Origin of the sequence: Paenibacillus sp. FSL K6-2524, from assembly GCF_038005525.1 — a bacterium.
In the GTDB taxonomy this organism is placed as follows: domain Bacteria; phylum Bacillota; class Bacilli; order Paenibacillales; family Paenibacillaceae; genus Fontibacillus; species Fontibacillus anaericanus.
The window spans coordinates 2,878,325-2,993,667 of sequence record NZ_JBBOSP010000001.1 but is presented as its reverse complement, the minus strand read 5'-3'; the positions used below and the strand labels follow the sequence as shown (position 1 = coordinate 2,993,667).

The 115,343-nt window shown below is 42.6% G+C and carries 97 protein-coding genes, 3 pseudogenes, 2 riboswitches and 1 other annotated feature (2 of these 103 running past the window's edge); of the genes and pseudogenes, 28 read left to right on the top strand and 72 right to left on the bottom strand.

Annotated features, from left to right (window positions below):
- A protein-coding gene (gene pdxR / locus NST85_RS13485) for a MocR-like pyridoxine biosynthesis transcription factor PdxR (RefSeq protein WP_341189551.1) crosses the window boundary here: on the top strand, positions 1-832 show its 3' portion. It extends 599 nt beyond the left edge of the window; the window shows 832 of its 1,431 coding nt (coding positions 600-1,431); its start codon lies beyond the left edge, outside the window; the stop codon is at positions 830-832.
- A 147-nt stretch (positions 833-979) separates the two neighbouring features.
- On the opposite strand, the gene NST85_RS13480 is transcribed toward pdxR, so the two are convergent.
- The 5 genes from NST85_RS13480 to NST85_RS13460 all read right to left on the bottom strand — a co-directional run bounded on the left by NST85_RS13480 (position 980) and on the right by NST85_RS13460 (position 9,488).
- Positions 980-2,260, bottom strand: coding sequence for a chitinase (locus NST85_RS13480; protein WP_341189550.1), 1,281 nt, complete (start codon positions 2,258-2,260; stop codon positions 980-982).
- Positions 2,261-2,531: 271 nt separating this feature from the next.
- Entirely contained in the window at positions 2,532-6,614 is a 4,083-nt protein-coding gene (locus NST85_RS13475) for an immunoglobulin-like domain-containing protein (RefSeq protein WP_341189549.1), read from the bottom strand.
- Positions 6,615-6,975: 361 nt separating this feature from the next.
- Complete coding sequence (locus tag NST85_RS13470) at positions 6,976-7,848, bottom strand: AraC family transcriptional regulator (RefSeq protein WP_341189548.1); 873 nt, start codon at positions 7,846-7,848, stop codon at positions 6,976-6,978.
- A gap of 206 nt (positions 7,849-8,054) precedes the next feature.
- Positions 8,055-8,570 carry a hypothetical protein gene (locus tag NST85_RS13465; protein WP_341189547.1) on the bottom strand — a complete coding sequence of 172 codons (516 nt, stop codon included), beginning with the start codon at positions 8,568-8,570 and terminating at the stop codon, positions 8,055-8,057.
- 291 nt (positions 8,571-8,861) lie between these two features.
- The gene (locus tag NST85_RS13460; RefSeq protein WP_341189546.1) at positions 8,862-9,488 is read right to left on the bottom strand and encodes a hypothetical protein; all 627 of its coding nucleotides are present in this window, start codon (positions 9,486-9,488) and stop codon (positions 8,862-8,864) included.
- 272 nt (positions 9,489-9,760) lie between these two features.
- Between NST85_RS13460 and NST85_RS13455 the strand changes: the two genes are divergently transcribed.
- Positions 9,761-11,158 (top strand): RNA-guided endonuclease InsQ/TnpB family protein, encoded by a 1,398-nt coding sequence (locus NST85_RS13455; RefSeq protein ID WP_341191109.1) that lies wholly within the window; start codon positions 9,761-9,763, stop codon positions 11,156-11,158.
- Positions 11,159-11,186: 28 nt separating this feature from the next.
- Here NST85_RS13455 and NST85_RS13450 read toward each other — a convergent pair whose 3' ends face one another.
- The 5 genes from NST85_RS13450 to NST85_RS13430 all read right to left on the bottom strand — a co-directional run bounded on the left by NST85_RS13450 (position 11,187) and on the right by NST85_RS13430 (position 16,549).
- Complete coding sequence (locus NST85_RS13450; RefSeq protein ID WP_341189545.1) at positions 11,187-11,732, bottom strand: GNAT family N-acetyltransferase; 546 nt, start codon at positions 11,730-11,732, stop codon at positions 11,187-11,189.
- 64 nt (positions 11,733-11,796) lie between these two features.
- Entirely contained in the window at positions 11,797-12,336 is a 540-nt protein-coding gene (locus NST85_RS13445; RefSeq protein WP_127191433.1) for a hypothetical protein, read from the bottom strand.
- 237 nt (positions 12,337-12,573) lie between these two features.
- Positions 12,574-13,200, bottom strand: coding sequence for an FMN-dependent NADH-azoreductase (locus tag NST85_RS13440; RefSeq protein ID WP_341189544.1), 627 nt, complete (start codon positions 13,198-13,200; stop codon positions 12,574-12,576).
- A gap of 191 nt (positions 13,201-13,391) precedes the next feature.
- Positions 13,392-15,674 (bottom strand): 5-methyltetrahydropteroyltriglutamate--homocysteine S-methyltransferase, encoded by a 2,283-nt coding sequence (gene metE / locus NST85_RS13435; RefSeq protein ID WP_341189543.1) that lies wholly within the window; start codon positions 15,672-15,674, stop codon positions 13,392-13,394.
- Positions 15,675-15,891: 217 nt separating this feature from the next.
- Positions 15,892-16,087, bottom strand: a riboswitch (cobalamin riboswitch).
- 99 nt (positions 16,088-16,186) lie between these two features.
- Positions 16,187-16,549: a helix-turn-helix transcriptional regulator gene (locus tag NST85_RS13430; RefSeq protein ID WP_127191436.1), complete on the bottom strand. Its 363-nt coding sequence runs from the start codon at positions 16,547-16,549 to the stop codon at positions 16,187-16,189.
- 355 nt (positions 16,550-16,904) lie between these two features.
- A riboswitch (guanidine-I (ykkC/yxkD leader) is annotated at positions 16,905-17,001 on the top strand.
- 82 nt (positions 17,002-17,083) lie between these two features.
- Here NST85_RS13430 and NST85_RS13425 point away from each other — a divergent pair.
- Entirely contained in the window at positions 17,084-17,425 is a 342-nt protein-coding gene (locus tag NST85_RS13425) for a DMT family transporter (RefSeq protein WP_127191437.1), read from the top strand.
- Complete coding sequence (locus NST85_RS13420) at positions 17,425-17,739, top strand: DMT family transporter (RefSeq protein ID WP_341189542.1); 315 nt, start codon at positions 17,425-17,427, stop codon at positions 17,737-17,739. Before NST85_RS13425 ends, NST85_RS13420 begins: the two co-directional genes overlap by 1 nt.
- Before the next feature lie 116 nt (positions 17,740-17,855).
- Here NST85_RS13420 and nagE read toward each other — a convergent pair whose 3' ends face one another.
- Positions 17,856-19,307: an N-acetylglucosamine-specific PTS transporter subunit IIBC gene (gene nagE, locus NST85_RS13415; protein WP_341189541.1), complete on the bottom strand. Its 1,452-nt coding sequence runs from the start codon at positions 19,305-19,307 to the stop codon at positions 17,856-17,858.
- A 28-nt stretch (positions 19,308-19,335) separates the two neighbouring features.
- Positions 19,336-19,836 carry a PTS sugar transporter subunit IIA gene (locus tag NST85_RS13410; RefSeq protein WP_127191440.1) on the bottom strand — a complete coding sequence of 167 codons (501 nt, stop codon included), beginning with the start codon at positions 19,834-19,836 and terminating at the stop codon, positions 19,336-19,338.
- Between the two features lie 500 nt (positions 19,837-20,336).
- Between NST85_RS13410 and NST85_RS13405 the strand changes: the two genes are divergently transcribed.
- Complete coding sequence (locus NST85_RS13405) at positions 20,337-22,499, top strand: YhgE/Pip domain-containing protein (RefSeq protein WP_341189540.1); 2,163 nt, start codon at positions 20,337-20,339, stop codon at positions 22,497-22,499.
- Positions 22,500-22,507: 8 nt separating this feature from the next.
- On the opposite strand, the gene hrpB is transcribed toward NST85_RS13405, so the two are convergent.
- From hrpB to NST85_RS13390, 3 genes are read right to left on the bottom strand one after another with little or no spacing between them, the layout of a single operon-like run.
- Positions 22,508-25,036 (bottom strand): ATP-dependent helicase HrpB, encoded by a 2,529-nt coding sequence (gene hrpB / locus NST85_RS13400; RefSeq protein ID WP_341189539.1) that lies wholly within the window; start codon positions 25,034-25,036, stop codon positions 22,508-22,510.
- A gap of 37 nt (positions 25,037-25,073) precedes the next feature.
- Positions 25,074-25,595: a hypothetical protein gene (locus NST85_RS13395; protein ID WP_341189538.1), complete on the bottom strand. Its 522-nt coding sequence runs from the start codon at positions 25,593-25,595 to the stop codon at positions 25,074-25,076.
- A gap of 18 nt (positions 25,596-25,613) precedes the next feature.
- On the bottom strand, positions 25,614-26,087 hold the full coding sequence (locus tag NST85_RS13390; protein WP_307396724.1) for a low molecular weight protein-tyrosine-phosphatase: 474 nt from the start codon (positions 26,085-26,087) through the stop codon (positions 25,614-25,616).
- A 221-nt stretch (positions 26,088-26,308) separates the two neighbouring features.
- Between NST85_RS13390 and NST85_RS13385 the strand changes: the two genes are divergently transcribed.
- The 4 genes from NST85_RS13385 (at position 26,309) to NST85_RS13370 (ending at position 28,564) form a co-directional block, all read left to right on the top strand.
- On the top strand, positions 26,309-26,632 hold the full coding sequence (locus tag NST85_RS13385) for a transposase (protein ID WP_127195314.1): 324 nt from the start codon (positions 26,309-26,311) through the stop codon (positions 26,630-26,632).
- Positions 26,623-27,549, top strand: coding sequence for an IS3 family transposase (locus NST85_RS13380; protein WP_127195315.1), 927 nt, complete (start codon positions 26,623-26,625; stop codon positions 27,547-27,549). The genes NST85_RS13385 and NST85_RS13380 overlap by 10 nt, the downstream gene beginning before the upstream one ends.
- Before the next feature lie 446 nt (positions 27,550-27,995).
- Positions 27,996-28,316, top strand: coding sequence for a heavy metal-binding domain-containing protein (locus tag NST85_RS13375; RefSeq protein ID WP_127191445.1), 321 nt, complete (start codon positions 27,996-27,998; stop codon positions 28,314-28,316).
- 2 nt (positions 28,317-28,318) lie between these two features.
- A complete protein-coding gene (locus NST85_RS13370; protein ID WP_127191446.1) occupies positions 28,319-28,564 on the top strand; it encodes a hypothetical protein in 246 nt (81 codons plus the stop codon).
- Between the two features lie 130 nt (positions 28,565-28,694).
- Here the strand turns inward: NST85_RS13370 and NST85_RS13365 are convergent, their stop codons facing one another.
- From NST85_RS13365 to NST85_RS13330, 8 genes and pseudogenes are all read right to left on the bottom strand, one after another.
- Positions 28,695-29,600 carry an IS3 family transposase gene (locus tag NST85_RS13365; protein WP_246054466.1) on the bottom strand — a complete coding sequence of 302 codons (906 nt, stop codon included), beginning with the start codon at positions 29,598-29,600 and terminating at the stop codon, positions 28,695-28,697.
- Complete coding sequence (locus NST85_RS13360) at positions 29,597-30,013, bottom strand: HTH domain-containing protein (RefSeq protein WP_246054465.1); 417 nt, start codon at positions 30,011-30,013, stop codon at positions 29,597-29,599. The genes NST85_RS13365 and NST85_RS13360 overlap by 4 nt, the downstream gene beginning before the upstream one ends.
- A gap of 156 nt (positions 30,014-30,169) precedes the next feature.
- Entirely contained in the window at positions 30,170-31,429 is a 1,260-nt protein-coding gene (tyrS, locus tag NST85_RS13355; RefSeq protein ID WP_127191447.1) for a tyrosine--tRNA ligase, read from the bottom strand.
- A 92-nt stretch (positions 31,430-31,521) separates the two neighbouring features.
- Positions 31,522-31,752, bottom strand: a binding site (T-box leader).
- Between the two features lie 89 nt (positions 31,753-31,841).
- Positions 31,842-33,584 (bottom strand): glycoside hydrolase family 3 protein, encoded by a 1,743-nt coding sequence (locus NST85_RS13350; protein WP_127191448.1) that lies wholly within the window; start codon positions 33,582-33,584, stop codon positions 31,842-31,844.
- Positions 33,585-33,721: 137 nt separating this feature from the next.
- The gene (locus NST85_RS13345) at positions 33,722-38,242 is read right to left on the bottom strand and encodes a DUF7948 domain-containing protein (protein ID WP_341189537.1); all 4,521 of its coding nucleotides are present in this window, start codon (positions 38,240-38,242) and stop codon (positions 33,722-33,724) included.
- A 228-nt stretch (positions 38,243-38,470) separates the two neighbouring features.
- Positions 38,471-39,661, bottom strand: a pseudogene (locus NST85_RS13340) (alanyl-tRNA editing protein).
- A gap of 141 nt (positions 39,662-39,802) precedes the next feature.
- On the bottom strand, positions 39,803-40,930 hold the full coding sequence (locus tag NST85_RS13335) for an acyltransferase family protein (RefSeq protein WP_127195005.1): 1,128 nt from the start codon (positions 40,928-40,930) through the stop codon (positions 39,803-39,805).
- A gap of 27 nt (positions 40,931-40,957) precedes the next feature.
- Positions 40,958-41,902 (bottom strand): NAD-dependent epimerase/dehydratase family protein, encoded by a 945-nt coding sequence (locus NST85_RS13330; protein ID WP_127195004.1) that lies wholly within the window; start codon positions 41,900-41,902, stop codon positions 40,958-40,960.
- 101 nt (positions 41,903-42,003) lie between these two features.
- On the opposite strand from NST85_RS13330, the gene NST85_RS13325 reads away from it, so the two are divergent.
- On the top strand, positions 42,004-43,650 hold the full coding sequence (locus tag NST85_RS13325; RefSeq protein ID WP_127195003.1) for a glycosyl hydrolase family 28-related protein: 1,647 nt from the start codon (positions 42,004-42,006) through the stop codon (positions 43,648-43,650).
- Between the two features lie 20 nt (positions 43,651-43,670).
- On the opposite strand, the gene NST85_RS13320 is transcribed toward NST85_RS13325, so the two are convergent.
- The 27 genes and pseudogenes from NST85_RS13320 to NST85_RS13190 form a co-directional block, all read right to left on the bottom strand.
- Complete coding sequence (locus tag NST85_RS13320; protein ID WP_281278240.1) at positions 43,671-44,870, bottom strand: DegT/DnrJ/EryC1/StrS family aminotransferase; 1,200 nt, start codon at positions 44,868-44,870, stop codon at positions 43,671-43,673.
- Positions 44,871-44,927: 57 nt separating this feature from the next.
- A complete protein-coding gene (locus NST85_RS13315) occupies positions 44,928-46,037 on the bottom strand; it encodes a GNAT family N-acetyltransferase (RefSeq protein WP_341189536.1) in 1,110 nt (369 codons plus the stop codon).
- Entirely contained in the window at positions 46,030-46,863 is an 834-nt protein-coding gene (locus tag NST85_RS13310) for a GNAT family N-acetyltransferase (RefSeq protein WP_341189535.1), read from the bottom strand. The genes NST85_RS13315 and NST85_RS13310 overlap by 8 nt, the downstream gene beginning before the upstream one ends.
- A complete protein-coding gene (locus NST85_RS13305; RefSeq protein WP_341189534.1) occupies positions 46,860-47,495 on the bottom strand; it encodes a sugar transferase in 636 nt (211 codons plus the stop codon). Before NST85_RS13305 ends, NST85_RS13310 begins: the two co-directional genes overlap by 4 nt.
- Before the next feature lie 15 nt (positions 47,496-47,510).
- Positions 47,511-48,647: an LCP family protein gene (locus tag NST85_RS13300; protein WP_341189533.1), complete on the bottom strand. Its 1,137-nt coding sequence runs from the start codon at positions 48,645-48,647 to the stop codon at positions 47,511-47,513.
- A 3-nt stretch (positions 48,648-48,650) separates the two neighbouring features.
- A complete protein-coding gene (locus NST85_RS13295; protein ID WP_341189532.1) occupies positions 48,651-50,603 on the bottom strand; it encodes a polysaccharide biosynthesis protein in 1,953 nt (650 codons plus the stop codon).
- A 26-nt stretch (positions 50,604-50,629) separates the two neighbouring features.
- Complete coding sequence (locus NST85_RS13290) at positions 50,630-51,958, bottom strand: glycosyltransferase family 4 protein (protein WP_341189531.1); 1,329 nt, start codon at positions 51,956-51,958, stop codon at positions 50,630-50,632.
- Positions 51,852-53,132 (bottom strand): O-antigen ligase family protein, encoded by a 1,281-nt coding sequence (locus NST85_RS13285; protein ID WP_341189530.1) that lies wholly within the window; start codon positions 53,130-53,132, stop codon positions 51,852-51,854. The genes NST85_RS13290 and NST85_RS13285 overlap by 107 nt, the downstream gene beginning before the upstream one ends.
- 102 nt (positions 53,133-53,234) lie before the next feature.
- Entirely contained in the window at positions 53,235-54,470 is a 1,236-nt protein-coding gene (locus NST85_RS13280; RefSeq protein ID WP_341189529.1) for an oligosaccharide flippase family protein, read from the bottom strand.
- A gap of 6 nt (positions 54,471-54,476) precedes the next feature.
- Complete coding sequence (locus tag NST85_RS13275) at positions 54,477-55,184, bottom strand: CpsD/CapB family tyrosine-protein kinase (RefSeq protein ID WP_341189528.1); 708 nt, start codon at positions 55,182-55,184, stop codon at positions 54,477-54,479.
- Positions 55,132-55,890 (bottom strand): YveK family protein, encoded by a 759-nt coding sequence (locus tag NST85_RS13270; RefSeq protein ID WP_307396690.1) that lies wholly within the window; start codon positions 55,888-55,890, stop codon positions 55,132-55,134. The genes NST85_RS13275 and NST85_RS13270 overlap by 53 nt, the downstream gene beginning before the upstream one ends.
- Positions 55,891-56,108: 218 nt before the next feature.
- Positions 56,109-56,966, bottom strand: a complete 858-nt coding sequence (locus NST85_RS13265; protein ID WP_341189527.1) for a DNA alkylation repair protein — start codon at positions 56,964-56,966, stop codon at positions 56,109-56,111.
- 291 nt (positions 56,967-57,257) lie between these two features.
- The gene (locus NST85_RS13260; protein ID WP_341189526.1) at positions 57,258-57,941 is read right to left on the bottom strand and encodes a Crp/Fnr family transcriptional regulator; all 684 of its coding nucleotides are present in this window, start codon (positions 57,939-57,941) and stop codon (positions 57,258-57,260) included.
- A 147-nt stretch (positions 57,942-58,088) separates the two neighbouring features.
- The gene (locus tag NST85_RS13255) at positions 58,089-59,381 is read right to left on the bottom strand and encodes an MFS transporter (protein WP_341191108.1); all 1,293 of its coding nucleotides are present in this window, start codon (positions 59,379-59,381) and stop codon (positions 58,089-58,091) included.
- Between the two features lie 642 nt (positions 59,382-60,023).
- Positions 60,024-60,938: a DUF5692 family protein gene (locus tag NST85_RS13250; protein ID WP_341189525.1), complete on the bottom strand. Its 915-nt coding sequence runs from the start codon at positions 60,936-60,938 to the stop codon at positions 60,024-60,026.
- A 370-nt stretch (positions 60,939-61,308) separates the two neighbouring features.
- Positions 61,309-62,571: an FAD-dependent oxidoreductase gene (locus NST85_RS13245; RefSeq protein WP_341189524.1), complete on the bottom strand. Its 1,263-nt coding sequence runs from the start codon at positions 62,569-62,571 to the stop codon at positions 61,309-61,311.
- On the bottom strand, positions 62,572-63,648 hold the full coding sequence (locus NST85_RS13240) for a helix-turn-helix domain-containing protein (RefSeq protein ID WP_307399414.1): 1,077 nt from the start codon (positions 63,646-63,648) through the stop codon (positions 62,572-62,574).
- Positions 63,649-63,853: 205 nt separating this feature from the next.
- On the bottom strand, positions 63,854-64,687 hold the full coding sequence (locus NST85_RS13235) for a carbohydrate ABC transporter permease (protein ID WP_341189523.1): 834 nt from the start codon (positions 64,685-64,687) through the stop codon (positions 63,854-63,856).
- Positions 64,688-64,700: 13 nt separating this feature from the next.
- Positions 64,701-65,582: a carbohydrate ABC transporter permease gene (locus tag NST85_RS13230; protein WP_341189522.1), complete on the bottom strand. Its 882-nt coding sequence runs from the start codon at positions 65,580-65,582 to the stop codon at positions 64,701-64,703.
- Between the two features lie 59 nt (positions 65,583-65,641).
- On the bottom strand, positions 65,642-66,970 hold the full coding sequence (locus tag NST85_RS13225) for an ABC transporter substrate-binding protein (protein WP_127194573.1): 1,329 nt from the start codon (positions 66,968-66,970) through the stop codon (positions 65,642-65,644).
- A 104-nt stretch (positions 66,971-67,074) separates the two neighbouring features.
- Complete coding sequence (locus NST85_RS13220) at positions 67,075-68,670, bottom strand: response regulator (RefSeq protein ID WP_170220288.1); 1,596 nt, start codon at positions 68,668-68,670, stop codon at positions 67,075-67,077.
- Positions 68,648-70,474: a sensor histidine kinase gene (locus NST85_RS13215; RefSeq protein WP_170220287.1), complete on the bottom strand. Its 1,827-nt coding sequence runs from the start codon at positions 70,472-70,474 to the stop codon at positions 68,648-68,650. The genes NST85_RS13220 and NST85_RS13215 overlap by 23 nt, the downstream gene beginning before the upstream one ends.
- Before the next feature lie 513 nt (positions 70,475-70,987).
- Positions 70,988-73,411: an RNA polymerase recycling motor HelD gene (gene helD, locus NST85_RS13210; protein WP_341191107.1), complete on the bottom strand. Its 2,424-nt coding sequence runs from the start codon at positions 73,409-73,411 to the stop codon at positions 70,988-70,990.
- A 225-nt stretch (positions 73,412-73,636) separates the two neighbouring features.
- A complete protein-coding gene (locus NST85_RS13205; protein WP_127194570.1) occupies positions 73,637-74,395 on the bottom strand; it encodes an ABC transporter ATP-binding protein in 759 nt (252 codons plus the stop codon).
- Positions 74,396-74,399: 4 nt separating this feature from the next.
- Positions 74,400-76,719 (bottom strand): annotated as a pseudogene (locus NST85_RS13200) (ABC transporter permease).
- The gene (locus tag NST85_RS13195) at positions 76,704-78,002 is read right to left on the bottom strand and encodes an MFS transporter (RefSeq protein ID WP_341191106.1); all 1,299 of its coding nucleotides are present in this window, start codon (positions 78,000-78,002) and stop codon (positions 76,704-76,706) included. Before NST85_RS13195 ends, NST85_RS13200 begins: the two are co-directional and overlap by 16 nt.
- Entirely contained in the window at positions 77,995-78,642 is a 648-nt protein-coding gene (locus NST85_RS13190) for a TetR/AcrR family transcriptional regulator (protein ID WP_341189521.1), read from the bottom strand. Before NST85_RS13190 ends, NST85_RS13195 begins: the two co-directional genes overlap by 8 nt.
- A 313-nt stretch (positions 78,643-78,955) precedes the next feature.
- Here NST85_RS13190 and NST85_RS13185 point away from each other — a divergent pair.
- Both NST85_RS13185 and NST85_RS29315 read left to right on the top strand, forming a co-directional pair.
- Positions 78,956-80,380, top strand: a pseudogene (locus NST85_RS13185) (fibronectin type III domain-containing protein); the annotation flags it as partial.
- Between the two features lie 42 nt (positions 80,381-80,422).
- Complete coding sequence (locus NST85_RS29315) at positions 80,423-80,959, top strand: S-layer homology domain-containing protein (RefSeq protein WP_445671182.1); 537 nt, start codon at positions 80,423-80,425, stop codon at positions 80,957-80,959.
- 113 nt (positions 80,960-81,072) lie between these two features.
- On the opposite strand, the gene NST85_RS13180 is transcribed toward NST85_RS29315, so the two are convergent.
- The 9 genes from NST85_RS13180 to NST85_RS13140 form a co-directional block, all read right to left on the bottom strand.
- Entirely contained in the window at positions 81,073-81,612 is a 540-nt protein-coding gene (locus tag NST85_RS13180; protein WP_341189519.1) for a methylated-DNA--[protein]-cysteine S-methyltransferase, read from the bottom strand.
- On the bottom strand, positions 81,602-82,348 hold the full coding sequence (locus NST85_RS13175; protein WP_341189518.1) for a bifunctional transcriptional activator/DNA repair enzyme AdaA: 747 nt from the start codon (positions 82,346-82,348) through the stop codon (positions 81,602-81,604). The genes NST85_RS13180 and NST85_RS13175 overlap by 11 nt, the downstream gene beginning before the upstream one ends.
- Before the next feature lie 105 nt (positions 82,349-82,453).
- Positions 82,454-83,923 (bottom strand): ABC transporter substrate-binding protein, encoded by a 1,470-nt coding sequence (locus NST85_RS13170; protein WP_341189517.1) that lies wholly within the window; start codon positions 83,921-83,923, stop codon positions 82,454-82,456.
- Between the two features lie 63 nt (positions 83,924-83,986).
- Positions 83,987-84,880, bottom strand: a complete 894-nt coding sequence (locus NST85_RS13165) for a carbohydrate ABC transporter permease (protein WP_341189516.1) — start codon at positions 84,878-84,880, stop codon at positions 83,987-83,989.
- A gap of 2 nt (positions 84,881-84,882) precedes the next feature.
- Positions 84,883-85,842: an ABC transporter permease gene (locus NST85_RS13160; RefSeq protein WP_341189515.1), complete on the bottom strand. Its 960-nt coding sequence runs from the start codon at positions 85,840-85,842 to the stop codon at positions 84,883-84,885.
- A 31-nt stretch (positions 85,843-85,873) separates the two neighbouring features.
- On the bottom strand, positions 85,874-87,133 hold the full coding sequence (locus NST85_RS13155) for a Gfo/Idh/MocA family protein (RefSeq protein WP_341189514.1): 1,260 nt from the start codon (positions 87,131-87,133) through the stop codon (positions 85,874-85,876).
- Positions 87,134-87,171: 38 nt separating this feature from the next.
- Positions 87,172-88,266, bottom strand: coding sequence for a DUF4832 domain-containing protein (locus NST85_RS13150; protein ID WP_341189513.1), 1,095 nt, complete (start codon positions 88,264-88,266; stop codon positions 87,172-87,174).
- Positions 88,267-88,280: 14 nt separating this feature from the next.
- A complete protein-coding gene (locus NST85_RS13145) occupies positions 88,281-89,573 on the bottom strand; it encodes an acyltransferase domain-containing protein (protein ID WP_341189512.1) in 1,293 nt (430 codons plus the stop codon).
- Positions 89,574-89,575: 2 nt separating this feature from the next.
- Positions 89,576-90,916 carry a DUF4832 domain-containing protein gene (locus tag NST85_RS13140; protein WP_307399447.1) on the bottom strand — a complete coding sequence of 447 codons (1,341 nt, stop codon included), beginning with the start codon at positions 90,914-90,916 and terminating at the stop codon, positions 89,576-89,578.
- A 339-nt stretch (positions 90,917-91,255) separates the two neighbouring features.
- Between NST85_RS13140 and NST85_RS13135 the strand changes: the two genes are divergently transcribed.
- The gene (locus tag NST85_RS13135) at positions 91,256-92,278 is read left to right on the top strand and encodes a LacI family DNA-binding transcriptional regulator (RefSeq protein WP_127194558.1); all 1,023 of its coding nucleotides are present in this window, start codon (positions 91,256-91,258) and stop codon (positions 92,276-92,278) included.
- A 158-nt stretch (positions 92,279-92,436) separates the two neighbouring features.
- Here the strand turns inward: NST85_RS13135 and NST85_RS13130 are convergent, their stop codons facing one another.
- The 6 genes from NST85_RS13130 to NST85_RS13105 form a co-directional block, all read right to left on the bottom strand.
- The gene (locus NST85_RS13130) at positions 92,437-93,375 is read right to left on the bottom strand and encodes an aldo/keto reductase family protein (protein WP_127194557.1); all 939 of its coding nucleotides are present in this window, start codon (positions 93,373-93,375) and stop codon (positions 92,437-92,439) included.
- A 145-nt stretch (positions 93,376-93,520) separates the two neighbouring features.
- Positions 93,521-94,462 carry an alpha/beta hydrolase gene (locus NST85_RS13125; protein WP_341189511.1) on the bottom strand — a complete coding sequence of 314 codons (942 nt, stop codon included), beginning with the start codon at positions 94,460-94,462 and terminating at the stop codon, positions 93,521-93,523.
- Between the two features lie 159 nt (positions 94,463-94,621).
- A complete protein-coding gene (bshB2, locus tag NST85_RS13120; protein WP_307399456.1) occupies positions 94,622-95,278 on the bottom strand; it encodes a bacillithiol biosynthesis deacetylase BshB2 in 657 nt (218 codons plus the stop codon).
- Positions 95,279-95,302: 24 nt separating this feature from the next.
- Positions 95,303-95,650 (bottom strand): YojF family protein, encoded by a 348-nt coding sequence (locus NST85_RS13115; protein ID WP_127194554.1) that lies wholly within the window; start codon positions 95,648-95,650, stop codon positions 95,303-95,305.
- A gap of 167 nt (positions 95,651-95,817) precedes the next feature.
- Positions 95,818-96,951: a hypothetical protein gene (locus tag NST85_RS13110; RefSeq protein ID WP_341189510.1), complete on the bottom strand. Its 1,134-nt coding sequence runs from the start codon at positions 96,949-96,951 to the stop codon at positions 95,818-95,820.
- A 110-nt stretch (positions 96,952-97,061) separates the two neighbouring features.
- A complete protein-coding gene (locus NST85_RS13105) occupies positions 97,062-97,712 on the bottom strand; it encodes a universal stress protein (protein WP_341189509.1) in 651 nt (216 codons plus the stop codon).
- A gap of 130 nt (positions 97,713-97,842) precedes the next feature.
- On the opposite strand from NST85_RS13105, the gene NST85_RS13100 reads away from it, so the two are divergent.
- The 7 genes from NST85_RS13100 to mnhG are packed head-to-tail and all read left to right on the top strand — an operon-like array spanning position 97,843 to position 103,607.
- Positions 97,843-100,236 carry a Na+/H+ antiporter subunit A gene (locus tag NST85_RS13100; protein WP_341189508.1) on the top strand — a complete coding sequence of 798 codons (2,394 nt, stop codon included), beginning with the start codon at positions 97,843-97,845 and terminating at the stop codon, positions 100,234-100,236.
- Complete coding sequence (locus tag NST85_RS13095) at positions 100,233-100,658, top strand: Na(+)/H(+) antiporter subunit B (protein ID WP_341189507.1); 426 nt, start codon at positions 100,233-100,235, stop codon at positions 100,656-100,658. Before NST85_RS13100 ends, NST85_RS13095 begins: the two co-directional genes overlap by 4 nt.
- The gene (locus NST85_RS13090) at positions 100,658-100,996 is read left to right on the top strand and encodes a Na(+)/H(+) antiporter subunit C (RefSeq protein WP_127194549.1); all 339 of its coding nucleotides are present in this window, start codon (positions 100,658-100,660) and stop codon (positions 100,994-100,996) included. Before NST85_RS13095 ends, NST85_RS13090 begins: the two co-directional genes overlap by 1 nt.
- Entirely contained in the window at positions 100,989-102,473 is a 1,485-nt protein-coding gene (locus NST85_RS13085; protein ID WP_341189506.1) for a Na+/H+ antiporter subunit D, read from the top strand. The genes NST85_RS13090 and NST85_RS13085 overlap by 8 nt, the downstream gene beginning before the upstream one ends.
- A gap of 34 nt (positions 102,474-102,507) precedes the next feature.
- Positions 102,508-102,990, top strand: coding sequence for a Na+/H+ antiporter subunit E (locus tag NST85_RS13080; RefSeq protein ID WP_127194547.1), 483 nt, complete (start codon positions 102,508-102,510; stop codon positions 102,988-102,990).
- Positions 102,983-103,267: a Na(+)/H(+) antiporter subunit F1 gene (locus tag NST85_RS13075; RefSeq protein ID WP_127194546.1), complete on the top strand. Its 285-nt coding sequence runs from the start codon at positions 102,983-102,985 to the stop codon at positions 103,265-103,267. The genes NST85_RS13080 and NST85_RS13075 overlap by 8 nt, the downstream gene beginning before the upstream one ends.
- Positions 103,245-103,607, top strand: coding sequence for a monovalent cation/H(+) antiporter subunit G (gene mnhG, locus NST85_RS13070; RefSeq protein ID WP_341189505.1), 363 nt, complete (start codon positions 103,245-103,247; stop codon positions 103,605-103,607). The genes NST85_RS13075 and mnhG overlap by 23 nt, the downstream gene beginning before the upstream one ends.
- 6 nt (positions 103,608-103,613) lie before the next feature.
- Here the strand turns inward: mnhG and NST85_RS13065 are convergent, their stop codons facing one another.
- Complete coding sequence (locus NST85_RS13065; RefSeq protein ID WP_341189504.1) at positions 103,614-104,096, bottom strand: GNAT family N-acetyltransferase; 483 nt, start codon at positions 104,094-104,096, stop codon at positions 103,614-103,616.
- 380 nt (positions 104,097-104,476) lie between these two features.
- Here NST85_RS13065 and NST85_RS13060 point away from each other — a divergent pair, with 380 nt between their 5' ends.
- On the top strand, positions 104,477-104,617 hold the full coding sequence (locus tag NST85_RS13060) for a hypothetical protein (RefSeq protein WP_341189503.1): 141 nt from the start codon (positions 104,477-104,479) through the stop codon (positions 104,615-104,617).
- Here NST85_RS13060 and NST85_RS13055 read toward each other — a convergent pair.
- Both NST85_RS13055 and NST85_RS13050 read right to left on the bottom strand, forming a co-directional pair.
- The gene (locus NST85_RS13055) at positions 104,607-105,983 is read right to left on the bottom strand and encodes a TraB/GumN family protein (RefSeq protein ID WP_341189502.1); all 1,377 of its coding nucleotides are present in this window, start codon (positions 105,981-105,983) and stop codon (positions 104,607-104,609) included. The genes NST85_RS13060 and NST85_RS13055 overlap by 11 nt on opposite strands.
- Before the next feature lie 102 nt (positions 105,984-106,085).
- Positions 106,086-106,397 carry a putative immunity protein gene (locus NST85_RS13050; protein ID WP_341189501.1) on the bottom strand — a complete coding sequence of 104 codons (312 nt, stop codon included), beginning with the start codon at positions 106,395-106,397 and terminating at the stop codon, positions 106,086-106,088.
- 104 nt (positions 106,398-106,501) lie between these two features.
- Between NST85_RS13050 and NST85_RS13045 the strand changes: the two genes are divergently transcribed.
- The 3 genes from NST85_RS13045 to NST85_RS13035 all read left to right on the top strand — a co-directional run bounded on the left by NST85_RS13045 (position 106,502) and on the right by NST85_RS13035 (position 108,583).
- Positions 106,502-107,098, top strand: coding sequence for a TetR/AcrR family transcriptional regulator (locus NST85_RS13045; protein ID WP_341189500.1), 597 nt, complete (start codon positions 106,502-106,504; stop codon positions 107,096-107,098).
- Between the two features lie 3 nt (positions 107,099-107,101).
- On the top strand, positions 107,102-107,731 hold the full coding sequence (locus tag NST85_RS13040; RefSeq protein ID WP_341189499.1) for a DUF998 domain-containing protein: 630 nt from the start codon (positions 107,102-107,104) through the stop codon (positions 107,729-107,731).
- Positions 107,732-107,794: 63 nt separating this feature from the next.
- Positions 107,795-108,583 (top strand): alpha/beta hydrolase, encoded by a 789-nt coding sequence (locus tag NST85_RS13035; RefSeq protein WP_341189498.1) that lies wholly within the window; start codon positions 107,795-107,797, stop codon positions 108,581-108,583.
- Between the two features lie 105 nt (positions 108,584-108,688).
- Here NST85_RS13035 and NST85_RS13030 read toward each other — a convergent pair whose 3' ends face one another.
- Positions 108,689-109,420: a restriction endonuclease gene (locus NST85_RS13030; protein WP_341189497.1), complete on the bottom strand. Its 732-nt coding sequence runs from the start codon at positions 109,418-109,420 to the stop codon at positions 108,689-108,691.
- Positions 109,421-109,716: 296 nt separating this feature from the next.
- Here NST85_RS13030 and NST85_RS13025 point away from each other — a divergent pair, with 296 nt between their 5' ends.
- Positions 109,717-110,373 (top strand): CatB-related O-acetyltransferase, encoded by a 657-nt coding sequence (locus NST85_RS13025; RefSeq protein ID WP_341189496.1) that lies wholly within the window; start codon positions 109,717-109,719, stop codon positions 110,371-110,373.
- A gap of 65 nt (positions 110,374-110,438) precedes the next feature.
- Here the strand turns inward: NST85_RS13025 and splB are convergent, their stop codons facing one another.
- Positions 110,439-111,464: a spore photoproduct lyase gene (gene splB, locus NST85_RS13020; protein ID WP_341189495.1), complete on the bottom strand. Its 1,026-nt coding sequence runs from the start codon at positions 111,462-111,464 to the stop codon at positions 110,439-110,441.
- Between the two features lie 36 nt (positions 111,465-111,500).
- The gene (locus NST85_RS13015) at positions 111,501-111,929 is read right to left on the bottom strand and encodes a DUF2383 domain-containing protein (RefSeq protein ID WP_341189494.1); all 429 of its coding nucleotides are present in this window, start codon (positions 111,927-111,929) and stop codon (positions 111,501-111,503) included.
- Between the two features lie 173 nt (positions 111,930-112,102).
- Here NST85_RS13015 and NST85_RS13010 point away from each other — a divergent pair, with 173 nt between their 5' ends.
- Together NST85_RS13010 and NST85_RS13005 are read left to right on the top strand one after the other, a co-directional pair.
- On the top strand, positions 112,103-112,309 hold the full coding sequence (locus NST85_RS13010) for a hypothetical protein (protein WP_307399492.1): 207 nt from the start codon (positions 112,103-112,105) through the stop codon (positions 112,307-112,309).
- A 114-nt stretch (positions 112,310-112,423) separates the two neighbouring features.
- Positions 112,424-113,434: a YeiH family protein gene (locus NST85_RS13005; RefSeq protein WP_307399494.1), complete on the top strand. Its 1,011-nt coding sequence runs from the start codon at positions 112,424-112,426 to the stop codon at positions 113,432-113,434.
- An 83-nt stretch (positions 113,435-113,517) separates the two neighbouring features.
- Here NST85_RS13005 and NST85_RS13000 read toward each other — a convergent pair whose 3' ends face one another.
- A complete protein-coding gene (locus NST85_RS13000; protein ID WP_341189493.1) occupies positions 113,518-114,921 on the bottom strand; it encodes an aminotransferase-like domain-containing protein in 1,404 nt (467 codons plus the stop codon).
- A gap of 140 nt (positions 114,922-115,061) precedes the next feature.
- On the opposite strand from NST85_RS13000, the gene NST85_RS12995 reads away from it, so the two are divergent.
- On the top strand, positions 115,062-115,343 hold the 5' portion of the coding sequence (locus NST85_RS12995) for a DMT family transporter (RefSeq protein ID WP_341189492.1). Its footprint extends 672 nt past the window's final position; 282 of the gene's 954 nt are visible here — the first part of the coding sequence; its start codon is at positions 115,062-115,064; its stop codon lies off the right edge, out of view.

Sequence of the window (115,343 nt, the reverse complement as noted above, 5' to 3'; positions counted from 1 at the left end):
CGCACAAGCACTTTTAGCTGATGGGAACACTGTCTCTGTAGAAGATCCCGGTTTTCCATCTGCCTGGATGGCGATGAAATACCGGCGTATGAATGTGGTGCCCGTTCCCGTTGATGAGTATGGTCTAGTGGTTGAGCATATTCACCCACAATCCAAACTGATCTTTGCGACCCCTTCGCACCAGTGCGCGGTCGGAGTCGTTATGTCGGAACCGCGTAGGCAACAATTGCTACATAAGGCCGCTCAAGAGCAATTTTGGATCATTGAGGACGATTATGACAGTGAATTTCGCTATCGTGGGGAGCCGCTTCCAACACTGTTTAGTCAGGCATCTAACAATACTTTGTACCTCATGAGTTTTTCTAAAATGATTGCTCCAGGCATTCGCATTTCGGCTATCGTTGGTTCCGTCGAGTCCATTGCTCAACTAGCGAAGGTACAGGAACTCACTTACCGTCATCTTCCGATTATGGATCAGCTAACACTAACCCACTTCATTAAGAATGGGCATTTTATGCGACATATGAGAAGAGTCAGAAATGTGTACCGACGCAGGCACGAAGCCATGACAAAGGCTATTATGGCTAGCGGTTTAGGGGAACGTTTCACACTAAGTGGAGTAGAAACGGGATTGCATATGTTACTTGAAGCTGAAGAGTCATACGACGAAGAAAATGTGACAAAATTAGCCCTACAACAGGGAATACGTATATACCCTCTTGGACCTTATTGCTTGGAAAGTAAAAGAAAGGGATGGGTGTTGGGGTTTGCAAAAGTAGATGAAACATCGATTGAGCAGGGGATTTATCGTCTTGCGGAGTTGATCTTATAGCTCTGATCATCACAAGCTAATTTTGATACGGCACTACACTCTTTTGTCCAAAAATTCATACATCATTTATGAAAAAAGGCACCTTATTATGAAGTGCCCCGATTCCATTAATAATGGTTAGACAGCGAAGCATAATTTAGTAAATCCTTAATCAATACCGTTTATTTTTCGCGGCGTACAGCTTTTAAATGGACTCATACCTAATGTATTTACTTTCTCTCCATCAATCGAAATCCCCATTTGAGTTGTAATTTTACGATAAAAACCAACGCGGCGACCGATACGACGGTCAGTTTCGTCTAAGTTGCCTTCAAGATTCCCGTTAATGATCATAATGGTAATACCAAAGCCTGGCTGTGTTAATCCTTTAGAAATATCCGATTCTGAAGGTGTCCAGTTGCCAACCATCACATCGTGAGCGGAAGGCTTCGGAGGTTGTGGTGTCATCCAGAACAGGATCGCTGTCATAAAGCCTAACTTGCCGTCATTTACAATATTCTCAGGCTGCTGAAGCAGCTTATCTTTGGTGCCATAAATAATTCCACTAATCAATCCGTAATTGTAGTTCCAACTTAGCTGTATCGGTCCACGTCCATGATAAGATTTGCCCGCAACTGGCGGAAAGTTGTCATTTTCTTCAACGTAATTGACCGTAGTGGTGTTGATATAAGATATTTCCTCATTCCAATACAACCCCCATGCAAACGGACCTCCAGGAGATGTTGGCATACCTCCGCCCGTTTCATGCGAAATATTGGCAAGAAAAGCTGCCAACTCATGCTTTCGTTTCAAATCAGAGCCTTCTTTAATAAAAGAACCAAAATCGACCGTTTTCGATAGAATCGGGCTCTTTACTTTTTTAAAATTAGCATTTTGGTAGATGAGCGTTTCCGTCTTTGTTCCTTTAACTAATCGAAATACGCGACTGTTCTTAGAATCGTCCTGTCTGTACTCCACCTTATATTTGATATTAGCTACATCCTTAACGGCAGCAATCAAGTTATTATAGGAATAATAGTCGGTTTGCTCTGCATTGTAATTTGGTTGATCAGCGGCAAATTTATGCCATTCCGACGTGCCAATGCGGTAAGGGAACAATTGTTCATATTCCTCTTGTGGCAGTGCATATTGTACGGCGGCAACGGCATTATCAGGTGAAAATTGTGGATCTAATGTACCCCATAAGGATGGGACCTGGGAATCGGTAAGAACGCGACTTTGACCAACAATTAATTCATCTAAATCTTCAGATTTCATTTCACTTTTCCCTCCAGTTTTCACTTCAGATAAGGTGGTTAATGGAACTTGCGGCTTCATTTTCACAGAATCAGTCAAAAAATATGAACCTAAATATGTAAACACTAACAAGACAGACAGTGCAATGGCGCTAATTAAAATAAACCTATTGCTTGTCATCTTCGTTTTCATGTTCATCCTCCAATTCTGGAAATGTTACCATAATCCCAATTATAGTCAGCATTAAAATTGTTATATATATGAGTAATCAACTATTATTGATAGAAAAAAACTTATTTTTAGATTACTACTTCATGACCCGCTTATCTGTTCTTATGAAGAAATGACGAGAGCGCTCATTTGTTTTGCCATTAGGGGCGGAATATAACTATATAAGAAAACTGTATGTTATAATCGAATGCAAAAAAACTGGCGACTGTTGAATACAGGCACCAGCAATTTTTCACATATATCCAAGCTTGATGAGCAGACGGCTCAGCATAAGTGCCATTTCAGCACGGGTTGTGGTTTGATGCGGTTTGAAATTTCCGGCATGGTCGCCTTTGATGATGCCGTATGCAAGCATTTGCTGCACTGCCTCAGCAGCCCATTTCGACACTTCACTCGAATCATTCAGCAGCGTCGAACCGTTTTCCAGGGCATTGGAGGCGGAGACGCTATCGTATGCGATCGCTCTCGCAAGGATGACCGCCAGTTCTTCCCTTGTAACAAAATCATTCGGGCGGAAGCTTCCGTTCTTGTACCCGGTCACCAATCCGGCCGCTTCTGCGGAGGAAACCACCTTTTCGTACCATTGCCCGGCAATATCGGATATAGCTGCGGGCTGAGCCGCCTCGGGAATGTCTAGCGCCCTGACCAGCAGCGCTGCTGTCTCCGCTCGCGTTAAGCCGGCATTCGGATCGAAGATGCCCTCCCCTTTTCCTTCAAAGATGAGCAAGGAAGCAAGCTTCTCCGCTTCGTTTCTTGCCCAGTGTCCTTGCATATCGGCAAAAGATTTCCGGTTATCAATATTCACGTACAAGCCGTCGCTGCTGATGGGAAGCAGCGCATAGGCTTTCCCTCCGATATTTTCATATCGGACCGGAACATATTGCAGCTGTCGAACCTGCTCGTTCCATACCGCTACAAATGTATCTTCATCGTTAGTTGGAACTGCTATGCGCCTTTTTACTTTGCTAGCTAATTGGTCAATGGCGATTTCAGCCCCGTCGCTAATGCTCATAACAATCTTAAACTGAACAGGGCCAGACAATAATTCTGCACCCCGGGATTTCAGCTCTGTCAATAAAGGAGCAGCAACCTCAATCTCTCCAGCATATATCGCAAAGTTGAGTTTATCTCCTTCTTTGCCTGCATATTGCTTATCTGCGGCAGCAGCCAGCTCGGAGACAGGCAACTTCATTGTGCCTCCGGCCGTTGACACTTGAATCACAAACGAAGGATTCAACCGGAGCAACTTGTGTGCCGTTTCTCCGCTCAGCTCGAAGTATCCCGTTGCTGCATTCTTAACGACCTCAATCAATCCGGATTTCACTTCAGACTGTTTAAGTTTAATTCGTTCCTTCTTATTATTCTCGCCGATGAAAGAGATATAAAAATCCGATTGCGGCTGCTCAGGCTCTTTAGGATGATCGGGTTCCTTAGGTTGCGCAGGCCCCTCATCAATTCGATTATTCTTTAAAACAATCAATTGAAACTGGCGGCTGTCCGATTCCAACCCTTTCGTTACTGTAGCCGTTAGCGTAACCTTTTGGTCGCCGGCCCCATACGATGGCCGTGATACCGAACCGTTAGTGGGATTAATCAGCTCCGTTCGACTTGAAGCCCATGTAATGGCAGAGCCATTCGTTCCTGCAGCTGGGAGCGTCAGTCCATTGCGCACGTGCGTTTCGTCATCACCGGCTACGTATCCGATCGCAAGCAGCGCTATGTCTCGGTCTACTGCCTCTTCATCCATCATATCGGCAGTGGCGATCGTTAAGTTATATAAGACGTTATATGTTGTCTGATTCGCATCAACCGCTGCTTCAAGCGTTACGGCTGAGTCGCCCGCCGAGTAAGCTGGCCGATGCACGGCTCCTATTGTTGCATCAAGTAAGCTGTTGTCCGAAGACGTCCAGCGGATCGGACGGCCTGCACCATCTACGCTCGGCAGCCCAACATTCGATTTCACCGCATCCGCCGTCTCTCCTGTGACAAACACCGGCTTTGGAGCAGCATAGACGGTTAACTTGCCAGTGTCGGTTATGACCTCATAATTGGACAAACGGTTCAACGGATCGAGAAGCTGTGCAGTAATATCATAAACACCTTCTGGGCTAACTTCTGTCGCCGTCGATTCATACTGTGCGGTAATTGAGTCGCCGGCAACAACACTTGTAAGATTACCGTCTAACTGCGGATTCGTCTTGCCGACCCATCTAGACGCCGAATCCGGTGCAACGCGTAGCTCTGCCTTCGTAACCGTCAGTTCGCCTTCCTTGATGACAACATGATAGTTACTCAGCTTGCCTCCCGGATCAGATAAGACCGGAACGATCGAATACAATCCCACTGGACTTGATACGGCTGCTGCTGTCGAATAGGACACCAGAATAGCATCTCCATTAACAAGACCAGTGATCGAACCAGATAGAGATGGATTGCTTTGTCCATATGCCCGCGCTCGATCCGCAGTAGTGACGGTTAAGGCTCCTGGCGTTACGGTTAAAGTGCCTGGCGAATAAGTGATTGCGTACTTCGTTGATGTCAAACCGCTGGCTGTTAGGTTATAATTTCCAATTGGGCTGGATGCGTCAGCGGGAGTAGAATGCACCGGTTGCCCAAGCGAGGAGGCCGTGTCCCATGCCATCAGTCCCCCATAGCTCATTGTGAAATTGCCATTAGACGTTCCATAGGGTCTAGTTACATTGTTAGGCGTTACAGTGAGCGGGGCTTTGTTGACCGTTAGCGTCGTTGTCTGCTCCGCCGCAGGGTAAGGATATGAAGCTGCTATCGATACTTTAAGTTCATAGCTGCCCGCAGCTTGTCTAAGAGAATAGCTGCCTGAACCATACCCCGCTGAATTCGTCGTCAAGTATCCTATAGCGCTTCCGTCACTGTAGACATTAACTCTCTTTCCTGCAAGCGGCCCTTCCGGAGTTGTCAGCGTCACCGATATATTTACAGATTGGCCATATGTACCGGTTATGGGAGCCACGGTTAGCGTAGTCGTATAATCCCTTGGAGAGTCACCAACATAAGTGGTAAAGCCCATGTCATAATTGGACCAATTGGAAGCAGTATAAGCTCTTCCTCCTGCATATACGTCGGTAGCATAGAGCTTCCATGTCGTTTGTGGCGTTTCCCCGATGGAAGACGTTAAGTGCATCGTATACTGTTGTCCTGCCTGCAACTGTGCCGGCTGATCGAACAAAACAGTCGTCCAGCCTCCTGGATTGGTAGGAATATTGCTGCTGCCAAAAGTCGCAGAAGCAAGCACCGATCCGGCTACGCTTTCTCCTGCATAGATACTGAGCGTAAACACAATTCCCGAGCTCCCGTAATCCGCCATGTACAATTCAATTTGATTCAGATAGCCGGATTTACCCGCCGTAAAGCTTTGTGCAAGTCCGTTCGCCCGATATGAGCTCCCCGGATCCCCTGCTCCTGATGTTTGATCCAGCGTATCGGCAGCCGCTACCGATGTAGCGACATTAGCATATTGCTCACCGTTAAAGTTGTAATCCTTTCTGTGCACATTTATTGTGTAAACAATATTGTTGTCTGCATCACTAGGATCCGCCGTTACAACTTGAATAGGATTTAACCCCACAGTAAGCTCAATCTGCTCTGATTCCTCACCTCTAACTACAGACTCGCCATTTACTAAAGCTACTGCAGAGCTGCCTGCTAGAATAGGAGTGAACGCAATTGATGCTGTCTCTTTACCTACATTGACATCAAATATGGCTTGATCAGCATTAAATCCACCGATAATACTAGAACCACTAGGAATAATATTAGTCATCATTTGATCAGCCGGAAGCACTCTGCGCTTATATACCTCTATCTCGAAAATACTAATTAATGTGGATGATTCAAATTGACTATTCTCTAGCTTAACGTAGCGAGCAGTTGTTGCAGAAAATTTATGTATATTTAACCCGATTGACGCATTGCTTATCGTGGCAACAGTTTCCCAGTCTGTCATATCGGATGAAACTTGCAACGTGTAGTCCTTTCCGTAAGTACCTTCCCAATTAATTGAAATTTCATTAAATTCATATATGTCAGCAAGGTCAATCGTTACAGTTCCCTTATCATCGGCATCCGATTCCCACCGGGTATTGGCAAGGCCATCTGTAATATTACTTGCTACTAGCGACGGTTCACTCCCTGAAATGCTTGAAACTTCAACCGTCTTTCCCAAAGCTAAATTAACATCGTATTCATTCTGTTGTGCAGCAATCATAGAAGTAGGTATCAAACTCAAAATCATAGCAATAATAACTTTCAGTGCTATAATGCGTTTACTTATCTTCAAAACTAGAACCCCCTTTAATAATTTTTACATAACAAATTGAGCACGATAAATTCCTACCCTCTCCTAATCTTTTACTTTATCCACATTAATCGACAAATGTATTAAAAGGAGTTTTCGATAATTCATTGATTTTACAATAATATTCGCCTAATAAATAGTGATCGTTGTCATGAATTCTGTCATATTACAAATTGTATTATAATGGAATTAAATTCCCATTTGTTGCATTCGTGTCGATCCGAACTCTTTTATAATCATTACGGCAATATCGTAGAATACTCCGTCATTCACGATGAACCAAAAGGCCATCCCTTTGTGGGATGGCCTGACAAATCAGAACGACAGTAGTAATCACCGTTTATTATTTTTTCAAAACCGGTATCCAAACCTCACTTCTGAAGGTTGGTGAAGATACATCCTTACTCTCATTCCATAAAATCTCCGGGCCTATTGCTAACTCATAATTAGCGGTAGGGAACCATTCAGAATAGATGCGTCCCCAGACATTTTGCAATGTATCGGGAAATGGTCCAACAGCTTCGAATACAGCCCATGTTGCTGCAGGGACATCTAGTTTTGTTAAATGTTCTGGGCATTCCTTGGTTGTAGCCACACCAACATAATGGTCAAGCTCACCCTCTTCTTCCATTCTCCCCTCAGAAAAATTCAACGATGCTTGAATCAGTCCCTGAGGTTCGACATTCGAGAGCTTTTTGAGCTGGTAGATGTCGTCGCTAGTTAAGCTTTTCCACATAGATACGATTTCCGGATTTACGCCATTAAATTGGATAGGCACCCTTCTCGTGATGCCTACGATATAGAATGGCTCTTTTTCAATGATACGATAATTCATTGCACTTCCCCCTTGAATGGTTAATTGAAAGGTCAAGCGCGGATAGGCTTTTAATGATGAGCCATGCAACTTTACCGAAGAGGGCGGAATACCGTGCAAGCCTTGAAAAGCTCTAGAAAACGCGTCTGCTGAGCTATATCCGTATTTCACCGCCACATCCATAACTCTCAATTCTCCGGTTTGAAGCTCAAATGCCGCAGATGTTAGGCGTCTCCGGCGAATGTATTCCGATAGCGTAATGCCTGCAAGGAATGAGAACATTCTAGAAAAATGATATTCGGAACAACGAGCCAACCTCGCCGCTTCCTTCAGGTCTATATCTTCAGCAAGATTCTCTTCAATGTATTGTAGAGCCCCGTTCAGATTGGCAAGCAAATCCATTCGAATGACCTCCCTTCACTAACAATATAGCAAGTTTCGTCGGTATCCATCCGACATCTCATGCACAGTTTTGCTGGGTTATCTAAGAGAAACATGCCACTACTTATCTAACGTTTCACAGTATCATCTATAGAGCGAAATCAAAGGGTACTCGATCGGGTGCCTTGCTTTTATGTATGCTACGGCTCTGCTCATGAAAATAAATCCTACACCTTTCCGAGATTTTTTATAATTTCACGATAACGCATCGTCGCCAGTGAACTAGGCTGGCCCTTTTTGCAGAAAGAAAGCTTGGCCAGATTGGGAACAACACGTTCAACGACAATCTGTCCATCTACCAGTTTGGATTCCAATGCTTCTAAGGCTTCCAAGAAACGTCTGTCCTTCTTGGCACGGTCATAAAAGGATAACACATAGACATATACAAAAAGATTGTAGCTTCGAAATGGAAATTCCACCTGCATGAACAATGTTCCCATCCCATAGTGACATGGACCAATCGGTTTTCGAATGTTCCAGTGCTCGAGCAAGAAATCTACTGCACTATCAAGGGCAGGTTCATGATTGAAACCATTCCTAAAGCGAAATGCGTTCAAAATAGTGAGAGTTGGGAACGGATTGGAATACTCTGTCTCTGGACCACGACCAAAGCTAAATTTATTACATCGCCAGCCACCATCAGGATATTGGGCAGCCAAAAGGTGTTGGAAGGTTTTTTTCATTCTGGTATCCGATGCATATCCCAAGTGGCAAAGCACCTCAGCCACATGTGCAGTATGCAGGGGTAAATTCCACCTTGCGGATATACCTCGAAACGTCCGTCATCCTGCCAAGTGCTAAAGATCAGCTCTGCCGTTTCCTTTGCATAATGCATCATATATTAAGGATCTTCTTCTACATCTCTCTACTCAAAAGTTCGCCCTACTTATGATACGGTTCTCCCCGTATAATCTTAACCTATCCAGCCTGTTAGCTTAATAAAGGGCTGCCACTCGAGAGCCCTCAAACATAGTTTACTTTTCTGCGACACCTTGGAGAACGATTGTATCTTCAAGGTACTCGACAGGTTGATCTTCATGCATTTGATATTTCATCTCCGCTAATTGGGATTTGATTTCTTCTTCTGTTCTATCGCTACCATAAGTAAAACGATCAAACTCAACGCTCGTTACCAACAATTGACCCTCAATCAGGTTCAGTATGTATTTCTTATTCGTCTTTGTGAACGGCTTATCTTGTACTTCTTTCATATGGCTCGTATAAATGAATACTTCGTTTTCCTGCTCACTATCGTATGGTTTTGAAAATTGTATCGTTTCTTTTTGACCATCTAGCCCTATTTGTTCTATCAACCTAAGCATATACTCCTTATGTTTATTCCATTCATCTTGAGGCATTCCCTTCAATTCTAAACTAGTGTAATTAACTCCGTCATAACCAAATATGACTCGCTTACTCTCAGCATCTAAATATGTATCACTGACAATTTTGTCCACTTGAAGAAAATATGTATCATAGTCTATTTTGAAGTAATAAAGATCGTATTCGCTAGTTTCAAGTTCCTTTATCTTTTCTACAATTTGCAGCTTCACTTTTCCATCTAACGATTGTCCACCACTACAAGCAACTAAAATTGACATAAGCAGTATGGCACCGCCAACTAGACATTTTTAAAACTCATTATGAATGAATCATCCTTTCAACATAAGTTACTACTTCAAAATATATTCGAATCTATCAATTTTCGCCGAGAGTACTTCCACTTCTATTAGTGGTAGGTGAATCGGCGACCTCCTGAATAATTCCACAAGATATTCTTCCCTTCCTAAATCCTAAGAGGTATAATATTAATAGAACATGCGTTCGTGATTGGTTGCTGGAAGGGGGTGAAGTTTTGTCAGTTTCAAAGCTAATGTACAGAACCCATCAAGTATGGATTAAGCCAGGCCATCGCTTGTTTGCGTACCTTGATCAAGCATGTCAAGATGCCAAGAACCTGTATAACACGACCAACTTTTACATAAGGCAGATCGTTACTGCCTTTGGGAAGAATGAGCCACTTCAGCCGTTGCAACAGGAAGTTCTGGAGACGCTGGCGTCACATATTGACCTCATGAACGAACGACGAAGTGAAAAGAACCGCTCCCATCCGTTCAAGCTACCATCGCAAGAGAGTCCCTTTATTCATTACACTTTCTTGGACGCTTTGTTCAAAGTGATGAATCAAATCGATTATCGGGCGCTCCCGACGCAGTGCAGTCAGGGAATCATGAAAGTGGTGTTCCATAACTGGAACGCCTTCTTTGCCAGCATGAAGGACTACCGCCAGCATCCTGAGAAGTACAGCGGCAAGCCCCATATTCCGGGATATGCTCGGAACAGGGTGAAAGAAGTCATATTATCCAATCAAGACTGTGTGATCAAAGAACGGAAATTTCTCAAGTTTCCAAAGACCAAGCTGCAACTGAACATCGGGAAGCTGAGCTGTACCGACGGACAACTGATGCAAGTACGTGTCGTCCCAAGCCATGGACAATATGTGGTCGAATTGATCTTCGCTTGTCCGATCGAACAGAAGGAAGTGCTACAAGAACACGTGCTAGCGATTGATCTTGGCGTCATCAATCTTGCAACCATCGTCACGACCACCGGAGCGAAACCGATCGTTGTGAAGGGCAAGATCGTTAAAGCGATCAATCAGTATTACAACAAGATGAAAGCGTACTATACCGGCATTCTTCGTCAGGGCAAGAAACCGTGCGAAGGAGCGCATACGTCTAGACGATTAGAACGGCTCCATCTGAAGCGCCACCGTAGGATCAAAGACTTGTTCCACAAGGTAAGTCATTATATCGTTACGTTGGCAGTGGAGCACAACATCGGTACGATCGTCATAGGGCATAACGATGGATGGAAACAAGCGCCCGGGATCGGACGGCGAAACAATCAGTCCTTCAGTCATATTCCCCATAAGATGCTCATCCGAATGATCGAGTATAAGGCAACAGAACAGGGAATCGTCGTTATCTTGACCGAAGAGGCGTATACCTCGAAAGCCAGCTTCCTGGATCAAGACCCATTGCCGAGTTATGGTGAAGAGGGGACATGGATCTACTCAGGCAAACGGATGTATCGCGGTCTGTATAAGAGCACGAAGGGATTGATTCATGCCGATGTCAACGGCGCGGCCAATATTATGCGAAAAGTATTCCCAAACGTATCCGCCATAGGAGCGAATGGGATAGAGGGGTTGGATGGTAACCAGACCATCAACGTGTCAACTCCACTGGTGTTAAGCATCCTGAAATAAATGGGATGATACATCAGAAACCCCCACTTCAGCCGAAGCGACAGCATTGGCAAGTGGTGGAGTATTCATTCGTCCACCGATAGTATACAAAACTTACTTTTTGACCGTTCATTTCGAACTGTTTATCACTTCTATCTAACCTTTCAAATCCATTCTTCTCCAATACCTTTTGTGAAGCTACATTATTTGTTGTTGTCTTCGCTTCAATCAGTTTAATTTCTTTATCAGAGATTGATTCTAATAGTAATGTTAATGCTTTGCTAGCTATACCTTTTCCAGTATGTACTTGTCCAATCCTATAACCAAGGTGTCCTACTTTTCGAGATTCATCAATATCGACTAAATTTATTCTTCCTATAATGGAATTATCTCTATCTTTAATTAAAAAGTAATAAGACACTCCTTGAAATTGTTCATCAAGTAAAGCTTCAAGTTTTTTATTAAAAATGTTAGGAGTATAATAGTCAGCTCCTCGAGTAGGTACCATTTCTTCGAAAAATGTTCTGTTTTCGAGTTCGAATTTTAACAAGTCTTCAGCATCTCTAATATGTAATTTTTCAATAAATATATCCATTTGTATTAACCACCATTCTATACTTACTGAATTAAAAGTTACCAAACAACTAGTATTATTAGTTTTATTTCAGTGTTACTCTCCATTCCCCTTCGGCCGTATCAAAAACAGCTTCTTTCTCACTTGCCCACTTCACATCGTTTGTACCAAGTACATCCTCAGGAGATGCATATTGACTCCATTCAAGCATGACATTATAATCTTGTCCCTCTAGTTTTCTCATAAAAAAACCCAAGCTAGACTTTTGATAAAACTCAAAAAAATAATGACTCTCACCTAGAGTCGCTACACGATACTTAACAACAATGGTTTGTTTATGTTGGGGAGACTGAAAATCAACATAGTTATATCCCATGAAAGAAGACCATAAGGAACATGCAACCCAAATCGATATTAAAATTAGAGTTGTAAACGTAGCCACAAAAATTTTCTTCTTAAGTACAAGTATTATTCCAAGTACGATTATGTTACATAAGATAATCATAGCTACTGGAGGTTTAGTAAAAGGAACGATATAGTACTGATTCATTCGTAATAATATAAATACAATATCTAAAAATAGGAGCAAGCCTAGCAATAAAAGTATACCTCTTTTTTTATTCATTCCTTACCCACTTTCCTACTTACATTACTCAAAAATATACTACTCTAATATTAGACGAGATTAAGGCTTGAAGAGTTACGGTCCATTTAAATGTAAGTGCCCCACAGCTATATGTGTTACTCTCGCGTATTCGGCTATATACTTGTTTTGGTCAATAAAAAAAGCTACTCCATAAGGTCCAAAATCGACCTATGGAGTAGCTTCTATAAAAAGATAAGTTCGTTATTGTATTCCTAATTAGAAACGAGCGGCCAATTCTGCTGCTTGTTTCACACCTTCTTGAAGGATGCCTTCAGCGCGGTCAGGGAATTGATTGTGGCCTTCAACTACAACAGTCTCAGGGTTTTGAACACCCCAGAATGCTAGGGTATTCTTCACATAATTCAATGACATTTCAAGTCCAGCCATTGGTCCTTCAGAATAAACACCACCAGCAGCGTGAAGCAATGCAACTTTCTTATCTCCAACCAAACCTACTGGACCTTGTTCTGTGTATTTGAACGTTTTGCCAGCTTGGTTAAGGTAGAACATATAAGTTAGAAGTTGTGCTGGAATTGTAAAATTCCATAGTGGGAATGCAAATACGACTTTATCAGCACCTAAGAATTGATCAAGATAAGTATTTGCTAGATCTGCAGCCTTTTGCTCTTCTGCAGTTAATGGATAACCATTAGCAAGCTTGTACAATCCATTTAACATATCGTTATCGTAATATGGAAGATCAGCTTCGAACAAGTTCAATTCTGTAACGGCATCGTTAGGATGAGTTTCCTTGTAAGTTTTCACGAAGCTTTCATATAACTTAACTGTTGCGGATTGCTCCATTGGACGATTGTTTGCTTTTACAAATAAAACGGTAGACATAATTGGTAGTTCCCTCCTGTTGTGTTTGCACTTACTATTTGTGATGAACGGTATTTATTTCTGCTACTTAACAATGCTTAGTATCTTATGAATCTATAATTTTGTCAAGTACAGTTTGTAACAAAAAAACTACGAGACCTATAAGCTGGTATGGCCCATAAGTTCTCGCAGTATTTAGTTTAACATATTTACTAGTTCGCTACCTTCTCACGGAAGTGATTTGCTACTGATACCATGATTTTCAAAGAGGATACCGTCTCTTCCAACCCACGTGTCTTCAAACCACAGTCTGGATTGATCCAGAACAGCTCGGGGTCAAGAACCTTGAGTGCACGTTCAACCATCGAGATCATCTCTTCTTCAGCCGGGACACGAGGACTGTGGATATCATATACGCCAAGGCCAATACCTAGTGGGTACGTGTGCTCCTCGAAACTATGCACCAACTCCCCATGGCTTCTTGATGTCTCTATAGAAATAACATCTGCATCCAATGCTTGAATCGAATCGATAATATCGTGGAATTCACAGTAGCACATATGTGTATGGATTTGGGTAGTATCCTGTACGGTGGAAGTTGACACGCGGAATGCCTTCACAGCCCACTCCAGATATCCTTCCCAGTCTTCCCGCTTCAACGGAAGTCCTTCACGTAGTGCAGGTTCGTCAACTTGAATCATTTCGATCCCCGCTTGCTCAAGTGCCTCTACTTCCTTACGCAGTGCAAGTGCAATTTGATAGGCAACCTTCTCACGAGGTAGATCACTGCGTACGAACGACCAGTTCAGAATCGTGATCGGTCCAGTCAGCATACCTTTAACTGGTTTGTCGGTGAGAGACTGAGCATACTCTGTTTCCTTCACAGTCATCGGTGCGTCAAAATCAACATCCCCATAAATAACCGGAGGCTTCACGCAGCGTGTTCCATAAGATTGAACCCATCCACCTTTTGTAAAAGCAAAGCCCGGCAATTTCTCACCGAAAAACTCGACCATATCAGTCCGTTCGAATTCACCATGTACGAGCACATCAAGTCCGATCTCCTCTTGAAGTGTGATCCACTGACTGATTTGTTCCGAAATGAACTGATCATATTGTTGCTCGGACCATTCACCTTTACGCCATTTTTGACGAGCTGAACGGATCTCTGAACTTTGAGGGAAACTCCCAATTGTAGTAGTAGGTAGGAATGGAAGGTTCCATTTCTCTTTTTGCAGGGACTTACGTACGGAAAACTCACTTTTTCTTTCCGATGGTTGAAGCAGGATTTGCTCTACCGCTAAAGTAACATTCTCCCGGTTACGTGCAGGGTCAGCACTCAAGCTCTCAAGAGATTTACGGTTCTTCTGAAACAGCTCATCTAGTTTCCCCTCTGATACTGAGCGACTCAACGCAGCAATTTCTTCTAGCTTCTCTTCGGCGAATGCAAGTGCATCCTTCAGTTCAGGTTGTAGAGATATCTCGGCGGCTGCCGACACGGGTACATGCAATAAGCTACAAGATGGTTGAACGATAATATCCGCACCCTGCGTCAATTTCGTCAACTCTTGAAGAAGTTCATACTGGCGATAGAGATCCGCCCTCCAAATGTTACGTCCATCAATGACCCCAGCACCTAACGTCTTACCTGATGGGAATCCATAACGGCGTAATGCCTCTAAATTTTCGTTCAGTCCATGTACCAAATCAAGTCCAATTCCGGCAACCGGTAATGAAACAATCCCTTCATAGCTGCTAAGAGCTTCAAAATAAGTTTGTAATAGAAGAGATAATTCTGGAACTTCACGACTAATCGTGTCATATATCAACGTTAAACGTCCAAGATCTTCAGCTGTAACCGATGTAACCAGAGCAGGTTCATCAATTTGAACCCATTTCACTCCAGCTTCTTGAAGTTCACGCAGTACCTGCACATAGAGGGGTAATAGTTGTTCAATCCAGCCGTCCAATCCAGCATTGTCAAAACCTTTCGAAAGTTTCAGGAAAGTGTATAAGCCAAGCAACACAGGTCTACCCTCGATATTCAACTTTTCTTTGGCTTCACGATAAGCCACAAGCGGCTTATTAACCGTAATTTCAGGTTTTCTTGATCCGAGCTCCGGAACAATATAGTGATAGTTCGTATTGAACCATTTCGTCATTTCACTGGCAGCTGCCCCTTTATTCCCCCGGGCAATATCATAATATGTAGTTAATGGCACTTCACTGCCTGCAAATTCAAAACGAGCAGGAATAAGTCCGAACATAACGGCAGTATCGAGTACATGATCATAGTACGTAAAATCACCCACAGGGATGATATCAATACCTTTGTCCTTCTGCAATTTCAGATTATGAAGTCGGATGTCTGTTAGACGCTCATGAAGTTCGGATTCCTCAATTTTACCGCTCCAGAATGCTTCAATACTCTTCTTCCATTCACGTTGTTGCCCAATTCTTGGATACCCCAAGTTACCACTAATAATTTTACTCAAATCGATAACCTCCTAAAAGTTTTGTGAACTTTACTTCTACAAATTTGCTTCGTACAAAACTACTTCGTAAGCATATGCTTTAAAGTTTTGTGAGCGTTACTTCGTAAGATAAAACGAAATCAAAAAGGGCCCCCTATAGCGAAATAGCTAAAGAGGACCCTTGAAATTAGTATCAATGGCTTGCATCTTTAACACCCCCCTATCTCCCGTAGGTACAACAGTGCTGTCAAAATAGGCAGGTCTCCTGGCTCCAGAATCTTTGCCGAACAACAGCCTTCCCAGTGATGCATCACCAGTGGCATTGTGTTATTCGACTCCTCTGTTACAGTGGCGGGACCGCGCCGGCATTACACCGGTCTTCCCTTTTAAGCTTCAGTCATGATGATTGAAGCACCTATCTCCACATTATTCAGTTTTGGTTACAATTCTATGAATATGTTATTTATGTTACTGCATATCACTTCATAATACAACACCAAACAACTCGGATTAATTAATTTAACGCGGTAACTTCATAAATAGTGATCCGTAACCGCTTTATTCAACATACCAATGCACCGATCCAAATCAGCTTTGACCTGTTTCTTGTACAGTTCCGCCTTCTCGTAACCCTCTTCAGTAAAGTGATATAACACGATTTCCTGAAAATCAACCTTTGGATCGTTCCCCTTCAATTTCTTAGTACGATACAATACACCTTCCTGTACCAATTCATGTAGCGCTCTGTAAATCTCACTTTGTGGAGGAACATAACCAAATGGTTTGAACTGCTCCTTCAGCTCATCCAACATTTCATAACCGTATCCCCGTCTTCTCTCTACCATTCCTATCAGGAATAATTTAAGATATGCTCTTTGTGCTATCATGAACGCCATCCGTTTCACCCCGCCTTTTCTACCTAGTATATATAAGGTATGAATTTTTCACAATAGGATTTTTCGGTCTTCTTTTATAACTTGATCTGTTGTAAGTAAACAGCGTGAACTGATGAAAAAACACGTGTGAAGTAGATACAACTGAAATATCTTTTCTATTGTGAATTTTTCATATGTTGAAATGTTCATCTTGAAGGGTTCTTTTGGGGTCTTCGTAAGTTTTCGTCTATCGTGCCCGCAAAAAATGTTCCCTCTCGAAACAACTTTGCTGCTCATCTCTCCTTCTCTTCGTATCTACCATTATTTGGTTCTTGTTTAAATTTAGAATATAGGTATAATCATACGTAATTGTATATTAAATGTTTTCTAGGGTTCCGCAACACATGTTGGTCTGGTCCGAGAGAAAACTCACAGCTACGGCTGTGTCACGGAGGGATAAAAGCCTGGGAGGAACTGTATAATAACAGTTATCTCCTAGGCTTATTTTGTTTTTTTTTAGGAGATAACGCAAAAAAATTAAGGAGTGAGCACGTTATGAACAAAGAGTGGATAAAGGTTTATATTGCAGCATTTTTTGAAGTGTTCTGGGTGATTGGTTTAAAGCACGCGAATGATATTTGGACTTGGGCAGGAACTGTTGTTGCTGTGATCCTCAGCTTCTATTTAATGGTTATGGCTGGAAGAAAACTTCCTGTTGGGACCGTTTATGCTGTTTTTGTAGGCATGGGTACAGCTGGAACTGTTTTATCTGAAATTATCTTTTTTGGAGAACCGATTAAAGTGGCAAAAATACTATTTATTCTACTTTTATTAGTTGGTGTGATTGGTTTGAAGCTAGTTACGAAAGATAAAGATCAGGAAGGAGCTGCTTCCTAATGGCTTGGATTTCTTTGATTTTTGCAGGAGTATTTGAAATGCTGGGTGTTACTATGATCAACAAGTTGCATAAGGACCGGAACTGGCAATCCTTAGTACTTTTAATTACAGGATTCGGAATTAGTTTTGTACTACTTGCATTTGCGATGAAAACACTACCTATGGGAACTGCTTATGCTATCTGGACAGGAATTGGAACCGCAGGTGGCGCGATATCGGGTATGCTTTTGTACGGGGAATCAAAAGATTGGAGAAGAATCGTTTTTATTTCTATGGTTTTAGGAGCTGCACTTGGATTAAAGCTTGTCTCGTAAAGTTTAAGACGAACTGAGCTGAGATCATTATTAATAGAAAGAAAGCAATAGAATAGCAGGACGGATCAAGTTCCGCCCTGCTTGAAATAAGAAACTCATTATTTTATAATAATAATCTACAACAACTTTTGAATATCATCTTTGATCGCTTCGGATTGTGGTCCGAACACGACTTGTACTGCGCCTTTGCCGAGTCTCATAACACCAGAAGCCCCAAGCTTCTTAAGTCCTGAGTCATTAACGGCCTTCTCATCTTTAACGATGAGTCGAAGGCGTGTGATACAAGCGTCAACAGATGTAATGTTGCTAGGTCCACCTAGTTGAGCCAAAATCAGAGCTGGACGGCTATCCGCAGATACGGGACCAGAAGCTGTATCTTCTTCTTCAGGATCTTCGTCTTCACGGCCCGGAGTTTTCAGGTTCAACTTGACGATGAGGAAGCGGAAGATCACATAGTATAGTACTGCTGTGACCAAACCAACTGGAATCAAGAGCAATGGTTTGCTTGAGAGCCCCCAACCGAGTCCATAGTCAATCAAACCGGCCGAGAATCCAAAACCAAGCTTCATCCCTAGCGCATAAGTGACGAACGCTGAGATACCGGACAAGACGATGTGAACACCGTAAAGTACTGGTGCAACGAACATAAAGGCAAATTCTAATGGTTCAGTAATACCAGTTAAGAACGAAGCAAGAGCAGCACCCATGAAGATAGATCCAACCATTTTGCGTCTTTCAGGTTTTGCTGTGTGGATAATTGCGAAAGCTGCTGCTGGAAGACCAAACATCATAACTGGGAAGAACCCTGTCATAAACATACCAGCCGAACTATCTCCAGCGAAGAAGCGATTCAAGTCACCATGAATTACATCGCCTGCAGCGTTAGTGAAATCACCAATTTGGAACCAAACGATAGAGTTAATGATATGATGTAATCCAAATGGTACGAGGAGACGGTTTGCAATAATGTGAACCGCAGATCCAATACCGCCGAGACTTACAACCCAGTTGCCGAATGTATCGAGAACGTTTTGAACCGGACCCCAGATCAAACCACAAACTAAACCAACAAATACCATTGTGAAGGCTGTAACCATCGGTACGAAACGTTTACCCCCGAAGAATCCAAGCCAATCCGGAAGCTTAATATTGTGATATTTCTTATAGAGTGCTGCTGCAATACAACCTACAAGGATACCCCCGAGAACCCCCATGTTCAATTTAGTATCCGCGGATTGCATTATTCCAGGGAATATTCCTGGTACAATTGCAAGCAATTTAAGTAAGATCATATACCCGATGACTGCTGACAATGCAGCAACCGCATCACCGGCTAATCCGATTGCAACCCCAACCGCAAATATAAGTGGGAGGTTATCAAATATTGTACCCCCGCCCGCATTTAGAAACGGTGCAACATAAGTATTTAAGAAACCCCCTACAGTATCTCCTAGATGAAATTCCGTGATGTAATTGATGTTACCAAACCGAAGTAGAATAGCCGCTGCAGGTAGCGTAGCGACCGGAAGCATGAGCGATTTCCCGATTTTCTGGAGAAAAGCTAACATTCATAAATCATCCTTTCATAGTGTAATATTATGACTTGATAACCGCTTTTAAAATAACATCACTGCCTGCTTTTACAGGTCCGTTGAATAACTCTATGCTGTTGGTTACTTCATCAGCGTTTGTAACAATGATTGGGGTGATAATTGGATAACCTGCACCTTTAATCTTTTCAATATCAAACTCGATTAATACTTGCCCTGCTTTGACTTTGTCCCCTGTAGAAATATGAGATGTGAATCCGTCCCCTTTGAGCGATACCGTATTGATACCTATATGGAACAGAAACTGTAATCCTGAGGCATGTTCCAACATAACTGCATGATTGGATTTGATTACATGAGCAACCGTTCCGTCAAATGGAGCGATCAGTTGACCAACTAAGGGCTCAATTGCTACCCCTTTACCCATATGTCCCCCCGCAAACGCCTCATCCGGCACATTCGCTAAAGGAACCGCATTACCTGTTACAGGTGAATAGATTTCTACAACTTGGCTTTCAGTAGATTTTTTTCTCCATTTTGAAAACATAATTTTTGCCTCCTATCCTGTGATTGAAGTATATAATACCCATCCTTGAGAAATTTCAAGCGATTTCTTCCTTGATTACACATAGGGCAATCGTATAAGAACTCTTTCTTGTAGCTTCCCTTGTCATCACAGTAATGATACCGATTACATTTCCAGCATGTACCTAATTACATTTATTCGGGTAGGGTTCCACCTATTACTAAAAGATTTAAATAAAAAGAGCCAAGAAAAGAAGCCTAATGAATAGGTCAGCTTTTCTTGGCTCATGCCCATAAATGTAATGGTAACACGCCAAATGCAAAGGTTATTTTTGTTATGTGACTATAATAAATCAAGCTTGCTTATCTCGTCAATAGAAAAATTGAAAGCGGTCACTTTTTTTGTCGACAACTGAATCCTAAGAGTCTATAGATCCATAGTCCTATTAATAACAGGCTGATGGATTTTTTTGTAGGACTCGCGGAATACTAACTCAAAAAACGTTAAAGTAGGAGATTTCGATGAACAAGATCTTCTCCATCTATCTTCAGGATCTTCGAGGTATTATCACCAACTGGGTAGCCGCAGTTATGATTATCGGTTTGATCGTTTTGCCCTCTTTATACGCTTGGTTCAATATCAAAGCCTCATGGGATCCTTATGGACAAACCTCCGGCATTTCAATTGCCGTAACCAACCTAGATCAAGGAACTACTTTACGTGGTAAGGATCTCAAAATTGGTGATGAAATAGCGAATTCGTTAAAAGAGAACCACAATATCGGCTGGACTTTTACGGGTAAAGACGAAGCCTTAACTGGACTAAACCATGGCGATTACTATGCAGTCATCATTATCCCGTCCGATTTCTCAGCCCGCATTGCCACAGTACTATCTACGAATCCAGTGAAGGCAGAAATCGAATATTTTGTTAACGAGAAAATCAATGCGATTGCCCCGAAAATCACATCTAAGGGAGCTAATTCGATCATTGAAGAGGTCAACCAAAATTTTATCAAAACGGCGAACGGAACAATTTTTCAAATATTCAATAAAATCGGAGTTGAGTTGGAGCAGGAACTCCCACTTATTCGCAAAACAAAAAGTATCGTTATGCAAATCGAGGCACTCTTTCCCGAGATTAACCGGGCAGCAGACACGGCGATCAAGGATCTACAAACGAGCCGTGAAGTTGTATCTAAAGTACAAAATGAAATCCCGCGTGCCACCGATTTAGCTACTAAAGGACAGGAGTTTGCCGCAAGTACTGCACAATTTCTGGAGCATAGCCAGCAAGTTATTGATTCTTCAGGTCCGGTCGCCAAAGAGATGATTGTGCAGTTACAGCAGACAGCTAAGGCGGTGGTCCAGACGGCAGATTTGATCCAATCAGCGTTAAATCAAGTAAATCAAGAAAATCCCCAAGAGAACATTTTGCCAAAAATGATTACTCAGTTGCTTGCCACAGCTGCCAAAGCAACGGATTCTCTCAGCGAAATGCTTGAACGCCTAGGAGGTCTGAATCCGAGCGGATCCTTGTCCAAGTCTGCATCAGAGTTAGCGCAGGTAAGTTCAGAGTTTAAGCAATTGAATAAGTTCGCAGAAGAAATTAACCTGACGCTGACTGAAGGCAAGCTATCTGCTGGGGAGACGTTGGATAAGTTCGGTACTCTCGCCCATTCTTTAGCCAACCGGCTCGATCAGCTAACAGGAAAGTTAGATGAACAGATTATCCCGCAAATGAAACTGGCTCTTGAGCAGGCAAAGACAGCCGTTGACCATACAAACAGCCTTCTCGGTGAGGCACTCTCAGATTTACCCAAAGTGAGTTCGGTCTTGAATGATGCTAGCCAGGGATTATCCGTAGTCGTCAAAGAAGCTGAAATCGTTCGTAGTGATTTGCCCGAAGCCGAGAAGAAAATCTCAAAGTTGACAGATCAGATCAGTAAGCTTGAGAAAGAAGGTACTCTTGAGGATCTTATCTCACTGCTCAGCCTGAACTATGCCAAAGAAAGCGAGTTCTTCGCCGAACCAGTCACTCTGAAAGAGAACCGATTATTCCCGATTCCGAATTATGGATCAGCCATGTCACCCTTCTTTACCACCTTATCACTTTGGGTAGGAGGACTGCTGCTAGTATCTATGCTTACGGTAGAAGTGCATAACAAAAATGCCGAGTACCGGAGTTACCAAGTATATTTTGGACGTTATCTAACCTTTGCAACACTGGCATTGCTCCAATCCTTGTTCGTGACCATTGGTGATGTATATCTACTTGGTACCTACGCGGTGGAACCCATCAAATTTATTGTATATGGACTATTGATTAGTGCGGTGTTTATGCTCATGATTTATACTTTGGTATCGGTATTTGGGAATGTAGGCAAAGCACTCGCTATCGTACTAATGGTACTGCAATTAGCAGGTTCCGGCGGTACGTTCCCCATCCAAGTGACACCGCCTTTTTTCCAAGCGATTCATCCCTTCCTCCCCTTTACTTATGGGATTAGCCTTTTAAGAGAAGCTGTGGGCGGAAGTGTCGGTGACATTGTAATTCGCGATATCTGTATTATGTTCATTTATGCTGGACTGGCCCTGATTGTAGGTCTCGGCTTAAAACAAATCGTAAACCGGTATTCTGCAAAATGGGTGCGTAAAGCCAAATCAGGCCATCTGATTCATTAACCTAAACCTTATCGTTTTCCTTCAGCCTCCGGTCGGACTTTGCGTGTCGCAGTGGCTTGCAGCGGATCATCCGGCCAGTAATGTTTGGGGTAACGTCCCTTCAAGTCTTTTTTCACGTCAAAATAAGTGTTCTTCCAAAAGCTCTGTAAATCGGAGGTAACTTGAACCGGACGACTAGCAGGAGACAACAAGTGCATAGTGATTTTAACTTGACCATAGCCGATCCGAGGCGTCTCCATCATACCGAACACTTCCTGAAGTCTGACGGCAACATAAGGTGCCTGCGGATCATCATAATGGATCTGTACCTTTGATCCACTGGGTACAATAAGATGTGTAGGTGCCTCTGTATTTAATTGCTGGGTACGATCCCAACCTAGCCAGTTTTCCAGAATGGAATAAAGCGACAAGGATTGCAGATCCGCACGTTTCCGAAAGTTCGAAATATAGGGAGCGAGCCACTGTTCCGAATCCGTAGTCAAAGCTTCATCGGATACATCAGGCCAACGTTCATCAAGCTTATGCATGAATTGCATTCGAGCCTGTAATAGACGGGATTTACTATTCCAGGGCAAAATGGATACCCCCTGCACCCTAACAGCTTGTAGTAGTGCTCGCGTGATATCCTCTTGAGTAAGATTAGGATCGGGAACGTCTTTAAGAACAATCGCACCCAGGGTTAGTCGACGACGAACCTTTACCTTCCCTGCATCTTCATCCCATTGTACGCTCTTCTCATCGCTCATATCTTCACGATAATAAGTATTCAGATCGCTCTCCGTAAGCGAAGCTGCTAGAAGAATAACACTTTCCGTTCCTTGATCATCCACTTCAGCAATCGCGAGAAAATCCTCCATGCCTAGAGGCTGCTGATGAGTAAATACAGCACCACGAGCGCTACGGAGTAAGTATCGCCCATCCGGTCGGCGACGAGCGATGCGATCAGGATAAGCAAAAGAAATCAACAATCCACAGTAACGTTGCCAATCTTGTTCAAATTCTTCGGAGAATTTCCCTAGACCAAGTCCCTTTTCCCACTGTCGACTTACATCTAGAATACGCCGAAGTTCGGCTTGGTCTACGTCATAGTGGGAATTCCCTAGTTGGCTCGGTGAACGATCATACTCCATCAAAAGAGACAGACGACTTACCATATCACAATCACGACCAGCCAATTGTCCTTTAAACAAATCACGCTCCTCAAGAAGCGCGGCTAGCCTACAAGCAACCCGGCCAAGTCCAAGTGCATCGGCCCGGAGTAACATATGTGCCAAACGCGGATGCAAACCCAGTTCGCTCATCTTAATCCCATGATTGGTTATCCGATGCTCGTCATCTATTGCACCGAGCTGCCTGAGCACTTGTACCGCTTGGTTGTAAGGTGCGACTGGTGGTGCATCTAACCAATCCAGCTCATCAGTCGAAGAAGCGCCCCATGCGGCAACTTCCAGTGCAAGCGGAGTCAAATCCGCTTCTAGCATCTCTGGTGGCGTGCGTTCCGCAAGCGCGTGATCATCACTTTCGCTCCATAACCGATAACACACGCCGGGTGCAGTTCTCCCGGCACGTCCACGGCGCTGATCAGCCGAGTCCCGCGCCGCACGGGTCGTCACCAAACGGCTCATCCCGGTGCGTGGAGAGAATAACGCAGTGCGCCGCAAGCCGCTATCGATGACGACGGTCACGCCATCAACCGTGAGGCTTGATTCTGCGATAGAAGTCGCCAGCACGACCTTGCGTGTGCCAGGCGGCGCTGCTTCAATCGCCCGTTGCTGCTCCGCTTGCGATAACGCTCCAAAGAGCGGTGTCACAATGACATCGCTTGGAATAATCCCCGCTAATCTACGCTCTACTCGCCGAATTTCTCGAGCACCTGGAAGGAATACGAGTATACTTCCTTGATGTGCTCGTAGTGCGCTCGTAATCGCACGTTCTACAGTTACTTCCAAGTGTTCTTTTATTGACGTAGTCAAATACCTTGTTTCAACTGGATAATTACGACCTAAACTCTGAATCACCGATGAAGTTCCCAATAGCTGCGCAATCGGCTCCGGATCCAGTGTGGCCGACATGATTAGAATACGTAAATCTTCACGAAGTAGCTGCTGACTTTGTAAGGCTAGCGCTAAACCTAGATCGGCATGAATACTACGTTCATGGAATTCGTCAAAAATAATCAGCCCTGTTCCAATCAAGGCTGGATCGTTCTGTAACATTCGAGTCAGAATGCCTTCTGTTACGACCGTAATCCGAGTGCGACTAGATACCCTACTGTCCGACCGAATCCGGTAACCTATCGTTTCACCAACCGATTCTCCAAGCTGTTTCGCCATATAGGTCGCAGCGGAACGGGCGGCAAGTCGCCGAGGTTCAAGCAGAAGAATACCATGACCATCTAACCACGGTTCATTCAATAATTTCAGCGGAGTCCGCGTCGTCTTACCTGCTCCAGGTTCTGCCAACAATACTGCTGAGCAGCCTTTTCTTAAATGCTCCTGTAACTCTGGAAGCACATTATCTATAGGAAGTAGTGTCATAAGATCTCCTTATTCTAACCAGCTGCAATTATTGCTTTTAGTTTTCAAGTATTACAAACTCCTGCGGATTGGATCGAATATAGGTGCTTATTTGTTTTAGACTAGCTGGGGCAATCTCTTGAAAGGACTCAAACAAACGACTTATAGTGTTTAAAAGTTCATTATCACGGTCTAAGTCTAACAGAGTTGCATCACTCCACTGTCTGCCCAACTTGAGGTTCCTTGTTTCGAGAACCTCTTTCGTCTGATTAAGCAAAGCGATCATAGAAGTATCCCTAAAGAAGTTCAAACCATTCATCACCCCAGACCAAAAATCCGGTATATCCAACAGGTAGCATATCCAAGCATAGTACTCACTTGCAGAGTTCTTGGCATGATCATACATCACTCTGAACATACATAAAGCCCGTTGTCCTTCGGTTAGCTTTGATATGGCTTCTGATTTCACTGAGATATCTTTTCCTCGTATTTGCATAAAGGTCGGCTCCATACAGGCCCACCCCAGTCTTTCATCAGCCAATGAATCAAATACTTCCCGTTTCATAGCAACTAAGGTCATTTTATCGCTCCTTTAGGTTCAACCCAACTCTTGCTCATCCTGAATATAATTAAGTAGATTTTCGCAGCCCTCGTTCACCATCTCATATACCTCTTCAAAATTACCTGTGAAATAAGGGTCAGGAACATTTCCACCGGCATGTTTTGGGACGAATTCAAGCATTTTTTTCACTTCTACCTTACGATCTGCCGGAAAATAAGGTGCTAAATTAGTGACGTTCATATCATCCATAGCAATAATATATTGGAAATCATAGAAATCTTCCTTACTAACCTGTCTAGCAAACATACCCGTGTAATCAATACCATACTGCTCTAGTATTTTACGAGTCCCTTCATGTGGAGGATGTCCGACATGCCAATCCCCCGTACCCGCAGAGTCAACAACAATTCGATCCGATAGACCAGATTTTTCTACATGACTGCGAAATACAGCCTCTGCCATTGGTGACCTACAAATGTTACCCAAACATACAAACAATACTTTAATCATTGTTCCAATAACCTCCTATAATCAAACTTAATATTATGATTAAATCAACTCGTACAGTAACAACTGATTTCTAAATGGAGCCTATTTTTTGTGGATCAACCCCACAATGAGGGTTTGACTAATTTGGACATCAATCTAACGGAACTAGCTATATAGCCCCCTAATCCAATTGGACACTCCAATCCACCTCATATACACTAAAATGAGTAAGGAGTAAATCGATGAAAAGACGATTCAGGTGCCCTGTTGAAACGAAGAAGGAGCTAGTGGTTGAAGTGCTTGCCGGTTACCGAGTAGAGATGGTAGCCCGGAAGCACGGAATGTCTCCTAAAACGTTAAGCAACTGGGTCCGCCAATATCAGGATGAGGTGGACGACCTTATGAAAAAGAAGCAAATCGATGCCGAGAAACTGAAACAGAATGCAGCCAGTTACGAAGATTTGCAGAAGAAATATGACAGTGCCATGAAGCTGTTGGGAGAAAAAGAACTCGAAAACAACATCCTTCGTGACTTGGTAAAAAAAAAGTATCCCGATTGGAAGTAGCAACACACTGGATTGAACAGGGATATCCTATTCAAAGAGTACTACGTCTGTGTGGAATCCCTCGTTCAACCTACTACTATCGTCTGCAACATCCTGAACACCAACAACCTGTCAGTAGCGGCCGGCCTATTCCGGGTTACTCATTTGACAAGGATGGAAAACAGGTGGTAGATGCTCGTATTAGAGGGTACCTCAGACGCCTTATCCAAGGGCCAAATTCAGCGTTCGGCTACCGAAAGCTAACTACGTTGTTGCGGCGAAAATATAAATTAATCATTAACAAAAAGAAAGTATACCGTTTATGCAAAGAAATGGGCATCCTTCATCCGCAGCGTGAACTGACAAATCCTGTACCCAAAAGGCTTGCAAATAACCGAGTTGTGGATGGACCTAACCAGTTATGGCAGATGGACATTAAGTACGGTTACGTAGCCGGTAAACGTCAGCATTTCTACCTGGCAAGCATTATTGACGTGTTTGATCGGAACATTGTCGCCCATCATCGCGGAAAGGTTTGCAGCACGCAGGACATCTTACGTACGGTACAGAAGGCGCTTCTAAAGCGGCGAATACACGAACAAGAACACAAGTTGGTCATACGGACCGATAATGGGCCACAGTTTATTAGTAAAGCTTTCTATACTTTTTGCGAACAAACTGGCATAGAGCACGAACGGATCCCCAACCAAACACCAAACAAAAACGCGTTTATTGAGTCGTATCACAGCATCATAGAGCGAGAATGTTACCAACGCAATTGTTTTGAAAATTACGAAGAAGCCTTTGCAGAAGTAGATCGATTCATTCGGTACTACAATACGGAACGGATCCATGGCAGTCTCAAGGATTGGCCACCCAAGGAATACTTACGTTTGATGACCATGGGGTTGATTCCCCCACAAAAAATTGCGCTATGATGAGATTTCTTAAGAATGATGTGGAAAGTGTCCAAATTTAGGGGGTTGAACCGCTAGTAACCCTTATTTTGAGTTATGAGGGTCACAAAAATTTCTAACGGAACTGAAAGACCTTATCTCCTCCAAATGATGCTCTAGTGCATGAATAAGATGAAATAACGTCTGCTGGTTCCGTTAAAATCCAGCAAAGTTGAGTATACCATGAATAAGGTCTCTGAGTTCCGTTACAGCGGTTCGTTATCATCTTCGGTATCGCTTTAAGGACAAGCGCTGATTTTGGTTATGAACCATCTTAATTTTACACAAATAGCGCTTCAGTCAACTGTACTAATAATCATCTTCTTTTTCAATCTTCTATTATAAATCATCGTAATATTACTGCACTACCTTTTTTCTACTGTGTTATTATTTGAATATAATGGAAAATGCGAGGAGTGAATGTTGTTATGTTAGTCGTTACAACGGAAAATATTTCAGGACATCGTATTGATCGGGTATTAGGTCATGCTTTTGGCGTCGTCGTAAGAAGTCGTGGTCTTGGAGGAAATATTACGGCGTCCATTCGCAGTCTCTTCGGCGGAGAAATCAAAGAATACACGGAGATGATCGAAGACGCGCGTAAAGCCGCTATCGACCGAATGATTCTAAATGCACATAACATGGGTGCAAATGCCATCGTGATGATGCGTTTCGATTCTGGTGAAATCGGACAGACCATGTCTGAAATCGTAGCTTACGGTACAGCGGTTGTTATAGAGAAGGTGTAACCATGTCATATCAAGATAAACTATTCTTAATTATCTCCCTATCGGTTATCATATTATCGATCATTGGAACAGTTATTTATCGTCACAATCGATTAAAACATCAAATTAATGAACCTCCCTCCGGCTTTCAAAAAACGAATGAGATCTTTATTGATCCTACGACCGGTATTAAACAACAAGTTTGGTATAATCCCAAAAGTGGTGAACGATATTACAAGAATATCGATGAGTCTAACAGAAGTAAATGATGAGAAGGTTGCCTGAGCGCTCATAACCCATATAGTATGTTGCTAACTCCACTCCTAATGCAAAGAGAAGCCTCCCATTTGAACTGAACTGTGACCTTATTTGTAGACAGTTCTGAAAAAGAGCCTTTCGTTAGGCAGTCAACAGATGACTTCTGAATTCATCAGGAGTCATCTGTTTTAATGTCCACTGGTAACGCTCCGTATTGTAATATTCCATATAGTCATTTACTCGAACTCGTAATTCCTGAATGGTCGTACACGATTTATACTCTAGCTCATCCTTCATATGACCGAAGAATGTCTCCATCGAGGCATTATCCCAGCAATTCCCTTTGCGGGACATGGACTGCTTAATGCCAGCCTTATTGACGAGAAGATGAAACTTTGGGTGAGTATAATGCATCCCTTGGTCAGAGTGTAAAATGGCCTCAGGATGAATATTGCTATCCAGTCGATCCAGCAACCTTTCCATAGTCCGTTCCACTAGCGATAGGGCCAAAGAGGAGGAGAGATAATGAGCCAAAACTTGTCTCGTCGATCCATCCTTCACCACGGACAGATAGGCACATTGTCCATGCCCATAGTGCATATAGGTTATATCCGTCAGCAGTACCTTCTCAGGCTCTCCTTGGTCAAACTCACGCTTTAGTAGATTTGGACATGTTTGGTGCTCTTTTGTAGCTTTCGCCATCTTACGATAGGGATTGGCTTGCCGAATCGTAGCAATAAGGTTATATTTTCGCATTAATCTTCGAATCTTCTTGTGGTTCATGACAACGCTGCTCTTCCGTTCAAGTCTCATCTTCACTACTAAGGCTCCAGCTTTACCATTCAAATCGTCAAAGTGCTTTTGGATAAGGAAAGCGTCACGCTCATCTGCTTCCTCTCGTAACTGTCTGGATTCCTCAGCCGCAAGCCAGCGGTAATAACCGCTTAAACTCACATGGGCCAACTTGCATAGGTAGCGCGTCATACGCTGTAGGCCGTGCTTGCGGATGGTGTGGTTAATGATCTGGAAGCGCTCGGAGGGTGTCAACGTTTCCTCAGCATTTTCTGCTTTTCGAGCGCCTCGAGCTTTTTTAAAAAGTCATTCTCCATCTCAAGTAGCTTGATTCGTGCTTCCGCACGTTTTAGTTTTTCTTCGGTGGAGAGTTCTCCTGCAGGTCTTCTGCCCGTAGATCCTTTTCCCCGATGATTCTCAAGCAGTCCATCTTCTCCATGAGCCTGGTAAGAATTACGCCAACGGTTTAGGCAATGCTTGGGTTTCTTACGACCGATAATATCCATATTAAATCCGGCTTTGAGGAAAATCTCCATCGGGGTTTGTCCCTCTTTATAGGCCTTAACTGCTGCAAGTTTAAACGTAGGTGAATACGTAATACTCTTCTCCGTCACGTTCTCGACATTTGGATTCCCCTCTAGCTGTTTAATCTCATTTTCGTTGAACATCTTTAAATCACCTCTCGTTTTATTGATGAGTTCTTCCACGGTTTTGTTTCAATAGTTCGATTAAAACACAAATGACCCGTAAGAGGGTCACTTTTTTCAAAGTTTCCATCTTACGGGTCACAGTTCAAACTCTGGGGGCTTCTCTTATTCTTTCTTCTAGGACAATTTCACCAAGCTATAATTTTTCTTACCCTTGCGGATAAGGATGAAACGGCCACCGATCGCTTGATCAGCTGTCACTTCCAACTCTAAATCGGTAATGCGTTCACCATTCATCGAAAGTGCACCTTTTGTAATATCCTCACGTGCCTGCCGCTTAGACGGCTCAATACCAAGATCGACAAGCCAGTCGATGATATTCTTCGATTCCTGCGACGCTTCGAACGTCGGCATCTCTTTGAAGCCTTGCTCGATCTCGTTAGCTGTCAGTGATTTAATATCGCCACTGAACAAAGCGGCAGTTATACGTTTCGCCTGTTCCAACAATTCCTCACCGTGTACGAATTTCGTCATTTCCTCGGCCAGCGTTTTTTGTGCTTCGCGTTTATGTGGTTCAGTCTGTACCTTTTCAGCCAACTCGTCAATTTGCTCTTTAGACAAGAACGTAAAGTACTTCAGGTATTTTACAACATCACGGTCATCGGTGTTCGCCCAGAACTGGTAGAATTCGAATGGCGTTGTCTTAGCAGGATCTAACCAAATCGCGCCTCCCGCTGTTTTACCAAATTTCGTGCCATCGGCTTTCAACATAAGTGGGATCGTAAGTCCGAATGCTACTGCCTCAGACCCTTCTTTTTTACGAATCAAGTCAAGGCCGCTTGTGATATTGCCCCATTGATCAGAGCCACCGATTTGCAACTGCACGTCTTCATTCTGGTACAGATGCAGATAGTCCAACGATTGCAAGATTTGATAGGAGAATTCTGTAAAAGAAATACCGCTATCTAGCCTACTAGACACAACATCCTTTGCAAGCATCGAATTGATGCTGAAGTTTTTACCATAATCACGCAAAAATTCGATAACATTAATTTTGTGGGTCCAGTCATAGTTGTTTACCATCCGAATTTTATTATCTCCATCGGTCACAAACAACTTTTTCATTTGTGCGGTAAGTGCATCAACATTGGCTTGGACTTGTTCCAAGGTTTGCAGCGAGCGTTCTGATTGACGTCCACTTGGATCACCGATCGTACCGGTTGCACCCCCAATTAGAATAACCGGACGATGGCCAGCGAGCTGGAATCGTTTCAGCACCATGAATGGAATCAAGTGACCGATATGCATGCTGTCACCCGTTGGATCCACGCCGCAGTATAACGAGACAGCTTTCTGCTCAGTCAATTTTCTAAGCCCTTCGGCATCTGTTTGTTGATTAATGGCGTCACGCCATTCTAGTTCATCGATAATATTCACAGCTATACCACTCCTTAGATTTAGTAGATATCCTATAACGAAATATCATTCCTTTTTTGAACAACAAAAAATCGCCCCTTGTCTATTGTAGACATAGGGACGATTGAATAACCGTGTTACCACCCAGATTGCACCAATGGATTACACGCGCTTATGCGCACCATTCATGCCACTCTCGGCGAGTTATCGTTCGCCATTCCGCTCAGCATTACCTGAGACACTCCAGAGTGTAATTCGCTAACTTAATGTGTACCGGGTTTCATCAACCCCCGGCTTTCTAGAACAGGGATTAAGCTGCTACTGGGCTCTTTCAACGTATATCTTATATTAGATTAAAAACAGTATAGTGAAATAATATATCAATGTCAATCAATGCTTAATAATGAGTACTCTATTGATAACCCCTGCCAAGTTATGGATAACTCAACCCGAAACCTTGCGGATAATTACCGTCTATGGTTACTGGCAATTTCCCTTTGGGTTCTGAGCCAAATATAACACGAACGGCTGATTCCCAGGATACAGGAACGGGAGTCAGCCAATACCAGGTATCCAAGGCATAGGTTGCCATGTATGCAGCTACATCTGGATATCCTACAATATCATTCGGATTTCCGAGCGAAACAGCAACAACAGGCTTTCCGATATCACTTAATTTGTTAACCAAATCAATTTGTCCTTGCGTGATTTCTCGATCCGAATATGTGAAAATCATAATTCGATCCATACTTTGGGCCAAATTAATCACGGTGTTAATACTATCTTGCGTTACATCCAGCTTTTCTCCTTTCGCTCGGGCTACTTGAAACGAGATTACTTTACCCTTGCTAACTTTTCTTACAGTCTCAGCTATCTGATCTGCATAAGCCATACTCACTACTAGCGTGGATTCTTCGGTTTGAGGATCAAATGGTAAAATGTTATCGTTCTTGACTAGTGTTACAGAATCCATAGCAATACGTTCTGCTAACTCCTTGTGTTCCTTGTTTCCTACCACTTCTGTGGCATTATCGATGTCTACCAATCGATGTTCAAACATGTTCATCTTTAATTTATATGTAATAATCCGTTCCACAGATTCATCTATACGACTTCTCTCCAGCTTGCCTGCTTGTAGTGCTTGGAATAGAGAATTCAAGGTATCTAGTTGATCAGACGCGGATCCGTTAGCCATAACAATATCTGCTCCAGCATTAATAGCCATAACAGCTGCTTCTCCGGCTCCCCAATTTTTCGAAATGGCTTCCATAACCATAGCATCGGTAACAATGATTCCTTGAAAATCGAGATCGTTCCTCAAAAGTCCTGTTAGAACTTTTTTTGACAAAGTTGCAGGTAAATCTGGATCAATAGCTTGAATGATAATATGGGATGTCATAATAGACTCGATTCCTTGGTCGATAGCCGCTTTAAATGGAGGAAGATGTACTTCCCGCAGAACTTCTTCGCTATAAGATATAGTGGACAAAGTAAAATGTGTATCGAACCCCGTATCCCCATGCCCTGGAAAATGCTTAGCACTGGATGCGATCCCTTCACTCTGATAGCCCTTTATCTCTGCAGCCGTCATTTCGCTAACCAAATTCGTATCTTCTCCAAATGAGCGAACGCCAATAACTGCATTTAGAGGATTGGAGTTTACATCTGCTACCGGCGAGAAACTCCAATGGAATCCCATAGCTTTAGCTTCAATCGCCGTTAGTTTCGCAGCTCGTTCAGCGTATTCTACATTTTGTGTTGCCCCAATCGCCATTTGTCTTGGAAGAACCGTAGCTTCACCAGGAACTCTTTGGGCCACTCCATACTCCATGTCACCTGAAATGAAAATGGGTATTCCTAATCTAGATTCGGATGCCCATTGCTGCAATTGGTTAATGAACTTTGCTGTCTCAACTGCTGTTTCATATCGACGATTTAAGAGAGCGCTACCCACAAAGTATTCTTTAATCATACTTTTGGAAAATGGATCTGTTTCGTTTGTAGGTGTATACATAACGAGTTGACCGATCTTTTCTTTGTCAGTCATTTTCGCTACAATTTCCTTGGCGTTATGTTCGATTGATTCCTTGGATGCATTAGAATTTAATGAGTAGACGATAACAACTATTGTGCTTACTGCGACAAAGACTAGTAGGGCGATTTGTCTTCTCTTCATAATTACCTCCTAAATATAGGAACTTAATTCTAAGCTACATTAATCAACTAATTTATGTCAACTTTTGCCATCATTTAAAAGAAACCTCGAACCTTTTAAACGAGGTTCGAGGCTTTGAGTGAATTAGAAATTCATAATCATTTCTTCTTCCCTTTTCTCACTGGTCTTTTGTTCTCAAGTAAATTTTGATGATTTGGTTTTTTTCTTAATCCGCTGCTTGTGCTTTTCTTTATTATTTTACTTTTTTGAGCCCCTCCTCGACTTTCGGCTCCTGGTGCTCCAGGCACACCGGGGATTCCTTGCGGTCCTGGTACTCCTTGCGGTCCTGGTATTCCCGGAATCCCTTGTATTCCCTCCACTCCTGGTACTCCTGGTACTCCTGGAACTCCCGGCACTCCCGGCACTCCTGGTACTCCCGGCACTCCTGGTACTCCTCTCGCTCCTCGCTCTCCTCGCTCTCCTTGCTCTCCTCGTTCTCCTTGCTCTCCTCTTTCTCCTTTCGAACCTCGCTCTCCTTTCGCGCCTTGCTCTCCTCGCTCTCCTTTCGCGCCTTGAGCTCCTTTCGCTCCTGCTGGCCCGGTTGGTCCCATCGGTCCTTCTCCATATTCTCCTGTTGGCCCCGTCGGTCCCATTGGCCCCATTGGTCCCGTCGGTCCTTCTCCATATTCTCCTGTTGCTCCTGTATCTCCAGTTGCTCCAGTTGCTCCAGTTACCCCTGGGTCGCCTGTTGCTCCTCTTGCTCCTATCTCTCCACTTGGCCCGGTTGGTCCCATCGGCCCCATTGGTCCTCCTGAATCTCCGGTAGGTCCTGTTGCCCCTGTATCTCCGATTGCACCGGTTACGCCTGTCGCACCTGTTGCCCCGGTTGCTCCTGTATCTCCACTTGGCCCGGTTGGTCCCATCGGCCCCATTGGTCCTCCTGAATCTCCGGTAGGTCCTGTTGCCCCCGTATCTCCGATTGCACCAGTTCCACCTATCGCTCCTGTTGCTCCAGTATCTCCTGTTGCTCCAGTTCCTCCTGTCGCTCCAGTTTCGCCTGTTGCTCCAGTTCCTCCTGTTGCCCCAGTTTCACCTGTTGCTCCAGTATCTCCTGTTGCTCCAGTATCTCCCGTTGCTCCAGTTTCACCTGTTGCTCCTGTGTCGCCCGTTGCTCCAGTTTCACCTGTTGCTCCTGTGTCACCTGTTGCTCCGGTATCTCCTGTTGCTCCAGTATCTCCCGTTGCTCCAGTATCTCCTGTTGCTCCAGTATCTCCTGTTGCTCCAGTATCTCCTGTTGCTCCAGTATCTCCCGTTGCTCCAGTTTCACCTGTTGCTCCAGTTTCACCTGTTGCTCCAGTATCTCCCGTTGCTCCTGTGTCGCCAGTTACACCAGTTCCTCCTGTTGCTCCAGTGTCACCCGTTGCTCCTGTATCTCCGATTGCACCAGTATCTCCTGTTGCTCCAGTATCTCCTGTTGCTCCAGTATCTCCAGTTGCACCAGTGTCACCTGTTGCTCCAGTTTCACCTGTTGCTCCTATGTCGCCCGTTGCTCCAGTTTCACCTGCTACTCCTGTGTCGCCCGTTGCTCCAGTTTCACCCGTTGCACCAGTTTCACCTGTTGCTCCTGTGTCGCCCGTTGCACCAGTTTCACCTGTTGCTCCAGTATCTCCTGTTGCTCCAGTATCGCCCGTTGCTCCAGTTTCACCTGTCGCTCCAATTTCGCCTGTTGCTCCTGTCTCACCTGTTGCTCCTGTGTCGCCAGTTACACCAGTTCCTCCTGTTGCTCCAGTGTCACCCGTTGCTCCAGTTCCACCTGTCGCACCTGTTGCTCCTGTATCTCCGATTGCACCAGTTTCACCTGTTGCTCCTGTGTCGCCCGTTGCTCCAGTTTCACCTGTTGCTCCTGTCTCACCTGTTGCTCCAGTTTCACCTGTTGCTCCTGTCTCACCTGTTGCTCCAGTTTCACCTGTTGCTCCTGTATCGCCCGTTGCTCCAGTTTCACCTGTCGCTCCAGTTTCACCTGTTGATCCTGTCTCACCTGTTGCTCCAGTTTCACCTGTTGCTCCTGTATCGCCCGTTGCTCCAGTTTCACCTGTTGCTCCAGTTTCACCTGCTGCTCCAGTTCCTCCTGTTGCTCCAGTTTCACCTGTTGCTCCTGTGTCACCTGTTGCTCCTGTGTCGCCCGTTGCTCCAGTTCCACCTATCGCCCCTGTATCACCCGTTGCACCAGTTTCACCTGTTGCTCCTGTGTCGCCCGTTGCACCAGTTTCACCTGTTGCTCCTGTGTCGCCCGTTGCTCCTGTTGCACCTGTATCTCCTGTTGCACCTGTTGCACCTGTATCTCCTGTTGCACCTGTTGCACCTGTTGCTCCAGTTCCACCTGTCGCTCCTGTGTCTCCCGTTGCACCAGTTCCTCCTGTTGCTCCTGTATCCCCTGTTGCTCCTGTTGTACCTGTATCTCCTGTTGCACCAGTTCCTCCCGTTGCTCCTGTGTCTCCCGTTGCACCAATTCCACCTGTTGCTCCAGTATCACCCGTTGCACCTGTTGCTCCAGTATCTCCCGTAGGTCCTGTTGGACCGGTTACCCCTGGATCACCTGTTGCCCCTGTCTCTCCTAGCAATTGAGTCGGTGTCCCAATCTTAGTTATGAAACCACTACTTGTTCCAGGCAATGATGTCTGAAAGGCCCCTGGTGTTATTGGAAAATTGAGTGAAGTGGTAGATCCTGTAACATATAAGTTAAAATTACTATCTACCGCGATACCAAGCCCTTCATCAACAACATCACCACCTAAGTAGGTGGAATAAACAAGAGCATTTCCCGCAGTATTAAATAGTGTAATGAAGGCATCTCTAGACCCCAGACGCACGGTTTGTATTGCGCCACCTGAGAGTGGATAATTTGGCGATTCTGTATAACCAGTTAAATACACATTACCCGCAGGATCAACTACAATAGAGCGAGCCTCACTTAAACCAGAACCGCCCAAATAAGTAGAATAGACACGTGCGGATCCTGTTGTATTTAATTTTGTTACAATAACATTTGTTAACCCCAGATTGGTGGGCTGATACGCCGCTAGAACCGGATAATCGGTCGATGCAGTATATCCCGCCATATAAGCGTTGCCCGCAGCATCAATCCCAATACCATATCCTATATCAAGATCAGTACCACCTAGATATGTCGAGTAAATCAGTGGAGCAGTAGCCGTTGCATTCAATTTCGTTACAAAAGCATCACCATTTGTACCATATGTTGTTTGAGCTGAACCCAATATAGTCGGAAAATCTGCAGAAGTTGTGCTACCTGTTACATAGGCGTTGCCCAAAGCATCAACCGCAATGCCATGCCCCACATCAACAACAGTTCCTCCCAAATAAGTGGAATAGACCAATGGTGCTGTACCCGTTGCATTCAATTTAGTTACAAAAGCATTGGTAGCACCTGGTCCTCCAAGTGTGCCTTGAAATATACCAGCTGTAACCGGGTAATTCCCCGATGTTGTTGATCCCGTTACGTAAGCATTACCCGAAGCGTCAATCGCGATACCATATCCTATATCAACTGTATCTCCGCCCAAGTAAGTAGAATAGAGGGCCAAAGTACCTGTTGCATTCAATTTAGTTACAAAGGCATTAGTCGCGCCTACGCCTCCAAGTGAAATTTGAAATGCTCCTACTGTAGTAGGAAAATCATTCGAGGTGGTATAACCCGTCACGTAAGCATTACCCGAAGTGTCAACCGTGATTTCTTGACCAACATCAGTACCACTACCCCCCAGGTAGGTGGAATAGATGGGTGCTCTACCTGTTGAATTCATTTTAGTTATAAAAACATCGGAATCGCCACCAAAGACCGTCTGATATGCCCCACTAGTGGTTGGGAAACTACCTGCAGTAAAACCCGTCACGTAAGCATTACCCGCCGTATCAACTGCAATCCCTTGACCTGCATCAGGGCCAACACTACCACCTAGGAAAGTGGAATACATCAATATGGGGTCAATGACCAGTACATAATCTGGGTTATAATCCTGCCCTATTTCGAAACCATAAACCTGATCTCCTTGATCGGTTTCCTTCAATACAAAACGGCTTTCAACGAAAATCTTCTTTCCGTTAATCTCCTGATAACTTACGGGTTGCTTCTCGGTCCAGACACCAAGTGAGGTATGAACAAGAAGGTCCCCTTCCTCATTCAAAGATAAGTAATCCGAACCATGATAAGTGAGTTGAACATCATTTACCTTGGCATGAGGTTGAAGTATCACATCATATTTAAGCTTTCCTTCACCCTCGTAGAATACCAAATCAACGCCTGACCATAATTCTCGATATACGACCTCTTGATAAGTAGAAAGACCCGTATGCCATTTTGTCGGATCATTCCCGATTAGGAAGTTAACTTTCTCTGATCCTTTAACACGGCCCTCCAGTTTAACTGCTGGGTTTGCATTTGGAAACTGTAGGAAAAGTGACTGTTCAACATTTTCTTGTCGTGAATTATCGGTAAAGAAAAATGCCGCCTCGTTTGGAGTGAAATAAACTCCATAGCCTAATCTTTTCGTGTAGTATCTAATATTCGCTTGAGTCTGACCGCAATTCTCCACAAAAGTCAAAGGAATCTTCCCGTAACTGTCCATGACTTTGCGCTGCTGAGCATCAATTGCTGACATCGATTTCCTCCCATTTCTTGGATAGTATGGTTATTAGACAGGTATTTGTTGCAATATATGCCTATACCCTAGTCCAAGATTGGACGATTGACATCTAAAAAGCGCCTAAATTTAGACGTATGTCCACTTTTCCAGCTCTTCCCCATAGCAAAAAGCCGCAACACACTAAATTCATGTGATTGCGACTTTTTTAGGGAAAACCTAGTGAAATGAGAATAATCTACCCAATTAAGAGTTTACGATAGATTTGAAGTTCTGTGATTGTCTAGTAAAATCATAAAAAGCAAAAGCATCCTCCCAGGTTGGGAATCCCGCCTGCGCCAACTTATCGCTGCCTCAACCTTTTCCATTATAAGAACCCAGGTTTGCCTTGAAATATGCACCACAGGATGGGTCAAAACTACCGTTATGCGCCAAAACAACCTTGTTCTCCACAGCGGTAGCAAGTAACACTGGAAGATTACTTTCTGTAGTTAGTTTAGTCGCCAGGTTTTGCAAATCTTTTAGTGACTTATCCTCAAAAATATGGGCAAGTAGATGGCCCTCCCGATTGGATAACAACTCTTGTATCACATAACCATCGTACTTCTCCTTAAGCGAATTTAACTCCGCCTGAAGTAACTTCTGCTCATTCTCCCACTTCTCAATCCGGTCGATAATCTCATCTTTACCCGTATTGAATTTGACGGACAATGCCCCCAAAATTCGTTGATTATCATTAAATTCTTCTAAAGCACGGTATCCGCACTTGAAGTAAATCCGCGTGTTCCCCTTTTGCTTGTCTGCTTTCAGTAGCTTGATCATGCCGATTTCACCCGTTGAAGCGACATGCGTCCCTCCACAAGCGTTGTATTCTACATCTTTAATTTCGACAATCCGGATATTTTCCGTCACTTTTGGCTGCTTAACTAGCTGTAATTGTGCCAATTCATCCTCTGCAACAAAATAACTAAGGATGTTGTGGTTCAGATAAATTTGTCGGTTCACTTCATTTTCGATCCGTGACAATTGATCAGCGCCTAGCTCTGGTTGGTTCACATCGATAGTGGCATAATCCGTGCCTAGATGAAAACTTAAGGTCGTGGCCTGATAGAGATCCTCGCACACTGCCGATAGTAGATGCTATCCGCTATGGTGCTGCATATGATCGAACCTTCTAGTCCAATTGATCTCACAGTTCACCTTTGTCTCTTCGGGTAGACGTCCCAGCTTATGTAAAACTTCGTCTCCTTCGCTGATCACATCAAGCACAGAGATTCCATTAATAAATCCTTCATCAGAGGGTTGTCCACCGCCATCAGGATAAAAAGCCGTCTCTTCCAGAATGACATAATACCCGTCTTCTTTTTCTATGGTTTTGCTAATGCTTGTCTGCCATTCGGTCAAATAGGCGGAATCGTAATATAGTTTTTTGGTCATAAGTATCTTCCTTCCCCACAGTTGATCTTAATGCATCGTATCCCATATCGGGGTGCCAATCAATATTTTCAGCAGAAAAAAGCCGTCAAACACTTGATACCTCGTGTTTAACGACTCTTTTAGTTGCGCAGTGTCCCCATACTATATCGTAGGCTGATTCGGTTGCCCGATGCTAGTAGTTGTCGGCGTTTCCGGTGCTTTTGGCTTCTTACGATTCATCCCAATCCCAACACGTCCAACTACAAACGCCCCACCTGGGATACGATTTGCAATGTTCATTAAGATCGCTGAACCTATCACACATAAGATAAATTGCAGCAGCACACTGAACAGCCCTAGGTTTTGCAGCCCAAACGAGGAAGGAAGTTTGACAAACATCGCCAGTAACAATGGATGAAGCAAATAAATACCGAAGGAATACCTACTGCTCCACTCCAACACACGCGGTACTTTCCGCATCGACGAAGCGATACTGAAGAGGAATAAGATCATGCTCAATGTGAATAGAATCATATCTATTCGCTTGGAGGAATGTGCCGTAATCCAGCCTTGCCCGTTCACGAACAACACTAGCGCCCCAGTTAAAATCGGAAGCGTGTATACGGCTAATCGGTACTGTTTCAACTTTTCCCGGAACCAAGTCTCATTGCGACCTAAATAGTAAGCGACCGTAAAGTAGAAAATCCAACCTGGGGAGAATATCCAGTACATTTTATCCCAGATATATTGAGCGGCTACTGAATCTCCTGGTTGAGTAAGATTGAAAAATCCCAAGTACACTACGTTTATAAGGAACGATACAATTAACATAGTGCGTGGTGTAAATCGTTTCGCATACGTTTGAAATAAGGTATACAAAGCATAAAACTGAAAGATAACGAGGATAAAGTACCCGTGAAAATCTCCAAGTAATAGATGACGCCAGAGGTAATACCAACTAGCCTGTAGCAGCGGGATACCTTCGGTACTCGCCATATCCAGTCCTTTTAACACTGCGTATAAAGTACCGAAGAATATATAAGGTAGTAAAATATACTTGATCCGCTTCTTCCAGAATCCCGCTGGAATCCCATTAGGATAAGCAAATGACAATACAAATTGGGATATAAATACGAATACCGGTGTGCCGAATGTGAGTAATAGTCCAATTGACTCCACCCAAGGCGTATTCCCGTCGTCATAGACGCGATACAAGGCATGCAGCAGAGCAATACTTAAGCAGGCTATACTGCGCAGAACGAACATTTCCGTATTCATTTTGCGTTCCATGAAGAATGCTCCTTTCGATTGTTGCGATTAGTTACCCACTGCTTTTTTTACAGTCAATCGGGCCGCTATCGTCTTCTCTAAACCTAGGCTAAGTGCATGAGCAGGAGACCAATTCATCCATTCATGCGCTTTCGTATTGTTCAAATAACTGTGAAGAATATCCCCTGCTCGTGCCTGTTCATAGGTTGTTGGCACTTTCCAATCTGTTATGTCACCGATCATCCCGACTAGAGTATTAATCGATGTAGCTACTCCGCAACTTATGTTCATCGTCTGATTATCCACTCGTTCATCCGCCCTTGCCGCAGCTACAAATGCTTCCGCAACATCTTCAACATAGACGAAATCCCTTGTCTGTTCACCATCTCCATAGATGACAAGACCTTTGCCAATCTTCATTCGGTCTAGAAAAACCGAGACGACACCGGCCTCCCCATGTGAACTTTGCCTAGGTCCATATACGTTAGCTAGCCGAAGAATCGTATATTTAAGCCCATGCATTCTAGCGAACTGCCGAATATAAGACTCAGGTACACTTTTGGAAACACCATAGCAAGATTCAGGTTTCAAGGGATGTATTTCATCAATGCTCAAATATTCTGGGTTACCATATACGGCAGCTGACGAGGCGTATACGATCTTGTGGACGTGATGGGTCACGCACAAACGTAATACATTTAATGTGCCAAAAATATTCACGTTAGCATCGAATAAAGGATTCCTCTGTGATTCACTTACGTCGATCTGCGCAGCTAGATGTATAACCACATCCGGCTTCTCCCTGGCAAAAACAGCGTCAAGCGACTCATCCTGAATATCGTATATATATAGTTTCGCTGATGGATTCGTATAGAACGAGCCGGAGGCACCCGACAAATTATCAACGATTACAGTCTCAATCTCATCCCTTATCAGCCGGTCAACCACATGGGATCCAATAAAACCAGAGCCTCCAGTTACTAATACCTTCAAATTTAAAACTCCTTTCGACCTATTAGAGTGGTGTTTGTACCACACATCTTCTGCTAGATTGACATAAACTACTACATCACAGAATGAAGGAGTGAAAGCATATGGCAACTTCCCCAATCCCAGACGGTTCGGTGACATCGTCAATCATTGCTGACGGCGCAGTCACATCTATTAAATTGGACCCTGAGACAAACGGTTATGTGAATGTCCGATCGTTCGGTGCCAAAGGAAATGGTACCCAAGACGATACAGTAGCGATTCAAAATGCAATCAATGCCGGAAACGCTAGCCGCAAAGTTGTAATCTTCCCACCCGGTGTATACAAAGTCTCTTCCGGGCGCATGCGCAATCCTTCAATCTTAGACTGGTGGTGCCTTCGTATTCCAACCGGAACCAATCTAAGTTTCGAACCAGGATCCAAGTTGGTACTGGCCCCGAACCCACCATCAGACACTCGTGTTCTCGTTATCTTCAACGCTTCCAACATCACGATATCCGGCAGCCTCGAAATAGATGGAAGTGCTTCCACTGTAAAAACGGCAGTCAATGATCAGCTTCATGGCTTGTTCATTTCGTCCGCACAAAATATAAGTATCGAATCGGTGTACGCTCATGATTGCTATGGTGACAATATCTTTGTTGGTGGAACGGAAGACAACCCATCCATCAATGTACAATTCAGCGATGTGCGCTGTGAAACGGCCGGGCGAAAAAACTTCGTCATCCATTTTGTAGACCAGCTTCATGTCAACAGAGCTGTACTAAACAACAGCCGCGGTGGAGCTCCTGGCTTTAATGGAGCCAACTCGCTTGATCTAGAGCCTGACGAGTTCAGAGGAAGCCGTAGTTTTTATCAGCGTTTCGACTCATTAACCACTACTGGTTATGGTAATGATTTATCGGCTGGATTAACCGATGCGATTGCAAGGCTCTGGACACTCGACATCGGTTCACTCGATATGCGTGTAGGTGGTACAGTGAGCCCTGCACTATTGTCTTATGGACTAACACTGAAGATTAGCCACTTGACTATCAGTTCTACAGACCATAAGGCGAATTACGGACTGCAGACGATCTATTCGCAATTTATCGATATTGCAAGTGCAAGGTTCGATGGCATCGGAGGACCTGCGATCCACGCAGCATTCAATGCAGCCGGCGGTAAACCAAGGTTGCGTATCGGCTCACTAGCCATGTACGGATCCGGCTCTACTCTGGCTAGCGGGGCACGGATGGACGGCGGTGATCTTTATGTTGGGACAATCGATGCCCAGGACTTGATGGGTAGTGCCATACACGTTTTCGCTACGCAATCCGATACGATGGTAACCGTCGACAATATGAACATCCGTAACAGTGGAACCAATCAGGTTGTATTAGTCACTTCTTATGGTGCAGCTAAACCCTTTTTGCACCTTAATAATGTGGCCGTGTTCGATACTCGAGCCGTAAAGGTAAAACGCATTCTGGAATTCGAAACGTTATCGGCCATGCAAGGAACATCTCTTGGCACTATTTACAATCCGTATTCGCTAACGGAATGGTTCGCCACTTACGGCAACTTCAAACGGGCTCTTCGTCTTACTGGAGGTACACTACTTCCTGCTCTATTCATGGTAGAAGGTTCTCCTGAAGGAGTCATTACCGCTCCTGTCGGCAGTCTGGCTATGCGAACAGATGGCGCAGCGCAGACCGCCTTGTATGTGAAGGAGAGCGGCACGGGCGCAACCGGATGGAAGGCCAAATAATATACAAGACAAAATCTCTTCTAACTATTCAGAACAGTTCTTCCGTTCTGAATGCATGTCTCTATCGTATCTACTACGCGTCCCAGGTCTTCGTCGGATAAAGAACTCCCAGAAGGAAGGCATATGCCATTTGAGAATAATTGATCGGCCACGCTATATTCCTTCAAGTATGGATAATAGGTAGAGTTCGCAAACAAAGGCTGCCGATGTAGTGGTTTCCATACGGGTCTAGCTTCGATATTGTTATGTTCCAGACTTGCTAAGAGTTGATTGGCATTGACTCCAGCGACCTCTTCATCGATCGTTAACGCACTTAACCAGCGAGTACTACGGCAATTCGGCGCTTCTGGCATGAATTGAAGACCTGGAATAGATGCCAAACGATCCATATACGTCTGACTAATTTGTCTGCGTCTCTCAACTCGCTCTTCTAGTAACTCTAATTGGCCGCGGCCTATAGCGGCCAATAAATTACTGAGTCGATAGTTGTAACCCATTTCGGAGTGTTGGTAGTGTGGTGCTGTGTCTCGGGCTTGTGTAGACCAGAAGCGTGCCTGTTCTAATGCATCTGTATCATCCGATACGAGCATCCCCCCACCTGAGGTCGTAATGATCTTATTACCATTAAACGAATAGATACCAAATTTGCCCCAAGTACCGCTAGCTTTTCCATGGTAGAAAGCACCTAGTGATTCTGCAGCATCTTCGATCAGAGTAATACCATAATGATTGGCAATCTCGACAATGGGCTCCATATCTGCACTCTGCCCATATAAATTGACGACGATAGCTGCTTTAGGTAAACGTCCTTTATAAGCCCACTCTCGGCAAGCCCGCTGGAACGCTCGTGGGCACATGTTCCATGTCTCCGGCTCCGAGTCTATGAATACGGGCGTGGCCCCCAAATATAGAATAGGATTGGCGCTTGCTACAAATGTGAGCGTCGAACAAATCACGTAATCTCCTTGCGAGACGCCAGCCAAACGCAGTGCGAGATGAATCGCGGCAGTTCCAGAGCTTAAAGCAAGTGCACCCTTCGAACCCGTGTAGGCGGCCATCTCCCTTTCGAAAGCGTCGACTTGTGGTCCAATCGGAGCAATCCAACCAGATTGAAATGCTTCTTCAACATAGGTCTGCTCACGTCCGCTAATATGCGGAGGTGATAATAAAATTCGTGGTTGCATGACTGTTGGCTTAATGCTCTGTTGACGAATACTCATGGATAACTCCCCTCTCCATCTGGACATATTGTCCAGATGGATACATATCATTTCTATTTATTTAAGAGCATGATCCATGATGTTGTATTCCAATAAATTCGGGTGTCGATATAACGGGAAGTAATTTCCCTCCTGTCGGTTGTTGTATCGAGATAATATGTCATCATATAGTTCAGGAAAGATTATTCGCTTGCCTAGGTAATAATCAAGTGGTTCGAGCTGAGTTGCGAACCCTTGTTTGAACTGATATAGGTTATCGTTTCCTGTATATCCCCCACCAAGATGGAAACGTTCAAAACTGTTCTCCATCCCCCACATCGCTGCTGCGTGGATAAGCAACTTAGTTGGTGACCACTGCAGATAGGCTCGATCCCAGCCTAACAAATGATAATGCATCCATGGATGCTCATGGATCACAATACAAGCGGCTACCGTTTTCTCCCCGTCCATAGCCTCGAATAGTTCTATGCGACTCTCTAGCAGCCTACTTGTCTCCGAGATAAAGTTCTGGGGGAAATAATAAAAGGAATCTGCTTGTAAATCTTCTAGCGTTCCATAATATAATTCGCTGAACCGCTCGATCCGACTGCTCAGATCCTCCCTTCGAATGGTAAGCGGCGATGACTTCATTTTGCGAATATTTCTCTTATGATTGCTACAATAGTTCTGAATAAGCTCTGACTCCGAACCAACCGTCAAGTCCATATAAACTGTATTCCGAATCAACTCCGTCTTTAACCCGCATTGGTATTCGGAGGCATTTCCTATCATTGGATGGAACCTTACAAACTCAGTCATGATCCGCTTCTCAATGCAGTATTTCTTGAACACTTCGTCAAATTGTCGGTACAACTCCGTCCGTTCAGTTCCCGGAGCCAGATTTGATATCGGTCCTCCATATCCATAAGGAGTGCTTATATCGTACCAGTCACCTTCCAATCCCAGATCGATTACAACTGGAAGATGCCCAATGGATCGAAGTAAGTAAGGATACATAATGAGCTGATCCTCCTGCTTATATACAAATAGCTCTGCACTCTGATTATCCTCGTCCTCAAACAACCGAAAATAAGCAGAAGAAAAATAGATATCCTTTTCGTACATCTGATCATAATAGGTATCCCATTCCTCAGAGCTAGAGCTATCCAGCACGATGAAACTACTCATACATCACCTCTTGATTCTCCAAAATTTTGATCATCCGAATGCTTTCACTGCTTAAAGTGAGTCGCGGATCTTTCTCACGCAAATATACATCCGGTGACAGTAAAAGCATCTTTCTTGTCGGATCAAGGTCGATTAACACATCCGTCAGATGATAACACCCATCCCACTCCCCGCTTGGAACTTGGATGCGAAAATACTGATCGCCAAGACGACCCACTACGGACGTCTTTTGTTTCGTTCTAATCCTAAAAGAAGAAAAACCGTACTTTATATGGTGTGCTTCAGCCATTGGATAATCATCAATGATATAGTCAAGCTCATCATTACTCTCCGGAAGAGTTATGTCATCCTTCACCTCTTCTGTAGCATCTTGTGATTGAACCAAATCCCCCTCGTACCAATATGTACGACCTTCTTCCGCGAAACCAATCCGCAGATACCAAGCATGGGCCTGTTCATTCCATGAGAACACATCCAAAGCCAACATCTTTATGCCTTCCTTCCGAGCTAACTCCTCGCCGTACGCCATGAGTTGCCCTCCGATGCCATCTTTACGATAAGCTGCATCAACGTTCAAGTTATTTAGAACTAACATCTGTTCCATTCTTCGCCATTCAGCGAATCCTATGAGAAGTTCTCCAGAATAGGCACCGATCAGTAATGTCGTTGAATGGCTCCCACATTTACAGGCCGCTTGAAGGTACGCGGCATATCCAGTACAAGCAAATATCGTTTGTTTGTATACTTGCTCCGGCAGGTAACTTCGCAGGAGCCGGCATGCATGGTAAATATCTTCTTCAAGCAGTGGTCTAAACTGCACATTCATGCCGATCCCTCCTTTTTATATTGCCTATACGTATCCAAGGGTTGACTATGCTGACCTGGATTAGCTACAACATCATCTTGGCGAATCACTTTCAGAACTGTCTTAAATAAGATCATCATATCCAGCCGGAAACTTAAATTCTCAACATAGGTAATGTCGTACATCAGCCGCTCTTTCCATGACAAAAGATTGCGCCCAGATACTTGTGCGAGTCCGGTAATACCCGGTCTTACAGTGAATCGTAATCTCTCTTGCTCTGAATAATATGGGCTGTAACGGACAAGCAAGGGCCTTGGGCCAATCAAGCTCATTTCTCCCTTGATTACATTCACCAATTGCGGCAATTCATCTAAACTCAGCTTCCTGATTACCCCACCAAATTTGACATAGCGCCGATCATCCGGTAGCAGTTGCCCCTGCGCATCGTACAGTTCAGCCATGGTTCGGAACTTGTAGATGTAAAAGGGTTTCTCCCCTCGTCCTGGACGCTGCTGTTTGAACAAGATAGGGCTACCCAGCTTCAACCGAATCAAAAGCGCAACTACAGCCATGACTGGACTTAACAGACATAACAGTACGGTCGCTCCCACAATATCGCAGCCTCGTTTCATATAGCGATACATGTTCGTCATCCTCCCGCCCTTCTTTTAATCCGTGAATAGACGTTCCTTAAGAGACTTTACCTCTTCGGGATCAGCGCTCCAGTAATACACCTTACTTCCGACCAACGGGTCTAGACCGAAGCTGTTTTTACCGGGAATTTGTTCGTATGTGAAATCATCGGATCCTATGCCTTTGAACAGCCAAGCGAGGCTGATCAAGTCACTGTCACTGAAACTTGTATCAATAATGTCCTTCTTCTCTTTCAGTAATAAACCAGCCAAGTCAGGAAGGTGCTCAGGCTTTAATAGCTGATCCGCCACGGCTCGAACGATGTTGAATTGCTCTCGCTGACGACTGAAGTCCCCATCTGGAGTTGAATACCTTGCCCTAGCTAGGTAGAGCGCATGCTCACCATCTAGATGCTGTTCACCCTTCTTGATTGTAATCTCCGGGGTAATCACTACATCCTGATCGATTACCATATTAACCCCACCGATCGTATCGATGAAATCACGTACACCGGAGAAGTTTGTCTTGATGTAATGATGTATGGGGATGTTCATAAAGTCACTGACAGCCTGGATAAGTGTAAGCGTCCCTTGCTTGTTACCACCTTTCAACTCACCCACAATATGAGCATGATTGATCTTGGTGTAACCGACCTTTTCTACATAAACCCGTGTATCTCTAGGCACAGAGACGATATTTACCTTCCGCTGATCTGGCATGACATGCGCAACCATAATCGTGTCTGCACGCGAGCTTTCACCACCCCAGGTATCGGTTCCAATCAAGACTATATTAAATGACAAGGTTTCTTTAACCGTAGCGGTTTGTGATGTTTCAGGTGCTGAAGTAGCAGGTAGAAGTGCTTCTCCGTTCGAACTAGAAAGACTATTCGATGCACTCACTGACTGCTGTTCTTCCTCAGGCAACGAAGAAGCTTGTGAACTAGGTATCGTCAGGGGGTTAAGTACGGCCTTCTGGAATCGATGTTCAGGATGTAACACTCCCCAGATCCATATTCCACCAATTAATATTAAAATCAGAGAACCTAGCAGAGTGAATCTTCCGATCCGTCTCATGATTAATCGTTTACCTGTAATCTCCTTGCCCTGCTTACCCCGTAGTCTTTGTATCCATGCTCCACTTATTGACCTTAGTGACCTCATTGACTTCATTGCTCATATCCCCGCGTGAGCTTCGGCTTTGACACGTTCAATCTCATGAGTTACCACCTGTGGTTCTTCCTGAAAGCCTGAATAACTTGGAATAAGCTGTTTTAATAGCTTTTTGATCTGATAACTGTTTGGCACAAAATCAAACCTCTTGCATAAGTTCTCCAGAACACCGAGGACTAAATTCAGTTCGGATCTAGAAACATTCTGAGGGCGGCTGATCATAATACGATAGTTCTTAGTGACGATTAAACCTTCCTCTTCCGTCAAAAGCTCCTCATATAGCTTCTCTCCTGGACGTATTCCAGTGACCACGATAGGAATATCCTTCTCAGGTTCTAAGCCTGATAAGCGGATTAAATCCCTAGCTAGATCATATATACGGACAGGTTTACCCATATCCAGCACGAATACTTCGCCGCCTTGTGCCAGCACGCTCGCCTGAATAACTAGCTGAACCGCTTCGGGGATTGTCATGAAATATCGCACCATGTCCATGTGCGTAACAGTAACTGGTCCGCCATTCTCGATTTGTCTTTTAAATAAAGGGATGACGCTACCTCTGCTACCGAGCACATTACCAAAACGCACGGCTGCGAATGCAGTCTTACTGAAATTATTCTGGTCATTAATGATCATTTCCGCCGCTCGCTTCGTTGCCCCCATAACACTGGTTGGATTAACTGCTTTATCCGAGGAGATGAGGATGAAGCGTTTGACGCCATATTTATCACTCGCTTCAGCTACGTTCCTCGTTCCGATCACATTATTCTTGATCGCTTCCACTGGGTTCATCTCCATGAGGGGAACATGCTTGTGCGCAGCGGCATGATATACAATCGAAGGCCGGAAAGTTTGAAACACACTTTCGATTCGCGACACATCTTGAATATCAGCGATAATTGGATGAATTACCTGATCCGGATATAGCCGGCGCAGTTCTTGTTCAATGAGATAAATACTGTTCTCACCATGTCCTAACAGCAGCATTTCCTTTGGACGATACACGGCCAACTGTCGACACAGCTCCGAACCGATAGAGCCACCTGCACCTGTGATGAGAATGGTCTCACATTCCAAATTCTCGCGAATTTCCTCATTATTAATCTCTACTGGTGCTCTACCAAGCAGATCATTCACAGACACTTCACGGATCATATTGACTGCCAGTTTTCCATCTAAAATATCCGTCATACTAGGCAGTATCTTGATCTGCGCATTGGTAGATTTGCAGATCTCTATAATATCTAGGATGGAACTTTGAGAGGCAGTCGGAAGTGCAATGATAATGAATGCAATGTCTAACTGTTTGACAGCTTCGGGTATAAAGCTGCGGTTACCCACAATCGGCAACCCCATAATTTCAAGCTTTTGTTTGGCCGGATCATCATCAATGAACGCGACCGGGTTCATAAACTTGAACCTAGAAGACTTGATATCTTTGGTGACAAGGATCCCTGCTTTACCCGCCCCTACGATGAGAAGATTGCCTTCGAATGAGTCTTTTGTTCCCGATGACGATGGCACGAGTCCATCATTCAAGAGGCGACTGACTATCCGTATTCCCGTTACCCCCAGAAATACATATCCCGCTGCAGAATAAATAGAAATTGGCAGTCGGTAAGAATGGACGAGTAAATGCGCAGACAAATTGACCACAATAACTCCGACGAAGGTTAGGGCGCTCACTTTTAGAAGCTGCAATATCTCTCCCATACCGGTATACCGCCACATGCTGTTATAAGCTTTGAATCCAAAAGAGCAGGCCGCATGCACCACAATGTGAATTAATATCGCACACGGAAGCATCCGTATGTACAGCTGGGGGATTTGAAAATCAAAACGAAGCAAAAATACAAGCCACACTGAAGCCGCTACAATCCCCGCATCCAACAACACCAACCGTACGAGCCGCATTCTCATCATCACTTCTTTCGCCCTTATTAACTGAATGTTCACACACTCCCTGTACTTTCTTATGTCTATCAACTATCCCCTGAAATGGCAGTGAGCATTTCGGTCGAATCCACCTTATCTCCTTGCTCATTCAGTGCTTCCGTATAAATCAAGTCCATTTCTCGAAGCACCGCCGGTAGACCGTAACGAACGATTCTCACCTTGTTCGCTTCTCCCATGGCGGTGGCCAAAGCTGAATCATCTCGCAATTGAAGTAATGCCTTCGCAGTTGCAGGTACATCGTTAACTGGGACCAAAATTCCTGTCGACTCATGATCAATCAAATCGCGTATCCCGCGAATATGCGTACCGATCACTGGTTTACCTGCTGCCATCGCCTCCATAACTGCTCGAGGTAGTCCCTCACGATATGACACGAGCGCAGCGGCATCACACTCTCTCAGCAGATCTGGAATATCTCGTCGGTACCCAAGTATATGCACCCGGTCCGCAACGCCAAGCCGATTAGCTAGTTCCTCTAATGAAGTCTCAGAAGGACCCACACCAGCTAATACCAGATGAATGTTACTTGCACCTTCGCCCAACTGACCCAGAGCTTCAATTAACTGCTTTTGGTTCTTGTTGGCGTTCAACTCAGCAACACACAGCACGACAAACGCAGATTCTTCTTCATCGCTCTCTGGCAGATCGAATAACTGGCACCGCCGCGCTCTCTTCTCCTCATTGGATACGTGGAATTCCTCATGGTTACCGTATACTTTGAGATCGATCCCAACACCACAAACGTAGGTAGCTTTATTCCGAACTGGGAACTTGAGCGCACGCTCAAAATCTTCATTATTTATTGTGATTAGCACATCCGTGAACCGTGCCATCAAACGTTCAAAAGGATAATAAAGCATCCAGTTCAAGAGGGGTGCTCCTTTGAAAAAATGGAAGCCATGCGCTGTATACAAGGTGTAAGGTACGTGGGCAAGGCGAGCTGCGATTCTGCCAAGAATCGATGCGACAGGCGTATGCACATGAATGAATCTGAAACCTTCTTTACGGAAGCTTTCTGTTAAGATCCCAAGCGCTTTCCAGTTCTGAACCTGCAAAGGGCTACGTTGGATTGGCACGTCATGGCACACGATTCCGCTCTGCTCCAGCCGTTGTCTTGCTTCCCCAGGCTGTGCATATGCATGTACTTCGCAACCCTTTTGCTGCAACAAGTCCATGTAAGGAAGATGGAAGTTAACAAAATGCCCATAAATGGAGGCGACGAATGCTACTTTAACTGGCTCAATGATTTCAGATGGAATACTCACGGGGCTCTGCTTGCTGAGTTTGCTGAGCTTGCTCCGTTTCTCGGTTTTCTTGGGTTTGCTGTCGTTGCCTTCTCCCTGTTGATCGTTCAATTCCTTGGGTTTGATACCTAATCTCTCCTTTCAGTTTAGAATCCGTTAACTTTATACATGCTGCGTTCATAGCCATCATGAACCACCAGTAACGCTGAAATAATGCTTCGATACCCATTGAGAGTCCAATCATTGCTGCATGTGATAGCAGCAATGCCAAAATTACCGGTCGGTGAATAGCATCAGCCGCACGGTATGAGCGGATACCGACAATGAAGAACCAAACCATGAACCCGCCGTAAACTAGTAACCCGACTAAGCCGAATTCTGTCATAAACCAAAGCGGCGTGTTATGAATGATAATGCGCAATTCATAGTTATAAGAGCCGAGTCCAATCCCTAACAAAGGGCTTTGTGCGATCCAATCTAGCGCCTTGCCAATGATGTCGAGACGCGATTGAATCTGTGAAGGTCGGCTGGACATCGAGCCAAGCACATCCAGATAAGCTGTACCTTTGTACAGCAGTAACGCTACAAACGCTGCAATAAACCCCATGCCAATCTTGATTAATCTGGAAGGATTACTCAGCAGTAATGTAAGTAATACAAGGATTAAGCCAATCCATGACGAACGAGAAAAAGTCATCATAATGCCACCTGACAAAGTTATCGTAGCTACTATGCTTACCCATCCTCGAAGAAGCTTCACTCCGCTACCACTTGTCATGATATGAATAGCGAATGCCGTTACGAGTAGTCCTCCGTATGCATTCGGATCAATCAACATGCCAGACAACCGTCCGTCTTGCACCATAAACGGGACCTTCACTCCACTGAAAAAAGCAAACAGAGCCACGGCATTTAGCCATAATACACTCAGTAGAAATACCCGCAGCATCTTATATAACCGATCCCAACTGTCTACTGCCTGAGTGAGCATGATATATGTCAGCAACAGGAGTATAAATCCTATATCCTTTTGTAACAGGGCATATTGTGTAATAAACCCATTGCGCCAGATGGATACGAATGAGGCAAGGACAAAGATAAACAGCATCCCCCAATGCCATGAGCTGAATTGCCTCCGGTCCAATTTGAGGTGAAAACCTGCAGCGAACAAACCTAACATTAAAAAGAGGTCCGACGGTGCGAGTCGGAATGCTCCTCCGAAATCAAATTGAGTGGGAAGAAATATGATGTAACCCATGACCGCAAACAGAAATAACTTGCTCATGGTGTAGGGGGGTTGCAATGTTTCTTTTTTAATGGAAGTTCTCTTCCCTACAACTGATAAAGACGACATACTAGCCCCTACTTTCCTATGGGGAACCGACCACTATGCGGCCACTTCCCGTTGTACCTGTTTTCTCGCTTGGCCGATCACATGAGATAACACGACCACGCTCCCAATCATCTGTACAAATAATCCCAAGCTGGCCCCCATCGCAGCACCTATTACCCCGTATGCAGGTACGAGTAGAAGACAGGCTATCCCATTCGTCACCGCTGTGCATAGAAACAAAGGAATTTGCGCTTTGTAATTCCCCGTGGCTGTAATGGCGTACCACAAGTAAGAAGAAACAAACACCAACAAAGTCGAGACGAGCAACCACCGAAACAACCCTATTTCTTGCGCAACGTCAGTACTATATAGCAGGGTTAGCAGTTGCTTGCCGAACATCCAACCGATCACACATGCTATCGCACTCATCCCTAAACCCATAACGATCATCCGACTGAGTAAAGAGACAAATTCCTTGTGCCTCCCAGCGGCGTGCCAACGGGCAAGGCGTGGTGTTATGGCTTCCCCTAGTGCGGTTACAACAACATTGCAGGCAACGATCATGTAGGATAATGAAGCGTATACCCCTAGGTCGTATTCCCCTTTAAAATAAGAAATTGCGTACATCGGAATATTCGTATTTAGCGACATCAACGCGAGCACAATACCTAGTGGCGAGCTGACGATCAACAACTGCCGTAGTGTGCTTTTGTTAAAGATTGGTACGAGCGACGTGAACGCTCTCGCTTTGCGGGCATCATAAAAGGTAGTAATACCGAGCCATCCGAGTATCATCACAAATAATGAGAGAATGAGACTCTGCGTAGGGATGAATACCACCGTGAAAATTAGGATGGAGAACAAACCTTTAGCAGCTCTTGAGATCGAGATTTGATCTAGCCGCTCCTGCTTTTGAACAATTCCTAGTAAAATATCGCTGACCGATTCAACGATCCTATACAGGCTGATGAAGAAAATAACCAATGCTGTTTTCCAGTCAAAGCCACTTATTATGCAGAAGCCTGCTGCGACAGTGAAGGCAATTGCCGTCGTCACAAGCCTGAGGCCCAAAAAATCTCCGAAAACGTATTTCCCAGATGTATCAACGATCAATACAGATCGCAAGTGTAGATGAGACAGCATAAAGATGGGCGCAGTCACCGCTAACCCAAGCGAATACTGCCCAACGATTTCCGGTGATCCGAATTTATTGAGCAATATCACAATGACGAACTGTGCGCCTGCGTAAGTGATATTCCCAAACAAGTAACGAAGAGAAGCTAATGACATATCGTGTCAACCTATTCCTGAGGAAGAAGCCCAAACCGCAAAATCTTCGCCGCGGATCTTTTGGCGTTTGTTGTTCTTTCCATGATTCAATACCGCTCCAAGTAAATGCGCTCCTTGTTGCTCAAGTAGTTGTTTCGCAGCAATAGCGTGTTTTTGCAGTACTTTCCCGGATTTCACAACAAGCAACACACCTTCGGCCATTCTAGCCAAAGTCAGTACGTCCGAGAATGGCATTAATACAGACGAGGAATCAATGACGATCGTGTCCCATTGCTCACTCAGATCCGCAAATAATTCCTTCATCCCCTCGGATCCGAGTAATTCTGCCGGATTAGGTGAGACGGGACCTGATGTCAGTACAGAAAGTCCTTGGACATCCTGTATAGAATAAATGCAATCTTCCAACCGGGTTTGATCTACCAAAATACTGCTGAGTCCAACCCAGTTCGTTAGATTGAATGCCTTATGCACGGTTGGCGAGCGTAGATCCCCATCGATCAGCAACACCGTCCTCCCCGTTTCCGCCATCGCAATAGCTAGATTCATGGCGACTGTTGACTTCCCTTCCTCTGGGAGTGAGCTTGTTACCAATATCGAACGGATTTCTCCACCAACACGGGTATAGCGGATATTTGACCTTATAGACCGGAACAGGTCTGCATTAGCTGATTTCGGTTGTTCCAGGCAATACAATCTTGGCGCTTTCTTCTTCATATCTGCTGACTCCTTCAACTGATTTGGATTTCGGCTTAGCCCGCCGTTTACGAAGCTTCAATTTACCCACCGTTCCCAGAAGAGGAAGCTGCAAATCAAGCTGAATGTCTTTAGCGCTGTTCACGGTTTTGTCCATCAATTCACGAAGGATGGATATCCCGATTCCGGCAATCAGAGCTAATCCGAACGCCACGACCAAATTGAAGATTGGCTTAGGTGAAATCGCCTCGGTAGGAACTTTAGCTCGGTCAAGAAACACAACATTCTCTACCCCCATAATCGATTGGATATTTTCATTGAAGGCCTCACCAAAGGTATTGGCGATATCGGTTGCCCGCTTCGCGTTTGAATCCGTCACTACTACGGTCGTCAACAGGGACTCGCTATTGGTCCTTGTCTTGACATGTTCGAGCAGTTTTTCCGGTGTCATCTCTAGTTGAAGCCTTCTGACGACCTCTTCCGCAATCCTGCTACTTCGGATGATCTCCCCATAGGTTGTAACCAGCTTTTGTCCCGCCATAATGTCATTGATAGCTTTCTGCTGCCTGTCCCCTTGAATAAGAATTGAAGCTGTCGCCTCATATTTCGGCTTCATAACATAGTAGCTAACCACACTGGCGAGTCCCATTGCAGCAATACATAAAACAATAATGAACAATAACCTACGTTTCACTAGTTTCATAATGCTGCCTAGTTCGAATTCCATCGATTCATTTCTCCTAACTAATTGATGTATTGCTATCCTCTTCAAAAAGATTATTATTGTATATTCATATTCTCTTCTTTCAAAGATATGCCCATTTGCGCTGTGATTTTTAAGAGACCTGACATTTTGATAGGACAACTCTTCTTTCTTTATCAAGGCCCAACACGAATAGGCCACCCTACCAATAAATTGGTAGGGTGGCCTGTACGATCTAGCCTTTAATTCTTTTTTGATATACTTCTCTTCGCCCTGATCACGATTCGCTTCGTTTCTATTGTATCCGAAGTCACCAACCACTCATCACAAATCTGCAGCACCCAATCAGGATTAGTTTTACTTACATCATTTAACCAATTTCCCACAGAGTCCTGAACGTATTTGGCCGGATCGGATTTGACTATTTCTAGAAGTGAGCGTCCCAAATCGGGATTCTCTTTTAACTCCGTAATATGTTTAGCCCAAACGCCTTGTGGGCGTGTTGATTCGATGGCAAATCTCCTGATATTTGCATCCTCATCACTTACCCAAGCGATTAATATCGCTATCGATTTCTTTAAGTCCTTGGAGATCGATTCCCTAAGCGCCATCCAGGCAATCTCCCGCACACCAAAATGCGAATCTGCAGCAAATGGACGAATGCTTATCAATTTCTTTTCTAAACTTACGCCTTGACCTAGTCCGATGATATAAGCAGCCCAACAGCGAACACTGTCTGAAAGATGGGTAGACAGCGTATCGTAGATTCGTGAACTTTCCTCTTCTGATTTAAGAGCCATCAGATTGAGCCATTCTGCTGCTATTGCAGGTATTATTTTCATAGTCTTCTTTTCGTTTGACTCATTCAGCCTTTGTAATATTGGCTCAGACTCTTGCTGTTGCATGCCGAGTTCATTAAGAACGGTTTGTAGCAGGACTATATGATCAACAGCCAACCATTCTGTTAAGTTCACCGTTTGTAGCTGCCCCTTCTGGAGTAAATTGACCACTTCATCCGGAATATCACTTATCTTTCGAGCACCTTTTCTCTGTGACAGTGCGTCGCCATACAGAATACCCTGTTCCTGTTCATACTCCATAGATCTCTTCCTTCGCTTGTATGATAACCTGAATGAACTTACAATTTTCGTAAGTATGTATGAGCCAACCTAGATAGCTGTACTTGATGTGGCATGAAAGTAATACTGTGTGGATAAATTAACAGGAATTTCTCAAGTTAATATGCATGTGAAATCGACAGTCGAACTCAGTTACCATGAATGTTACAAGACGAACTTTCTGTAGTCTGGCACTGATTATGGTTTTGAGCCCTATGTATACGATACTTTTACTTTCATTAGAAAGATGTAATGTGGCTTACAACTAACCAACTAAGTTATATTCCTTTCCAGGAGTTTTTCTCGATGGATGGAGATTGTTTTAAATCCTGTCTTAATGACTCCTTCTTTCACAAGTTCATGTAACGCGACAGTTACGGCTTCTCTAGTTGCTCCAACTAAATTAGCAATCTCTTGATGCGAAAGTGGGAAATCGATTCTGTGATACTCATCATCGCTCTCAAGCCCAAACTGATCATACAGTTGAAAAAGTGCATGTAAAATTTTATCGTGTAGATTTCCTAGAGCAAGATTTTGCGTTAAATGATTCATACTAATAATTCGATCACTCAATACTTTTAATAAAGTCATCATAAATCGAGGTCGTTGAATTAAAAAAAGTTCAAATCTATCTTTATTCATCAGACAAATATCGCTTTCTTCTATCGTTTCAATATAACTATCCCGCGTACCGAATGAAATAATATCCATTTCACCAAACACATTTCCTTCGTTGAGTATATCCGATGTATATTGCTTACCTTCGGCATTTAACTTATACAGGCGTACCTTCCCTTTTTTCACAAAATAAAGCCCCTCAGAAAAAGTTTCAGGTGTTTGTATAATTGTATGTTTCGGAATAGTGGTAATCGAAGTTAGTTGATCCATTTCTATCAAATCTTCCATGGATAGTGAATGAAGAAGATTGAATTGTGACAAGTATTGAATTTTATCCATTTGTCCTCCTTTTTTCTACAAGCCTGATTACTTCATTATACATTGCATAAAAATGAGCCATTAGAATTAGTTCTAAGGCCCATTTCGTATTTAGGGAGACCACTTACTCCCCTTAAGTTATGTTCAATATTTCTTCATAACCGCCACTCACCTTGCCTCTTTGAGTATTCGACGACCAAACGTCAACGCTACAATCAGCATAACGAACCCTACAACCGTCTGGAAACCAAACTGCTGAACCCAGTCCGGGAGGACCTTCATTAATTTAAATAATTGCCCACCAATCATCGGCCCAAAGAAAGTTGCCACACCTGTGATCGCAGCAAACATCGCTATAAACATAGGTCGTTCACTCTTCGGCGTATCCCCGATTGTAAAGTTGAATACTAATTGATTAAAGCCCCCCGCGCCAATTCCAAACAAGATATGTGAAAGGAACAATACAGGAAGTACGGGAATGAACGATAAGAGTCCCCACGCGAGGCAAGAGCCAGCTATGATCGGCAATGTCCAGAAGAGTAATGTTCTATTGCTGTATTTAGCATTCAGGTTCCCCCATACATACAAACTCGACATCATAGAGAATGTCTGAACAACAGTTAATAGTGAGACGGTCTGATAATTAATATGTAATAAATCGAGCATGACATAAGAGAATAACGGTACAACTAACGTCTGCAAAAATAACCATGAGGCAAGAAAAATAGTAGAATTTATAAACGATTTATCCCGAAACGTTTTCTTTATCATCGGCATGATCCGGTTCTCTGTCGATTTCTCGAAAGGGATATCCGGATAGAAGCAGAACGTAACAATATTCATAATCCCAAAAAACCATGCTAGGATATACAGGATTAAGAACCCTTTACTCTCAGGATAACTATCTAATAGTTTACCTCCGGCAAAAATCGCAATGCTTCCCAAAGCGCTCGTAATCGTGTTGCGGATCCCAAAATATTTCCCTCTAACCCCCGCAGGTACTATATCGCCTAATAGTGAAGTCCACAGTACATTGATCACGGTATTCGACAAAAATGCAGAAGCATACAAAACAATAAAAACAGGTACCCACCATTCCTTACTCAATACAAAAGGAATAAGTCCTGTGGCACCCCATAGTGTCCTTTGAAGCGCGATAAATATTACAAGTGTCCATTTACGAGCCTGTAATTTCTGAACCAGAAATGCGATGAAAATTTGCACAATGTTGAACAAGGTTGTAATCGAAAGGACAAAACCTATGACACTTGAGTCTGCACCTAAATACAACAAATACCCAGTGAGAAAGGGGCCTCCAAGTAGCGCCTGAAAAAGAGATGTAGAGATCCCTTCTGTGGTTGCGATGTACAAATTTTTGCGTTGAGACGAAAGTTTTCGTCTACCCTTATGAGCAGTAATAATCTGGATGCACTCCTTTGGAAATCTATCTGTAGTCCCCATTTTACTCATAGGTAGTTATATGTCAATGTTATTTGAAATCCTTTTGAAATCCTTTTGAAATCCTTTTGAAAACACCATCAGAATGAAATGTCTCGGTCACCGTTTTCTTGAATGGGAGAAGTGTGATTTTCACAAAATGTCTCGTTTTATTGCCCTGGGCCATCTGCCTCGAGACAGCGTTTGAACATATTGGGCAGTTATCCCTTCTCACCGAACGCCTCTATCGCTAACGGAACTAGCCGACCTTATTTGCCAAATAATTGTCACTTCTAAAATGTAACGGAACTGAGCGATGCTATTTACCATGTTCAGGCGGATTAAAGCACCCAAGTCCCTCATTAACGTCGTACAGTTCCGTTACAATACTCGCAAGCCTATATTCGGCCTATTAACGTCGCTCAGTTCCGTTAGAAGCAGCAGCAGTAGTTCGTTAGCATAAAGGCATCCTGGGTTAATCCGACATTAAGCCATATAGAACTCCTCTGCGTACCAATCCATGTAAGGGACAACCTTCAACCCTCGTACCCGAGAACCTAAACATGAAAAAACCTCTCATTGGATCATGAGAGGTGGTAATGATAAGTGGTAATTTTAAGTGGTAATAAGAGGTGGTTACAGAGAGAGTTAGTTACCCTGCGACGCTTATTTATTCTCAGCAATTGCCTTGTATGCCGCCAAATCAGTGTATACTTCGACTTTAAGCGGATTGCGTTTGTGTTTGATAATTTTGTAGAAGTGGTATACGAATACAGCTATGTTAGCTGCTAATGACAATGCACTTACAACCCATAAAGCTGTTTCACTGTGTGATGATTGTACAGCGAATTTGGATTCTCCAACAAACATTGGGAAGGACATCGTAAACATCATCCAAATAGCTAAAGTCTGAGCACGGTGTTGCAGCCAAGCGCCTTTCTTGAAGAAGAACGCTGGAATTGTACATGAAATTAACAATGCTGCTCCAGCATAGAAAGCGTGATCTGAAACCGCGTTATATACATAAGCGAAGTTCCAAATATCATATGCGATGATCCAGAACCAAAGTTGGTCAGGCCATAACATATCCTTACTCTTATCCTTACTTATCACAATTCCCATCCAGCCAGAAATCGTAATTATGTTCAGTATGCCGGCAACCCCATTCATAATGTTCCAAGGTCCGCCAACCATCATTACGCCATCGACCATACCATTCAGGCTATACACTTGGAAATCCCGAATAACAGCTTCTAGAATGTTGACTGCCAGAATAATAGCCGGGAACATCAAGATGTACTTATTATTGCTCCAACCTTTGATAAACCGGATAGCTAGGAAGCCTAAACATCCTGCCAGTGCTGAGTAAACTTTCACCCAGTGAAACCAAGTACCTACACTAGAACCTTCTCCTGCTGTGTTTGGCCAAACCGCAACGGTTAGCACAATCGGTAGCGCCAGGAACAAAACGATCGAAACCCATTTGCTCATCCGAGCTATTTCATTGACAAGCATTAAACCAGCTAGTACCGCAAACCACATGAGCGCTGAATACCAGGGTATGGATTCAAATAAAAACATGACTTACCCCTCCTAAAATTTTAGTTAAATATGATGTCTTGAGTTGAATATATCCTAATGTATATTCCCTATCAATTTTCTAGAAACGTTGATTTAACGGGATTTTACAAGTCTTCTTTCGAGTTATGTTTACACTTCTAAATGTAATCAAAACCTCATAATCAAAGTAAATTTATCCCTTCTAGGTAGGTTTGCTTAGGAAAGCTTGATTTTAACGGAATCCCGGGCGCTGTTTACCCAATTTCCTAGGTTTATTGAACTATGCGACTGTAAAGCTAACTTAAAAGTAAAAAAACAGCCTCATCGACAAATTACGCGCTGTCGGTAAGACTGTTACTTGTATATTCGGAATTTTTTGCTAGTTTAGGACTCAGAAAAATCGATTCACCAAATGCTTTGCATACACGATACAGTTCTCAAGTGTAGGAAAGTTCATAATTTCACCAGCGTAATAGATATGTTCTCTTCCCTGCATCTGATCAATCCGTTCATAAAACCCGTCACGTAACGCAATCGAATCTACATGCGGAAACTGCTTCCAAGACTTCATCATGTACAGGCGGATATTCTCCCCACCAAGTTCACGAAGTTTGTTCTCTACCGTCTCCCGCATCTGCACATCTGTCATCTGCTCGTTCTCTGCCACATACACCGTAACCAAATCTGTAGCACCCAAATCAGCCCATCGATAATACCAAGCCATCATATGTCCCTTGCGTTCAGGATACATGTTGTGGGGAATATAGCCGGAATGTGCCGGAATGCCTTCCACTCTGTAGGCGTAGACACGAAAACGCTCATAAATAATACTGTCAAATAGCCCCTTATCAGCAGGAGACAAATCAACGATATGACCCATATGGTGCAAGGAAGCCGTATAAATAACCTTATCAAAATACAAAATATCTTGACCTGTCTCCACCCGGACTCTACCGTCTGCCACCTTCTCCATATGATGCACTTCACAAGTCAATCGTAGATCTTCTACCTGGTCTGCCATGCGTTGGATTAATTGATTAACTCCCTTGGGCCATGTAATCATGTGTGTAATTTCAATAAAAGCCATTAGATTATCATAACTCAGAAATTTCAATACATAGGCTGCAGGCACATCATAAATGCTTCCAAATCCGAAAGTACTAAAGTAATGCATATAGACCTGCATAATGACTGACAAGTCATTCTCTTCACACCATGCAGAAAAAGGCTGGCACAATTCCGGTGGCAAATGGAGAAAACCAGGCTCTTTGAGTGATTCATATCGGCTCAGAACCTCCGGTAACCGTCTGAATTCCTCCATAAACTCCGCCACTTGATCCAATGGAATCTGCGACATCTTCCTCCCTTTGGCATCGAAGAATCCCCGCTCCAATAGCGGGCCTTTATCCATAAGGTCAAACTCGGCCATCAACTCCATTGTATGTTTATAGGAGGGTAAGCCAATGAGAGTCCCCATTTCATACGTCTTTCCCCGGTACTCAATGGAATGACATTTACCACCTACGCGATCATCCTTTTCTAGGATGGTAATATTCGTATATCCCTTCTTCGCTAGCTGATAGGCCGTAGTGACACCCGAAATCCCTGCGCCGATGATCCCTATTTTAGCGTGAAACTTATCTTCTTCCATCATCTATGATCTCCTTGTAAACAACCAGAGCGGCAAAGGCTCTTGCCGGCCTGCATAGTTAAGTGCGATATCTGATGGTATTTTCCCCTGGTTAGGTCCATCAGTAATTGCTCTGTTGAAATTGTAGTGGCGGAGAAATATTTCTAATCGTTTTTCTAGCACCATGAATGAATCGATCGTAGGATCACTCCAAGCCTGCTGATAGAACTCCTTTGTCAATACAGCGACAAATGACTCCAAAGGTTGAAATATCTCCTTATTTTCTGCGGTAAATGCCACTTGATTAATATTATTTTTATGTAAAAAATCCGTATACTTATGATTTCCTCTATCCCAGTTTGTGGTAAACTCCCGACTTTTGTTCGTAACCAAATTTTCAATTTCAAATTGAAGGGTCTTCATCAAGGGTAAAATCTTCAAAGTCATAAAGTCGATAAAATGAATAGTAGCCTTGCGATTATATAGCTTAACTAGTCCTAATCTTGAATGGACATCATAGATCACATATTGATACACCTTTCCGATCTTCGGAAACACACCCATATAATGAATACTCTGTTGAACCATATAGCCAGGGTGAGCATGGCTTGGATCTTTCATTTTATAGTCGATGGGCTGCTGCTTGTGCTTCTGTCTTTCTATAGGGTTTCCCAACTGCTGGCCCTTACCACCGCGCGTATTATATGTATCTCCATCATGGCGTTTCTTAGCTTTGATCTCGGCAGCGTACACTTCACGCTGTTCTCGCTTGCTTAACCCGTTTCTCCTTAATACATTGTAAATACCAGACTCGCCTACCTGCACACCCTCATCCTGAAGTTCATAACAGATTCGCTTTGGCCCATCCTCAGGAAACCTTGCAACATACTTTAAAATCATTTTTTCGACGCGTTTATCTACCTTATTAGGCATGATCGGCTTTCGTTCTTTCTCTGTAAGCCCTTCCATTCCATGCTTTAGGTATGCATTATACCACTGATAATAAATGGTTCTAGAAATACCAAACTCCTTACAGGTTTTGCTCACATTTTTTGTGGTGATCCCCTGCCTAATAATTTGATATTTATCTTTCTCATTCAACCCATTCACCCCCTTATACGAGTGTAATTATGTCTATGTGGGCTAGTCAGTACTTTCTAATTTTAACATAGAACATGACTGAATTACTGCTAGTAATACAAATATCCCCTCCTTGTCCACTCGATCCTCATGATACCATAAGGATTTTTTTGAGTGTCTAATTAGAGGGGATGTCATCCATTCCAAATTCATATTGTCGTAAAAGCTAACCTTTTACAGCCGAACTGACAGTTAATGCTTTTTCAATTTGCTCCGAGAACAATAGGTAGATCAAAATAGTAGGAATCGTCGATATGACCATAACTGCGCCCATTGTGCCCCAATCGGAGCCAAACTGTGTCTGGAAATATAACAATCCGAGCGGCAACGTCTTGAGCATATTGTCGCTGATCATGACGAGAGCAACCAGGAATTCGTTCCACGCGAACAGGAAGACAAAGATGCAAACCGAAGCGATCGCTGGCTTCACAAGTGGAACCATGATTTGGAAGAATGTCTTGTATACACTGGCACCATCAATCGCCGCCGACTCTTCTATTTCGAAAGGAAGTGAGCGAAAGAATGCATAGAAAATAATTGTGGAAAAGGAAAGCTGAAACGCCACATAAGGTACAATCACTGCTAAATAACTATCCTGAAGATGCAAATCCCGAGAAAGGACAAGCAGTGGAATCAATATAATCTGCATCGGTATGAACATTCCTGCAGTCATATAAATACGTGCAGATTCTGCATACCGCCATTTCATCCGTGCAGCTGCATAGGAGAACATAAGCGAGAGTATAATCGTAATGGCAACCGTCCCAATCGAAACGATAAAACTGTTCTTGAAATAAAGCACCAGATCAAAAACATCAAAGGCATTCACATAATTCTCAAACCGCCATACATGAGGAACACCAAACACGTTCGTTGAGAAAATCTCTTCATTATTTTTAAATGAATAAAACAACAACCACACTAATGGATATAAGCTAATTAAGACAAAGAACAGAAGAGAACCATAGGCAGATATTCTGTTCGCTATTCGCTTTAACATAAGATCCCCCCGTCTAATAACTGATTTTCTCCCGGGCTACGAATTTGTTGATAAGAATGGTAAAGAGCAAGCATTCAATAACAAGGAAGGCTGCTGCAGCCGAACCGTATCCGTATTCACCGGAGCGGAAAGCCGCCTTGTACATCATAAAAGTAAAGGTATACGAAATATTACCAGGGCCGCCGTTAGTCATGACGAACATGTTCTGGAAGGCATTCAAACCACCTGTTATAGCCATAATTAAACAGAATTTATAGGTCTCTCCGAGAAGAGGAATCGTAATCTTCCAATGACTTCTCCAGAAGGTAGCACCATCAATTGTTGCTGCTTCATAGAGATGTTCGGGTATAGATTTGATGGCGGCATAGATCAGTACGAGATGGACACCCAAGTTCTGCCATGCATTTGTAAAAGCAATCGCCCATATCGAGCTATGTTCTCCACTCAACCAGGCTTGCTGAAAATTAAAACCAAATAAAGTGAATAGACTATTAACCAAACCACCATCTGTGTTGTATATAGCTATAAACAATTGGGATACGACAACACTCGATAGGACAACCGGAATGAAATATGTTGTTTTAAAAAATTTACGACCAAATATACTTTTATTACTAAGGGCAATAGCCAACACCGTGCCAAGTCCTAGCTGATAAACAACGAGCACAAAAGCAAATATCAAACCGTTTTTGAGCGATACCCAAAAATCGTCATCCTGAAATAATCGTATAAAATTATCAAGTCCATTAAAGGTTGCTGGTGTTAACCCATCCCAATCGAAGAAACTCTTCTGAAATGTCTGAAGTATCGGATAAACAACCATAATGGAGAAAAAAAGCAACGTCGGGACGGTGAAAACAAGTAGTGCTACCCTGTATTTTTGTTTCGAAGTCATATGCTCCTCCTTTAAAAGCAGGTTGCCCTCTTTACAAGGACAACCTGCTTGATGTGCCTTTAATTACGGACTCTCTCTAGTTCTTTATTCATATCTTGAATAAAATCATCCAATTTTTGACCGGCCAGCAGCTTTTGTGAGTTGTCTTCAATAACCGTTTTAAACTTTGCATTCTCAAAGCCCCAAGCGAAGGTTGTCATCGATTTAAAATTGACTGCATCTTTCGCATACTGCTGCTGTATCGGTGTAAAACCAACTGTCGGCTGTACCTCTTCTACCAAAATGGAGTTCGGATCACCGATTTGAATGACACGCTGTTTATTAAATTCTAATGATATCAGTGCTGCATACTTTGCTGCCACTTCTGGATATTTCGAGTTTTTCGAAACGGCAAAACCTTGGTTAAAGCCTCCACCACTAATATTCCACTGAGCACTATCTACCTTGTCGGCATCTGTAAATGGAGTATAGAGCATCCCCATCTTGCCTTCACCGAGCCCTTCCTCCAAAGCACCCATCGACCAGGCACCATTCAATAACATAGCTGCTTTGCCAGATGTAAATTGCGCAACTGCATCATCATACGTCGTATTGAAGGCATTTTTGGACAACAGCCCTGCCTTAACAAGCTCTTCCAGCTTACTAGCACCCTGTATATATGCCTCGTCCGAAAAGGTACCTTCACCATTGTCCAGTTTCTTCAATCCACCTGGATCTGAGCCAACAATGGCCATATCAAGTAGTTGCACACCGGTCCATTTTTCTTTGGCAAACAACGTAAGTGGTGTAATTTCTTTCGCTTTCAGAGCTGTAACCGCTTCTAATAATTCCGTATAGTTAGCAGGAACCTTAATATTGTTATCCTCAAAAATCTCTTTATTGAAGAATATAACTGCAGCCCATTGACCAACGTTAGGAACCGAATAGGAATGGCCATCCTTATTCCATAACATCGCTTTGGAAGTTTCGTTCAGCTTGGACTCGATGTCATTTGCTTTTACCACATCATCCAGCACCAACAAATTGTCTGAATTCTTTAGCGTTTCGATCAGCCCGCTTGAGGCAAAAAAGATGTCTGGCAAGGTTCCCGCCGCTGCGTACGTTTTAATTTTTTGTTCATCATCTTGAGCTGCAACCTCAAATTCCACCTCTACTTCAGGCATTACTTTTTTCATCGCTTCTTTTGCAGCGTCATAAGCGGCTTTCTCTTGGCCACTATATTGCGCATAAAATTTAAGTTTAATGGTTTCCACCGTTTCCGGCTTTTTTTCTACATTATTTCCGCTAACTTCCTTGTCTGCCCCCTTGTTAGATGAGCCGCAACCAGATAGTGCAACCATAACAGACAGCAGAATTAATGCCATTGCATGCGTTTTCATTTTTTTCATTTTTTCTTATCCCCCTTCGTGGATCTGTCTATATTGTAGTTAATATTAGCGCTTTCATTAAGGGATAAATCGGAACACATTTGTATGATTTGACCTCTTTTGTGTTATTTAGAGTGCATGACTTCATATTCGCTTGGGGATAAGCCTGTGTTTCGTTTAAAGCTTTTACTGAAATGTCCTGGGTCACTGTAGCCTACCATTTCTGCAATATCAGTCAAACGCAAATTTTTACCAGATAGTAGTAATTCCTTGGCTGTTTGCATCCGCAGTTCAAAGATATAGTCACTGACACTGATGCCGAGCTCTTGCTTGAAAACTTTGAGCAAATAACGCGATTGAATATAGAGATGCTTAGCAACATCCTCAACCTTTAACTGATTATCACTGTAATGGGTATCGATATATTCCCTTGCAGAGTTCAACAGCTTAACCGCTTTGGAACGCTTCATGCCTTTGGATTGACGAGCAACATTCAAATATAAGTCGGTGATCCAGGTGAAACCCGCTTCGAGAGATGGCTTATTAAAAATTTCCTTAAAAGGCGAGAATCCTTCTGGCAGTAGTTGATCAACCCGCTTGTCCATCTCATAAATATAGGTCAAGCATAAGGAAACAAGCCCCGCCATAATCATATGAATATAATCGCTGGAAAGCTGCTTAGTCTGTATATAGAGGAGGATTTCATCTAAATTGTTCTTGATCTCCTCTTCATCATGTAGCCGCAAATGAATGAGTAGTTTCTCATTCATTTCACTTGGATAGAAACCGACATTGGCTGATCGGGAGGTAATGTCCCGAAAATCAACCACATCTTTGTGGTTCATAGATATTTTATTCCTTAAGGCTATAACCGCATCTATATAAGATTGACGGATCGAAGGGATTCCTTGTCCCGTGCTGCCGATCCCGACGGTGACACTGAAACCAAAATGCTTTTTAATTAATTCGCTGAGTCTCTCGTAGCTGTAGCTAACGAAACTCTCCTTATCTTGTTCACCTGAGAAGTGCAGAAGTGAAATGACGCAGTTTTCTGGCCCATTAAAGATAAAATGCTGACCATCCGGTTGAACTAAATCCTGTAATAAATTACTGATGATATATTTTCGCAATCTTATTTCTTCGGAATCCGGCCACTGCTCATGCAGGCCATTAATTTCAACTGCAACTACCTGGAAGAGCAAACTCCCCTCCTCGAGCTGGTAGTGCTTTAACTGACTTTGTATCGTTTCATTATCCTGCTCGTATGCGTTGCTGATCAGCAGGTTGAGAAATCCTTCTTTCCAGACATGCTGTTCATTTTTTGTCTTATCCTTCTCCACTTGCGTCTTTTCCATGGAGCCTTTCACCTTAGCAAGAGCCATATGCAACTCCTCCTCGTCAAAAGGCTTCAGAATGTAATCATCTACACCGATTTTGACCGCCTGCCGAGCGTATTCAAATTCACTGTGGCCCGTAACCAGCAAAATAAAAGTAGTGGGATACAACAGCTTCACCTTAGCTGCTAGGTCCATTCCGCTCATATAAGGCATGTTGATATCGATAAAAGCAATGTCGGGGCGCACCTGCTCAATAAGTTCCAGCGCCTCCATACCGTTCTTCGCCTCTCCACATATTTGGTACCCGTTCGATTCCCAGTCGATTACATTTCGGAAATAGCGACGAAATACCGCCTCATCGTCAGCAAATATTATCTTGATCATGTTCGGAATCTCCATTCGTTAGTGGAATCTCAACTGTTACTGTAGTGCCTCTTCCTAACTGGCTTTGAATTTGAATTCCGTAACGTTCCCCAAAATACAGCTTGATCCGGTCATTGACATTGCTGAGGCCGAAGAATTGACGTTCTTTACCGTTCGCTTTCCATTGCTCTAGGCATTCCGGTGGAATGCCGACTCCATCATCCTTCACGCGAATGCGCATTGCATCCTTATGACGTTCACCTTCTATGGTTATATGCCCGAAGCTGCCCTTCTCCTTCAATCCGTGATAGATCGCATTTTCTACCAGGGGCTGCAGGGTCAACTTGGGTATGGCGTCGTTTAAAAGCTCACTTGGAATCAGAATTTGGAAATCAAACAAATCTGAATAACGAGCGCTCTGGATGTAGAGGTAACTATGTAGGTTGCGAATCTCCTCGCGAACTGTAATCATCTCTTTGCCATTACTCAGGGCAATTCGATAAAAATCAGCTAGTGCCTTGGTCGCCTTCCCCGCCTGCTCACTTTCTCCCGCAATGCATAGCACATAGATCAAATCTAGTGTATTGTAAAAAAAATGCGGCTTAATTTGATCCTGAACAAGCGCCAGTTCATATTCACGTTTTAATTGTTGCTCCTCCTTCACCTTCACAAGCAAATCATTAATACGCCCCAGCATCATATTCAGTCCGGAACCAAGAATACCAATTTCATCTCCTCTTCTAACTTCAACAGGATTATAGATATCTTCTTCGCGAATCCGCCTCATGTGTTTGGCTAGAGAAACAATGGGTGAAGCAATAGATTGATTCAAAACGACAGCGCCCATCAGAGCGAATAGTAGACTGATTCCGCAAACGATCAAAATTACATTAGTTACCTGTCGAGTTTCCTTAGTGAGATCCTTCAGCCCAATTTCATTCACCAATTTCCAGCCTGACTTGCCGAAGGGCGTCGCCGCCGTAAGTAATACTTTCTTCCCGTTAACCGTCTTCTCTTCCTGAAGAATCGCAGTATTGGTAGGGAAGTTCAATTTTTGATCGGGATTTAGTGGCTGTAAAATCTGCATCTCATCCGTCGATGAAATGACAAGACCCCGATCGTCAACGATATAATAACCGTTAGGTTGTTCAGTTCCAACCGGACGATAGATGGATGATAGCGCTTTCTCATTCACGTTTACAAATAGATAACCGAGGGTTTCCAGCGTTTCAGTATCCAATATTTTCTTTCCAATCGTTAGCACGGCCTGCTCCTTATTAAGCACCCAAAAATCCCGACGCTGCATCGGGAACCAACTATTAATGCCATTTTGTTTCTTCACTTCATCAAGCATGGGGCTTAACAAGCCTTGGGAAGTACCCTGAGCCAACCTGGGGTCCGTCACATAAATATTATCATTTAAATCGATGAACAGTGCGGATTCCACATCTGGAAAGATCATTAGAGCAAAATCAAGCTTGTTTTCAATTTGATTGCGCAAAACGAAATCGTCGTTAACCTGTGAATCAAGTGAAGCTCGTTCCTGTCGTTCTAAAACCATTCGCTCCTTGTCCTTATTTAGATCAAGCATGGCGAGATTAGCAAAACTATCCGCATTGTTCAGAATGGTATCCATTCGCATCATAATGAGGCGAGACTCGTCGAGCATGTTTTTTTTGGTCTTTTTAATAATTGCTTCCGAGTTGATCGTATAAGAAAAAAGTCCCATCAATAAGAGCGGAATGAGAACCAGTGGAAAATAGATGGAAATGATTTTATTCTTAATTCGTTGACTTTTGAACCAGATAAACCGCTCGGTTTTCATCCTAGTCATCCTCTCACCCAACACTTTCAATAATGAGCTTTCTTCTAGAATCTACATATACAAAACATTTACTTACCACTTTATCATAAAACATTACTAAATTACTGCTAGTAGTAGATAAGCTTTTGGCCCAAAATGCGTCTATTAAATAGGAACCAAAGACTACTAACCAAACTTACCTCGTATTTCATATTTACGAGGTTTCTAAATTCTCGAAAAAAAAGTAAATTGCAAAATTGCAAAGTATGCTCTAAGGAAGTCGCTTCTTCTGCTACCAACTGCCCACATTGTGGTGCAAGCCTTCGGTTACATCCTCTCATTAGATTTTTAATTGGTTTAGTGTTATGGATTGTAAAATTATCATTACGATTTTCGGTTTTATTTTTCTGAAAACATTCATATCAGCATTGCCTTACATATTCGGGTAAAAAAAGAGAGAGGCTTAGGCCCCTCTCTTCTATATTATATAGACGTGACGATATTTCTCAAAGGTTACGGATAATTCTATAAGGCTCAGTACTGCTCAACTTCATACAAAGATAGATCCAATCCTTGAATAAAAGGGGTCCATTCCCCTGTTGTGTAAAGGTGAAGGCGATGCATCGCACGTGTACATGCTGTATAGAAGAGTTTGCGCTCACTTTCCCGATGATATGTCTGTGAAGAACCATCGTAAATCAATACGGCATCGAATTCAACACCTTTAGCCAGATAAGCAGGAATAATTAGCGTTCCCTTGTCGAAGGTGAACGTTGCCTTCGTGATGTGCCGCAGTTCTTGGCAACCCAAAGCTGTCAAAGTATTGTAGACCTCGCTGCTTTCGGCCGCTGTCTTCGTAATCACGCCGATCGAGGTGTAGCCTTCAGCTTGAAGTGTCGCAAGATCCGCTGCCATTCGTTCCGCACGCTTCTTACTATTATCTGACATCGATAGTACTGGCTTCCTACCCCTTCTCTCGAAAGGTACGATCATCTGCCCATATGGCAGTAATGATTTTGTAAACTCCACGATCTCGCGAGTTGAACGATAACTTCGGACAAGTAAGAACCGACTTGTCTCTTCCTCACCATAAAGCCTGGTCAATGGAGAGTCATCCTCTTCCAAATTTGTTGCCTGCGTGAAGATTGCTTGACTAAAGTCACCGAGCACTGTCATGCGAGTACGGGGAAACAGCTTTTTGAGAAACTCATATTGGAACATCGAGTAATCCTGGCCTTCGTCAACGAATATGTGCCGAACCTCCGTATTCCTACGAACGCCTTCGATGAGTTCTTTTAAATACAGGTACGGTGTCGCATCCTCATAAAATAGTTCAAGCCTGCTCAACTTTTCCTTTGTTTGCTTACAAATTCCCGACCAATACTCGGGCACTTCGGCCCCATTTGTCATCTCCCGATAAGTAACATCATCGCTAAACAGCTGGTCGTACAGCCCAACCATATCTATGAAAAGTAATCGTTTTACACCCCGTCTTAACGATTTGAAGTGCTCCTTCACGATCATCCGGCGTAGCAGTGCTTCCTCCTGTTGAGCAAAATCAAAAGAGTCATCCTCTTGCAGATGCTTATTGTGTAGCTCGTTATAGGCGTCAACATACTCTTCGGCAAAAGCGAAGACACCGTCTTCTTTACGCAGTGCCTGATAGGCTTCAGCATACTGATCGTTATCGAGGTAATTAAGTTCCTCTTCTACCCAGGATTCCTCCCGCTCTTGGCGCTCTAGTATGGTTAACTCTCGCAGTAACCATTCCTGAAGCAGAACTACACGATTAGCCAAGCGGATGGAAGCATCGTAGCTGTAAAACTGTGACTTCATTTGTTCCGCGGTTATCAAATCACGATCTCTGAACCGAATCGGGTTGAATGACATTCCTTCCTGACTTAACCACTGCGCATAATTTTGCAGCGCTTGAAGGTAAGCCTCCGACGACTTATACCCAATCCCATTCAACCGGGCCTCATACCCTGGCTCTGATCCCTCTCCCTCTGTCAACACATATTCGAGTTGATCGAATGGGTCCTCAAGACGTAGTGTCGAGCCAAGCCAGTATTCAAGATACTCTTGGAAGGTCGTTTGTTGCATATTCTCCTCACCAAGCTCCGGAAGGACTGTGGACACGTAACTACTAAACATCGGATTAGGCGAGAACAGAACGATTTGATCGGCTTTAATCTGCTCACGGTGTTTGTACAGTAAATACGCTACGCGCTGTAGTGCCGCTGAGGTCTTCCCGCTACCGGCCACCCCCTGCACAATAAGCATTCGACTGGTGTCATTGCGTATGATGGCATTCTGCTCTTTTTGAATGGTTGCCACGATACTTTTCATCTGATTGTCCGCGCCCTTACCTAGTACTTGCTGCAGCAATTCGTCGCCAATCGTTATACTCGAGTCGAATAAGTTCTGAATCTGCCCGTCACGAATTTGATACTGCCGCTTCAATTCCATTGTCCCAGCGACGTGTCCTCCTGGTGTTTCAAATGCGACCTCACCTGGGGAGTAGTCGTAATACAAACTTGCAATAGGTGTACGCCAGTCATATACCAGAAAGCTCATACCATCTTCCTCTGCGAAGGATGACACACCGATATAAACTTGTTCACTGAAGTCCAGGCCATCTTCTTGAAAGTCGATTCGCCCGAAATAAGGGGATGGCAGCAGTCGGTTCATACTTTTCCATTGTCGCAGCAACTGTCTGTGCGTGCTTTCTCGTTCTGATAACACAGCAGCCTGCTGCTTGATCGTGAAGAAAGTCTCTTCGAAATCTTCATGAGTACTCGTATTGACCGTAACTTCTTCCCAAAATCGCTTGCGGATGTCTGCTGCCTGATCGCGCAGTTGATCCACCTCGGGTTCCAGCTCGGCAATTCTCGTTCGCAGCTTTAGCGTAATTTGATCCAACCGTTCCTGCTCTTTCTGCCAATCATTTGCGTTCATCATACTCCAGAACACACTCCTTATCATCCTCGTCTGGTTAAAAAAATTACATTTGACAAACCATGAATCCACGTGGTATTATTATATTGTAAGTAAGATGCAATACTTATATCTTAAATTACAAAACAACAATAGTTCTCTTATGATATCATAGTACCTCTTAATGCGCAATTTATTTATATGTAAGAACCCGGCAGATCTGCCGGGTTCTTTTTGTTATTCAGATCATATTCCTATTTCGCGCATTTTCTCCGTTACTTCCTTGACTCTACCATCTATGTTCGTCCCGGCAAACTTCGGAAGCTTCAGTTCGCTCACGATGGTTCCGTCTCGTATAAACATTATACGTTCCGTCCGCGCCGCAACCTTCGCGTCGTGGGTCACAAGCATAATCGCAGTCCCTTCCGCGTTGATTTCGGAAAATATGTCCATAATCTCCTGTGCAGATTTTGAGTTGAGCGCACCCGTCGGCTCGTCACCGAAGATGATTTTGGGACTGTTCATAAGCGCGCGACATATTCCCGCACGTTGAAGCTGACCTCCCGAGACCTGTGTAATGTCACGTTTTTCAAGCTCCGTAATGCCTACTCTTTTCATAAGCACTCTTGCCTTCTCCGTAATTTTTACTACATTTTTTCTGTTATTACGCATCGACGGTAGAATGATGTTGTCGAGGATATTCAGATTTTTCAACATCGTCGGTTGTTGAAACACAAATCCCATTTGTGTTCTACGTATATCTGAAAGTTCATTCTCGGAGGCCGCAGATAAATCCCTATTGTCAAACACAACCTTTCCGTCATTCACGTCATCCGTTCCACTAAGTGCAAACATCAGCGTCGATTTTCCCGAGCCCGAAGGTCCCATAACCGCAACGAACTCGCCCTCGCTTATATAGGCAGATACTCCATCAAGAACATTGCGCTGCTCATCGCCCTCGCCGAAAGATTTTACTATATGATCACCGATAATAATCTTCTTCATATGCCTACTCCTTTATATTCTCGGAAATTTTTATTTGTCCAGCGCCCAATGTACCCATTATTGTTGCGATAAGTGCTGTGCCTATCATCAGCAGCGGACTAAGTAGATATGCCGAAAGCGGATTGACCACAAAATGAAACGTCGATGCTCCAAACGAGGAGATTACCGCACCCGCAAGTAGCTCTCCAGCAGTATTCGCAAGTAGCGTACCTAGAACAATTCCTACAATCAGTACGAAAACCGAACGAGATACATACTGTGCAGTAATATCCGAGTTTGTAAATCCGAACGCTTTCATTACAGCAATGGAATATCTGTCTTTTGCAACAAGCATTTTCATAAACAACAGGGTTACCAGTAACGTAATAATCAGCGCAACAGCAATTGCGGCATTGGAGGCCATTTTGACAGAACTTATTGTCGAACCAAATGTCTGAGCAACAAATTCATCAATGTCCGATACCTTTGCAAAATCAAACCTGTCCGCATACTCCGAAACTTTGCCGTTGACAAGAGATTTCTCCGAAAGTTCCACGCAGACAATGCTCCACATCAATTCCGCCGAATTGTCGGTGAATACAGCCTTTGCAGTTTTGCCGCCGTTGGTAATGTCGGAATAAATGCCGCTTACCGTAAGATCTTTCTCCTTCCCTTGAACCACCAGCGTAATGACATCACCGACCTTTTTGCTCAGCTCATCGGCGTTTATAGCCGAAAGTGCAATTTCATCTTCTGAGGTAGGTGCTCTCCCCACGGAATATTCAATAGGGAATATCGAATGGTCGCCGAGTTCTATTTTAATATTTTCCTCCGAACCATCATCCATTTTTGATTTGAATGTTTTTGTTGTTAAGACGGCAAATTTTGAAATGGTTTTGTCGTTGTTCATCGTCTTTACAATTTCAGCGGTTTTTTCAGAGATATGGTCAGCCTGCTGTATGTCAATGCGCATATCATAGCTTCCTATCCCCATATACTGGATGAAGCTTTTTGAGGAAATCGTGTTGTACAGGTTCTGCGGAACAATAATAATAAATGCCGAAATCACCAGCACCGCAAGCATAGTTATGTAAAGTCTTTTCCTAGCGAGAACATCTTTGATTCCGAGAAAAATATTCGTGCTAAACAACCTATTTCCACTCAGGTTAAAACGCTTTGACCCCGTGTTTTTTTCCTGTGAAGTACCAAAGCGGATTGCTTCTGCAGCGGATATTTTCCGAAAACGTTTCAGCACTCTGTTTACATAGGCAATAATGGCAAGGAATACAAGCAGTATACCAATGAGTCCTAAGACAAAAGCCAAAGAAGAATTATCGCTTTCACCCATATAAAGCCGTATATTTTCAAGAAGCATACCTTTGAACATAATCGAAAGTGCAAAACCGAGAATACTACCTGCCGCCGCAATCGCTGTGTATTTCGCAAGATATATCTTTTTTTATGTCGGAAACACGTAGCCCTATGGCCTTCATAACGCCGATTTCACGGTAGTCGTCTTCGATTTTCGCAAGGAGTGTAAAGCGTATACACATAAATGAGATGACTACGACAAGTGCGCTTACGAGTAGTATAACTGCAATCATCATCCCATCTGAAAGTGCGTTTATCATTTTGAAAAGTGTATAAGTAACCGTTGGCCCATTCGCTTCAAGTCCTGCGGATGCATAAGCAGTTTCAAATGCACCGAGCATAGACAAATCCTTTAATCTGAACTCAATCAGATACTCAATACTTCCAAGACCTCTTATTTCTGCGTAATCATGTTCACTAACAAGAAATCTCTTTGAGGCGGAGAGCGAAGAATTCATCTGCGAATCGCGGAGAAATCCCGCAATGGTAAACTCTTTCCCACTTATTACTGCCTGGTCACCGACCTTAGTGGTATTATCCCTCATATAACTAATTGGAACATATAGCTCGCCGTCGGATACTTTGATGATATTTCCGTCAAGATCAAGAAGATAATCAAATTTGTCGCTCTGCATGCTGAAGCCGTTATCCTGAACGCTACTCGCAAGTGAACTATCGCCTAGGACAATCTGCGCACCGTCCATGTTGAGAAATTCTAGCACCTGAAATTCATCGACATGGTTATTTTTCTCCGCAAAAGATGTAAGCCGTGCAGTATCTATTTCACCCGAATGCATCTGCATAAAATGTGGAGTTTTAGCTTGTGTCATAAGCGTATCTAGTGCGCCAGAAAGATGGATGGCGAGTATCGCTGCGAGCGAAACAAGCATAGCCGCGGCAGCCACAAATATCATGGTTGTCAGTGTGATCAGTTTGCTTTTTGAAATGTCATTGCGAATTATTCTGAAATACATAAGTCACCTCCATTTTCTAGCTTTTTAATCGATTTTAAGTTATACAAAATTACCGAAGTTACACATAATAGCATCCCAGCGATTATGATGAGAAATCCCGTTCCTCTGCCGCTGCCCGTGCCAATGATCTTTCCCACACTGTCAGCAAGCACTCCGCCGTCAACTAATAAAGGGGTGAATACATAATCCGCCAGCACACCCGAAATCGCATAAGCGGCAACAAATCCAAGCTGAGAAATGATTCCGATAAATGCCCACGCTCTGCCTTGAACGGAATTATCAATATTGGTGCGAACAAGAAAATCCAGGCTTACATTGGCAAACGGTAACATGGCGAAGAAGAGAAATCCCGAAATACTGATCAATATAATATTTTCGCGAAGTCCAAACCCTGCCATAAATATTCCTATACAAAACAGCGAAACCGAAAGTATTTTCACATAACCTTTTTTGATCGGAAGTATTCCTATCATCACACTTGATACAAGCATTCCTGAAGCAATAATGGTTTCAAGCGTTCCTACTACAGAACTATTCGAAAATGCAAGTATCATCGGCATGGAGAGTGTTTCTATAACTCCGAGGAAAAATGTTAGAACCGATGTCATGACCACAAGTACAAACACACCCCTGTTTTCATAAACTGCACCCCAACCGTCTTTGAATTCACGGATAAACGATTTTGCCTGTTCATATTTATTTGAAGCAAGACCGCTGCGTACTACAAAAGTTGTAATAACCGTTACAAAAAATGTGCAAATGTCGATTATAAGCAACAGCTTAATATCCGAAACGATGAGTAGAAATCCCGCAATTATAGGTGAAATCAGATATTTTGCCGAGCCTGCCACTTGAACAAGACCACTGGCCTTTGTGTACTGTTCCTCGGTAAGCAGATCCGTTACCGTAGCTTTGTATGCGGGATCAAGAAGCGATGCAAACACCGAACTTATGGTAACTCCAATGCAAATCTGCCATAGCTGCGCTTCCCCTTGCAGCATACATATCAGAATGTAGACAAGTCCTATCGCGGAAAGACTATCCCCTAGCACCATTAGCAGCCTACGATCATAGCGGTCCGCGAGTACGCCCGAAAAGGCACTTAAAAGAAGCGAAGGCATAAATGCAAGCAAGGTTACAAGTGCCATCTCCGATGCCTTTCCCGTCTGCTGGAACACATAAATACCAAGCCCGAATGACGTGAGCCCACTCCCTATCGCTGAAATAAGCTGACCGGACCACAGAACAAGAAATTTTCCGAAGGATTTTCCCGAACTATTCATGGTCGCCTTCATCTCCGCTGCCAAATATCTGCATAGCGTCCATAAGACTTCCACTTTCCGCACCGAGCAGCCTTTCTACGTTGCAAACAAAGGCCAGCATTCGTGTGCCTTTCTCCTCGTTTGTCATAGTGACCATATCATCATCAAAGATGGTATTCGCATATACCACTACCATTTCCATGCATTCATACGGAAAAGGTGTGCTGAACATTCCCTGATCAATACCCTCGCGAATGATTTCAGTCAGTATCGGCGGGACGCCATTGATGATGACCTTTTGAATTTTTTGATGCATCAGCGCGTTCTGCGGCTTGTGAATGTGATCCATTATTACCTCGCTGCTTCCGCCACTTAGGTTCATTGCCATTACGGCACGGATCACGCGCTCGATTACGGGTATGCCTTTATCTACGGCGACTTCCTTCGCCGCACCTAAAATAAGGACGGCATACCGCTCAATCAGCGCATCCATAATATCCTCCTTCGACTTGAAGTGATAATATAGAGTTCCCCGCGCAATCCCTACCTTTTCGAGAATATCGTTAGTACTTGTGCCGTCAAAGCCCTTCTGAGCGAAAAGCTCATCCGCCGCGTCAAGTATTTCGTTCCTGCGTTCTTCCGCTTCTTTTACAACTCTCATTATAATTGCCTCCTCACCTTATACACCGACCGACTGTCTGTCAGTTAAATATTAACATATTATGGTATGGTGTCAAGGGTTTTCTACATTACGTCGAAAAAATGCCACGCAACAATTTGCAGGTATTAGACATCCTTGCCAGGTTAGACTAAGAAATGTTAAATATGTCTATTTCTTAAGACTTAATTGAGTTAATTATCAGCTATACGTTCACTTTACAAAGTACTTCATAACAGAAAACAATCTATTAACAATTCATTGCTATGATGATAATCGTAACTATTACATATTAGCAACTAAGAGGAGTGTTCACGTGTTTACGAAGTTTAAAAAATGGTCATCAACGATTCTATCTGTTACTCTTGTGCTCGGTCTGGTCGCTGTTCCGTCAGCTTTGCCTGCCTATGCTGAATCAACAAGTAACACAGCTAATAGGATTAGCAAAATTACAGCTACATTTTATGGAGATACCAAAAGTTCCAAAGGATTTACCTGGTATACTTCCAAACTTTTTACAAACAGTACGGTTCAATTAACGAAGAAAACCAGTTCTAAAGCTGATTTTACGAACGGTATCGCATTTGAAGGCTCCTCTTCTGCATCGACCAATTCTGGAGAAGAGCTTGTCCATAAAGCAGTTGCTACAGGTCTTGAAGCAGATACAACTTATTATTATCGTGTGGGTGACAAAGAACGTGGGATTTGGAGTGCAACAGGTACGTTCCAAACTGCCCTTAAGAGTGGGGAATTTACCTTTATTGATTTAGCTGATACTCAGGCAAAAAGCGAAGATGAAGCCATTTTGTCTGCACAGACGCTAGAAAAGGCACTTCAAACCGTAGATAATGCTCAGTTTGTAGTCCACAACGGAGATATCGTAGATACGGGTACGAAGGAAGAACAGTGGAACTGGTTGCTGGGTCATTCACAAGAAAGCCTATTGAATACAACCTTTGTTCCTTCTGCAGGTAATCACGAGGAAGAGAACTATGCTTTTTATGAACACTTTAATATTAACACCCCTGCTGGATCTGCTACAGAAACTGGAGCGTACTACTCCTATGATTACAGCAATGCTCATTTTATCGTATTAAATACCAATGAGAATTCAGAGAAATATGCCAATTTTTCCGAAGATCAAGTTGAATGGTTAAAGAAAGATGCTACAACAGCCAAAAAGGCTGGAGCAACGTGGATCATTGTGAACATTCATAAAGGTCCCTACACTACTTCTAATCATGCCACAGATGATGACATCATGGATCCAAACGGGGTTCGTAACCAAATCGCTCCACTGATAGCCGAGCTTGATATCGACTTTGTTATGCAAGGTCACGATCATATTTATGCTCGCACCAAACCAATCGCTCAAGATGGTAAAGCAACAACACCAACGAAAATTAAAGAAACATTAAATGGAGAAACAATTGAATACAGTGTTGATCCTGATGGAAGTATTTATGTGATTCCGGCAACGGCAGGACCAAAAGTTTACTATAAGAACCCAAGTGAAAAACTTGGGGATAGCTACTATAACCTCTTCGAACGAGCTGAAGAGAATCATGCAGCTCCATATGGCCCAGATCCGAAGGATGATCGTAGACCTAAACGCAGTCAAATACAGAACTTTGTTGGTATCACTGTAGATGGCAACAAACTTACAGCCGTTACCTATGAAATTGATCAAGATAAAAATGATACCAAGCCATTTATTGTAGATCAATTCGGGATCATCAAAACAGATGTAGAAACTACTACAAAACCTGAACCTACGGAATCTTTGAAAGACATCTCAGGACACTGGGCAGAGAGTGCTATTAAAGCCGGTATGGCTGCAGGATACGTTACAGGTTACAGTGATCAGTCATTTAAACCTGATGCAAGTATCAACCGCACTGAGTTCATTACCATGCTTGGCCGTGCCCTACCAATGAAAGAAACAACGAATTCACTTACATTTACGGATTCAAAGAACATTCCAGCATGGGCAACCTCTTATATTTCTCAAGCTGTAGAAGCAGGAATTGTAAGTGGCTATACAGATGGCACGTTCAAAGCAGATAAAGTGCTGAATCGTGCAGAGATTACAACTTGGATGGTTCATGCTGCAGAACTTAAGGGCGACTCACAGCAATCACTTTCTTTCTCCGATAAGAACTCCATCCCTGCGTGGGCTATACCTTATGTGGCAACAGCAGTGAAAGAAGGACTTGTGAGTGGTGTTGGTCAGAACCGATTTGCCCCTCAAAAAATTGCAACTCGTGCTGAAGCAGCAGCCTTTATCGCTAAACTGTTAAAAGTAACTACAAATAACTAACTTCATTTTTTAACGATGATTCTATCAAAAAAACCTCGCTCTCACCAGTGTGAACTGTGTATGAGAGCGAGGTTTTACTGTATTGAAACCTATTGTATCGATTTAAGAGCAGATCAGAACTGGAATCGTTCATGTCCAGCAACCTTCAAATTACTTATACCCTCCAAAGCAAGGATGTCTTTCTTCATTTGAAGCCCCCCTCTAAATCCGGTTAACGTTCCGTTAGAACCGACCACCCTGTGACAAGGCAACACGATGGGCAAAGGATTGCGTCCAATCGCAGTACTTACTGCTCTTATTGCTGATGGTTTTCCAATGGTGTTCGCAAACTCCTTGTACGTCCACGTTTCTCCATGAGGGATTTGGCTTAAGCCCCGCCATACGCTCTGTTGAAACGGTGTTCCTCCTACATCCAATGGAACCTTATCGAAACTGACAGGAACTCCAGCGAAATATTGCTCCAACAACTCGATGATGCCAAATTCATCGAAAAGACCGCGATCCTCTATCATCTCAGTGAAATCTTGATTAAGCCCGGCCAATGTTGACACATGGGGAGGATATAACAATTGGCTAATTCCTTGCTCACTCGCAATAAGTGTCCAAGGCTGATTCAAGCCCATTATCGTTTGTCGATACCTTTTACTGGTCATCAGATTCAGCTCCTCCTCCTTGTTCGTTCCGATATACTGTGGGAGATATCCCCGTTCTATTGCAAAACCAAGCAGCGAAATGGGATGGACTACTATAGCCCACAGTAACTCCAATCTCTGCGATGGTAGCATTTGATTCTAATAACAACCGCTGCGCATGTTTTAATCGAACAAGCTCCGTTTTTTCTGCAGGCGAATATCCTCTCACTCGCTTGTATGTTCGTTGCAAATGGTAAGGACTTATAGCAAGCAAAGCAGCCAACTGAGACAAGGTAAGTTTATCTTTGTATTGTGTCTCAATGATCGTATCCACCTGCGCGGCCAAAGCCGCATCCGGTCCAAGCGCCCCGTTAGCTTCAGGCTTACAACGTTTGCAAGGCCGAAAACCCGCCTGAAGTGCATCTTCTAGAGTGCTGTAAAAAGTCACGTTCATTGCTTTAGGTGTTTTGGCCCGACAAGTAGGTCGACACACGATCTTTGTTGTCTTTACTCCCGTATAATATACACCTTCATAGGTTGATTCGCGGTTAACTACTGCCGCATATAGAAGGTCAAATAACTTTTGATCCATATCCTTCACCTCATACCCATAGTATAAGGTAATCTTTATATCAGTAGTAGTCATCCTACATAGGATAGCAAGATCTCGACAGTGGATGGAAATATCGAGTTCTTTAGCGATCTTCTCCAGCTCGTGGACCTTGGCGATAAAATAATTAATTACTATCAAAGCCAAATCAACCTCTTCAATAACGAACCAAAGCCTCAAACCAATTTGGGTTCGAGGCTTTGGTTGCGGTTAGTTGAATTAATCGCGAATACTGCATCTACATAACTTCAATTATTTACTTGCCAAAAATTCATCAAGTTGACGTTGAACTTCTGCAACATACTCATCTATTCCTGCTGCTTTTAGCTTTTCAATCGCCTTTGGATACCCTGTTTCAAAATCAACGAAACCTGAGCGGATCGCCGCTAGTTGTTTACCTGCTACTTCTTTCAAAGCCGTTTCAATATTCTTTACTTTCTCATTATTGAAGCGGAAGCCTAATGCATCAGATAAGATAGCCTTATCATCCCAGATAGCGTAGTTATCGATTGATGCTTGATCAACATCTGGTCCAAATAATTGATAATTTTGATTTCTAAACATCCACTCATAGAAGAATTCACTGGCTGTTATCTTCTTAATTCTACCATCTACTATTTCAAAATCCTTACCTTCTACACCATATAGAGCGAATTGATAGTTTTCCTGTGATGAGTATATCCAATTGATAAATTTCATCGCGCCTTCAGGATTTGGAGCTGTTGCTGGAACTGCTAGAACCTCTCCACCTGTTGCCGTAATATAACGAGGCTTATCATCAGCTAGAAGATAAGTTTTAACTACTGCCTTTGGATCATTAGCTCTAACTGCTTCAATAATTTCCATTTCTTTACCTAAGGAGCCTTCTACCCATAAATATAAGCCCGTTTGCATGCGAGTATCTCTTTCATTGTACTTTATTGTTAGATCCTCAGAGTATAGACCTGCATCATACATTCCATTATTAAATTTCGCTACTTTTTGGAAAGCTTCTGTTTCAAAGTAGCTGTAAGCTTTTTTACTATCTTCACCAAATACAACTAAGTCCTCAGATGCAATCCAGTTATACTGTTCATCTGTAAAGTATCTAGTAAGTGGCTTAAAGATAATATCCGAAGGTCCCTTAAATTCCGGATATTGCTTCGATGCTCTTGTAGCAAATTCTTTCAAATCTTCGGCTGTATTTACTTCTGTCATACCAACCGCTTCTAAAATATCCTGGCGAACGGCAACCAATTGATACATAGCAGAGGATGGAGCATATGCAGAAGGAATACCATATATTTGACCATCAATTACTGCACCTTGAAGATGTTCCATAGGCAATACTTTTAGCATGTCTTGACCATATTTTTCAATTAGGCTATCTAATGGTTGAGCTTGCTTCTTATTTACAATTGTTGATAGGTCAGGAAGACCATCCCAAAAGAGATCGACTGGTTCAGATGCGGCTAGCATAATATCCTTTTGTTCCCAATATTGCGCCCATGGTACAAAAATAACTTTCACCTTTAACCCAAGCTCAGTTTCCATCTTCTCAGCAAATTCATTGTCAAGATATTCAGTCATACGTTCACTTTCATCACCTGGATACAGGATGGTAAGTGGTTCTACTTTAGAGCCAGACGCACTGTTACTGTTGCTGTTGCTACTACAACCTGCAAGAATTGAAACTGACAATAACATTAATACCAATAGGATTTGCAACTTATTCCTTTTCATATAATATCCCCCTTTGAAATGTTCATATATATTAAGCCCTTTAGGACTAATATAATTAGATCTTTACTCTTTTACTGCGCCTGCCATAATGCCTTGCACAAAGTATTTTTGAACAAAAGGATAAAGAAAAATAATAGGTCCTATCGTAATCACTGTAATTGCCATTTTCACAGTTTCTGCTGGTAAAGTGATACTGCCTGAAGCTCCTGATGGAATTCGGCCTGAGCTAATCGCATTTACATTGGATAAAATGTTATAAAGATAATATTGCAATGGGAATAGATCCTTATCATTAATAAAGATCAGCGCATGCCACCAGTCATTCCAATAAGAAAGCGCATACATCAAACCCACTGTTAACAATGCTGTCTTACTCAAGGGTAGAGCTATTTTCAAATAAATCCTGAAATAGTTGGCACCATCAATTTCAGCTGCCTCATATAAGGACGGTGAAATACTTGAGAAATACGTTCTCATCAGGAACATATTCCATACACTAAATACCGCAGGAAGGATTAATGCCCAGATGCTATTTTTTAAGCCATAGTAATTAACAGATACGATATACCAAGGAATTAAGCCCGATGAGAAAATAATCGTAAAATTACTAATAAATGCAATAAAATTGCGATATTTCAGTTTTTTGAGTGACAGCGCAAAAGCCATCATACTTGTAATAAGCAAGGCACTTGTTGTTCCTACTACCGTGACAAAAATCGTTATACCATAAGACTTCAAAATTCTCATTCCGCTATTCACAAAAATATATTTATACGTATCAATGCTAGGACTCTGAGGTAGAAACGAATATCCATTTCTTGCAATTGCCTGTTCAGATGAGAAAGAAACACTAACTGTTAACCAAAGAGGATATAAACAAACGAGAGCAAAACAGCCTATAAAGCAATATGCTATGATCACAACTAATTTATCGCCAAGCGCTCTATTAATTCCCATGTTTAGAATAGACCCTCCCCATCGTTTATTTTCTTAGCTGTTTTATTGGCAAACGTAATTAGGATAAGCCCCATTAAAGATTGAAATAGACCAATGGCCGTTGAATATGAAAACCCAAGTGTACGCATAGATTGATATACGTAGGTATCAATAACAGTAACTTCATCAATCAAAACCGGATTATTACCAACAATACCGTAGATCATCCCAAAATCTCCGTAGAAGATTCTACCTACATTTAGTAACGTTAATACGATAATGGTTGGCTTTAACATTGGGATTGTTAAATAATAAATTTGCTGAAGCTTATTCGCACCGTCCACTTTTGCTGATTCATATAAGCTGTTATCAAAGTTCGACATTGCTGCCATATATAGAATAGAGCTATACCCGCTCCATTTCCAAACACTCGCAAAAATGATAATCGTCTTCCAATACTTTGGTTCTGAGTACCATCGAATAGGCTCCACTCCAAAATATCCTAAAATATTGTTAGCTACGCCCACATCTGTAGAGAAAATACCATAAATGATAGCTCCTACAACAACCCAAGAAATGAAATATGGAAAAAACATCATACTTTGTGATATTTTTTTGTAGGTCTTATTGCGGATCTCATTTATAAAAATTGCAATACTGACAGGAACAATGATGCCAAGAATAATGCTAAAAAAGTTGATAAATAAGGTGTTATATGTGACCTGCCAACCCATACTGTTTTTGGCGAAGAAGTATTTAAAATTATCTAATCCTACGAATTTACTGCCAAATATGCCATCAATGACATTAAAATCTGTAAATGCCATCCATATGCCCGAAAAGGGAATATAGCTGAATAAGATCAGTATTAATAGAGCAGGCACACACATTAAATATAGGATTATATTTTTCTTCATTTCATATAGAAATCCCTTACTGTACTTAGGAGGTAAATCAGATAATTCTTTGGAGACCGAACTCATTAAATCACTCCTCTTCCATTAAAGTAAGCTATTACAAAGCTACGCTTCTCTTTAACTCACTCTTTAATTGATCAATATCAATTACTGTACCTGTTAATCTTGCCTTTTCAGTGGCATAAGCCATAATATGACTTTCTACAGAATCATCGATTGAAGAGCGACTATTGTAATCTGGATTACCTAGGTTTGCTAAGAAATCATTCATTAAGCCAGTATCCCCACCATTATGTCCTCCGATAGTAGATTCGGGATGAATAACTCTTTGTTCATATTTCGCATCAATATTAGAAGCAAATCTCGTAATCTCAATAATATTTGAACTATCGTCCCCTCTAATTTCGCCATGCTCACACATAATTTTTAGGCTGCGATACATTTTGTTTGTAAAGCCACTCAAATTAAAGGTAACGCTTACACCATTTTTAAATTCAATAATTGACACCTGATGATCACACACATCATTATCCGTACGATATACACAACGACCGTATGGGCTTGTTTCCAAATCCTTAAGCAAACCTTCTTCAGATTGATGAGCAGATACAGCTGTAGCCGGCCAATTACCAACAATAGGTAAATACGTCTTTCTAACATCAAAGCGACATTCTGCTGCTACTTGACAATCTAAGCAACGTTCAGCACTGCCCTCTGGTGCATTCGCCTCTTTGAAATAGGTTAGATCCCCATAAGAAGAAATGCGTTTTGCTTCACTGTTTACAAGCCATGCTAAAATATCCATGTCATGACAAGATTTTTGCATAATAATTGGGCTGGAAATATCACTTCTTCTCCAATTTCCTCTGACAAAGGAGTGCGCCATGTGATAATTACCTATATTTTCATTGTGTTGAATCGTAACTACCTTACCTAACTCATTGCTATCAATAATCTTCTTAATTTCTGAAAAGAAGTTTGTATATCGAAGTACATGACATACGATGACCTTACGTCCAAGCATATTTGCTTTCTCCTGAATTTTGATACATTCTTCAGGGCATGGAGAGATCGGCTTTTCTAGTAAAATATCATAGCCCAAGTCAAGTGCTACCATCGTCTGCTCATAGTGATCACGATCCAAGGATGAAATTATGACGGCATCACATATTTTGCCTTGACTAAAGAACTCATCAACACTAGTAAATTGTTTATTCGCAGGAATTTGAAACTTATCTGAGGCCTCTTTTCTTCTACCTTCATGTGGCTCAACGACTGCAGCAATTCCAAAGTCTTGATAAGCTTGTTCTGCGTAAATCATACCTCTTTGTCCTGCACCAATTAATGCTAATTTCAAAGTTATTACCTCCAGCATATGTATTTTGTTTAAGTTTTTTAGGATTCCTGTTCTGGAACTGCAGGATCCTCGAGTGGATAATATCCTTCTGGATAATATCTATCCCATATATTTAAAAGCTGATCCTCATTCATAGGCTCTACCTTAATTAGACCTACTTCATAATAGCCATTAACTTCCTTGCTATCGATATTAAGTTGAATGAAAGATTGGTCTTTATGAAAGAGGCCTACGCTCACTGTATATTGCCCCAGTTTCATATTTGGTAACTGTGTAATTTCGTTATGCACCAAATCCCCCATCAACCATAATTGTGTTGGAGCATTTAGAAGAAGCTCATAGGTCTCATCCTCTAGTTTTAATTGCACCCATAGCTCAAACTCCTCATACACTCTAGCGCTTCCAGTATTCACAAACCAAAAACGAAGTGGTAAGCTACCTTGGCTAGATACACTTTCTGGATAAGTTAGTCTTCGTAGTGTCATATTGTAGCCTAACTCTAAATCTAGATTGGAAAGACTGGCATGCCAGCGATACGCTTCTCGCTTAACATTGGGTCCACAAACCTCATCAGTAATATTAAGAATGACAGGACTTTGTCGCCAAATATTGCTTAGCTTCAACTTAGCAAACGACTCACAGCAATCGATCCAATTGCTTTCTTTACATGTAACCAGTAGGCCAAACAATCGATTATGCTTTCTTAAATGATGAATTAAGCTATGATTCTTTAAATCAGCAAACAAAGTTAGAGTTTCAAATGAATCCATATAGGCATTCCATTCTACCTTGCTCCCTGTTAGGTTAGAGATCACAACACCCTTTAGCCGTCGATCGGAATCGATATAGCTTCCTACTTTTCTGATAAAAGCAGATAAGTAGTCATCCGAATGATTTTTCACCCATACCGGGGGATCTGGAAAGATCATGAGAATCGCATTGCTGATCTTATTTAATGCCTGCTCAAGAATTTCTAGTCTAAAATCTCCTCTAGCTGGCTCAAATTCTTTCCACGATAAGGTGATAAAATTAAACTGACTTTTACTCAAATCTAATTGTTCACCCGATATAGGCTTAGGACGTATTTTAACTGTTGGGTAGTGCTCATAATTTTCAAGAGAATATTTCCCCATCCTATCTTCGCTCCTTATAAATGAGTATCAACTGTAGAATGGAATTTCTGTATATCCTCAGTCGTTATATACGGCATGTGACCCATTTTTACGAGATCTTCCTTCAGTACAATCATGCTTAAAGAATTAAATCTAGCCCCTTTCTTCATATATTCCGCAGCAGCCTTTTGTAATGAGGTTGTTAATTCAAGTTGGTCACGCACAGGATCTGCATCCCCATCACCAAAAATCTCATAACGGATCATCTTGTCGCCTTCATCGGTTGGATAAATGTAAAACTGTCTTTGCACTTTTACGATATTACTTGTCTCATTATCAAGTACAAGCGATAAACGCGAGTCATAAAGCCAGCTTGCACTCCAGAATCCTTGTATAGATAACTCAGGAAAATAATGACGATATAACTCAATCGCCAGCTTCATTGAAGTTTTCAATCGATCCGGTGTGTAGCCAGGACCTGATGGAATATGAAGTGCTAGAAGGATGTCCCCTTTTATAAGGGCAGGCTTCCAATTACTCTTATCGAGTGTAATCGGCTCCTTCTCTACGAAGCCCATAGGGTTAATTCGATTGGCGGTAATCGATTTTTCATTTTCGTTCCAAATAGATGTGAAGGATTGATTCAGATCATAAACACCATTTATGCCTTCCTTTTGACCATCACTCCGAAATTGCTCTCCTGCATGCCGTAATGCAACCACCTCTTGCGTTTGGACATGTCGATACATCGTGAAATGATCATCAAATTGATAGGGGATAAACAGAAATCGATCCAATAGAAATATAGAACAGGTATAAAAATTCATAACCCATGCAAAGTCATGCACGCTAGCATCATTGTGTTGAACTATTTTATCTAACTGAAGCTTTAATGGTTGGTGCGGGATATCCTCATAATATGATTTAGGAATACCTCTCGCTGCTAACATTTCCATCGATGGTGCAACGCAAGCTAGCAGTAACAAGAACGAATATAATTCTCCGTATGATTTCATACACCCTGGTGTCATATTCGTATAAAAATCTATATCGCAACGATTACGTGCAGAACACATATCCTCTACTAAAAATGAAGTGAATGGATATAATATGGAATCTTGCTCTATAGCTTCAATTCCATTTAATAGATATTTCTGAGTAGCCTCGGGGAGTTGATATTTTTCAAAAATCTCATGAAGAAAATGACGAGAAATGAATGCTGATTTGTTTTTTAGTTCAAAATGTTTATATTTTTCTTCTATTCCTTCTGGTAAATAATCAAATTCACAATAGCTAATCGCTTCATTAAAATCCGATAGAGTACTCATGCTTATTCGGTTCCCCTTTCAATCGATATGGATCCTAGAGGATAATAACCATCAACATTCTCTTCAATAGCAAGCTTAATATTACCTATTTCTTCCACTCCCGTTTCGATGCCGAGCTGCAATATGTATTCACCTTCAAGTACATCACTCTGAATTAAGAAGCTTTCTTCCCATAGAATGTCTTCCTCGGGTAACCACAACCGAATATCCTCATTACTCTGCAAGATATACGTTTGATCTTTACCTACTAGCCTCATAACAAGTGGATAATGATTATAAATAGGAGCGACGCCTACGTTGGCCCAGAGCCCTGTAATAGCTAAATGCTCTCCAGCTTTAACCGTTGAATCATACGTAAGCTTTCTTAGCTCAAATCGATATCCCATCTTCTTCAACCATTGCTCAACTTTTTCTTTCCATGGCTCCGGTACAGTCGTTCCCTTGCTATTAAAAGAGCTGATATGCCATTTCAGCGTTTCTTGAATGATATAATCAATATCCCAACCCTGAACATACCAATCATTCATATGCCAACAAGCTTCAAATAACACGGGAGCGTTCTGCCAAGCATCTGCCATTCCAAAATTTTGTATATTTTGAGGATAAAAATCATTCATATGAGACCACTTATCTCCATGAAAACCGCCCATATCTCCTAAACAATCTACACGAAAGCCAACCTTGGCTTTACGATCTGTAATGATTTTGGATGATAAAGGATCATGTAACAAGGCTTGCAAAGGAGTAACCTTGAACCCATCTAAATACGCATCCGTAATTTGCTCAATAGCTTCAGCCTTTAGAAATTCTGTTCCTCCGCCTTCACCCCATGCTCCGACAATCGTTAAGTCAATTGAGCTAATAACGGGATGCCCGTCGAAGTGTGCAGCAAAATTCTTAATGAAGCTAGACCAATACTCTACATAATTTGAGGTATTTGGATCTACTCGCCAAAAAGGAAATTCTGGTTGTTCTGGTTCTTCCGCTCTAAACCATAGCGGGATATCATCCTCTTCACTTAAAGCATAAGGTGAACAACGTACAACAGCAGTACATCCAAGGGACTTAGAATAATTAAGCTTTTCCTCGAGAACCTCCCACCTAAATACACCCTTTTCAATTTCTATTTCTCTCCAGCGCACACTACAGAAATTGACTTTACTATCAGGATGATTATAGGTTTGACTATCTATTGAAAACTTGTATTTTTCCTTTTTTTCTCCTCTATTATCATGAACTTCTTCTGGATCACCCATCAAGCCAGGAGCAACTATAAATCCAATTCCTGGATTAGTTAATACTTCATCCGTTATTGTAGGGTACACTGTTATCGATTTGCTCACGTTCTACCTCTCCCAACCATTGTCAGAGTTTAATAAAAAGATCGCTATTTGTTACGTTAAATTCAGTGCATTTTGTTACGTATAATTATCGCGTTGTTTAGTAAACTTATGTTGTAATCATATCATTCCTCATTATTAAGTCAAGGGATAATTTAACAAATATTTTGTGTTTTATATTGGTAATTGCCCAATCAGTATGATATACTATTGAAAGTAGTTATGTGATTATATGAACTAAACATTTGTTATCAATTTACTCAACAAATCGTATATGTTTCTATAACTTTCTTCGACATACCCCAACGATAATAAAACGTCTAAAAGGAGAATTTTTCAATTATGAGTACAATAAGGGATGTTGCTCATTTAGCTAAAGTGTCCACTGCCACAGTATCCAGAGTACTAAACAATGATACGAAGTATAAAATGACCGATGAAACACGTGAACGAGTATGGCAGGCAGTTACACAACTAAACTACACGATTAGCTCAAAGCAAAAGCGACAATCATCAACCAAAGAGCAGCATGGAACCAAATCGCACATTAAAATCGGATGTGTATTGAGCGTTACGAAAAATAAATATAATGATCCATATTTCATGTCCATCCTAACGGGTGTGGAGGAACGATTGCTTAGTCATGGATATAGCATTTCATTTATCCGTACAGGACCGGAGCTCGAAGACAAGCAAATGCTGTTTAATACATTCAGCGAATCTATTACAGGTCTGATCTTAATGGAAACATTAAATAGCGAAATCTATGAATATCTTCGCAAGCAGGTTCCACATATTGTTGGGATCGATACCGATCGCAGCGATATTGATAATATTGGCTATGATCATTACAATGTTGCTACAATGGCTGTAAGTCATCTTCTCGAAAAAGGGCACACCAAAATTGGATTTATTGGCGGAAGAGGATTAAAAAGGAGTATAAAAGAAAGTAGTCGATATCGGGGTTATTATGCAACCATGCATGCAGCAGGTTTATCTGTTAATCCAGATTGGGTCATTGACTGCATGTGGGACGAGGCTGTATGTATAGAAAAAGTTTCTGAGCTATGTAAAACTAACAACTATCCTACTGCCTTTTTTGCTGCTAGTGATTTAATGGCTATGGCAGCTTTAAATGGCTTATATAGTAATGGGATTATTGTACCTAATGAGGTAGCCATTATTGGATTATCTAACATTGAAGTATCCAAGTACTCTAATCCACCACTATCCACCATTGATGTACCGACGAAAGAAATCGGTATGGTCGCAGTTGATGTTCTGTTAGAACGTATCAACGGAAATGATTTGCTTCCCAAAAAGGTAATTTTACCTACACGATTGGTGTTAAGAAATACGACTTAATCATATAAGCACTATTTTTCTCAAGAGACGATATATATCCATTACTTAACTGTCAGCAAGCAAATAGACACATAAAAGAGGACTTCCACGAGAGAAGTCCTTTTATATTGCATTGTGAGAATAGAGGCAGGGTCACTTTTCCTCTGATATTCTATAAATTATTTCAAAATCTCTTCGATTTGATTAATGATCTCTTCGCTAAGCACGATGTCGGAGGCTTTAGCGTTCTCAATCACTTGCTCTGGGCGGCTAGCACCGATTAGCGCACTAGAGACATTCGCTTTTCGCAGAATCCATGCGAGTGCAAGGTTACCTACGGAAATTTCAAGTTCTTTAGCGATCTTCTCCAGCTCGTGGACCTTGGCGATTTTATCCTCGGTAATGTTTTTGCGCATCCCATCTAGCTTCGCAGCACGACTTCCTTCAGGAACTTCGGTTACGGATGAATATTTCCCTGTTAATAGACCCTGTGCTAGGGGAGAAAATACGACTTGCCCAATACCGGAACGCTCACCAAGTGGTATTACTTCCTTCTCTATATAACGATTGAACATATTGTAGATCGGTTGGTTAACGACGATTCGGTCTAGTAGATAACGATCCGCAACGTGCAGCGCTTCTGCGATTTGAGAAGGTTGCCACTCACTAACGCCAACGTACAATACTTTGCCTTGACGAACGAGGTCATCAAGTGCGCGTAATGTTTCTTCAAGTGGAGTCTCTGGATCTGGACGGTGGCAATAGTATAGATCCACATAATCATGTCCGAGCCGCTTCAAACTAGCGTTTGCTTGCTCAATGATGTGTTTGCGTGATAGACCACTATCGTTTGGACCTTCACCCATCTTGCCAAACACCTTCGTAGCCAGCACGTAGGATTCCCGTGGGTAAAGCTTTAGCGTTTCGCCTAATAGTACTTCCGCAGCTCCCTGCTCATAGACATTCGCTGTATCAAAAAAGTTAATGCCGATATCATATGCCGTCTTGATTGCATCCACCGCATTTTCACGTTCAACATAACCACCGTATGTAAGCCAACTTCCCAAACTAATCTCACTAACCTTTAGGCCACTACCACCTAATCTACGATATTTCATTTCACATTCCTCCTATGAAAAACATACCATTACTATACCATACTCATCTTAGCCCTGAACTCATAGATGTCCTCCATCACTTCAATCCCAACAGCAAAAAAAGCTCAAGCAAAGTGCTTGAGCTTCACCTCATACCGTCACCAAATTACTCTCTTAACCAAGCGGTTGCTAACATAATAGCTCCTCTAGTTGCATTACTATCTGCTAACGCATTAATCATGACAAAGTCATGAATTGTTCCTTGAAAACGTGCTGCTGTAACTTCTACTCCTGCCTCACGGAGCTTATTAGCATAAGCTTCCCCTTCATCCCGTAACACATCTGCCTCCGCAGTAATTACTAGGGCAGTTGGTAATCCAGTCAGTTGCTCTTTACTTGCACGAAGCGGTGAAACCGTAATTTGCGCTCTTTCAGAAGGATCTGTAGTGTATTGATCCCAGAACCATTGCATTCCATCGCGGCGTAGGTAATATTCCGTTCCAAATTCATGATAAGATTCTGTATCAAATGCGGCATCAGTTACGGGATAGAATAGCAATTGCTTGTGAATCGTCGGCCCTTTGCGCTCCTTAGCAAGTAACGTAATCGCTGCTGTCATATTCCCGCCAACACTATCACCTGCTACATAAAGCCGTCCTAAATCCAATCCATGCTCCTGACCATGTTCCGCAACCCACTTCAGTACTGCGTAAATCTCTTCAATAGCTGTTGGATACTTTACCTCAGGAGACAAACTGTAATTTGGAAATACGACACAAGCTTGTGCTCCAACGGCAAGTTCCCGAATAAGACGATCATGCGTATGTTCATTACCAAACACCCATCCAGCGCCATGAATATACAGAATGATGGGTAAGTTACCGGGTACGTTTTGTGGTCGAACCAATCTTACAGACACAGGTTCAGCCGAGTCTCTTTTCATCTCAAAATCTTGAATATCAACAGGAAGTTTTTGTGTGTTATCTGACTGTAAAGAATCAAGGGTTTCCCGCCCCTTCTCCGGTCCAAGTTCAAATATAAAAGGAGGGTTTGCCGTATCCTTTACGATTTGTAACGCCGCTTCTTCCAATACTATTTTCTTTTTCATAACTCTCATCTCCTTATAATTAATGTTTATATCTATTTCCATCATGAGTAAGGCTTATTATGTATTACCCAAAACTCTGGTCGAAGTACCGAATATCAAGAAACGAAAAAAAGAGCAGATAATGGATCATCACCATAACCTGCTCTTTACGTATGTTATTTATTCAAATTTGTAAGTCCAGAAATGTTCTGTACCAAACCGATTAATGAGTTCTTTATCGCCTAACTTCTTGCTACCTAGTAATTCTTCCGCCTGGAATTGGGAACGATGTGCCTGAATTGAAGCCAGCTTGATCTGCAACATATCTTTCACATCATTTTTAACATCAGGTTTCCCAATGCTTTGCTCAAGATTGTTGGCAAAAGCAATGCAGTGAACTACTGGTCTTTGCTCTTTGGGTAATCTTGCAATCGTGCGAATCACAGCAGCCCCTGTTGCATCATGATCAGGATGAACGCTATAGCCTGGATAGAAAGTCACGACCAGTGACGGACTAAGCTCTTTAAGGAGGTCATCGATCTGTTTATCCAATTGTTCCTTATCTTCAAATTCAATCGTTTTATCGTGAAAGCCGAGCAATCGTAGATCTTGTATTCCAATGGCGTTGCATGACTCTTCTAGCTCCTTCTTCCGTATCTCCGGAAGTGTTACGCGATTAGCAAAAGGGGGTATGCCCATATTCCGGCCCATTTCTCCTAAAGTTAGGCAGGCATACGTTACTTTGGCCCCATTCTGTATATGTTTGGCTAGTGTACCCGATAATCCAAAGGCCTCGTCATCCGGGTGTGGTAGCACAACAAGAATATGTTGTTCCATCGTTTCTCTCATCTCCTCTTTCATTTAGAAAGGCTGCGGACTTAGTTGTAAAGATACGATCAGCTTGCCCTGACTGTCATGGCCCGCCATGATCAATCTGTCCGTCTCAGTTTCTTCATAGTGAGTTAACCCTTCCGAGTATATCCATCCTTCATTCATTTTCAGGCCGACACGATAAGGTCCTCCGGTTTCGGAAATCGATCCATGTGAATATCGGATGATAGCATTAGTAATGAAGGTTGCAGCTGGATGCTTAGAACTATCTCTATGGGCGGCGTATGCTCCCGTAGTCATCTCAAGATGAATATATAGATCCTGCTCTTTGAGCATATCGAGCCTGCGTTGTACTTCCGATTGATTAATGAGTTGCATCTTGGTCCCCCTTATCTGTATATATACATACCAGAAATGTATTCACCCTCGTTATGGGAGATATCATTTAATGTTTAAGGTATTTCGCATACCTCAAAAAGTATACTCTTCAAAGCTTTTAATTTCAATTGGGAGAAATCATGATAAAAAAAGCCCCTAGTAGCAAACTACTGGGGCCACTCAAAAGATCCATCTTCAATTTTCCGCTTCATATCATCGAAAAACCAAGTAACTCCCTCCCACCAGTTCGGGTCCTCGGCATAGGTTTGATTTAACCACTGGATCGGATGACTCGCACCAGGGCGGCGACTACTAACATTAAATACGGTCTTCGCTGCGATGGCAGCAGATGATTCGATCGTAGTATTGTAACTCTCCCAACTGCCAAATACGTTAAAGGGGTTATTAGCGATTTCCTTTACATTTTTATTGTCTTTTCTAACAAACCCCTGCTCTTGTCCCGTTATAGCAAACAGTAAGAGGGGATGAATATCGAATTTCTTGCTTGCTTCCACAATCGCAGACAAATAGGGTTCCTCGGCTAAAATTGAGTTTTTATCCTGTAAATATTGTTGCAAACGCTTGGTATCTATAGCAACATATTTGAGCTCTGTAGGAATTCCATCGACTAGTTTAGGCTCCTCATACTCAGTGATTATAGATTCCAACATTTGAATTGGATCCGCAATTTGTACGGAGGTAGACGGTTGTTGATCCACTACATGGTTAATCAGCATGATTACGAGAACAACCACAAAGAAACTAGCTAATGAAATAGATATCTTTTGATTGAACCAATCTTTGTACTTAAAAGGAATGATAGGTTCACTGGTTGCAGCAATCTCCATACATACGGTAGGGTCATATTGATCCCACTCCTGCTCCAATGCTTGAAGTGATACTTTAGGCGATAGCTCCTGAGACCACCGAAGAAGGATATCTCGAACTACCTCCTCCTGTACGGGTAGAGCCGATTTGCTGCACGTCCATTCAGATAAGGGTAATAATAGATCCTCTTGGTATAGATCCAGAGACATGCAATGTTTAAGCACATCATCCACTTGAATGACGAGTGAGTCACTATTCTTCAATAGTAGCTCGTAGCGGACCTGCTTCTTCACCTCATCTGGAAAAGAAGGCAGGCGGCTCTCAATAATTCGGTGCACTGCATCGGATAATATGGCTGTCCGTTGCTTTGGATCAAGACCATGGTGTTTATGCGCAATATAATGCTTCAACCGTACAATTTCCTGACTAGATAACACATATTCTTGCATCTTAATATCCCAGCCCATTCTCATTTCAGTGAGGGAACAACTCCCTATGAAAATGATTCCATGTCCGCACGGGATTCTCCTGCTTAGAGGGAAAATAGCCTTTACCCATACTTAAAATAGATTGAGCATCTTAGTTAATCGATTTTATGAATATCTTTAACATGATCGTCAATGACGGGTACTTCGACCATTTCATTGCCCATCATGAACTTGAAGACCCCATTATTGAAGTCTGTGCCTACTTCTTTATAGAAAATCCCCTCGTATTTATCTAGGTACGTATGATTGAAGCAAAGCCTATGGCCTTCGTTTACTTCCATTAAGTAAGCACGGATCCCCTTTTCATAAAAGCCCTCTTGAACCTCCAATTCACGAGAAACTGAAACAAGATGTAAGTCGACGAATGAAAGTTTATGCAGCAGTTCATTAATAATGGAGCCCTTCGTTATTTCCTCCCAGCGACTCTGTGCTGTCTGTCCCAACACAATTTGCGTCACATTTTTTTGCTTCGTTATATCACATATGACTTTTACAATAGGACGCTTCTCATTGTATTTCTCTATCAATTCAGCCCCGATCTCTTCTGCGATTTTTCTCCAGACTGAAATATAGTGAGTTTTTTCGATATCCCACTCATCTTCCGGTTGCGGGTCGACTGTCAAAACATATAGTGGACACTTAAGCATTTTTGCAATTTTGCCACCTCTACGCATAAGTCGTTCACCGTTCGGTCCATAATATACACAGACTAATATGCATTCATCCATACTTTCTGTCTTCATCATGTACATTCCACCTTTATTCGAAGATTGCTAAAAGTACATACAAAGTTAAATGTTGTTTCTATCTTTGAGTATTATGATCACATTTAGTCAATAAAATAATGCTGGTTATGCAGAACAAGGAGGAGAAACATTGACACTACTACACATGGCTATCCTGATCCCATTTTTCTCCGTCCCTCTCATCCCTCTGTTATATAAATATGTACATCAAATACATACCGGTTGGTTCGTCATGGTTATTCCCGCCCTGCTGCTTATCCTGTTCGCAAGCTATTATTCCATGCAGCAACCGTTAGATCCTGTGATCTATTCCGTGCCATGGATTCCATCTCTGGATATCCATTTTACTATCTATTTGGACAGCCTCTCATTACTGTTTGTATTGCTTATTACAGGCATAGGCGTCTTGGTTGTGTTGTACTCCATCTACTATATGTCTATGGATAGGGAAAAATTGCACCTCTTCTATGCTTACTTAATGCTGTTCATGGGAGCGATGCTCGGATCTGTTCTTTCAGACAACCTCCTTGTGTTATATGCATTTTGGGAACTCACTAGTGTATCCTCATTCTTACTTATCGCCTTCTGGTATCATCGCAAAAGATCTCGTTACGGAGCTCAGAAATCGATGTTCATTACAATGAGTGGTGGATTCTCGATGCTGCTTGGCTTCATTATCCTTTATGTTGCCTCAGAGACATTCAGCATTCGCGAGTTAGTTGCATTAAGCGACCAAGTTTCACAGCACTCGCTTTTTATTCCGGCGATGTTCTTCATACTTCTTGGCGCGTTTACGAAGTCAGCACAATTCCCTTTCCATATCTGGCTGCCGGACGCCATGGAGGCCCCTACGCCTATCAGTGCTTATCTGCACTCCGCTACGATGGTCAAAGCGGGTGTATATCTCGTCGCCCGTTTAACTCCAATATTCGGTGGTCATCAGGAATGGTTCTGGACCATCACCATCACGGGACTCATCACTTTGTTCATCGGTTCCTTGAAGGCGGTTCGTCAGAGTGACCTTAAGGCATTGCTCGCATTCTCGACCATCAGTCAAATCGGTTTAATTATGACGTTGCTAGGTATTGGTTCCATTGCACTCAATAGCCAATATAGCGGAAGTTCTTTGCTATTTGCAGGTGCTACAGTAGCGGCGATCTTCCATTTAATTAACCATTCGATCTTCAAAGGCTGTCTCTTTATGATGATTGGAATTCTCGATCATGAAACGGGAACACGGGATATCAGGCGCTTAGGCGGTCTGATACATATCATGCCCGTCTCATTCACCTTAACTTTGATCGGTGCATTTTCAATGGCAGGTCTTCCTCCGTTTAGTGGATTTTTAAGCAAGGAGATGTTCTTTAGTGGTGTGTTAATGACTTCTCGTAACCTAGATAGCTGGTTCATCGTTATTCCGATTATCGCTTGGATCGCTAGTATATTTACCTTTGTGTACTGCATGATTCTCATATTCAAGGTGTTCACAGGCCCTTATCAGCCGAAGCGGCTGGACCGTAAGCCGCATGAGGCACCCATAGGCATGCTCATTTCGCCGATGATCTTAGCTGCGCTCGTTGTCATCTTGTTCTTCTTCCCGAATTGGATTGCGTCTACTCTGCTAGAACCATCTGTAAAAGCGATTCTGCCACAAGCATTTGCGAACGGCGAAGAATGGCATGTTCATATATTCGCATGGCATGGTCTCAATACAGAACTTCTGATGACGATAGGCATTGTCATTCTAGGAACGCTGCTTTATAAAAATTTCCATGAATTTCGTAATATGTACGAAATCATACCGTCAAGATTCAGTTTGAATCAAGCCTATGATAGTGGACTTGTAGCCATGGAACGTATTTCTGGCATGATCACGAGATTCTACATGACCGGTTCCTCTCCCCGTTACTTGTCCTACCTCTTCGTATTTTTGATTGTCATAGTTGGGGGTTCGCTGTTTCTTCAGGATGCTTTCGTCCTTGATCTTTCTGACAATGCTCCTATCGAGCTTTATGAATATTTGTTAGGCTTCACCATGGTCGCGGCATCCATCTACATGATATTCACGAAATCCAGATTGATCTCGATTATTGTCGTAAGCGTTATTGGCTATATCGTTTCATTGTTTTTCGTTATCTTCCGCGCACCAGATTTAGCACTAACACAACTTGTCGTGGAGACGATTTCAACGGCTCTTTTCCTTCTGTGCTTCTACTTCTTACCGAAGGTTAGCAAGTATGTGACACCCGTGAAATTTCGCATTAGTAATGCCATCATTGCCGTAGGCGTCGGATTGACGCTAACTTTAATTGGTCTTGCGGCGCAAGGACATCATTTATTCGTGCCGATTGCGGAATATTATAAAGATTCATATACACTTGCTGGAGCAAAAAATATGGTAAATGCGATTTTGGTCGACTTCCGAGCCTTCGATACGATGCTCGAAATTGTCGTTCTCTTCGCTGCAGGAGTAGGCATTTATACTTTAATTAATCTTCGCCATGCAGGGAGGAAAGATCAATGAAATTTACCGATGTATTTTTGCAGACCTCAACAAAAATATTAGTGTTCATTATTATGACCTTCTCGATTTTCATTTTGTTCGCTGGGCATCACAATCCGGGAGGTGGCTTTATCGGGGGACTAATTACCTCTTCTGCGCTTGTCCTCCTCTACATTACATTTGATCTGCAGACGGTGCGCGATATCATTCCTGTCGATTTCAACCAACTGGCGGCTGGCGGCGTTATTGTCTCTGTACTTACGGGAACAGCTTCGTTCTTATTCCATGTTCCCTTCCTGACACAAACATTTACCTATGTAGATCTGCCCCTGCTCGGGAAAACGGAGCTTGCCTCAGCCGTTATTTTTGATTTGGGTGTCTACATGACCGTTATCGGAACGACAATGACGATAATTACGAGCATAAGTGAGGATGAAAAATAATGGAGACATTCATAACCATCATCAGCGGCATATTATTTTCAGTCGGAACTTATCTCATCCTAAATAAAAACCTATTGCGGATCATTCTGGGCATAACTATTTTCTCTCATGCTACTCATCTGATGCTACTTTCTATTAATGGGTTAAAAAAAGGCGCTGCACCTCTTCTCGGGGAGAATGCCACCAGTTATACAGATCCCGTACCACAGGCATTGATTCTTACCTCTATCGTCATTAGTTTCGCATTAACCGCATTTCTTCTTGTGCTTGGTTATCGTACTTATATGGAGTTAGGTACTGACAATATGAAGCATTTGAGAGGTAACTCACATGAGTAATGTGTTGATTCTACCGATCATTATTCCTCTTCTTACTGGAATGGTGATGATTTTCTTTCGTCGACGCATACGTCTACAACAGTGGTTAACCGTCGTAAGCATGCTACTTACTATTGGGATTTCCATCGTTATCATTCAGCAAATTTCACATCAGGGTATCCTTGTTCTCGATGTCGGTGGCTGGCAAGCTCCTTATGGTATCTCGTTAGTAGGGGATATGCTCTCGGCCTTGCTCGTACTTGTAGCAACGTTCATTTCCCTGATCTGCACCCTGTTCGCGTTCGGTTCCACAGACAACGATCATAAGGTTCACTTCGTCTATCCCTACATTCTATTGTTGCTTTGCGGTGTGAACGGCTCCTTTCTGACAGGCGATATATTCAACCTCTTTGTCTTTTTTGAGGTTATGTTGATCTCTTCCTATGTGTTGCTGGCTCTTGGTGGAAAGAAGATTCAACTCCGTGAATCCATTAAATATGTCATTATTAACGTCATTTCATCGACATTGTTCGTTATCGCGATTGCCTACTTATATTCCATTACCGGAACCCTCAATATGGCTCATCTGTCCGAACGCATCGCGACAATTGGTCAGGACGGCTTACTTACGACAGTTAGCCTCTTATTCTTGACGGTGTTCGCTCTTAAATCGGGGTTATTTCTATTCTTCTGGTTGCCTAGCTCCTACAGTGCGCCCCCTCCAGCGATCGCCGCATTGTTCGCAGCTCTACTTACCAAAGTCGGGATTTATGCGATCATGCGTATATTTACATTGATTTTCTACCATCAGCCGGAGATTACGCACACCATCATCCTCTGTATGGCGACCATCACCATGATACTAGGTGCGCTTGGTGCTATCTCTCATTGGCAGATCAAAAAAATTCTAGCCTTTAACGTAGTCGTTGCAGTTGGATTTATCCTCTTCGGTGTTGGGATGGCGACCTTAGATTCATTGACAGGTGCTCTGTTTTATTTGCTTAACGATATGCTGGCCAAAGCGCTTATTTTCATTCTAGGCGGCGCGATTATTTCTATTTTCGGAACGGACAAGCTTCGGAACTTTAGCGGCTTGATTCTATTCCGACCGTCGCTTGGATGGTTGTTTTTCATAGCTTCGCTCGCCCTTGCAGGGGTCCCCCCGTTGAGTGGTTTCGTAGGTAAAGTCATCATTCTCAAGGAAGGCGTTCAAGAAGGCCATCTGATCATGTCGGTGATCGGAATTATTACAAGCCTCTTGGTGCTCTACTCCGTTATGAAAATCTTTATTCATAGCTTTTGGGGAGAGACGCTACTAATTGAAGGAGAACAGAAAGCGACCGGTACAAACGCCTTACTACCAGGCTATATCCTAGTCACTTTAATTATTGGAATGGGACTCGGAGCGGAGTGGGTGCTTTCCTATGTTGAGCAAGCTGCTGAGGTTATGACCAACCCATCAATTTACATCGATGCTGTCTTCAAACGAAATAGTTAAAGAACCAACCTACGAGTTAAAGGATGTGGTGGAAATGACAACTCAAATTTTATTGAATCTGTTGATTGCCTTCGTGTGGATGCTTCTCAATGAATCGTGGAACATTATCATCTTTGGAATAGGTTACGTCATCGGATTTTTCATTATATTTATGATGCGACGATTTTTCCCTGAACAATTTTATGGTAGGAAAATCATATTCATTATTAAGTTATTCTCGCTCTTCATCATGGAGCTGATTAAATCTAGTGTCGTGGTCGCTATACAAGTTACTCGGCCAAAGCTAAACATTCAGCCAGGTATTTTCCGTTCCGAAACCATACTGGAAACCGACTTAGAAATTACGCTGCTATCTACATTATTAACTTTAACACCCGGCTCCGTAGTTATGGAAATTGATCCGGAAGCAGGCGTCATGTACATTCATGCTATGGATGTAACAGAATTTCAGAATAGTATTTCCAAAACAAAACGTAAGTTTGAACGGGCAATTATCGAGGTGATGCGCAATGTTTGATAACATCATGCTCCTAGCCATGTTCCTACTCTCGATCTCAGTCCTGATCGCTCTATACCGCGTGATCAAAGGACCTTCTATTCACGATCGCATATTGGCGCTCGATTCAATCGGATACATCGTGATTGGGATTGTTGCGGTACACTCTATTATGCTGGACTCTCATGCCTATCTTGAAACCATACTACTGATTGGAATACTGGCTTTTCTAAGCACGATCGCTTTAAGCAAGTATATGAAAGGGAGGGTTGTGTATGGGCGCAAACGTGATGATTGAAATTGTGGTCGGGTTCTTAGTCATGTCCGGCACCGTCATGAGTCTATTCAGCTCACTAGGTATTATCCGCCTGCCCGATGTGTATAACCGTGCGCATGCCTCTACGAAAAGCGCGACGCTTGGTATCCTTTGTATTCTATTAGGCACGTTCTTCTACTTTTTCTTTACGCACGGCGTATCCAGTATCCGCTTATTACTCGCAATCGTATTCGTCTTCTTGACTGCCCCTGTCGCTGGGCATATCATTATTCGTTCAGCTCACCGTTCGAAGGTCCCTCTTGCCGATATTAGCGTTCAGGACGATCTCCAGGATTATTTGGACAGTCAAGAATCTAAATAATATGGGTTATATATTCGATTTTTTCACCATTGTAATAAACTCCGCAAAATCGGTATCGAACTCTTTTTCCTTAACAAAACCAAGCTTTTCATAGAGATGGATCGCTCTTTGATTGAATTTCGCTACAGTTAATCGAATTGGAGTCCCCTTATAAATTTGTTCAATTAAATTAACAATAAATGAACAAAATTCAAAACCGTTCCCTTTGCCTGTAAGGGTAGGATTCATACCCAGTCCCATATCAACCAAGTCATCTTCATAAACACCATATTGGTTACCCCTAGGCACTTGTGCGCTCTCTCCTATGCAAAAAAAACCAACTAGTTCATTCAAATCATTAACAAGTGCATAGTATGAGCCATTGAGCAGCTCCTCAACTTCTTCATTATCCGTGGGATCATTATTATAAAAATCATAAGGTTTATCGTATTTCCAGTTGAGTATATCTTTAGCCATTTGTTCATTCATGTCTTCGATCATGATGTTCATTTTGTATACCACCTCGGATTCATTACTTCTATGAAAAAAAAGATAATCCTTCTTGACACTCCGCGAAAGGACCGTTCTTACAATCGCTGTGGTCTCTAAAAGCATAAATCATTCTTTTTCCGGTGCTAACAAAAAGTAGCGAGCCTCCCATGACCGGAGACTCGCCTACTTTATTGGATTTTTTACCGTTTTGAGAGGAGAATCCCTGTCTCATTTGTTTTATTGAAGGAGCTTAAGTGGCACGAACCTCTGAGCTTATTTTTTCAAGAAACAAATTCACTTCAGCGATGTACTTTTCTTGCTCATCGTCAGGAATCATATGCCCAGACTGCTGAAATTCAACAACTTCGCACGAAGGGATAGAACTAGTAATAACTGTAATGTTTCATCAGATATATTCGATGGAGAATCGGAACTGGGACAAGAAACCCGTCCCTCTATCCCACAAAACAGCCAGTGTAAAAGACATCTGGCCTCTTGCACTGGCTGCTTTTGATTATCAGCATACGTTTATTGTATAAATTGAACGGTATAACCTTTTTCTTTCAATAGGTCAACGACCTTACCTTTTATCACATAATGTGCCGCACCTACTACAACAAAGGAGGTATGCTCCCCTTCTCGCTCCAATAATTCAGCGAGCTTCACTGCCATATTTTTATCTCGTTCCAAATTCAGGATCTGAGTCCCCTCTCCTTCAGAGGTCTCAGCAGTTGACAGTACTTTTGTCATACCTTCAAGATCACCTTGGGTCCAAGCAAGCTGCATTACTTTTAAAGATTCCATGGCTTCCTTGCTGCCAGACAGTGCCTCATCCAGCATGACATTTAGTTCTTTTTCCTGTTGCTCTGCAGATGCACCCGAAAGCAGATCCGCCTGCAGTTTAACACCTTCTAGCTCGTGTATCGGCTTATCCGTAAGTATTGCCTTAGCGAGGAAATAACCATCGATACCCGTTGCTGATGCAATTACGCTGTCAGCTGGATTATCGTAGAAACTGAACACCGACAGATTGGTGGTAACGGCAAACGGCTTGTATCCGTCAAACACATTCACGGGTAACTCCAATTTTTTCAGCACTTTTTGCAATTTCTCATACGTCCCTACAGATACATGGTCCTTTAGCGTAGTGCCATCACTGTATGCCATCTTCTCAGTTAAGTAGCTCAAATCCCCATTTACAATATCCAATTCGACCCACAGGTCGTCCGACGTTTGGAATGCTTCCCGAATACTTTTATGCATCGGGTACATATCGGTATTCCCCAAGTGAATGGAACCTAGCAAATATAATGTGTTATTTCCTTTTGTCACTTTCCACATGAGACCTTCTGAACCGTTATTGGCCGTATCGTAAGTAAACTCAACCATTCTGCTCGCCAGCACAGCGGCTTGTTCAACCGTAGCAGGATTCTCCAACTCAAGACCAAGTTTAGTTCCAAGAACAAGACCCTTTTTTTGCATATAAGTAACCGGCGCATCCGTAGTAATCCCGAACGCTTCAGGCAACTCGTAGTTCGATAACAGCTTATGTAACGAAGTAATAACGGTTTCTCTTGTGATCACTTTATTCGTTATGAAGGACAAGGAAGCATCTTTCTTCTTAAATCCGAGTAGATCTAGCTTCGTTGCTGTATCCTTCATTAAGGAATTGAATTTGTCGGCATCAATTGGCTTTTGAAAAGCCCCATCATAATACCAGTTCAGCGGATAAATCCCGTATTTCTCACCTTCGTTTAAGGTATTTAAGGACCAAGAGCTAATTGTGGGTGCAACGGTAGGTTCTTCCGCGTGAACGGGGAAGATATTACCTAATAGGATCATCAAGCTCAGCGAACCTGCGACTGCCCAACGACTAAGCTTACCCCAATGCTTTTTTTCTTGCATGAAATTATTCTCCTCTCAATTCTAGTATGTTAAATATTGTTAATCAATCCGTAGATTATACTATGTTAAGGACTATTCACCAATATAAAAACTCATATCTGTTTAATGTATTTTTTCAAGAAACAAGTTCACTTCAGCAATGTACTTTTCTTGCTCATCGTCAGGAATCATATGCCCAGACTGCTGAACTTGATGGACGGTCGCTTCCCCTATTTGCCACGATTCATTTACTTTAAATCCGTTAGTTATCTTTTCGTTGTTCGGAAATTCTTGTTCAAGATATGGCAGTACTTGTCTTGCAACACGAATTGCCCACTTAGCCAAGTCAACCTGACTAACGAGATCCGTAGCCTTATCTATTTCGTTTCTCAGTTCCGTATGATCGAAAATTTTGATTTTTGGTTTGCTTGCCATACATAACACCTCTTCAATTTCAATATTAAATTATTTAACACTGCAAAAACTAACGATCGGTAGTATAATACAAAACGCATAGTAGCTTTATTGGAGGGATTTATATGATACAGAAAAAAGATATACTATATGCCACTTTAGAATTAGCTTCCATTCATGGTTTGAGAAGTCTTTCCCTTTCTCAAATTGCTGAAAGCGTAGGGATTAAAAAGGCTTCTTTGTATAATCATTTTCACTCAAAAGAGGAACTTATAACAAACCTTTATCAATATTTACGAGAAGAAAGCAAAGGAAATATGCCAGCTATAGATTATGGGGAGTTTGTTAAAGGGAAATCCGCAGAAGATGTATTAACCATTTCTTGTGCTAATTATCGGAAAATGATTGGCAATGAAAACATGATGAAGTTTTATAAAGTGATTATGTCCGAAAGACCTTTTAGTAAAGAAGCTGCAAATATCTTATTACTGGAAACAGAAAAAATGTTACTCACAACTAAGCAATTATTCTATGCTATGCAAATTCATAAATTGCTAGATTTCACTAATATAGACATGGCTGCTCTATCATACGCTATGACAATTCATAACTTAATAGAATATTGTATTGATAAATTAGTAGTTCAAAATATGAATTGTGACTACTTATTTGATGAATATATAAATAGCTTCTGTGAACTATATAAAATTAAGGGAGAATAGAGAATGAAAAAAACGATATCACAATGGTTTTGTCTTGTTGGAAGTTTACAGATAGTATTTTATCTTTTACAAGATTTCGTCGGTGCTTATTACTACCCCAACTATAATAAGTTCGCTCAGGCAGTTAGTGATCTAACGGCTGTTAGTGCACCATCTTATTCAGTAGCTGTAAGATTCACTCAAATCTATGCTTTACTTTCAGTTGTCGGATTATCAATGTTATGCACTTTTATAAAACCTAAGCTTAATCGCCAACTCCGTATAGGTATTTATTTATTTACTATAATGAATTGGATTAGTTGCATTGGATATGCGTTATTCCCTTTAACTGATAGTGGTTTTTCAGACAGTACACAAGACTTTATCCATGTTTATATTGTTACAGTAATGGTTGTGGTTTTATCAATTATTTCACTAATATTAATTATTATTGGCGGATTAAAAGAAAAGCATAAACACATTGCTTATTTATCACTTATAGCTTTATGCCTTATGTTTATAGGGGCTATTGGTAGTGGAATAGTTCCCAAAGAATATTTTGGTGTTATAGAACGATTCAGTACATACAGTGCCGTTGTTTTTGGCTCCACATTATGTGTTTATGGCTGGTTACTAAAGTTAAAAAATAGTTAACGATTTGAGAATGAGTGAAAATAATGTTATTTTTTATAGATATGTTTTAAGGAGGAGAATAGAGTGAACGATGGACAAGGCTTAATAAGCTCCAAGCCTAAGCGAAAAATATGGAAACGGGTGCTCATTTCCTTGTCTGCACTTGTGGTTGTGCTGGTAGTGGGGCTGACCATTGCCTACCAGGCCATGAAATATGAACCGCTTGAGGAAGCAAAACAAGCGATGCAGAGTGACTCCACAGCCAAGGTAAGTGCAGTGAAGGATGGTTTTCGCTTCGATCCGGCTAATGGGAATGTGGTACAACCTAGCGTTATCTTTTATCCTGGTGGTCTAGTGGATGCTGAGAGTTATGCGCCGCTCGCGCGCAAGCTGGCGGAAGCAGGACACCGTGTATATATTGCTGAAATACCATTTGACCTAGCTATCTTCGGGCAGAATAAGGCAAAAGAGTTGATTGCGGAGCATCCAGAGGATACTTTTGTAATCGGGGGACACTCTCTCGGAGGGGTTTTCGCATCGAGATATGCAGCTGAGAATACGGATAAGATTTCTGGTGTGTTTTTCCTGGGATCTTACGCGGATGAAGGTGGTAGCTTGAAGGATTCCAGTCTTAATGTGCTGCAAATTACAGCTTCAAAAGACGCTGTGTTGAATTGGACCTCATGGGAGGAAAGCAAGCAAAATTTGCCTGCGGACTCGACGGAGTACGTTACTATCGAAGGTGGTAACCATGGTCAATTCGGCACCTATGGCATGCAGAAAGGTGACAATGTAGCGGATATTCTCCCGGAACAGCAACTTGAGGAAGTATCGTCAGCTATAATTAACTGGCTACCGACTGTGCAGAAATGATAAATTATAAGTTAAAGAACGTGATGATGGTATACCATCATCACGTTTTTGCTGCTCATTAATTCATTAACACTACTGTCTCCTTAAGTAAATCTCACTATTTAATTAACTCACTTCAATCTGCTTTATGTACCGGCATTTTGGGAAACTACTACATCCATAAAATCGACCCTTTGGTCCGCTTCGAAGCACTAATTTACTACCACATTTTGGACATACTATTTCTTGAGCCGGAGTATGTTCGATGACCGCTTTTGGTGTTGGAGCAGTTCCAGGATTCATGGATAGAATCATTTCAATGAGTCCATCACGATTAATCAACTTTACTTTGTTGGACTTAGCCAACTCATACGCTGCTGCAGTGTAATCACTATTCGATACAACCCATGCTTCAGCAGCTCCGTAGTGTGCAATAGATGCCTGTGCTTCCTGAACAGCCTTAATCCCAACATTCTTGCTGTACCGTTTAGCTTGAACAACAATCTTCACGCCATCCTTCTGAAGTACGAGATCCGCACCATAATCACCAGCAGCCTGTGTTACTTGGGTCTTATAGCCTTGAGCCTGGAATAAATAACCCAAATATCTTTCGAATTGGATACCATCCATTTTATCAATGTCGGCTATACCTGATTTCTTCAGTCTCTCTGCCTTTGCATTATTCACGAGTATCATAATTAATATTGCTATAACCAAACCTATGAAGGCAGCTACAGCCCCGAGTTCAATAGATTTTGTCATATTCAACACTAGCAACCCCGGGACAACAAATGAAAGCCCGATAACACCTTTTAAAAACTCTTCCTGTTGCTTCGCCTTACTCTTTCTTCTTGCCATTATAATCCCCCAACTCTCATGTCATGTTTCCTTAGCATTCGACAATTGGGACTATATTCCTGCAATAGGATGGAAATGGTGCAAAGAGTTGCACATTAATCAATTAATCAAAATATCTCTTTAGGGTATGAGGTATGATTTGACGAACTAATGATTCGTTTGTTACAATTTCACCATCTTCGAGGAAAAGGATGAGGACGATGGTTCGTCGTTTGAAACGGTTTAAGAATGTAGCTACCGCATTAAGCTTCTAAGTAAACAAGTGAATTATACTACTTAGAAGCGAGGGAAAAGAAATGAAACAACATCAATTTAACCACTGGTCTGAAATTAAGTATCTACAAGACATTGTCACCAACCCCATGATTGAAGTAGGGGAATACTCCTACTATTCTGGTTATTACGATAATCATGATTTTGAAGATGGGTGCGTTAGATACCAATGGGGAGATGAAAAATCCAGAAAGTTATTTAACCCCATCGAAGACTATGGTTGGCATTTAGATAAGTTGATTATAGGAAATTACGTATGTATTGCAAGTGGTGTAATTATTCTAATGGGTGGAAATCACAATCATCATCCTGAATGGATTACCGTGTATCCGTTTGTGGATCAGATTGAAGCTTCTTACAAACCCAAAGGAGATACAATCATTGAAAGTGATGCCTGGATCGGCATGAATGCAATGATTATGCCCGGTGTGACAATAGGTGAAGGGGCCATTGTTGCGGCTGGATCTGTTGTGACAAAAGATGTCCCGCCATATACGATAGTAGGCGGTAACCCTGCTAAAGAGATAAAGAAACGCTTTACAGACAAAGAAATCGAAAAGTTAAAGGAAATGCGTTGGTTCGATTGGGAACGCGAGAAAGTAGAACAAGCTAGTCATATCTTATCAAGTTCTTCAATCGATCAATTATATGACTTTTATCAAAAAGAAATAAAACCATAACGAATAAATTAATAAGCCAACGTCCCTTCTTAATAGCTAATTGAGAAGGGACGTTTTCTTTGGGTTCAAACAAAATAAGAAACTTTGGCACTAGGGAAATAGCGTAGTATCTGCTCACGTAGATATTGTTCCATATCTGTAGCGTCTTCTTTTTTATATACGTATTTGTATCGGCCATATCTCCCCCACTTCATCTGTCTATTTTCTTCATTCATATCTAGCTTTGTTTTCGGATAGCGCTCCATAATGGTGTTTTTAGCCACTTTAGTATATCGATGTTGGATCAACTCAAATTCTAAATCGACGATGTCAATTGTCCCGATTCTTTCATGTAGCTTTTGGATTAATTCCAGATAATCCTGTTTCCAGCCATCGTAAATGATAATTGGGGCCATGATGAAGCCCAGCGGATATCCTGCCTCAGCAATTTTCCCCGCCGCTTCAATTCGCTCCTCAAATGCAGAAGTGGATGGTTCAAAGTTGCGGATGACATAACTCGTATTGATCGAAAAACGAATTCTTGTATGGCCCCTATGGTCGGCATCCAATAATGAATCGACATTATCATATTTAGTTACGAAACGCAGTCGCCCATGGGACTGCTGTCCCATAAACTCAATATAATGACGCAAAGCTCCCGTAAGATGCTCAAACGAAACGGGATCACCTGTACAAGCCGCTTCAAAGGTAGTTATTTCAGGCTTCCGCTCTTCGATATATTCCTGTGCTTTTTCCAAAATTTCATCCAAATTAACATACACTCTGATATAAGGCTTGGAGCTCAGCGTAGTTTGCAGATAACAATAATGGCAATGACCAGCACAGCCAGTTGCCAGAGGGATGGCATATTCAGCCGACGGTTTCGATGTGTCAAATTTTAATGTTTTTCTAACTCCCACCACTAACGTTCTTTTTGCATTACGATATTTCTTCGCATCCGTATCCCCTGGAATGCCCGTAACCCGATTGTGCGAGGTTGTCATTTTGATCGGAATACCGGACTGTTCAAAGTATTTGAACAACTTATCCCCTAACGGATAGTCTAACGACTGCGGTTCAAAAAATACAAGATCAGGATCAAAACGTTTCAATATATTACACCCGCCTCACAATGACAATGTGTTTTCCTAATGTACGTGGTGATTTAATTGATCTAGATGGTTACGATCCTCATTTAATATTTCTTTAACCAAGGTTAGACTCTCAGGATCCAAGTCACCTCTTACCATTTTCTCAGAAATTTGAATGCCCTTTTCTTCCCCTTTTAGAGCATCCTGCAGAATAAAGTTGGGATCATCTGTGGCTTTTTTAAATCGATTCATAAATTCAACCATCCCACCCTGTATTCCCGCATCATCAGCAGGAACTCCACCAAGGTTTTGAATTCTTTCTGCTACCTCTATTGCGTGTTGTTTATGCTCTTGCTGTATATCCTGTAGGACCTTCTTGACGTCCGGATCCGCAACATGCTGAATGTACCTTTCGTATGAAAGAATCGCCATGTAATTGCCTTCGAGAAAAGTATTTAATTCTTTGACTACTTGACTGTTATCCACAATAATTTCGCTCCTCATTTGTTTTAGGATTAGTTTTGCAACAACATGAGGTAACTATGCACGATTCCATACCTGTAGCTAGTTTGATAAGATATCTTAATGTTCCAGTTGACCTCCTCCTTTAATTCCGATAAGATCACTATATATTATCGGAATTAAAGGAGCTGTATACCATGCCACGTATTTGCTCGAAGTGTCAGCAACCCTCCCCCATGCACGATTTCGTCTGTTCCCATTGCGAAGCACCGCTCATCGATAACGGTGAACTCCTTAGTGCCCTAGATCTAAATGGTAATTCAAGCAAACTTAAGATTATCCCCACCATTGTGGTATTAATCGTCGTTGCTATTATCGGTTTGCTCACTAAGTTCCTATCATAATGATTCCTGATGATAACTATTAGTTATTTATATTTGCCTTTCTCTCTTTCTTCTCTTACGATGTTAATTGATAATTCATCCAAATATACATCATCTGTGAGAGGAACAAACAACATGATTACGTTAAGAAAATTAGTCCCCGGACTAGTCCTCGTTACCATCATATCTATCATTTCCACTCTACTAGGTTCCTATCTTCCCTTAGTCGGTGGTCCGGTTTTTGGTCTATTGATTGGTATTGTACTGAATAATACTGTAGGTAAACCAAAAAACACCCTAAGCGGTGTGCAATTTAGCTCAAAAAAAGTGTTGCAATGGTCGATTATCGTCATCGGATGTAATTTGAGCTTGGCCAGCGTTTGGAGTACGGGCGTGGAATCGTTAGCGGTATTATTATCTAGCTTACTCGCGGCTTTTCTGGCTGCCTATTTTTTTGGCAAATTACTTAAAATCCCCACTAGATTGAAGATACTCATCGGAGTGGGTACAGCGATATGCGGTGGATCGGCTATTGCGGCCACTTCTCCGATTATCGAAGCAGAGGAAACTGAGATTGCTTATTCCATCTCTACTATTTTTATGTTTAATATCGCAGCAGTCCTGCTGTTTCCGTGGATCGGTCATTGGCTCGGATTATCAGATACAGGATTTGGGTTATGGGCTGGAACCGCGATTAACGATACATCATCGGTCGTTGCTGCAGGTTATATGTTCAGTAATGCCGCAGGGGATTATGCTACCATTGTCAAACTCGTACGAACTACGTTTATTATTCCCGTTACTTTCTGTCTTGCCATGTTCTTTGCGAGAAAGAAAAAGCAGCAGCAACAGATGGAAGGATCGGCAGAAACCTATAATGCGCTTAAGGTTTTCCCATGGTTTATCGTTTACTTCTTAGTTGCTTCTCTATTAAACACGATTGGACTTTTCGGCGATGGATTCTTAACCTTCACAGGACATGCCTCGAAGTTCATGATTGTCATGGCCTTAACAGCGATCGGACTCAGTGCAAACTTTAGATCGATGCTAAAAACCGGGGTCCGTCCCATCCTATTTGGACTCATCGTTTGGTTCTTTGTCGCTGCAGTCAGCTTATCTGTTCAGTGGGTAAGCGCACAATTGTAGAGATAAGATTAGCACGAGTTGGTAACTCAAAAAGGGAGCTCGCACATGTCGGGCTCCCTTTTGTATTTTCTCGTAATACTTGCTTAGAGAGTCCGCGACAATGCCGTCAAGCGCTGCATCCCTTCACGCAGTAAGGTCTCATTTGCGAAGGAAAAGCTGAGCCGGATCCATGACTTCATCTCTCCCAGTGTGTCAAAGATCTCACCAGGAACAAAGGAGATGGACTGCTCTTGGCTTTTTCTAAAGAGTGCTTCCACCGAAATATCTTCCGGCAACTTAACCCACAGATTCAGTCCTCCCTGTGGAGTCGTCCATTCCCAGCCTACCTTCGCTAGTTCTTCCTCCATAATCTCCTTATGAACCTGAAGAGCAATGCGTAGCTTGCCTAAATGCTGCTGTAGTCGCGGTGAGGTGTAATAATGCAGAAATATCTTCTGATTCAGTTGAGGGGTTCCATTATCCGCTAACGACTTTGCCTTAATCAACTGCTCCATGAATGGATAACGGCAGGCTACCGCGCAAATCCGTAGACCAGGAGCAACATACTTGCTGAAACTACTGATATAGATCACCCAACCTTCAGTATCATACGCGAATAAAGGTAGGGGTGGCTCAACATCGAAATATATATCCCGGAACGGATCATCCTCCACAATCAGACAGTGATAACGCTCCGCCAATTCCACTAGCAATTTTCGCTGCCAAACCGGAACCGTATATCCGGTAGGATTGTGGTGGGTCGGATTCATATAGAACATACGTGGCTTATGCATGCGCATTAGATTCTCCACTTCTTCCAAGTCATACCCTTCTGGTTTGATCTGAACTGGAATAAGCCTAGCGCCTTGCCTGCGAAAAATATCCAGCGCTACGCCATATGTCGGTCGCTCAATTAAGACAGTATCCATCGGTCCGAGCATGATCTGGGCAATGAGATTAATGGCTTGCTGACCCCCTGAAGTGATCAACAATTCCTCAGTTGATAGCTGTAATCGATGATGCTCTTTATAATGTTGGCTGAGCGATTCACGAAGCTCATCATCGCCTTGTACCGTTGCATACGTGCCCATAACCTTAGGGTACATATCAAACACTTTTTTTACATAATCCGATAAAAAAATATTAGGTAGCAAATTTGGATCAATCAATGACTGTGAGAACTGATACTTCGCAGGGTTTCGCTGAATATCGGAAAGCTGATTTGATTGTAAGTAAGAGGAAATGACGACGCCCTCTTCTACTAACACGCTGTCCGCCGACACGTAATAACCCGATTTGTCTTTTACATATACTTTGCCATCCTCAGTCAATTGTCTATATGCCTTAAAAACCGTCAACCGGTGAACTTTGAGCTCTTCAGCAAGCAGCCGTACCGACGGTAACTTGTCTTGGGCCTTCCATTCACCGCGCTTCATACGATTCAGGATGTGGTCATACACTTGTCGGTACAACGGATGACTTTGCGAGGCTCCCGTAGTTTCTTTCATATGTCTACAACACCTCTTCAAATAACCTTTTTCATATTATTGTACACGAAAACGCTTGTAATCTGTTCTGTTCAATATAATCTGTTCTGCCCTACTCCCTATATGATTAACGAACAACTTCTAAAGGGGAAATGAAGAACATGATTCTGTTAGCTTATGCATTAATATGTCTTATATTTGGTACCACTTTTCTAGCAATTAAAATAGGAGTAGATGCCGGTGCACCTCCCTTCTTCTCTGCAGGACTACGATTTTTCCTGGCCGGTGCTATTCTATTTCTATGGATGGTATGGAAACGCAAGGCCAGCTTCTCCCTACTATTACGTAAAGAGATGCTACTAACAGGGGCCACTTTGACGTTCGGAACCTTCACTACGCTGTATTGGGCCGAGCAATATGTAACTTCAGGACTCGCAGCGGTT

Bases quoted from the DNA above. Each gene is read 5' to 3' on its own strand.
- NST85_RS13480 (WP_341189550.1), bottom strand. From the start codon at position 2,260: ATGAAAACGAAGATGACAAGCAATAGGTTTATTTTAATTAGCGCCATT.
- NST85_RS13470 (WP_341189548.1), bottom strand. From the start codon at position 7,848: ATGGATTTGCTTGCCAATCTGAACGGGGCTCTACAATACATTGAAGAG.
- NST85_RS13465 (WP_341189547.1), bottom strand. From the start codon at position 8,570: ATGAAAAAAACCTTCCAACACCTTTTGGCTGCCCAATATCCTGATGGT.
- NST85_RS13460 (WP_341189546.1), bottom strand. From the start codon at position 9,488: ATGTCAATTTTAGTTGCTTGTAGTGGTGGACAATCGTTAGATGGAAAA.
- NST85_RS13455 (WP_341191109.1), top strand. From the start codon at position 9,761: ATGTACAGAACCCATCAAGTATGGATTAAGCCAGGCCATCGCTTGTTT.
- NST85_RS13450 (WP_341189545.1), bottom strand. From the start codon at position 11,732: ATGGATATATTTATTGAAAAATTACATATTAGAGATGCTGAAGACTTG.
- NST85_RS13445 (WP_127191433.1), bottom strand. From the start codon at position 12,336: ATGAATAAAAAAAGAGGTATACTTTTATTGCTAGGCTTGCTCCTATTT.
- NST85_RS13440 (WP_341189544.1), bottom strand. From the start codon at position 13,200: ATGTCTACCGTTTTATTTGTAAAAGCAAACAATCGTCCAATGGAGCAA.
- NST85_RS13430 (WP_127191436.1), bottom strand. From the start codon at position 16,549: ATGGCGTTCATGATAGCACAAAGAGCATATCTTAAATTATTCCTGATA.
- NST85_RS13425 (WP_127191437.1), top strand. From the start codon at position 17,084: ATGAACAAAGAGTGGATAAAGGTTTATATTGCAGCATTTTTTGAAGTG.
- NST85_RS13420 (WP_341189542.1), top strand. From the start codon at position 17,425: ATGGCTTGGATTTCTTTGATTTTTGCAGGAGTATTTGAAATGCTGGGT.
- nagE (WP_341189541.1), bottom strand. From the start codon at position 19,307: ATGTTAGCTTTTCTCCAGAAAATCGGGAAATCGCTCATGCTTCCGGTC.
- NST85_RS13410 (WP_127191440.1), bottom strand. From the start codon at position 19,836: ATGTTTTCAAAATGGAGAAAAAAATCTACTGAAAGCCAAGTTGTAGAA.
- NST85_RS13405 (WP_341189540.1), top strand. From the start codon at position 20,337: ATGAACAAGATCTTCTCCATCTATCTTCAGGATCTTCGAGGTATTATC.
- hrpB (WP_341189539.1), bottom strand. From the start codon at position 25,036: ATGACACTACTTCCTATAGATAATGTGCTTCCAGAGTTACAGGAGCAT.
- NST85_RS13395 (WP_341189538.1), bottom strand. From the start codon at position 25,595: ATGACCTTAGTTGCTATGAAACGGGAAGTATTTGATTCATTGGCTGAT.
- NST85_RS13390 (WP_307396724.1), bottom strand. From the start codon at position 26,087: ATGATTAAAGTATTGTTTGTATGTTTGGGTAACATTTGTAGGTCACCA.
- NST85_RS13385 (WP_127195314.1), top strand. From the start codon at position 26,309: ATGAAAAGACGATTCAGGTGCCCTGTTGAAACGAAGAAGGAGCTAGTG.
- NST85_RS13375 (WP_127191445.1), top strand. From the start codon at position 27,996: ATGTTAGTCGTTACAACGGAAAATATTTCAGGACATCGTATTGATCGG.
- NST85_RS13370 (WP_127191446.1), top strand. From the start codon at position 28,319: ATGTCATATCAAGATAAACTATTCTTAATTATCTCCCTATCGGTTATC.
- NST85_RS13360 (WP_246054465.1), bottom strand. From the start codon at position 30,013: ATGTTCAACGAAAATGAGATTAAACAGCTAGAGGGGAATCCAAATGTC.
- NST85_RS13350 (WP_127191448.1), bottom strand. From the start codon at position 33,584: ATGAAGAGAAGACAAATCGCCCTACTAGTCTTTGTCGCAGTAAGCACA.
- NST85_RS13345 (WP_341189537.1), bottom strand. From the start codon at position 38,242: ATGTCAGCAATTGATGCTCAGCAGCGCAAAGTCATGGACAGTTACGGG.
- NST85_RS13335 (WP_127195005.1), bottom strand. From the start codon at position 40,930: ATGGAACGCAAAATGAATACGGAAATGTTCGTTCTGCGCAGTATAGCC.
- NST85_RS13325 (WP_127195003.1), top strand. From the start codon at position 42,004: ATGGCAACTTCCCCAATCCCAGACGGTTCGGTGACATCGTCAATCATT.
- NST85_RS13320 (WP_281278240.1), bottom strand. From the start codon at position 44,870: ATGAGTATTCGTCAACAGAGCATTAAGCCAACAGTCATGCAACCACGA.
- NST85_RS13315 (WP_341189536.1), bottom strand. From the start codon at position 46,037: ATGAGTAGTTTCATCGTGCTGGATAGCTCTAGCTCTGAGGAATGGGAT.
- NST85_RS13310 (WP_341189535.1), bottom strand. From the start codon at position 46,863: ATGAATGTGCAGTTTAGACCACTGCTTGAAGAAGATATTTACCATGCA.
- NST85_RS13305 (WP_341189534.1), bottom strand. From the start codon at position 47,495: ATGACGAACATGTATCGCTATATGAAACGAGGCTGCGATATTGTGGGA.
- NST85_RS13300 (WP_341189533.1), bottom strand. From the start codon at position 48,647: ATGAAGTCAATGAGGTCACTAAGGTCAATAAGTGGAGCATGGATACAA.
- NST85_RS13285 (WP_341189530.1), bottom strand. From the start codon at position 53,132: ATGAGCAAGTTATTTCTGTTTGCGGTCATGGGTTACATCATATTTCTT.
- NST85_RS13280 (WP_341189529.1), bottom strand. From the start codon at position 54,470: ATGTCATTAGCTTCTCTTCGTTACTTGTTTGGGAATATCACTTACGCA.
- NST85_RS13275 (WP_341189528.1), bottom strand. From the start codon at position 55,184: ATGAAGAAGAAAGCGCCAAGATTGTATTGCCTGGAACAACCGAAATCA.
- NST85_RS13270 (WP_307396690.1), bottom strand. From the start codon at position 55,890: ATGGAATTCGAACTAGGCAGCATTATGAAACTAGTGAAACGTAGGTTA.
- NST85_RS13265 (WP_341189527.1), bottom strand. From the start codon at position 56,966: ATGGAGTATGAACAGGAACAGGGTATTCTGTATGGCGACGCACTGTCA.
- NST85_RS13260 (WP_341189526.1), bottom strand. From the start codon at position 57,941: ATGGATAAAATTCAATACTTGTCACAATTCAATCTTCTTCATTCACTA.
- NST85_RS13255 (WP_341191108.1), bottom strand. From the start codon at position 59,381: ATGGGGACTACAGATAGATTTCCAAAGGAGTGCATCCAGATTATTACT.
- NST85_RS13250 (WP_341189525.1), bottom strand. From the start codon at position 60,938: ATGTTTTTATTTGAATCCATACCCTGGTATTCAGCGCTCATGTGGTTT.
- NST85_RS13245 (WP_341189524.1), bottom strand. From the start codon at position 62,571: ATGATGGAAGAAGATAAGTTTCACGCTAAAATAGGGATCATCGGCGCA.
- NST85_RS13235 (WP_341189523.1), bottom strand. From the start codon at position 64,687: ATGTTAAAGCGAATAGCGAACAGAATATCTGCCTATGGTTCTCTTCTG.
- NST85_RS13230 (WP_341189522.1), bottom strand. From the start codon at position 65,582: ATGACTTCGAAACAAAAATACAGGGTAGCACTACTTGTTTTCACCGTC.
- NST85_RS13225 (WP_127194573.1), bottom strand. From the start codon at position 66,970: ATGAAAAAAATGAAAACGCATGCAATGGCATTAATTCTGCTGTCTGTT.
- NST85_RS13220 (WP_170220288.1), bottom strand. From the start codon at position 68,670: ATGATCAAGATAATATTTGCTGACGATGAGGCGGTATTTCGTCGCTAT.
- NST85_RS13215 (WP_170220287.1), bottom strand. From the start codon at position 70,474: ATGAAAACCGAGCGGTTTATCTGGTTCAAAAGTCAACGAATTAAGAAT.
- helD (WP_341191107.1), bottom strand. From the start codon at position 73,411: ATGAACGCAAATGATTGGCAGAAAGAGCAGGAACGGTTGGATCAAATT.
- NST85_RS13205 (WP_127194570.1), bottom strand. From the start codon at position 74,395: ATGAAGAAGATTATTATCGGTGATCATATAGTAAAATCTTTCGGCGAG.
- NST85_RS13195 (WP_341191106.1), bottom strand. From the start codon at position 78,002: ATGAATAGTTCGGGAAAATCCTTCGGAAAATTTCTTGTTCTGTGGTCC.
- NST85_RS13190 (WP_341189521.1), bottom strand. From the start codon at position 78,642: ATGAGAGTTGTAAAAGAAGCGGAAGAACGCAGGAACGAAATACTTGAC.
- NST85_RS13180 (WP_341189519.1), bottom strand. From the start codon at position 81,612: ATGACCAGTAAAAGGTATCGACAAACGATAATGGGCTTGAATCAGCCT.
- NST85_RS13170 (WP_341189517.1), bottom strand. From the start codon at position 83,923: ATGAAAAGGAATAAGTTGCAAATCCTATTGGTATTAATGTTATTGTCA.
- NST85_RS13165 (WP_341189516.1), bottom strand. From the start codon at position 84,880: ATGGGAATTAATAGAGCGCTTGGCGATAAATTAGTTGTGATCATAGCA.
- NST85_RS13160 (WP_341189515.1), bottom strand. From the start codon at position 85,842: ATGAGTTCGGTCTCCAAAGAATTATCTGATTTACCTCCTAAGTACAGT.
- NST85_RS13150 (WP_341189513.1), bottom strand. From the start codon at position 88,266: ATGGGGAAATATTCTCTTGAAAATTATGAGCACTACCCAACAGTTAAA.
- NST85_RS13145 (WP_341189512.1), bottom strand. From the start codon at position 89,573: ATGAGTACTCTATCGGATTTTAATGAAGCGATTAGCTATTGTGAATTT.
- NST85_RS13135 (WP_127194558.1), top strand. From the start codon at position 91,256: ATGAGTACAATAAGGGATGTTGCTCATTTAGCTAAAGTGTCCACTGCC.
- NST85_RS13130 (WP_127194557.1), bottom strand. From the start codon at position 93,375: ATGAAATATCGTAGATTAGGTGGTAGTGGCCTAAAGGTTAGTGAGATT.
- NST85_RS13125 (WP_341189511.1), bottom strand. From the start codon at position 94,462: ATGAAAAAGAAAATAGTATTGGAAGAAGCGGCGTTACAAATCGTAAAG.
- bshB2 (WP_307399456.1), bottom strand. From the start codon at position 95,278: ATGGAACAACATATTCTTGTTGTGCTACCACACCCGGATGACGAGGCC.
- NST85_RS13115 (WP_127194554.1), bottom strand. From the start codon at position 95,650: ATGCAACTCATTAATCAATCGGAAGTACAACGCAGGCTCGATATGCTC.
- NST85_RS13110 (WP_341189510.1), bottom strand. From the start codon at position 96,951: ATGAGAATGGGCTGGGATATTAAGATGCAAGAATATGTGTTATCTAGT.
- NST85_RS13105 (WP_341189509.1), bottom strand. From the start codon at position 97,712: ATGATGAAGACAGAAAGTATGGATGAATGCATATTAGTCTGTGTATAT.
- NST85_RS13095 (WP_341189507.1), top strand. From the start codon at position 100,233: ATGAAATTTACCGATGTATTTTTGCAGACCTCAACAAAAATATTAGTG.
- NST85_RS13090 (WP_127194549.1), top strand. From the start codon at position 100,658: ATGGAGACATTCATAACCATCATCAGCGGCATATTATTTTCAGTCGGA.
- NST85_RS13085 (WP_341189506.1), top strand. From the start codon at position 100,989: ATGAGTAATGTGTTGATTCTACCGATCATTATTCCTCTTCTTACTGGA.
- NST85_RS13080 (WP_127194547.1), top strand. From the start codon at position 102,508: ATGACAACTCAAATTTTATTGAATCTGTTGATTGCCTTCGTGTGGATG.
- NST85_RS13075 (WP_127194546.1), top strand. From the start codon at position 102,983: ATGTTTGATAACATCATGCTCCTAGCCATGTTCCTACTCTCGATCTCA.
- mnhG (WP_341189505.1), top strand. From the start codon at position 103,245: ATGGGCGCAAACGTGATGATTGAAATTGTGGTCGGGTTCTTAGTCATG.
- NST85_RS13065 (WP_341189504.1), bottom strand. From the start codon at position 104,096: ATGAACATCATGATCGAAGACATGAATGAACAAATGGCTAAAGATATA.
- NST85_RS13060 (WP_341189503.1), top strand. From the start codon at position 104,477: ATGTTTCATCAGATATATTCGATGGAGAATCGGAACTGGGACAAGAAA.
- NST85_RS13055 (WP_341189502.1), bottom strand. From the start codon at position 105,983: ATGCAAGAAAAAAAGCATTGGGGTAAGCTTAGTCGTTGGGCAGTCGCA.
- NST85_RS13050 (WP_341189501.1), bottom strand. From the start codon at position 106,397: ATGGCAAGCAAACCAAAAATCAAAATTTTCGATCATACGGAACTGAGA.
- NST85_RS13045 (WP_341189500.1), top strand. From the start codon at position 106,502: ATGATACAGAAAAAAGATATACTATATGCCACTTTAGAATTAGCTTCC.
- NST85_RS13040 (WP_341189499.1), top strand. From the start codon at position 107,102: ATGAAAAAAACGATATCACAATGGTTTTGTCTTGTTGGAAGTTTACAG.
- NST85_RS13030 (WP_341189497.1), bottom strand. From the start codon at position 109,420: ATGGCAAGAAGAAAGAGTAAGGCGAAGCAACAGGAAGAGTTTTTAAAA.
- NST85_RS13025 (WP_341189496.1), top strand. From the start codon at position 109,717: ATGAAACAACATCAATTTAACCACTGGTCTGAAATTAAGTATCTACAA.
- NST85_RS13010 (WP_307399492.1), top strand. From the start codon at position 112,103: ATGCCACGTATTTGCTCGAAGTGTCAGCAACCCTCCCCCATGCACGAT.
- NST85_RS13005 (WP_307399494.1), top strand. From the start codon at position 112,424: ATGATTACGTTAAGAAAATTAGTCCCCGGACTAGTCCTCGTTACCATC.
- NST85_RS13000 (WP_341189493.1), bottom strand. From the start codon at position 114,921: ATGAAAGAAACTACGGGAGCCTCGCAAAGTCATCCGTTGTACCGACAA.